The organism is Coriobacteriia bacterium (genome assembly GCA_030652115.1).
Taxonomy (GTDB): domain Bacteria; phylum Actinomycetota; class Coriobacteriia; order Anaerosomatales; family Anaerosomataceae; genus UBA6100.
In genome coordinates this window covers 1-115,343 of sequence record JAUSBK010000010.1, presented here as the reverse complement: position 1 = coordinate 115,343, position 115,343 = coordinate 1, and the positions used below count along the sequence as shown (strand labels likewise).

Below are 115,343 nucleotides of genomic sequence, written 5' to 3'. Positions count from 1 at the left end.
CCCTCCCCCTCCCCGCCTCATTCGCCGGCGAGGAGACGTTCATCCTGCGCGTCAAAGGCGAGAGCATGATCGAAGCCGGCATTCTGGACGGCGACTTCGTGGTGGTGCGCCAGCAGCAGACCGCCACCAACGGCGACATCGTCGTGGCCATGCTCGATGAAGGGGCCACGGTCAAGCGCTTCTTCCGTGAGGGAGATCGCGTCCGTCTTCAGCCGGAGAATCGCAGCATGGACCCCATCTTCGCGGACGAGCACGTCGACTTCGCGATCCTCGGCAAGGTCGTCGCGCTCTTCCGAAGGATCTAGCCGCTCTCCCGGTCCGTGGCGAATGCGTCGAAGTGCGACGCGATCTCCGCAGGTGCTACGAGTGCGAGCAGCGTTCCCTCGGCAGTGTGCTCCTCCGAGAGTATGTGCGCCGCGTCGTGTGCGAGACGCACGAGATCGCCCCGATCGTAGGGTACGAGCACTCTGAGGTGCTGGCCCCCTTGTGCGGCGAGCACGGACATCCGCTGAAGCAGCGCATCGAGACCCTCGCCCGTGGCCGCAGCGATCACGACCGCTCCAGGCAGCGAGGCGAGGTGCTCCTGCTCGGAGGGCGTGAGCATGTCGGCCTTGTTGTAGGCGACCAGCTGCGGCTTGGCCGAGGTGCCCAGCTCCTCAAGAACCACTCGGACGGCCTCGATCTGCGCCAATGCGTTCGGGTGCGAGGCATCCACGACGTGCAGCAGCAGGTCGGCCTCGCGAACCTCGTCGAGCGTGGACTTGAACGCTTCCACGAGACCGTGCGGCAACTTGTTGATGAACCCGACGGTGTCGGTGAGGGTCACTTCGCGGCCGTCCGGGAGGCTCAGCTTCCGTGTGGTAGCGTCGAGGGTGGCGAAGAGCTGGTCTTGCACGAGAACGCCGGCGTCGGTGAGGGCGTTCAGTAGTGTCGACTTCCCTGCGTTCGTGTAGCCCACCAGCGCGATACGGAAGACCCCGGACCGTGCCCGTGAGGTGCGCTGGATGTCGCGGGCGCGAGCGACGGTCTTGAGTTCGCGCTTGAGCTCGGAGATGCGCTTGCGCGTAAGACGCCGGTCGCTCTCGAGCTGGGACTCACCGGCACCGAAGCGCGCTCCCTTGCCGCCTCCGAGGCGTTCGGCCTCGAGGTGGCCCCACATCCCGCGCAGTCGTGGCAGAAGGTACTCGAGTCTCGCAAGCTCGACCTGCAGTTTACCCTCATGGCTGATCGCGTGAAGCGCGAAGATGTCGAGTATGAGCTGCGTGCGGTCGATCACGCGCACCTGCGGGAGCAGCCCCTCGAGGTTCGCCTGCTGGCTCGGCGTCAGGTCGTCATCGAAGATGATGACGGTAGCACGCTCGGCCTGAGCGACCGAGTCGACCTCCTCGGCCTTGCCGGCCCCGATGAACGTGCGCGGATTCGGCCGGTCCATGCGCTGGGTGATGGTGCCAACGACCGTCGCTCCGGCGGTATCGGCCAGCCGTCCGAGTTCCGCGAGGTCGTCCTCGAGCGTCCAGCCGTCGGAGCGGGAACGGTCGATGCCGACGAGGACGGCACGCTCGCCGGCATCGTTGATGACCTCGTAGGTATCGCGGGACATGCTTTGCAGGTACTCCTTAGAGGGCGGTCTTCATGCGCTCGAGCGCTTCGGCCAGACGGTGGTCGGGCGTGGCGAGCGAGATGCGGATGTAGCCTTCGCCATCAGGACCGTAGGCGCTGCCGTGCGGCACGATGACGCCCGCCTTGTCGAGCACGAGGCTGGCGTACTCGGCCGAGGTGTAGCCCTCCGGAATGCGCGCCCACACGTAGATCGTGCCGGCAGATACCCGGGCGCTCAGGCCTATCTCGGGAAGCGCGGCGAGGACCACGTCGCGGCGACGCTGATAGACCTCACGCATGTTCGCGACATCGTCCTGCGCGCCGAGCATGGCCTCGATGGCCGCGTCCTGCACGGCGGTGAAGATGCCGGAGTCGATGTTGCTCTTCACGGTCCCGAGCGCCTTGATGGCCTCGGCGTTTCCGCACGCGAACGCAACACGCCAGCCGGTCATGTTGTACGCCTTGGAGCAGCTGAAGAGCTCGATGGCCACGTCGCGCGCGCCCGGGCGCTCGAGCAGGCTCGGCGGCAGGTAGCCGTCGAAGCCGATCTCGGAGTACGCGTTGTCGTGTACGAGCAGTAGGTCGTGCTGCTTGGCGAACGCGATCGCACGGTCGAAGTACTCGACCGGGGCCGCGACGGCCGCAGGGTTGTTGGGGTAGCTGATGAACATCATCCTGGCCTTGGCGAGCACGTCGGCCGGCGTGGATTCGAAGTCGGCCAGCCAGTCGTTCCCGTCGTTCATCGGCATGTAGTGGGTCTCGCCGCCGATGAGCACGCCGCCGGTCGAGTAGACCGGGTAGCCCACGCCGGGCACGAGGGTGTAGTCGCCCACGTTGATGAAGGCTGGGAAGAGATGCGCGATGCCTTCTTTGGACCCGATGAGCGCGAGGACCTCCGTATCGGGGTTCAGTTCGACGCCGAAGCGGCGGTTCATCCACTCGGCGCAGGCCTCGCGGTACGGCTTGGAGCCGGCATACGCGGGGTACTGGTGGTTCCTGGGGACGGTGATCGCTGTGGCCATCGCGTCAACGATGCGCTGCGGGGTCGGCATGTCGGGATCCCCGATGCCGAGTGAGATGACGTCCACGCCTTCGGCGACCTTGATGGCCTTCTTGCGGTCGATCTCGGCGAACAGGTAGGGCGGCAGGTTGGCCATGCGGTCTGCGATCCTCAACGTACGTCATCCCTTTCGTCTGGTGCGATGGTTTCTGGACATGGTAGCAGAGCGCGCAGCGGCTTCACGGGTGTGGTGGCCCTAGGCGTCGTCTTCGGGGAGTTCGATCGAGCCGGTGAACGACACGGCCGCCGAGCCGGTCATGTAGACGTGTTCGTTCTCGTGCCAGCGGATGGTGAGGTCTCCGCCGGGCAGTTCGATCGTCGCGTCCCGGCCGATCCGGCATGACAGCGTGCCGGCCACGGTCACCGCGCACGCACCCGTGCCGCAGGCCAGCGTCTCCCCCACCCCCCGCTCCCAGACCCGCACCCTGATGGTGGACTCGCTCACGAACTGCGCGAACTCGACGTTCGTGCCTTCTGGGAAGAGCTCGTGCTGGGCGAGGAAGGGGCCGATAGACTCGACCGGAGCGGTCTCCACATCGTCGACCCAGGTGACCACGTGCGGATTGCCCATGTTCACAGCAGTGACATTCAGTACTCCCGCAGGCGTCTCGATCGGGCACTCGTAGACCTGTACGCCCTCCAGGAGCGTGGGGATGTCCGCGGGCGCGAGCTTGGGGACGCCCATGTCCACCGTCGCCAAATCCATCGTGCCGTCTTCGGCACGGCTGAAGTTCACCGGACGCAGCCCGCCGAGCGTTTCGATCACGAGCGATGAGGCCTCCGAGGCGACGAGGCCGTGGTCCACGACGTACTTGGCGAAGCAACGAGCCCCGTTGCCGCACATCTGTGCGAGCGAGCCGTCGGCGTTGAAGTAGTGCATCGCGAAATCGGCGTCGGGGCTGACCGCGCGTCGCACGAGGATGAGGCCGTCGGCGCCGATGCCGAAGTGACGGTCGCAGAACCAGGCGACTGCCTCGGCGGACATGTCGAGCGTGCCGTCCAGATCCTCGATCATGATGAAGTCGTTGCCGAGCCCGTTCATCTTGACGAATTCGAGCTGCACGGGTGGGTCCTCCTCGCCGCTAGCGTTTGGCCGATTCTAGCAGGTCGAGCAGCACGGTACCGGCGGCGTCAGGCGACAGTCCGGTGACGTCAAGCCATTCGATTCGCGAATCCGCGCGGAACCAAGTGAGCTGACGCTTCGCGTACCGCCTCGACGCCCGCTTGATCTGTGCGATCGCCTCTGCGAGCGGCATCTGGCCCTCGGCAACCGGCACGAGCTCCTTGTAGCCGATCGCCTGTGCGGCCGTGAGCGCGGCGCGATAGCCCTCTGCGAGCAGGGAATCGACCTCGGCCTGCAGACCCGCCGCGATCATCGCGTCGACCCGCGCGTCGATCCGTTCGTAGAGCGTCGGGCGGTCCATCGTGAGGCCGAAGAACCGCGCTTCCGGATAGTGGCCCGTGCGTGCGGCGAAACCGGATGCCTGGTCCGCGTACGAACGACCCTCGGCGAGCATCTCGAGCGCGCGTACCGTGCGTCGCACGTTGTTGGGATGGATGAGCGCTGCCGAGGGCGGATCGAGCCGTGCAAGCTCCGCGTGAAGCGCCGCGGCCCCGAGCAGCTGCGCACGCTCTTCGAGAGCGCGTCGGGTGTCACTCCCGAGTTCGCCGGACGGGAACTCGAACTCGTCCAAGGCTGCGCGCACGTAAAGCCCCGTGCCGCCGACGACCACCGGAACCGCCCCGCGGGCGAGGATCTCTTCGATCGAGGCGCGCGCGTCACGCTGGTAGCGCGCCGCCGAGTACAGCTCGCCGGGATCGACGAGGTCGAGGCAGTGATGGGGCACCCGGCGTTCGGCGGGCGGCGTCTTGGCCGTGCCGATGTCCATGCGGCGGTACACCTGCATGGAGTCCGCGTTCACGACCTCGCCGCCGAGGCGCAGCGCGACAACCTCGGCGATGGCGCTCTTGCCGACGCCCGTGGGACCGACGATCGCGATGGGGTGCGGAGTGATCACCCGCTAATGGTAGCGGTCGACGCGGAACCGTTCGAGGTGGATGTTCTCGTGAGGGCCGATGCCGGCCTTCTGGCAGGCGATCGCGATCTGGTCCTCGGCCGTATCCACGCCGTCGAGGTCCGGAAGCAGCAGGCCGCGTCGCCAGTCGGCCGTGACGATCACGCCCGAGACGCGAGGATCGAGTTCCTCGATCGTGGCGGGTTCGGCGGGCTGAAGGACGTCGACCGAGATCTCGAGGTCGGCGAGCTCGTCTGCCTCGAGCGGTGGGAAGCGGGGATCGGCCGTGGCCGCCTGGATGGCGTTGTGGAGGATCTCCCCGGCGAGCGTCGGCTGCGTTGGGGCCACCGTGCCGATGCAGCCACGGAGCATGCCGCCGCGGTGAAGGCTCACGAATGCGCCGTGCCGCGATGCCAGCAGCCCTTCGGCGGCAGGCGCGGCGATGACGCGGCGCTCACGGACGTACACCTCGATGGTGCGGCGCGCGAGAGAGACCGGCTCGGACTCCTCGGCCCCGGGCATACCGCCCTTGCGGCCTACGTCGGGCGTGGCGAGGCTCGCGAGCAACTCGGGAGTTGCGGCGATCGCGGTGAGGTAGCCGACCCCCCATGGCCCCTCGTACGCAAGCACACGAGTGTGGACCTCGCTTCCCTCGAGGAATCCGCCGAGCGCGATGAACGAGCGGAGTCCGCACTCCCCTGCCGCCTCGATGAGTCCCGGTTCGAGGGACTCGAGCTCACGGAACCGGCCGGCCGAAAGGATGCGAACGAGCTCGGCGTCGAACTCGGCGCCTCGCGGGGAGTAGCCGGCCGGCGCATCGCGTGTGAGCCGGTGGCTGCAGTCGCCGCTTGCGACAAAGGCGACTTTCCTGCCGAGGCGGTCTGCCGCGCGTCGGATCGCCGCGCCGAGCGCGCGATGGTCGGGAAGCGGAAGGAACGCGAGCGAGATCACAACCAGCGGGTATCGGCCCGCGCGGTCGAGGAAGCTCAGCGGCACGAGCGCGCCGTGGTCGAGGACGCCGGCATCCAGCAGCGGGCTCACCGAACGCGGGATCACGGGGATGCTCGCGGCTGCCGCCTCCTCGACGATCGCGGCGGCGAGCGCAGGGTCGCCCGGAGGCTCGATGTTCACGCCGCCGGCACCGAACTGGCCCAAGTCGCCCTCGAGCCGCTCGCTCGTGTCGATGACGAAGGCATCTCGCGTGAGCGGTGCATGCGGGGACATCAGGACGATCACGTCAGGGGCGAAGGTGTGGAGTGCGCGTGCAGCGAGTGCCATGGCGTTCGCCGAGTCCTCGGTGACCTCCGCGCGTGCGCCTCCGACCTCGGGCACCATGATGGGCGGATGCGGAGCGATGATGCCGAGTACGGACGAGTCCACTGTGCTCACCTCCCGGGACACCGTGTGCATTCCCGCGCGAGCGAGGAGGCTAACGTAAGGGGGTAGTGAACTCGCCGGTGAGAAACCACGGATGAGCCGAGACGATGCGGACGTCCCGCACGCTACCCGCATACTCTCCTGCGCGTGACCCCGGCGGCAGCGGTACGTGCACGAGGCGGTTGTGCGGCGTCCGCGCGGCGAGGACCGTGGCCTCGCGCTTGGAGGCGCCCTCCACGAGGCATGCGCGCACGGCGCCGACCTCGCGCTCGTTGGCGGCGAAGGAGAGCGTGCGCACGAGCAACGCGAGACGGTCGAAACGCTCCTGCGCGACATCGCGGGGCACGGTGTCGGGAAGCGACGCGGCAGGGGTCCCCTCGCGACGCGAGTAGATGAACGTGAAGGCATGATCGAACCCGACCGCCTCGACCAAGTCGAGCGTCATCTGAAAGTCGTCCTCGGTCTCCCCGGGGAAGCCGACGATGATGTCGGTCGAGAGTGCGATGTCGGGCACGGCAGCCCGAACGGCGGCGATTCGCGCAAGGTACTGCTCGGCCGTGTACCTGCGGTTCATGGCCTCGAGCATCCGGTCCGAGCCGTGCTGCACCGGCAGATGCAGGAACGACATCATGGCCGGGATCCCGGCCATCGCGGCGATCGTCTCGTCCGAGAGGTCCTTCGGGTGGCTCGTCGCAAACCGGATCCGCCGAATGCCCGTTGCCGCGACCGCATGGAGTAGTGCGGCGAAGCGGGGTTCTCCGTACCGGTCGCGCCCGTAGGAGTTCACGTTCTGGCCCAGCAGCGTGATCTCCACGACTCCGTCGGTCACCAGGCGCTCTACCTCGGCGACGATGTCTTCGAGCGCGCGGCTGCGCTCCGCGCCGCGGACCGTCGGCACGATGCAGTACGCGCAGTGGTTGTCGCAGCCCACCGTGATGGACACCCACGCGTGCCACGGATGCTCGCGGGCCTGCGGAAGATCGCTCGCGAACCCCTCTCCCGCCTCCAGAACGCTCACGGCCGGCCGGCCTGCCTCGGCAGCCTCGAGCAACGAGGGGAGTTCGTGGATGTTGTGCGTGCCGAAGACGACATCCACGTGAGGCGCATGTTTGAGGACTGCGGCGCCGTCGCGCTGGCCCACGCATCCGCCGACCGCGATGAGCACGTCGGGCCGGCCTCCCGTCTTCAGGGCCTTCAAGGACGAGACCTGCCCGTAGAGGCGGTCGTCGGCGGTCTCCCGGACGCAACACGTGTTGAAGACGATGACGTCGGCCGTCTCGGGGTCCGGAGCGGGTACGAGCCCCATGGCAGCAAGCAGGCCGGCGATGCGCTCGGAGTCGTGCTTGTTCATCTGGCATCCGAAGGTCCGCACGAAGTACGTCTTCATCGGGGCTGCCTCCGCGCACGGTCGAGGTCGTCGACCACGTGGAGCGGCACATCCATACAGCCGAGGCGGTCGCCGACCCGATCGAGCCCGTGGAAGTCGGAGCCGCCTGTCGCGATCAGCCCGAGCGTTGCGGCCATCGCCGCATAGCGCTCCTGTGCGACGGCATCGTGGGACGGGTGGTACGCCTCGATTCCGGCGAGTCCCGCGTGAACGAGGGACGGCACGAGGTCGTCAACGCCGCTCAGGCCCGGATGCGCGAGGACCGCGACGCCGCCGGCTTCGCGCACCCACCCGATGAGCTCCTCGGGATCGAGGACCGGCTTGGGAACGTAGTAGGGCGCGGTCTTGCCGAGGAGGGTGCTGAACGCCTCGGCCACGGACGAGACCTGTCCGGTGGTCACGAGCAGCTGTGCGATGTGGGCGCGACCGATGGATCCTCCGTCAGCTGCGTGGAGCACGTCGGCGACGGAGATCGAGAATCCGTCGCGGGCGAGCGCGTAGACGATGCGCTCAGCGCGCTCGAGGCGCGTGGCACGGAGCTGCGCGAGCCTCTCTGCGAGTCGCGGATCGGCGTGGTCGATGTGATAGCCGAGGATGTGCACCCCGCGATCGCCATGTCCTGCCGAGAGTTCGACGCCGGGTATCACCGTGAGCGGGAGGTGCTCGGCTGCCGCATGCGCTTCGGCGACGCCGCTCACGGTGTCGTGGTCAGTGAGCGCTATCGCGGGGCAGCCGACCTCGAGTGCGAGTGAGACGAGTTGGGCCGGCGAGCGCGTGCCATCGGACGCGGTGGAATGCAGATGGAGGTCAGGGCCGGGCATGGAGCTCAGGGGCGATGCGGCTGGCGCGGCTCCACGAGGAGACGGATCGCGGTGCGCTCCTCGCCGTTGATCTCGATGTCGGCGAATGCGGGGGTACAGATGAGGTCGTATCCCATCGGCGCAACGAAGCCGCGCGCGATGGCGATCGCCTTGATGGCCTGGTTGAGCGCGCCTGCGCCGACGATCTGGATTTCGACGACGCCCTGCTCGCGAATGACGCCGGCGAGCGCTCCTGCAACGGAGTTGGGGCTGGACTTGGTGGAAACCTTAAGCACTTCCACGGTGACGGCGCCTCCTGTGCTGTGATGCTGAACTGTGTCTGGTGCTCTATCCGCTGGTGTGACGGGAGTGCAGATGCTGGTGCAACCGCTGGAGGCGGTGTGGTACGGAGTATAGCGCATGAGCACCGCTCAACGCATCATCCGGGTGTCCACAGCGAGGTGCGGGTCAGTCGTCCTTCTCGACCGGGAAACGCACGCTGATCGTGTCCCGGCCCACCGTGATCTTCGGCTCGCCCTTGAGGTTGAGGTAGTAGCGCTCGGCGAGGATGTCGAACGCGCGCGACAGCTCCTGTTTGAACGCCGCAAGGTCGCCGTGGTGGATGTGAAGCGAGCGGCGGTCCCGGTAGATGTCGGGGCCGGGCTTGGCCTCCGGCTCCTCCTCGGCGGTGAGCTGTGCGAGCACCGGCTCGAGCGGCGCAAGATCCGCAGCGAGGACGCGGTGCGCGGTGCGCTCGGAGACCGAAAGGCCGATGGCCGCAGCGACCTCTTCGAGCTCGGCCGCATCGGCGCAGGCTGCAGGCCGTTGCCAGACCACGAGGCGCTCGAGATCGTCGCAGAACATGAGGTCGGCGGTCTCGAGGTGCTCCCGGCCGAGTGCGTAGAGCGTGGCGAGCACCTCGGTGGGCGTGCCGACGTAGAGCTCGAGTTCGGGGTGCTCGCAGGCGAACTCGACCAGCCGGCGCACGATGTTGTGCGGGCCGCGGGTCACGTGCGGCGAGCCGGTCTCGTCGAACTCGACGACCGGCCATGTGGACTGGTCCGTGCGCTCGGTGAGTTCGCCCGTGTCGGCAAGCACGGTCACCGCGGCGCCCTTGTGCGGCGCGGAGGCGACGACGCGTGCCTCTTTGACGTTCTCGCGGACCGAGAAGAGCGCCATGCCGCGGCCGTGGACGCCCCACCGGTCCATCACCATGGTCTCGAGCTTTGAGGTGACACGCGGCTCGAAGATCGTGTCCTGCAGGGCTACGGGGATGCCGATCCCGTCGTCGAGCATGGTGAGGCTGCGGGTGGCGCCGTCCCGGGTCGTAGCGACGAAGATCCGCTGCGCGTGAGCGTCACGCGCGTTGCGCAGGAGCTCGATGACGACGTCCTCGAAGCTCTGGATATCGTGCTTCGCCTGGCGGCGTTCGGCCTCGGGCACGCGCAGACGCACGTACCCGTCGCCGAGCGACTCCTCGACTTTGAGGTAGCCGTCACCGGAGACCGTGTTGACGAAATCTATGAGTGGGTCGTGTTCAGTCATCTCATCTTCCAGCGTGCCACGGGAGCGGCTGGTTCTCAAGACCGAGGGGACCGCAAGCGGTCCCCTCGGGGCAGTGCACGTTCAGCAGGCCGTGGCGACACTACTTGGCGTAGTCGATGGCACGGCTCTCCCGGATGATCATGACCTTGATCTGGCCGGGGTACTGAAGCTCCTCTTCGATCTGCTTCGCAAGGTCACGCGCCATGAGCGTGGCCTCGGCGTCGGTGATCTCCTCGGGCTTGACCATGACGCGGATCTCGCGGCCGGCCTGCATCGCGTAGGACTTCTCCACGCCCTTGTGGGCCTCGGCCAGCGCCTCGAGCTTCTCCAGGCGCTTGATGTAGCTCTCGAGCGTCTCGCGACGAGCGCCCGGTCGGGCCGCCGAGATGGCGTCGGCGGCCTGCACGATGACGGCTTCCACCGTCTGCGGCTCCACGTCGCCGTGGTGCGCCTCGATGCAGTGGACGACCTCCTTGTTCTCGCCGAGCCGGCGAGCAAGGTCGGCGCCGATGACCGCGTGCGGTCCTTCGATCTCGTGGTCGATCGCCTTGCCGAGGTCGTGGAGGAGACCGGCACGCTTGGCAAGCGTCGGATCGAGTCCGAGCTCGGCAGCCATGACGCCCGAGAGATACGAGACCTCGAGCGAGTGGTTGAGCACATTCTGCCCGTAGCTGGTGCGGTACTTGAGCCGGCCGAGGGTGCGAACGATGTCGCTGTGGAGGTTGTGCACGCCGGCGTCGAAGACGGCCTGCTCGCCCGCTTCGTGAACCTGCTGGTCCACGAGCGCCTCGGCCTTCTTGAACATCTCCTCGATGCGCGCCGGGTGGATGCGGCCGTCGGCGATGAGGTTCTCGAGCGTGATGCGCCCGACCTCACGCCGCACCGGGTCGAAGCTCGAGAGGATGACCGCCTCGGGCGTGTCGTCGATGATGAGGTTGATGCCGGTCAGCTGCTCGAAGGCGCGGATGTTGCGGCCTTCGCGACCGATGATGCGTCCCTTGAGGTCGTCGCTCGGGATGTGGACCACCGAGACGGTGGACTCCGCGGTGTGATCCGCGGCGACCCGGCCGATGGCGATCCCGATGATGTTGCGGGCCTTGCGGTCCGCCTCCTCGCGGGCGCGCTGTTCCGCTTCGCGGATGACGATCGCCGCGTCGTGGCTTACGTCCTGCTTGATGCGGTCGAGCAGGACGGTCTTCGCCTGATCAGAGGACATGCCCGCGAGCGCCTCAAGGCGGGACTTCTCCTCGGCGATCGCTTCGTCGAGCTCCTGTTCGCGCTTGGTGATCTGTCCAGCCTGACTCGACAGCTGGTGTTCGCGTTTGTCGAGCGATTCGGCGCGGCGCTCGATGGACTCCTCGCGCTGGATCAGACGTCCCTCCATCGCGGTGATGTCCTTGCGACGCTCCTTGCCCTCCTCTTCGGACTGAGCCTTGAGGTGGAAGATCTCGTCCTTCGCTTCGAGCAGCATCTCCTTCTTCATCGTCTCGGCTTGCTTTTCAGCGTCGGCGAGCACGCGCTCCGCGAGCTGTCGCGCCTGATCGGCCTTACCGGATACGACGAAGCGATTGATGACGAAGCCGAGGACGACGCCGGCTGCGAGGCCGAGCACTAGTGCGTAAATCCAGCCCATGAGGCGCCCCTCCCTTACCTTGAACATCGGTATTCGTCTATGTCAGCGGCTCTTGTGACGCGAAAGCGCCGAACGACGAATCGCCCGGCGCATGAGATCGACGTATGTGGATTTCTATTCGCATATGCACGACGAACCGCCCCGGGAGGGCGGTAGCGTGCTTGATAGCTGAAGAACCACACACGACGCGGCCACCGCGAGCGGTGCCGCATCGATCACATTTGCCGCGCTCATGGTACTCGCGCGCCCCGTGTTTCGTCAAGCAAGGTAGCGGCTCTGAGCAGCACAAACGGCGTGCTAAGTGCCGTCCTCTGGGGGCGATTCATCAAGGATCGCAGTGAGCGTGTCCCGTGCGGCGCGAAGAGCGACCGACTGCGAGAAGCCGCGGCGGATGAGGCGTGCCGCGAGTCGATCCACCGTGTCGTTGGGGCGTACGAGCGACCGTGCACGCACCCGGGCGCGCTGGTCCTCGCCGTCGTCGGGCGCCAGTTCCTCGAGGGCGCTCAGTGCGAGTTCCGGAGCAATCCCACGCGCCGACAGTTCGCGCAGCGCACGAGATCGCCCGTAACCGCGGGCCTGGATCAGGGCGCGAGCGTAAGACTCGGCGAAACGCTCGTCGTCCACGAGCCCCGTCCTGAGGAGGTCTTCCGTGATGAGGCTCGCCACATCTTCCGGATACCCGTCGTCGCTCAGGCGTTTGGTGATCTCGAAGGAGCTCCGCTCCCGGTACATCAGGAGTCGCAGCGCGCGTTCGCGAGCACGTACCGGGGCGATTGAGGCAATCCGCTCCGTCAGCTCGGACGTGTCGACGACGTCGTCCTCACGCAAGTCGAGGTCCCGAAGGACCTCGACTGGCAGCGTGGTCCACTCGTCCCCATCGAGGTACAGAGTCCTTCGACGGGAGCCGCGTCCGTGCTGACGGATGCCGGTGACAACAGCGGATCGAGGATCCACGATCTAGTCCTCCTGCGCGTCCTCCCCGGCGGGTGCATCGGTCTTTGCCGGCGCGGCAGGTGTGACATAGCCGTTGACGGGAAGACCGAGGTGGTCGCGAATCTGCACTTCGATGGCGTCACGCAGGTCCGAGTGCTCGCGCAGGAAGTCCTTGGCGGCTTCCCTGCCCTGGCCGAGCCTCTCCTCGCCGTACGTGTACCAGGCGCCCGACTTCTGGACGAGCCCCTCTTCCACGCCGAGGTCGAGGAGACTCCCCTCCTTCGAGATGCCCTGCCCGAACATGATGTCGAACTCGGCCTGGCGGAACGGCGGAGCGACCTTGTTCTTGACGACTTTGGCACGAACGCGGTTGCCGACGTTGTCCGTACCCTGCTTGATGGAGTCGATCCTGCGGATGTCGATGCGGATCGAAGCGTAGAACTTCAGCGCGCGGCCGCCCGACGTGGTCTCGGGGCTTCCGAACATCACGCCGACTTTCTCGCGCAACTGGTTGATGAAGATGCAGGTCGTGTTCGACTTGCTCAGCGAGCCGGCAAGCTTGCGCATGGCCTGGCTCATCAACCTCGCCTGAAGACCGACTGTCACGTCGCCCATCTCACCCTCTAGTTCAGCTCGAGGCACGAGTGCAGCGACGGAGTCGACCACGATGACGTCGATGGCGCCAGAGCGCACGAGCATGTCGGTGATCTCGAGCGCCTGCTCACCGGTGTCCGGCTGGGAGATGAGGATGTCGTCGATGTCCACGCCCAGACGGGCGGCATAGGCGGGATCGAGCGCATGCTCGGCGTCGATGAAGGCCGCGACACCACCGGCGGCCTGCGCTTCAGCGATGATCTGCAGCGCGAGCGTGGTCTTGCCCGATGACTCGGGACCGTAGATCTCGACGATGCGCCCACGAGGCACGCCGCCGATCCCCAGTGCGGCGTCGAGCGCCAGCGAACCGGTGGGGATCGAATCCATGACCTGGAGGGCGGCATGCTCGCCGAGGCGCATCAGGGAACCCTTGCCGAACTTGCGCTCGATCTGCTCCCTGGTGAGATCGAGTACCTTCTCCTTCTCGCGTTCCATGTGTGAGATCCCGCTCCTTATCGCGTCTGTGCGACCCCCTGAAGGCTGACACGAACCTACACGAACATACGTTCGATGTCAATCACCCTCCGAATGGGACGATCGCGAGTTCTTCGTAGACCGGGCCACGTGGTGTGAGCACCGACGAGAAGAGCGTAACCTCCCGCACTGACACGCACGCGGAGCGTTCGTCCGCGCGGCTGAGAACGTGCTCCACGGCGTCGAGGGCCTCGGTGCTGACACGCCTCGGACGGCGCGCCCTGCAAAGCGTCACATGGGCCTTGAACGCCCGGCCTTCGGGCTCGAACTCAAGGAACGACGTGGCGGCTGCGATGCGCTCGGCAAGCATCGATGTCTCGTCGTGCGGCGCTTCGGGCGCGACCCAGACGAGTGAGGCGGAGCGCGGCCGGGGCACGGCCCGGACGAGGCCGAGCCGAAGCCTATACGGCTCGAGGTCCTCGATCGCCGAGCGGACCGACCGGGTGATGAGCGGCAGGACAGGCTCGGGAACCGAGCCGAGGAAGCGAAGGGTGATGTGGAGGTTGGGTTCGGCGACCCACTTCTCGCCCCGCCACTCGGGGTCGGCGGCCACAAACGCCTCTCGGCATGAAGCGAGCGTGGATCGTACGGCGATCGGTAGCGCGATGGCGAGGAACGTACGAGGCACGCCCCTACCCTTCCGCGAGGTCTCGACGCAGCGCGTCGAGCGCGACGATCACGGCCCTGCGCCGAACGGCGGCCCGATCGCCGGGGAGATGATGCGAGATCGCTCTCACGCGGCCATCAGCGTGCGCGACCGCGAACCATACGAGGCCCACCGGCTTGTCCGGGGTCCCGCCCTCAGGACCGGCGATGCCGGTGACAGCCACCGAGATCGTGGAGCCCGGCAGCGAGAGCGCTCCTTCGGCCATTGCGCGCGCGGTCTCCTCGCTCACCGCCCCGAACTGGGCCAGCAGGCCCGCCGGCACCCCGAGCGCCTCCATCTTGACCTCGTTCGCGTACGCCACCACGCCGCCGGCGAACGCCGAGGAGGACCCGGCCACGTCGGTGAGCGCCGAGGCGACCATGCCGCCGGTGCAGGACTCGGCCGTGACGATGTGCTCGCCCGCGCCGATGGCCAGGCGCACGATGGTCTCGGCGAGCGATGAGCCGTCAGCCGAGTAGCAGCGGTCGCCGAGCGCGCGCAGGGCGGCTCGGGTGGCTGCGGGCAGGTCGGAGGCGTCGCCGTCTTTCGGGAAGAGCACGACCTCCACGTCGGCAGGTGCGGCGAGGAGTGTGAGGTCGACTACGAAGGGCGCGATTGCGGGTTGCACGAGGCGCTGGGCGTCGGACTCGGTGATGCCCGTGCACCGGAGCCGCTCGGGGGGCGTCACGGGAGTGCGCGCCGCGAGGTAGCCCTCCAAGAGCGGCCGCATCTCCCCCGGCGGGCCCGGCAGCAGCACCAGCGTGGCGCCGCCCACGGTCACGGCCTGCCCGGGGGCGCTCCCCGTGCGGGCCGGAAGCACCGTGGCGCCTTCGATCACGTCGGCCTGGCGGAGCATGTCTTTGCGCGCTTCGGCGTTCGTGTGGCGCGCCGCCATGGCCCGCAACGACACCGCGATCGTCTCGTCGCGGTGAAGTGACCGTCCGAGCGCACGAGCGGCCGCCTCGCGGGTGATGTCGTCGTGAGTGGGTCCGAGGCCGCCTGTGACCACTACGAGGTCGCAGGAGTCCAGGAGCGCCTTCACGGCGGCCTCGATCGCCGCCATGTCGTCGGGAACCGAGCGGATCTCGTGCACGACGTAGCCGGCCGCGTTGAGCGCCCGGGCGATCTCGGTGGAGTTGGTGTCCTGCCGCAGCCCGGTCGTGAGCTCCGTGCCCACGGTAACGACCGCTGCAGCAGGAAGCGGCGCCATCTCAGGCGCCCCGCGACTGGTCACGGTCCCACGGACCGGTGAGGATGTCCCGAGCGTGGTAGAGGTAGTCCACCATCGAGTAGATCGTCATGAGGACTGCCGCTGCCATGATGGCCCACGCAAGCCCGCCGAAGGCCGCCATGCCCCCGCTGCCGAAGAGGTCGCGCAGGAACGTGCTGTCCTTGAGCAGGAAGCCGGAGATCGCGATGATCTGCAGCACCGTCTTGGACTTGCCGAGATTGGACGCGGCGATCACACGGCCCTCGGCCACCGCGACCATCCTGAGGCCGCTCACCACCAGCTCGCGACTGATGATCACGAGCGCGATCCAGGAGGGCAGTCGGTCGAGGTCCACGAGCGCCACGAGCGCTGCGGTGACCAGCAGCTTGTCGGCGAGCGGATCGATGAACTTGCCGAAGGTGGTGACCTGGTTGCGGGTGCGCGCGATGTAGCCATCAACTGCGTCAGTTGCAGCAAGCGTGATGAAGATGAGCGCGGCGATCCAGGGCTGCGCTATGCGCCACCACTCCGGCGCAGTCAGCCACTCGGGAATCTCGCCGAGGAGCACGACCAGGAAGACCGGTATGAGGACCATACGCGCGATCGTGATCCTGTTGGCGAGGTTCATGTTGCGGATCATAGCGGGCCCCCGATCAGATCGTAGCCTGCAGCATCGATGATACGCACATCGGCGAACTCCCCGACAGGGAGTTCCGCCTCCAGTACGGTGATGCCGTCCACGTCGGGCGCCTGGCCGCAGGTCCGCCCGACGAGTTCGCCCTCCTCGACGCTCTCGACCAAGACCCGCTGCACGCTCCCGACGAGAGCCGCCGCGCGCTCGAAACCGGTCTCGTCGGCCACGTCACGAAGCCGCTGGGCGCGCTCCAACCTGACCTGCTCGGGTACCTCGCCAGCCAACGAGGCCGCTGGCGTGCCCTCCTCGGCGCTGAACCCGAAGACGCCGACGAAGTCGAACGCCGCCTCGGCGATGAACCGCTCGAGTTCGGCCGCATCGGCGTCGGTCTCGCCTGGGAAGCCCGCCATCACCGTCGTGCGCAGGACCACGTCGGGCATGACCGCACGGATGCGCTCGAGGAGGGCGAGGTGACGCTCCGGGCTGCCCGTGCGCCCCATCGCCTCCAGCACGGTGGCCGAGGCGTGCTGCAGCGGGATATCGAGGTAGCGGCAGACGCGCCGGCTTTCGGCGATGACCGAGAGGAGCCGGTCGGTGACGCCGTCGGGCTGCAGGTACATCAGGCGGATGCGGAAGTCACCCTCGAGAGCGTCGATGCGCTTCACGAGCGCCGGGAGGTCCTCGCCGGAGGCAAGGTCGGTGCCGTAGCTCGCGATGTCCTGGCCCACGAGCACGAGCTCGCGCGCCCCGCCTGCGATGAGCAGTGAGGCCTCCTCGAGCACGCGCTCCACGGGGTCCGAGACGAATGCGCCGCGGATCGCCGGGATGGTGCAGTACGCGCAGCGCCGGTCGCACCCTTCGCTCACCTTGAGGTAGGCGGTGGCGCTGCCAGCGGTCCGCGAAGGACCCGGGGTGGCTTCGGCGGCCGTGCCGAGAAGGCTCTCCAGCACGCGGAGCACGGAGTGCTCGTCGGCCACCGGCAGGAACGCATCGACCTCGGGCATCGCATCGGCGAGCTCGGGGCCGTAGCGCGACACCATGCATCCGGCGACGACGAGCGCGCGGCCTGCGCGAGCGGGCCGCCACTCCCCTGCCAGCGTAAGCGCCTCGGCGATCGACTCCTCAGTGGCCGGCTGTATGAACGCGCAGGTGTTGAGCACGACCACGTCGGCGTCGTCCGGTTCATCGACAAGCCGATATGCCGAGGATGCGACGAGCGCGGCCATGCGGTCGGAATCGACCTCGTTCTTTGGGCAGCCGAGGGTGACGAAGGCTATCGCCGGTGCGGGGGACACACTGCTACCGGTAGTTCACGAACTGGATCGGGATCTCGTAGTCGCGCTCCTTGAGGAAGCCGATGACGGCCTGGAGCTCGTCTCTGCTGGCGCTGAAGACACGCACCTTGTCGCCCTCGATCTGGACCTTGACCTTGAACTTCTCGTCGCGGATCTCTTTGTTGATGCGGCGCGCGATGTCCGCTTCGATGCCGTTCACGACCGTACCGACGCGGCGCGAGCTGCCGCCGGAAGCGGCCTCGATCTTGGCCCACGAAACAGCCGCAAGGTCGATGGTGCGCCGGACGAGCTTCGAGTCGAGCACGTCCTTCACCTGGCCGAGAACGAAGTCACTCGGCGCGGCGAGCGAGATCGTTCCGGCCGTACGGTCGAACGTGACGGTGGAGCCGCTGTCCTTGAGATCGTAGCGCTGGGTCAGCTCCTTAACGGTCTGCTGAACGGCGTTGTCGACCTCCTGCAGGTCCACCTGTGAGACGACGTCGAAGCTCTGGTCCTTGGCCATGGGTCCTCCTGTACGGGGATAGGGTCACTCGGTATCGGGCGTGAGGGTGAGCTCGGTGATGCCTTCGGCGGCCGGCGTCACCACAACGGGCTGACCGTCGCGCGTGAGCGTCACAGCTGCGGGTTTGCCGATGCGGACGACTGCCGAGCCCGTGACGGTCCATATCTTGGACTCGCCGCCGGGCATCGTGCCCTCGTAGGCGATCATGTCGTCCACGCGCACCTGCAGCCACGACGACTGGCCATCGGCGATCTCGACTTTGAGGATGAACGCACCTTCGGTGACGGCATCGGTCACCGCCTCCGAGACGGCGTTCTCGGTTGTGGCTGGCGCGGTGGAGGTCGTCTCCGGCGCGATGGGCGGCGGCGTTTCGTCGCGCGACATGAGCGCCGAGATGCCCCAGGCGATGAGCGCGACCACGAGCACGGCGACCGCGATCGCGATCCACGCCTGTTTCGGGATGTCGTGCACGTCGAGGCGGTGCGGCACCACCGTGCGTTCGGGGATGCGGCGCAGCGGGATGTGCTCCGGCTGCACGCTGATGTCGCGCATGTATTCGGCCAAGAGCGGCTCGGGATCCGCGCCGAGGAACTGGGCATAGTTGCGAATGTAGCCGCGGACGTACACCGGATCGGGCAACTCGTCCCAGCGGTTGTTCTCGAGTGCCGAGAGCATCCGCCCCATGATCTTGGTGGCGTTCTCGAGGTCCGGCAGTGTCTTGCCGCGTTCGCGCCTGAGCGCCGAGAGCTTCTCGCCTACAGGCATGGAGCACCGCCGTTCCTGAAGATGCTACAGGCCATCATTGCGCTCCTCACGCTCGAAGAGCTTGAGCGATTCGAGCTCTTCGATATCCACCAGGACTTCACGCGGACGGCTCCCGTCCGGCTGGCCGACGATGCCCTTCATCTCCAGCATGTCCATGATGCGCCCGGCACGCGAGTAGCCGACCTTGAGGCGGCGCTGGAGGAGCGATGTGGAGCCCATCCCGCTCGTGACCACCATGTCCGCAGCTTCCCACAAGAGCGGGTCGTCGTCATCAGAGCTTTCGAGGGTGCCCGTGGCGCTTGTGACCTTGAGGTGGAGGATCTCCTCGTGGTAGTCGGGCTCGGCCTGCCCCTTGATGTGGTCCACGACCGCGTTGATCTCCTCCTCGCTCACGTACGCGCCCTGGATGCGCTTGGGCTTGGGCCACGCGGGCGTGGAGAAGAGCATGTCGCCGAGACCGACGAGCTTCTCGGCGCCGGACGTATCGAGGATGACGCGGCTGTCGATGCCCGAGGAGACCGCGAACGCGATGCGGTTGGTGATGTTGGTCTTGATGAGACCCGTGATGATGTCGGTCGACGGGCGCTGCGTGGCCACGATGAGGTGGATGCCGGCGGCGCGCGCAAGCTGCGCGATGCGGCAGATGGAGTCCTCCACTTCCTTGGCGGCCACCATCATCAGGTCGGCGAGCTCGTCGATGATGATGACCAGGTACGGCAGCTCTTCCCCGCCCTCGGGTCCCTTGCCGGCACGCACGGCGACGTTGTACTGCGCCACGTTGCGCGCGCCCGCCTTCTGGAGCTTCTTGAGGCGCGACTCCATCTCGCCCACGGCCCAGTGCAGTGCCGAGGCCGCTTCCTTCGCCTCGGTCACCACCGGCACGTAGAGGTGCGGGACGCCGTTGTACAAGTTGAGCTCGATGCGCTTGGGGTCGATAAGGATGAGCCGGACCTCGGCCGGGGTCGACCGCATGAGGATCGACATGATGAGCGCGTTGATGCAGACGCTCTTGCCCGTGCCGGTGGAACCCGCGATCAGCAGGTGGGGCATCGAGGCCAGGTCCGCCGCGATCTGCTCGCCGGCCACGTCCTTGCCAATGGCGAGCATGAGCGGGCGCGGATCGGCCACGAGGCCGGTGTGGAGCACATCGCCGAGGGTGACGGTGGTGCGGCCGGCGTTGGGAACCTCGATGCCCACGTAGCTCTTGCCGGGGATCGGGGCCAGGATGCGGATGGTGGGGGCAGCGAGCGCAAGCGCGAGGTCGTCGGAGAGCGCCGTGACCCGGTTGACCTTCACGCCCTTGGCGATCTCTACCTCGAACATCGTGACCGTGGGGCCGGGGATCCAGTTGACCACGCGCGCGATGATGTCGAACGTCGCGAACGTCTGCTCGATGAGCCCGGCGGTGTGGCGGAGCTCCTTTTCCGAGGCCTTGTGCGCGGCCGTGGTCTCGGGCGTGCGCACGAGCGCGGAAAGCGGTGGGAGCTCGAAGCCCTCCATCGCGCGCGGGCCGACCGAGGGTGGGGTCGGGAGCGTGGGCTTGGCGATCTCGGGATCCAGCCCTCGCCGGGGCTTGGCGCCGCGGGCGGCTTCGGCGGGCTGGTGCTCGAAGCCCTGCGGCTCCTCGAAGTCCTGCAGCGGCACGGTCTTGCCGGCGCGACGGCGGCTCATCTCCTCGCGGGGCTCCTCGTTCACGACCGGCTTGCGGACGACTTCACGCAGGCGCTCGAGCGCGTCGGTGATCGAAAGACCGGCCACCACAAGGCCCACGAGCACCAGTGCGATGGCGATGACGTACGCGATGACCGAGCCGAGGAGCGTGCGGAGCACCCACGCGAGCGCGCCGCCGATGTAGCCCCCGCTTGCCGAAACCATCGTCTGGTCCCACTGCGTGAGCGGGTCGTTGCCGATCGAATAGATCGCGAGGACCGAGATGAGCACCATGCCCATCCCGAGGCCCACGCGGAACTCGTCGATGCGGATCGAGGTGAGAAAGAACGTGACGGCCCACAGGAGGAAGACGAACGGGATCGCATACGCCCCCACGCCGAACCCGAGCTTGAGCAGCGTGGCGATCGCACGGGGCACCACGCCTGCTGTCTCGGTGAGCACGCTGATGGCGAAGACGACCGCGAGCGCAGCGAGTGCGATCCCGATGATCTCGTGGCGGCTGTCGTCATCCAGCACGCGTGCGGGCGCGGGCGTCGCGCTTCCGCGGCCGGTGCGCGCGGGAGCCGTGCCCTTCGCGGGTTTCTTGTTGCTCGATGAGGTGCGGCCGGTGGCCAATGCGGGTCTCCTTGTGGGTCTTACGTGAGGACGTTCATGGCCAGTATGGCGGTACCGGCGATTGCGGTGTAGATGGCGAACGCCCAAAGGGAGTGCTTTCGGACGTACGGGAGCAGAAGTGCGATGGCACCGTAGCCCACGATCGCCGTGGTGATGAGCCCGACGGCAAGCGGGGCGGCGGCCGGAAGGGCCTCCCCTCCCACGATCACGTCGAGCAGGATCTTCTTCGCGGTTGCCGCGCCGATGATCGGGATCGAGAGCAAGAACGAGAAGCGCGCGGCCTCGTCACGCTGGATGCCGAGCGCCACTCCCGCCGCGATCGTGGTGCCCGAGCGCGAGAGCCCGGGCGCGACCGCGAAGCCCTGCGCGAGGCCGATAGCGAGCGCGCGCTTGAGCGGGACGTCTTCGGCCGAGGTGATGTGCGCCGAGGAGCGTCGGGCGATCAGCTCGGCGCCAGCCAGCAGCGCGGCCGTGACCAGCAGGAAGATGCCCACGATCGTGACCTGTGTGGCCATCGGGAGCGTCTCCACCTGGTCCACGAGCGGCTCGAATGCGAGCGCTACGATCACGCTCGGGACGGTGGCGGCGATGAGCACGAGTGCGAGGCGCCGGTCGCGCGCGCGCTCGGGGGCCTTGCTGAAGAGCGCGGTGAGCAACCGCCACACGTCGGCGCGGAAGTACGCGATGGTGGCCAGCAGCGTGGCCGCGTGGAGCACCACGTCGAAGCCCAGCCCGAAGCGGTTCCATCCGAACAGCGCGGGCACCAAGATGAGGTGCCCGTCGCTCGAGATCGGCAGGAACTCGCTGATGCCCTGGGTGATTCCCAGGACGATCGCTTCGAGGATGCCCACCTACACCTCCATGACGATCGGGATGATCATCGGGCGGCGGCGGGCGGTCTCCCATACGTACTGCGAGAGGGCGTCGTGGAGCGCCTTCTTGATGACCGCCTCGTCGGTGGCGCCTTCGGCGGCGGTCTTCTTGAGGACCTTCTCGATGCGCGCGCGTGCGCCCTTGAGCGCCTCGGCGGTGTCCGCGCCGAGCACGAGGCCGCGGGTCACCAGCTCGGGCTCGCCCACGAGGGCGCCGGTGCGGCTGTCGATCGCAGCTACGATGAGGGCGAAACCGTCGCTCGAGAGCGCCTGCCGGTCGCGCAGGACCACCTGGCCGAGGTCGCCGACCGCAAGGCCGTCCACGTAGATAACGCCTGAGTTCACGCGCTCGCCGCGGTGCACGCCGGTCTCGTCGATCTCCAGGCAGTCGCCGTTGTCGAGGATGAACACGTGCTCGTTGGTCAGGCCGACCGCCCGGGCCAGCTCGGCATGGGCGTGCAGATGCCGCATCTCGCCGTGGATCGGCATGAAGTTGTCCGGGGACACGAGGTTGAGCATGAGCTTGAGCTCCTCGGCGGAGCCGTGTCCGGACACGTGGATCTTGGCGATGCCCTTGTGCACCACGTTCGCGCCCGCCCGGTAGAGGCGGTTCATCACGCGGCTCACGGCTTTCTCGTTGCCCGGCACCGGGCTTGCCGAGATGACCACGGTATCCCCCGCCTCGATCTGCACGGTCTTGTGGTCGCCGTTGGCGATGCGCGCGAGCGCCGAGAGCGGTTCGCCCTGGCTTCCGGTGCAGAGCACCACCACCTCGTTGGCGGGCATGTTGCCCATCGCGTAGGCGTCGATGATGTCCTCGTCCTCGATGTGCAGATAGCCGAGGTCGCGGGCGATCTTGGTGATGTTGATCATCGAGCGGCCGGTGACGACCACCTTGCGGCCGTTGGCCACCGCCGCATCGCAGATCTGCTGCACGCGGTGCACGTGGCTGGCGAACGACGCCACGATGATGCGCTGCTCGGCGGCGGCGAAGATCGTGCGCAACGCGATGCCGACCTCGGCCTCGGATGCCGTGTGTCCCGGATGCTCGGCGCCGGTGGAGTCGCTCATCAGCAGCGTGACGCCCTGCTTGGCTGCGCGCGCGAAGCCGGCAAAGTCCGTGAAGCGACCGTCGATGGGCGTCTGGTCGAGCTTGAAGTCGCCGCTGTGGAGCACCGAGCCCACGGGTGTGCGCACGTAGACGGCCACGCCATCGGGGATCGAGTGGTTCACGGCGAGGAAGTCGAGGCTGAACATGCCGAGGTTCACGTGGCTGCCGGCCTTGATCTCGCGGAGCTTCGGCTTCTTGATGCGGTGTTCCTCGAGCTTGCCCGCAACGATGCCGAGCGTGAGCTTCGTGCCCAGCACCGGCACCGGCTGGCCGAGGTCCTTGAGCAGGTACGGCAGCGCGCCCGTGTGGTCCTCGTGGCCGTGGGTGATGACGATGCCCCGCAGCTTGTCCTTGCGCTGAACGATGTAGCTGTAGTCCGGCAGGATCAGATCGATGCCGGGGTGATCGTCGTCCGGGAACATGAGTCCCGCGTCGATGACGATCATGTCGTTGCCGAGCTCGAGCACGGTCATATTCTTGCCGATGCCGTCGAGCCCGCCGAGCGGGATGACGCGAAGGCGATTCTTCTTAGATGTCATGGAAGGCTGAATGTGCTCCTTATCGTGTGGGAGGTATGCGCCGTGCTGCGCAACCGCTCGCGCGGCTGCGAATCAGTCGTTGAGGAGGCCGATGTGGCTCATGATGCGTACCATCTCGGCGGTCTGGTCATCGGTTGCGGGGATGAGCGGAAGCCGGCAGTCCCCCACCGGGAACCCGGCGAGGTCGAGCGCCTTCTTCACCAGGATCGGGTTGGCGGTCATGAACAGCGCCTTGAACAGCGGCATCAACTCGAGGTGGATCTTGAGGGCGCGGGTGTGGTCGCCACCCGCCTGCGCGGCGAGCATCTCGGCAAGCTGCGGACCTGCTACGTGCGCGGCCACCGAGATCACGCCGGTGGCGCCGAGGCCCATCATCGGGAGCGTGTCCTCGTCGTTGCCCGAGAGCACCTCGAAGCCCACCGGTGAGCCGTCGATGATCGACGCGATCTGCGTGAGGTTGGAGGAGGCTTCCTTGACCGCGACGATGTTCTCGAAGTCGGCTGCGAGGCGAAGCGTGGTTGCCGCTTCGAGGTTCACCACCGAGCGCCCGGGAATGTTGTAGAGGATCACGGGCACGTCCACCGCGCTCGCGATCGCGCCGAAGTGGCGGTACAGGCCCTCCTGCGGCGGCTTGTTGTAGTACGGCACCACGGCCATCACGGCGTCCACGCCGAGCTTCACGACCCGCTGCGCAAACTCCACCGAGTCGTCCGTGCAGTTGTCGCCGGCGTTTGCGATGACCGGCGCCGAGCCAGCCACGGCCTCGAGCACCGCTTCGAACAGGCGCAGCTTGTCGTCGTAGAAGACGGTTGGTGACTCGCCGGTGGTGCCGCAGACCACGAGTGCCTCGGTCCCCTGGTCGAGCAGGCGGAGCGCGAGCTCCTGCGCGCGAGGCAGGTCGAGTTCGCCATCAGGCGTGAACGGCGTGACCATGGCGGTAAGAAGTCGTCCGAAACGAGGCTCGGTCATAGGAGGTCGCCTCCTGGGTCAAAGGCGTTGCGCGAACGCCGGACTGGTGAGTGTCTATCCGAAGTATTGTGCCACACCGTACCGGCGAGCGCGGGCGTGGTTACTGAGTAGTTGCCGGGACGCGTGCATGAACGCGTCATAAAACAAGCCCATACGATCAGGTACAAGCCGACACCGAAGTAGATCCACTGAGCACTCGATGCGGCGCCCTCGCGTGCGCCTTCAGGAACGCAGCGAACTCATCCACCGCAAGCGGAGGCCGGCACAGGAACCCCTGAGCACAGTCGCATCCATAGTCCTGCAGCAGCGCCAGCTGCCCCTCCGTCTCGATGCCCTCCGCAACGACCTCGAAATGCAGGCCGTGTGCAAGGGCGATCATCGAGGAGACAAGCACCTGGTCGCTTTCGGAGGCCTCCAGATCCATGATGAAGGCCCGGTCGATCTTCACGGTCCGCACCGGGAAACGCTTCAAATACACCAGTTGCGAGTGACCTGTCCCGAAGTCGTCGATCGCCACAGATGCACCGATAGCGTTGATGCCGGCCACGAGTTCCAGAGCTTCATGAATGTCTTCGATGGCCATGGTCTCGGTGATCTCGATCTGCAGGTCATGCGGGTCAAGCCCCGTCGAGTCGAGCGCATCGCGGATGACTCCCAGGAAGTCCTTGCCCCGGAACTGTCCGACGGATGCGTTCACGGACATTCTCAAACCCCTGAAACCATCTTCCTGCCAGGCCACGGCCTGCGCGCATGCTTCCCGAGTGACCCACTCGCCCACCGTCTCGATGAGTCCGATCTCCTCCAGCACAGGGATGAAGTTCGCCGGTGCCATCAGCCCGTGATCGGGGCGGTTCCACCTGATGAGCGCTTCGGCGCCAACGATGTCTCCCGTGTCGATGCGCACCTGTGGCTGGTAGTGAAGCACGAACTGTTCGGCCGCGACGGCTGCGGCCAAGTCGTGCCGCAGGGACAGTCTCCGTATCATGTCGCCCCTCATGCCGGAGACGTAGCGGCACTGGCTGTTCCCGCCTGACCGGCGAGCCTTTCGGGCCGCCGCGTCGCCCCTCCACAGCAGCCCCTCGACGTCCCGGGCATCCTTGGGACACCAGGCGATCCCAACACTCGCTGTCGACCAGATCTCCTTCCCGTACAGCCGGTACGGCTGTCTGAGGGCCTCCCTCGCCTTCTCGGCTGCGGCGTCCGCCTCGGCCGTATCGTGAACCGAGAGGAGTACGCAGAACTCATCGCCCCCGAGACGCGCTACCGTATTCTGGTCGGGGAATGCTTCGGTGATTCGGTCCGCGAACTCCCAGAGAAGATGGTCGGCGACAGGACGCCCGTATCTGTCGTTGACCCCCTTCAGGTCATCCACGTCGAAGAAGAGGAGTGCGAGCGGCGTGCCGTCCTGCCGTGCACTGGCCATCATCAGTTCTGCTCGCTGCTCGAAGAGTGCGCGACCGGGCAGGCCCGTAAGCACGTCATGGTGGGTCAGGTGCTCAACCGCGGCCTCCGCCTCCCTGCGCTCTGTCACGTCGGTCCCAAAGGCAAGCGTGCCAGTGATGTGACCCTCTTTGTCTCGCTGTATCGCCTTGTGCCATACAACCGACCGTCTCTCGCCATCGATCGTGACGATGGGAGTCTCGAATACCTCGATCGGCTCTGCCGTTCCCAGCATGAACTTCTCGAACAGCTCCCGTTCTCCGTCGCTGCGCTCCGGAGGAACGAAGCGAGCGTGCCATTCTTCACCGAGCAGGGCGTCCTTCTGCCCACCGAGCGTCCGCGCTCCTGCACGGTTGATCAGCGCAATCCTGCCTGCACGGTCGAGGCCGACGACGAGTGCCTCCGTGAGATCCACGTACTCCTGGGTCCGACCCTGTTCGATTCGGAGGCGCTCACTGGTCTCGATCATCGAGCGGAAGATCGAACGGATCCCGACGACGCTGAGAAGCATGAACACGGACACTACAAGGGCACTGACACCCTCATGGAGCCGGGACCCGGAGGCTCCATCGAAGAGAAGGTAGACGCGTCGCCAAATCTGAAGCACCAGGCCGCAGGAGAGCAGGACCCATGCATAGTGCTTCCCGCTCAGAGGGATCGAGAGGAGCGCCAGGGCCGCGGCGGCGAGTTGCACCAGCGTCCCCACCACGAAGATAGCTACCACTAGATGGTCAGCGTTCACTTTCGTGAAGCCCCCCCCAACGAGACTATATTCCCCCCGGACGAGTGCATAGGCAGGTACGCTGCGCGCCGCTGCGGACGAACGCGAGACTCGGCTACACACGTTCGATGGGACGATTGCGGGCGTCTAGGTGGGGCTCATTCAGTCGTCTTCGTCATCACGGTCGTTCTTGCCGGGGGCGTCGCCCAGGCTGACCACGTAGGTGACGACCGAGCCCTTTGGCGCCATCTCCTCGTCGGGCGGCGTCTGCTCGAACACCTTGCCCTTGCGCTCGTCGCTGTTGTACTGCGGCGGCAGCGCCTCCGGGGTGAACCCGGCGCGCTCGAGCGTCTCGACCGCTTCGTCTTCGCGCATGCCGATGATGTCGGGGATCTCGACCATCACCACTTCCTCGACGGGGACAGGATCGACCGGCGCGTCCGTGCCCGTTGTTGCGTCCACGTCCGGAACCGGCTCATCCTGACCGCCGAGAAGATCCATGCCCCAGCACAATGCGCCAAGACCGGCCAGCAGGAGCAGCACGGCGAGCACGATCCAGTGCCACACAGGCCTGCGTTGCGGGGCCACTTCGGGTGCAGTGGCCTGAGGGGCCTCCAGGGCTTCCGAGGACTCGATCGGGCCCACCAGCACCGGAGCGCTCACCTGCGGCATGACGGCGGTCGGCGCCACGTGCGGCGCCGCGCCCGGCACGCCAAGGCCCGCGACCATACCGGCGTACCCGGCGGCGGCGACCTCTTGTGATCGGCCCTGGGCGATGGCGCTCAAATCGCGCTGGAGGTCACCCGCCGACACGTAGCGGTCGGCGGTCTGCTTCTGCATCGCCTTGACGATGACGGCACTCAGGGCAGGCTCGATGCCGGGGTTCACGAGATTCGGCGACACTGCTTCCTCGTTGACCTGCTTGAGTGCCACCGACACGGGTGTGTCGCCGTCGAACGGCACGTGACCGGTCGCGGCTTCGTACAAGGCAACGCCGAGGGAGTACAGGTCACTTGCAGTGGTGAGCGGCGTGCCGAGCGCGGCCTCGGGTGACAGGTACTGCGCAGTGCCGAGGACCGACCCGGTCTGGGTCATCATCGAAGGGCCCGCCCGCGCTATGCCGAAGTCCATCAGCTTCACCGCGCCATCGGCCTGCACCATGATGTTGTGCGGCTTGATATCGCGGTGGATGATGCCGTACCCGTGGGCGACCGAGAGCGCGGCGCAGACCTGCTCGCCGATCTGGGCGACGGTGCGCGACGGCAGTGCGCCCTCCCGCTCGATCATCGACTTGAGATCGGTGCCGCGAACGTACTCCATCACGATGTAGAACGTGCCGTCGTCCTGGCCCCAGTCGTACATGTTCACGATATTGGGGCTCATGAGGTTGGCGGCAGACTGGGCCTCGTGGCGGAATCGCGCTGCAAACGAGGGGTCCTCGGCAAGATGGGCGTGCATGACCTTCACGGCCACGGTTCGCCCGAGGACTTCATCGACCGCCTTGTAGACGTCGGCCATGCCTCCGGTGCCGATCTGCTCGGTCGCCCGGTACCTCTGGCCGAGGAACAACTCCTCCACGCGTCACATCCGAACTGATCGCCGAGGGAAGGACTCCTGACTCCCTGACTCTACCCCAGTTGGGTGGGTGGGCATTGTGGCGCAGTTATGGCTAACGTGTTTGCGGTTCAGCCGCGAACGAGCGGCTCCAGTCTCAGCCTAGCGCGTGCGTGAGTCGGCTGGAAGCGCGGGTTAGCGGCTCCCCAGCTACCAGTCAATGAACCAGGGCGCCCGCTTCATCTCGAAGACCAATCCCGGTTCTGATGTCAGATCGACCAGACGGCGAGTACTGCCAACAACCCATTCGCCATCCTCACGAACGTCAAGATCAGCCAAGACGGCGACATGCCCATAGCTAGCAACAATGATGGTCGTCTGGTCAGGATCTACAAGGAAGTCCTGCTCCACGAGAGCGCGCATCGCCCCGCCCACGGGGGCAAGCACGAGAGCCACCATCAAGACACTCATTGCCCACTGAGCAGACACGCGAGTCGCAGGCTTGTCCTCGCCACCACTGCCGGCCTCGAGGATCACAGGCCCGATGATCTCGCGCTTCCTCGAGGGCAGGGAGTCACGCCTACGATAGTCCCGCAGGGCCATCCCCGCGGTGACAACAACAAAGACGACACCGAATGACACTGCCAGTACGAGCTGGCCGAGGAGCACCAGCATCATCGTCAGCGGGGCAAGTTGCTCGAGGAAGTTCGACGCGGCCCGATGGGTCCATGTGGGATGACGACACACCCACGCTGCCTCCGCCCGTGCCGACATGAACATGGCGAGCACAACGAGGCTGACCAGCGCCGTCCGGGAGAGTGCGTCCGTTAGCGATATCACTATCCAGTCGACGGGGACCTTGCGCACGAATGCCTCACCGACCCGGGACAGGAACGCAACCGAGTATGCCAGCACAGGCACGGCCGAGACTAGCCACGAGCGCGACAGGTCAATGTATCCGAACCCCGACTTGCTCAAAGCACCACATCCTCAGCGTCTAATGCGGATGCCGCTGACGCTACGTCTCTGTGCCTCAGCCGCGAACGAGCGGCTCCAGTTCAGCCTAGTGCGTGAGTCGTCTGGAAGCACGGGTTAGGCACGGCGGCTACTGGTAGAACGCACCCTTCCCGTTGCCGACGTATCTGCTCCAAAGATCGAGCAGTCCATCGCCGGACAACTGATAGCCAGGATAGTACGCGCCCGTCGCCTGCAGGTCAGCGTAGTGTCGCGCGGCCTCAGCGGCTGCCTCCGGCGTTATGCGCTCAGGGCCTGGCGCTCTTCGATCGAGTAGGTAGTTCTCCTCATGCTGGGCGCCGGTCATGTCCGTGTACTCGATGTGCAGGTAATGAAGGCGGTCGATGAAGAGATCGCCTGCCGCTGCTTGATAGTCATTGGCCGGCCATGCCTGCCAGACTTCATCAGTGGTCAAGTCGTCAGAGACGAGGTAGCCTACGCGGCCCGTCGTGGCCATCTCACCTGAGAACTCGAAGGAGTTGTAGAAGAAGGTGGGGTTTGCTGTGAAAGCTGATGGTGCGGTTGCGTGGCCTGCCCCGATACTGACAACTGCCACGGTCAGGACCGACACCTCCATCTCAAGGGCCGGTGAGCCCGAGTTGGTAATCTCCACGTACTCCTGCCAGTGCCCGGCCAGATCCTTGTGGCTGTACTCCTGCAACCCGTACTTGATCGTAATCACGGGCTGCAGGGAGGATGCAGCGATGCGATTCCCCTCTTCCATCAGCACCGTCTGCGTCGCGAGCAACGCCGCTTCCGCTTGCAGAACTCTCTGCTGTTGGACAACCAGTTCGTTCTGCTCAGCCACCAGCGAGTTTTGCTGCGCAGATATCGAGTTGGCGCTGGTGGCAATCACAACTGAGGCGATTCCAACAACGAGGGACGCCACGATGGCCGCCCAAGGCGCGACTTCAGCAGCTAGTTTGGACGCCTTCGAAGGCTCGGGAGCCGCTGGAGCGCACTTCAAGTCGGGACGATCACCGACGAGTCTCCTACGAGTACGCAAGAATGAAGCCCCCCTGAGTAAGCCTGTGCCTAGCGTCTTTGCGCTTCAGCTGCGCGCCATTACCTTCTCTGCCGAACCGATGACTCCTGCGCGTCAGCTGGAAGCGCGGGCTAGGCCACTCCTGGGCGACTCAACTACTGGGTCTCAAACCAGGTGTGTATGCGAACGACCGTGCCGTGAGGGACCTCCATCGAGCCCTCGGGTTGCTGCTTGAACACCAGACCCATCTCGAGTGCGTCGGAACCGGGTCCATAGTCCGAAACGACCCTGGGCTGCAGGTCCGCGTCCAGGATCGACCTCTCCGCCTCGTCGACCGGGAGACCGACCACCCTGGGGACGTATGCGAGGCCCGTCGCCCGAAGACGCCCGGACTTCTCCTTCTGGTCCCGAATGAACTCCCTGTTTAGCTCCTCAATTGCCGCCATCAAGTCGGGATCGAATCTGCTGATCTCAATCCCCGCATCGCGGAGCCGAAGCTCCCCTCGGCCGCGAATCTCATCGTTCGGATCCAAAGTACCGATGACGACTCGCGCAATCCTACGTTCGATGATTCGCTCTACACATGGAATCTTGGGGTGATTGCGGCTCGTGCAGGGCTCGAGAGTTGTGTAGAGGGTCGAGCCGGCGAGCGCGGTATCTGGGAGCTTCTTCTCCAGCAGCGTGAACTCAGCGTGCTCTCCCGAAGCCTGCTCGCCTCGAAAGGCAGCGCCCAGGACGGTTCCGGCCAGCACCACTACGGCTCCGACACGGGGTGAGGCCTTGCCGGGCTCGCTCACGCATCGCCGTGCCCGGTCGATCGCGGCTTCCATATGCGAGCGATCATGGGACAAGCCACCACTAGGTCCTCGCGACGGTGTGTCGAAGGCGTGCGGGATGCCCAACTCAGTCGCAATTCGCACGACCACGCTTGCCGGCTCAGGAATGAGCAGGTGCTGGATTCGCTTCCGCCGGCTGTTCACGGACTCTGGCAAGGGGCGGTCGAAGGCGACGCCGTAAGCTGCCAAGTGCATGGAAATGTCGTTTTGCGACTGCCTTCGGTCCCAGTTGTCGTCATCGACGAAACATCCAGCGATGCGATCAATCAGATCCCGCTTGTCGCGAATATCCAACGCACTCCCCCAAAGGAGTTGGCCTAACGTGTCTGCGCTTCACCAGCGGCGCGGCCGTTGCACCGCTGTCATCTCAGAATACCTTCACTCAGGCCGCGCCGTCTGTGTGGAAGCGCGGGTTAGTGATCAGGACTGAAGCCCGCAACCGAGGGGTCCGTGCCGCCGTTACACGCAGCGTTCGGAGTCGGCTGCGACTTGTGTGCGGCAAGCTCAACACTACAAATCGCGCACACGATACGCCTGGCGCGATTCGGACCCTACTCTGGAAGACTAAGAATGCCGGGTTTGGGTGCGCACTGTGGACAAGTCCCGTCGGCGACTTCGTCCCAGTACATGACGTCAGGAAATGCAGCCAAGCAGGTGACTTCGACATCGACTAGGTCCGCCAGCGCCGCCTTCGCATCTCCCAGAGAATAGAGCACGAACGCCTCTATTCGCATTGGGATGGGATCCTGCGACCTCAGCCTATCGACCACCTGATGTAGAACGCTACCAACGCCAAGGATATCGTCAACGATAAGAACGTTGCCAGCGACTCGCTTTATATCCTGCTCATACGTAGTGTAGGATCTCTCGTCCGCGAAGGTGTATGAGAACTCGACGCCAGGAAGCATCACTGACAGGAGGCTGGTCACCCTAATCGCGCTGGTTCCGACGGCAATAACGTGTGCTATCTCACGGTCCCTGTAGAAACTCGCAAGTCGCCAAGCAAGTTTGAAGGAGAATCCGGAGTCCTCACACAGTTCACGACAGCGAACGTACTTGTTTGTGTGTCTGCCCGTCCGAACACGAAAGTGTCCGGAAATCACGCCTCGCCCTTGAGAGAAGAACTGCTCTGCGTGCGTCCGCAGCCATCCATCATCCTCGCTCGTCTGAGGGAGAAACGAGAGGTTCCCCAATTGGCTCGGCTCGCTCAAGCCAAAATGGATCGGGCGCATCTCTCGCACATACATCACCACGTCCGCTGAAGGATCCTCGATGGCCGAACGCTGCGGTGTGGGTTCAAGTCTGAATTCGATGAAGCAAGGATCGCTATGTTCGCTAAGCCGGAGGTACTTGCGGACCAACTGACACTCGGTGTTTGTCTTCTTCTCCCGGAGGTCCTGAAGCAGGGTCCTGATCACATCAACTGTCTCGTCGGAGGCGACTCGCGGAACACGCCATTTCATCGTCAGGTAGACGCCTCCGCCACCCCCGACTACGGGTGACGATACCTCAACATCTTGCGTGTAGTAGCACGCGGCCCAATGTGCTTTGCCCTTCTCGTCAAGAAGCGGGCTGGTCATGAAGCTCGTCTCCAGCAACCGCGTGTACTCGGTGTGCACTTCATCCGCAATGCGCAGGAGCGCGGCCAAGTACCTGAGTCTCAGAAGCTGTTGTCCACCTTCTTTTCGGTCGCCATAGTCGGACTCATCCAGTGCCTTCCAGTGCTTGCTTCCACTGTGGGCGAAGCCGACAACTGATGCGAAGTACACGAAGCTCCACGTCTGCTTGTCTATTTGCAGAGCCGGCCCACCAAGATCGGCCTCGAATGTGCCCTCTCGTGCCGCTTCAACCATCTGGAAACCAAGTTCACAGTGGTTCTTCCGGATCTCCTGAGCGCTCATCTCTTCGCCAGCGTACTTGCCGTACTGCATCCCAATGTCATGCAGCAACGCCGCCATTCCAAGGACACAGCGTTCGAGCGGCTCGAACTCACACAAGCGCCTCCCCAGGCCAGTGCTGATCTGCAAAGCCTTCTCAAGGTCTGCGTAGCTGTGGTTGATCCCATGGTCTACGAACTTGTACATGGTTGTTCTTGACCATATCACCGCGACCCACTCGTAGACATTCCTGAACAGCAGCTCAAGGTCTACATTCGCCAATGTCGCTTCATGAAGATCCAGCAGCTCAAGGAAGTCCCCGCATGAGCGCAGACCACTGGATGAACTCATTTGAGCACCCCCAGTTCCTCAGGCTCGATCTCGTACTTCGCTAGGCGACTGTATCCGATTGCTTTGGAGGGCCGGCACAGCGACTCGATTTTCGAAGGCGACATCAAGCGGGATTTCGCTACTTCAAGGTCGAACAAGCACACTGCCTGCGTGACCTCAGCATTGTATTGGCGAACTACGAGTTGGGTCATGTCCAGTTCTCGGCCTGTCGACATGACGTCCTCGATCCAGCACAGTCGCTTGGCCCCGATTCGCTCCAGACCCAGCAACCACAGCTCAGTCAAGTCCGGCAGAGGCCCGAGTCGGTCGATCATCACTAGTTGCTTGTGACTGAATAGCGCTTGAAGCAGCGAGGCAAGAACATACGCTGTGTTGTTGCTCGCAACGATGGCATCTTCGGGGAACTCGTCTCGGTACCCCCTGCTCAGGCGATATCCAATCTGGTAGGCAGCGAAGAACGCGAAGCTTGACTCCTGAAGCAGGGTCTTGACGTCTATCCACATGTTCGCCCATGCGCCATCGTGCAGCGGGAGATAGCGGGTGTTCTCTGGTGGCCGCCTTATCGCCGATCGAGCAAACCCCATGAGTCGCTCTTCAACCCACTCGTCATGTGCTTTGGACGCATTGCCCCCAATGAAGAACTGGTCATGAACCTCGGCCATCGACTCGGTTGGCGTTCCGGATCCATCGCAGACTTGGAGAATACGGAAGTCATCATCACATATGACGTAGGCGACTCGCTGGAGCCACTCCGCCTGCTCCAATGCCAGCTGTCGGCCAAGCAGGATGACGAAAGGTAACTCTTCGTACAGATCGGCCAGCACATGGAGTCTCTGCTGTGCACCAATACTCTGAAATGGAGTCATGTCGACTAGCGGTAGGCCGCCCGGAGTGTGGTTGTGAGCTTCTCGAATCGAGGATTGCAGCGAATCAACATCGTCCGCAGTGCCATATAGGCTGAGCGCTCTCTTAAGCGAGTTCATTTGCCCCGACATCAGAAGTCGCTTCAGTGCGTCCCGGAGTGGCTCGAGGTAGTACGTCCCCCCGGCCATCACCGCTTCTCCCGAGGTCGTCTCACATCAATCATTACTTGCACGCCAGGGAAGTTGGCGCACTTGTGGTATCGGGCCTTCTCCTCTATGAAGGAGCGTGTCTCATCTTCAGTGCGGAGATAGTCATTGGAGAGATCCAGGAAGACCTCTCTTGCTCCGGATCGAATCCGAATAGCGCCTTCAAGAAAGCTCACGAGTTGCAGGACCCTGAATAGCCCTTCCCCTTCAGGATTCGCATAGTGGTAGAGAAGAGCGCCTTCAATCGCGGCAGCATCGTCTGCCACGTTGGCACCTTTTGCATCAAGGCTGCTGCGTAGACCACGGCCGGCGTCACCAATACATATTCTGGTCACACCGGTACGCATCTCTCCTATGACGATGTAACCCCGGCCCCCAGAGAGGGTACTGTGGCTGTGCTGCACCACGTTCTTCGTTGTCTCACTCACGACACCCAGAAAAGGCGGCACGTACTCGAATGCGACTTCATCGAACGGCACGATGCCAAGGCCCTTCAGGAACTCGGACGAAGTTAGTAGGCAACCGACATCCGATACGACGGAACCCAACGAGTCGATGTCTACCCTGTAGAAACGCAAGCCTCGTCGAGGTGCCGGGACGTCGACTCTGTCGAGATCGTAAGGGTTTGACAGCATGAACACCTCACTGGAGACCGCGGCGAAAGCCGACTCCTTCAGGTAGCGGAGAGACGCTCCTTCATGCGGCAGTTCTAGCCAAAGCGTCCGGTTGCGGTCAACTTGTCTGGCTCGCTCACCAAGAAGTAGCACCCATAGGAGTCCGTCTGGGTTCAAGTAGTCAATACCTCGGAGACTGAACAGGACCTCAGAAGTAGTCGAGAGCTCAAGTTCCTGCCAGTTTGGAGACCCAAACAATGCGGTCGCGGTCTTCCAATCCAGCCGGGTCTTCTCGTCTCGCCAAGGCGCGGCAAATTGCGAAAAACGAATCTCATCCATGCTTTCCCCCATACCGAACTCTACTCCGCTGGAGTCTACCAGAGTACGCCCCCAACGACGGTCAGACCCACGAGTCTGCAACTCAGAACGTTCAATCCGCGATGAGTCTATCAGGCCCAGTCCCTCTCTCGCGGTCAGACTTCCGGCAATCGCGGTCCGCACTTGGCGAAGTAGGGACTCCTGCTCGTGAACGGGTGACCGGCTCATAGGACTTGGTGCATGAAACGTTCATGCCGTGTGCACGTTGAACGTGTGTCTGAACCCGGCGACGGTCAGGTGGCTGCGATGACGACAACCGCACCCGAGAGTGAACTCAGACGCGAGGAACAGTACCGTGTATCACTAACGTTCTTGGAGATGGGCCGCGAGCGAAGCGAGTCGGCTCGATTTCCGGGTTAGTCGCTCGTCCCAGCAGGCACATCGTACAGCTGCGTAGTCAGCAGAATCTCGCGACCGGGATCGCTCGGCTTCACCAATGCGTACGATGAATCTCCGGTCGTGCTCGCAACTAGCGTCTTCACCCACTCGGGGCGTGCCTCGATGGCTGCATGCATCTTCGCGCGAACACCTGCGGTGTCGCGATTGCGGTTGAACACCACTAGCGCCGTCTTGGAGTCGCGCCACGTGAGGTAGCCCAGGAGCTGGTCAACAGCATCACTGAAGCCCTTCGTGCCGCGCCAGAACTTGCACTCTGCGATGAAGACGTTTCTATCCCCGGAACGAAGAAGGATGTCGGTCTTGCCGGACGCATTGAAGGTCTCGCCGGTAGCACCGCCCTGGTAATGACCGTTCAACTGGAGGAGGAAGTGGTCACGTATTGCCTCCTCGCTCAAGTCCCCGAAAGACGCGGGATTCCTCTCGATCACAAGGGACATACTCCTCATGACCGTGAGAATGTGGTCGTATTCCGCCCTGGCGAGAAGTGGCTCAGGCTCATACTTGCCCGTCGCCACCTTGGGACGCGTGATTGGCGTGGGGCGCCGCTGCAATGGGAGAGTGAAGGTCGGCGGCTGCTCGCTGCGCTTCATCGGGATGCCAAGCGATGCTACGGCGTTTGTGGCTGTCAGTGCCTTCGCACGCTTGCTCTCAATGGCAGCAGGCACCATTGACCGCATCGACTGATTGTGCTTCGCAACGTCGTTCGCGAGGTAGTCGACGGCAGTCACCAGCGACTTCACATGGCCGTCGATCTGTCGCCTCAGCGTGTCTGCATTGGCGGAATCGTCCGGGAACGTGACGCCGAAGCGAACCTCTCCGCCCACGAGGTCTATCTCGGGGTAGCCTCCCATGGAGAAGGTTGACGCTCGAATTCGCCAGAGCTTGGCGTCGCCTTCAAAGGGTATCGCGATTGTGAGTCTCGTCCCGGCGATCACGATTGGCCGTCCATCGCCGTAGCCACCGCGGAGGAAGTCATTCGAGACGTCAATCTTGGCTGAATCGTTGGAGGCCATGTAGTAGTCATCCGCGTGGATCACAAGAGGCGAGATCGTGCCCTTTGAGACGAAGTGCTGCTCCAGCTCAGACGGAGAAGCGTTCAGGACGTAGTCGTTGTCGAGAGCATCGATTTCGCGACGGACTCCCTCCTCCAGACTCCTGAAGAAGGTGAATGTGTCTCCCTCCGCGAAAGGCCTCACAGTTCCCCCTCAATGGCGACGATGCGACTAACGTCTTTGGGCGTAACCTGCGCGCCCTGCGCTTACAGAGTACGACATGCTTGCCGCGTCAGGTTGACGCCCGGGTTATGCGCGACACGTCGAGCTCATACTCAAGTTCGTCCTCGATTGGGACCCCGTTCTCCCCGAAGGCCGGAATCTCCGGCTTGAGCTCCCGCGCCTGGGTGACGGCAGCGCGGTGCACCGCTGCGAGTCTCCAGCCCAAGGACTCGTAGAACGACTGCGCCCCGAGGTTATCGTTCGTGGTGACGAGCCATGCGCGGGTGCACCCGGACTCGCACAGACGATTCACGAGCGCATCCACGAGGGCGGTCGCGATACCCTCGCGCGGGCGCTCCGAGACCAGCACGACGAGCTCACACTCGTCAGCCTCGATGCGGTACAGGAGCAAGCCGATCGGGACGCCGTCTTTCAGCGCGATGAGCCCGGGGAGTGTGGTCGCGTCGTGCAAGCGGCCGCGAGAGACGACCCGCGACGAGCCGAAGTGCTGGGCGACGAGGGCATCCGACCACTCACGATCTGACGACTCGAGCGAACGAACCTCCACCGGACCCCCGCCCTACCGGCTCTGCGCATAACCCTCAATTGAGCAGACTGCGTACGTACTCACTCGTGCGTACCCATGTTCTGCTTTCGGCGCATGCGTTGAAAGACCTGCACGTGGGCACCTGATGCCTGCGTAGTTGCGCGGTCCGTGTAAGCCCGCGACCCCTCAGCCCCCTACTCCCCCAGCCCGAACCCTTCGTGCAGCGCCCCCACTGCCTTCTCGGCATCCTCGGCAGGCACCAGCACTGAGATCGTGGTGTGGCTGTCGGCCGTCTGCAGCACGTGCACGTTCGCCTCATCCAGCGCCTCGGCAAGGCGCGCCATCACGCCGGGTACTCCGTGCATTCCCGCTCCCACCAGCGTCACCTTCGCGAGAGAGTCGCGGACCTCGTGGGTGAGCGCGAGCGAATCGAGCACGCTTGTTGCAGCCTGGATGTCGGCCGTCGGCACCGTGAACAGCAGCGAGTCGCACGCAGGCGTGAACATGTCGAGCGACACGCCGGCGTCGGCCATCGCGCGGTACACGCGCGCCTGCGCACCCGTGTGCTCGGGGCTCCCCTCCTCGGCGGGCAGGCTCACCCGCACGCGGGCGATGCCCGTGGCGTGCGAGACGGCCGTTGCCACACTCGCGGGGCGGTACGACGCGATGTCGGCCACCAGCGTGCCGGGGTGATCGGTGTAAGTGTTGCGCACGCGCACGGCAAGACCGCTCGAGAGCGCGAGCTCGGCCGCCGGCGTGTGCACCACGCGCGAGCCGTGCTTGGCCATCTGGAAGAGCTCGTCGGCGCTGATCACATCGAGCACCACCGCGTCCGCGCGCGTGCGCGGGTCGGCGGTCATCACGCCATCCACGTCGGTGTAGATCTCCACGGCCTCGGCCTCGAGCGCCACGCCAAGCGCGCACGCGGTGGTGTCGCTGCCGCCGCGGCCGAGCGTGGTGACGCGCCCGTCGGGCGCCACGCCCTGGAAGCCAGCCACCACGGGCACGCGTCCGAGCGCGATGGCTTCGAGCATGCCGGCCGGGTAGATGTCGGTGATCGACGCGTTCTCGTACACGCCGTCGGTGCCGATGCCCGCCTCGGCGCCGGTCATCGCGGCCGCTTCGATGCCTGCCTGCCGCAGTTCGTGCGCCACCACCACCGCGGAGATGAGCTCGCCGGTCGACGCCAGCAAGTCGCGCTCGCGCGCATCGGCGGGCAGCTCGGCCACGAGCCCCAGCAGCGTGTCGGTGGCGTACGGCGCGCCCGCCCGGCCCATGGCCGAGACCACCACCACCGGCGCCTTGCCGAGCTCGAGCGACTCGGTCACGCGGCTTGCGATAGCCGAGCGGCCCTCGGGTGTGGCCACCGACGTGCCGCCGAACTTCATCACGATCACGGGGCGCATCGACACCGCGCTACTCCTCCATCAGGTGCTCGAGGCCCACGATGAGGCCGCTCTGTCCCCCGACCTTGCGGACGGCGAGCACCACGCCGGGCATGAAGCTCGTGCGGTCGATGGAGTCGTGGCGGATCGAGAGCGTCTGCCCCTGCCCGCCAAAGAGCACTTCCTGGTGTGCCACCAGCCCGGGCAGCCGAACGGAGTGCACTGTCACGTCGTGTACCAGCGCGCCGCGGGCGCCCTCGGCGATCTCGGTCTCGCGTCCGGGCGCAGCGGGCACGGTCGCTCGGGCATCGGCGATGAGCGACGCGGTGCGGAGCGCGGTGCCGCTCGGCGCGTCGGCCTTGCGGTCGTGGTGGAGCTCGATGATCTCCACGTGCGGCATGAAGCGCGCGGCATCGGCGGCAAAGCGCATCATCAAGACCGCGCCGATCGCGAAGTTGGGCGCAACGAACAGGCAGGTCTCGTCCGGGATCCCGGCTGCCAGCGCGTGAAGCGCGGACTCCGAGAGGCCGGTGGTTCCCACCACGCAGTCAACGCCCGCTGCGAGCGTGGTTCGGATGTTGTCCTCGACCGAACTCGGGTGGGTGAAGTCCACCACCACATCCGGCGTGCAGGCCTCGATCGTGCTCGCAAGGTCGCCTGCGACCGCAAGCTCGGTCCCCTCGCCCAGCGCTTCGCCCGCGTGCAGGGGATCGACCGCTGCCACCAGCTCCAGGTCGTCTTCGGCAAGCACCGCACGCACGACCTCGCGGCCCATGCGCCCGGCCGCTCCGCTCACGAGTACCCTGATCATCGCTTCGCCCTCCCCTACAGCAGGTGCTCTACGGCATCTTCCCCGAACGGGGCGATGATGGCGAGCGCATGGTTGCCGTCAAAGAGGCGCTTGGCCATCGTGTGCACGTCTTCGCAGGTCACCGCGTCGACGCGCTCCACGATCTCGTCGAGCGACAGCAGCTCGCCGTTGGTCACTTCGGCCTTGCCGAGGCGCGTCATGCGCGCGCGCGTGCTCTCCAGGCCGAGGATCATCTGGCCCTTGATGCTCTCGCGCACGCGGTCGAGCTCGTCGGTGGTGATGCCGCCCTCGGTGATCTTGGCGATCTCGTCGCGGATGAGGCCGATGACCTCCACGGCCTTGTCGGGCCGCGTGCCTGCGTAGACGGCAAACTGGCCGGTGTCCTGATACTGCGCGTGGTACGAGTACACCGCGTAGGCCAGGCCGCGCTTCTCGCGGATCTCCTGGAAGAGGCGCGAGCTCATGCCGCCGCCGAGGACCGCGTCGAGCACAGCGGCATTGAAGCGGTCGGGGTCGCGCGACGTGAGTCCCGCAACGCCCCAGCAGATGTGCGCCTGCTCGGTCTCCTTGGTGATGACCTTGAGCCGCGGCTCGGTCGTCGGCACCGCGTGCACGCGCTGGCTCCGCGGGCCCTCGGGCAGGTTCAGCTTCTCGCGCACCATCGCCACCACGTCTTCGTGCTCGAGCGCACCGGAGGCGGCGACCACGATGTTGCCCGACGTGTAGTGGCTGCCGTGGAACGATTTCGCCCGCGCGTGGTCGAACGACCCCACCGTCTCGCGCGTGCCGATCACCGGCAGTCCCAGCGGGTGGGACGGCATGAGCGTGCTCGCAAAGAGCTCGTGCACCTGCTCGTCGGGCTGGTCCTCGTAACGTGCGATCTCCTCGATCACGACCTCACGCTCGGAGGTGCACGCGTCGTCGGCAAGAAGCGAGTTCACGACCATGTCGCCGAGGATATTCACCGCATCGCCCGTGTGCTGGTCGAGCAACCGTGCGTAGTAGCAGGTGTACTCCTTGCTGGTGAACGCGTTGAGCTCTGCGCCCAGCCTGTCGAACGCCTCGGAGATCTCGGACGCCGAGCGCGTGGGCGTGCCCTTGAACATCATGTGCTCCATGAAGTGGGACATGCCGGCCTCATCTGGCGTTTCGTCACGGCTGCCCACGGCGCACCAGATGCCCAGGGTGACCGAGCGCACCGTGTCCATCGGCTCGGTGATCACGGTGATGCCGTTCGGCAGGACGGTCTTGTCGTAGAAGGTCATCTTCAGGCTCCTATGGCTCCTCGGCTGGTAAGCGCCGACGGCCCGAGGCGCATGTGCGCACCTCAGGCCGCCTGACGATGTTCTTCAGGTACTAGTCGCGACGGCGGGGCTTGCGATCGCGGTCGCCGCTGTGGCCACCACTGTGACCGCGGTCGTCACGGCGCGGCGACGGCGGTGCCTCGGCACCCTCCGGCACGTCGAACTTCTCGATGAGATCGAGCGAGACCTTGCCGCGGTCGTCGATCTCCTGGACCACGACCTCGACCTCGTCGCCGATGTTGAGTACGGACTCCACGTGCGCGATACGGCCCTTGGCCATCTTGGAGATGTGCAGCAGGCCGTCCTTGCCGGGGATGAGCTCGATGAACGCGCCGAACGGCTGGATCGAGACCACGCGGCCGGTGTACTTCTCGCCCGGCTCCACGTCGCGCACGATCGCACGGATGCGGTCGACCGCAGTCGCGCCACGCGCGTCGCGGGCGGCCACGTAGATCGTGCCGTCGTCGTTCACGTCGATCTCGGCACCGGTCTCCTCGACGAGGCCCTTGATGACCTTGCCGCCCGGCCCGATGACGTCGCGGATCTTGTCCGTCGGGATCTTGATGGTGATGATGCGCGGCGCGTACTCCTTGAGGTCCGCACGCGACTCGGAGATCGCCTCGTTCATCTTCGCCAGGATGTGCGCACGACCGGCCTTCGCCTGGTTGAGCGCAGCCGAGAGAAGCTCGACAGACAGGCCCTTGGCCTTGTTGTCCATCTGCAGCGCGGTGATGCCCGCAGGCGTTCCGGCTACCTTGAAGTCCATGTCGCCGAGGAAGTCCTCGAGGCCCTGGATGTCGGAGAGGATCGCGTAGCGGTCGCCCTCCTTGATGAGGCCCATCGCGATGCCGGAGACCGGCGCCTTGATCGGCACACCGGCATCCATGAGCGCCATGGACGAGCCGCAGACCGAGCCCATGGAGCTGGAGCCGTTGGACTCAAGCACCTCGGAGACGATGCGGATCGTGTACGGGAAGGTCTCCTCCGGCGGAACCACCGGGAGGAGCGCACGCTCGGCAAGGGCACCGTGACCGATGTCGCGGCGCTTCGGCCCGCGCATGAAGCCCGTCTCGCCCGTGGAAAACGGCGGGAAGTTGTAGTGGTGGATGTAGCGCTTGCCGTCGGCAACGTCGATCGTGTCGATGCGCTGCCATTCGTTCAGCATGCCGAGCGTGAGCACGGAGAGCACCTGGGTCTGACCGCGTGTGAAGAGGCCGGTTCCGTGGGCGCGCGGGAGGTAGTCGACCACGCAGCTGATCGGACGGATCTCATCGGCCTTACGGCCGTCGGCGCGCTCGCCCTCGTCGAGCACCATGTCTCGCATGGTCTTCTTCTCGAGCGCCTTGAGCAGGCCCTTGATGTGCTTGCCGGATGCGCTGAGCTCGGCCTCGGTGAAGCTGGCCTTGAGCTCGTCTTTCACAGCCGCCACGGCATCCATGCGGGCATGCTTGTCGGGGTTGTGGAGCGCGGCGCGCATCTTCTCGGTACCTGCGGTGAAGATCCGCTCGCGGAGCTCCTCGGAAGGCTCGTCGAGCTTCACGACCATCGGGGTGATCTCGAGCTCGGCCAGGAACTGCTCCTGGATGGCGCAAAACTCGCCGATGGCTTCCTGCGCGAAGGTGAGGGCTGCGAGCATGTCCTCCTCGGACACCTCGTTTGCACCCGCCTCGACCATGTAGATCGCGTCGCGGCTACCGGCCACCACGAGGTCGAGATCGGAGGCCTCGGCATCCTCGAAGGTCGGGTTCACGAGGAACTCGCCGGAGTCGTCGCGGCAGATGCGCACGCCGGCGAGCGGGCCCTCGAACGGGAGACCGGCGGCCTTCAAGGCGGCCGACGCGCCCATGATCGAGATGACGTCGATCTGGTGCTCCTGGTCCGCCGAGAGCACGGTGGCGATGACCTGGACGTCGTTGCGGAAGTTGCTTGCGAACGCCGAACGGATCGGGCGGTCGATCATGCGTGCCGTGAGGGTGGCCTTCTCGCTCGGCCGCGTCTCACGCTTGACGAAGCCGCCGGGCAAACGCCCCGCAGCATACATGCGCTCTTCGAAATCGACCGTGAGCGGGAAGAAGTCGAGATCCTTCGCTTCCTTGCTCGCGGTGGCGGTGACCAGGATCACGCTGTCACCCTGTCGTACCAACACGGCGCCGCCGGCCTGCTTGGCCAACTCGCCGGTCTCGAGCGTGTACTGCTGGTCGTACAGCTCGAAGGTCTTCGTTACCTTTCCCATCCTCTTCCTCTTCTCCGGCTGTCCGCCCCATGCGGCCCAGCCTCATCATGCGGGGCCTCGTGCCCCTACGTCAGTGAAGGCGGGGTTCTCCCCGCCTTCACGTGGTTCCGCTCTTTAGTTGCGGAGACCGAGCTTCGCGACGATTGCGCGGTAGCGCTCGATGTCGTTCTTCTTGAGGTAGTTGAGCAATCTCCGGCGCTGGCCGACGAGCTTCAAGAGCCCACGGCGGCAGTGGTGGTCGTGCGAATGCGTGCGGAGGTGCTCGGTGAGGTCGCGGATGCGCTGCGTAAGGAGCGCGATCTGAACCTCGGCGGAGCCGGTGTCACCCTCGGTGCGGGCGTGCTCGGCGACGATCGACGTCTTCACGTCTTTGGGTAGTGGCATATTCTCTTTCACCTTTCTTGAGGAGTCGCCCGGCGCCGAGAGTAACGGTGGTGAGTCGCTAGTCCAGGGACCGGGTCATTACAGCCCGCGTAGTGTAGCACAGGCCGAGGTGCCGGCGACACCCTGCGCTGCGGCCGGGCTACTCCTCGCGCTGCTCCACGAGGCCGATTTCCACGGCCTTCACGAGCGCATTCGTAGTGACGGTAGCGCCGCTCACCGTGTCCACGTCGAGTGACTGGCCGTCCACGATGAGCTCGATGACCTTGTCGGTGATGTCCGTCCGTGGGTTTGCCGAGTCCTCGGCGATCGTGATGTCCGTGACCGCGCCGCCAGTGACCGTGACGAACACGTCGAACGTGTTCCACCCGTCGTAGCTGCCACGGTACGTGCCGTCGGGTACCTGCGCGAAGTCCACATCGGCGATTGTCAGGTTGCGGTCGTCCCGACGCTGACCCTCAGTCGCCAACACCATCGCCCCCAGCGCGAGGACCATGAGCAGAAGGAAGACGCCGATGACGATGAGCACCTTCATGAGCGGACTGCCCTTTGTGCCGGACCTCTCAGACATCGTACTGATCTCCCCTCGGTCGACTATCCCCCGCCGAGCAGCGCCGCGATGTGCGCCACATCGTCGGCAATCGCCTGCGCGAGCGCTTCGGTGGAGGCGAACGCCTGCTGTTCGCGCACGCGCTCGACGAACTCGAGCATCATGCTCTGCCCGTAGAGATCGCCATCGAAGCCGATGAGGTGCGCCTCGAGGTCGCAGGTGGCGTCCGGGAACGTCGGCGAGATCCCGACCGAGATCGCCGCCGGGTACCGCTCGCCTGCGACTGTGGCCCACCCGGCGTACACACCGGTCGCCGGCACCGCAAACTCGTGACCCACCGTGAGGTTCGCCGTGGGCGTCCCGAGTTCGTGCCCGATGCGCTTGCCGTGCACGACCTCGCACCGAAGCCGGTGTGGCCTGCCGAGGAGCGCGGCGGCTGCCGCAACTTCCCCCCGCGCCACCAGCGCGCGGATGCGCGTGGAGGTCACCGGCGCCCCTTCGGCGTGGACGAGCGGGTGCGTGATCACCTGGAATCCATGGAGCGAGCCCAGCGCACGGAGCGTGTCCGCGTCACCCGATGCACGCGTGCCAAAGCGGAAGTCAAAGCCCACCACGCACGCGACGGGCTCGGCGGCGTCTCGCAGGACGTCGATGCAGAAGTCGTCCGGCGTGAGCGATGCGAGCCAGTCGTCGAACGGGATGATGAGCACCACGTCCGGGCCGAGGTCGGACAGAAGCGCGATCTTGTCCTCGAGCGTGGTGAGCTGCTTGGCCGGATGCGACGGCGTGACCACCTGGTCGGGGTCCCGGTCGAAGGTGAGCACGCATGCCGCCGAGTGACGCTCGCGGGCAATGGTGATCATGTCGGTCACGAGCGCCTGGTGACCGATGTGCACGCCGTCGAAGACGCCGATCGCCATCACAGCGGGCCCGAGCTCGTGCATGCCGCGCACGTGCGTGATGACTGCAGGGCGCCCGCTCATCGGGAGACTCCCGGTACGAGAACGGACTCGGGAACAAGCCGCTCCCCTGCCCTGCGGTAGACCGCGAGCAACCGCTCGGGCGTGACGATCGCGACCCGTTCGCCTTCGGCACGGGGCGCGCTATCGGCAAGCGGCTTGCCGTCTCGCACAAGTTCCTCGGCCACCTCGAGTGATGGGAAGCCGAGAAGCGCCACCGGGTCGCAGAAGCGCTCGGGAAGGTTCCCCGCCTCAGCGGCCGCCACCGCATCGGGAAGCGTGAGGGCCTCGGCCACGTTGGCCAAGCCAACGTGCGTGCGCCGAAGCACGCCGAGATGCGCGCGGGTTCCCGCGGCGCGCCCGATGTCACGCGCGAGCGAGCGGATGTAGGTCCCCTTGGAGACCGAGAAGACCACGTCCCATGCGGGCAGCGTGCTGTCGATGCCGGCAAGGTCGGCTGCGTAGACGGTGATGAGCCGGGGATCGAGCACCGGCTCGCCGCCGGCGCGTGCGATGCGGTGCGCGGCAACGCCGTCGCGCTTGAGTGCGGAGTACGCAGGTGGCATCTGCTTCTGCTCGCCGAGGAAGCGCTCGAGGAGATCGGTCGCCCACGCGGGGTCGGACACCTCGGCGGGAACCGGTGCGGACTCGGTCACCGCACCCTCGGCATCGAGCGTGTCGGTCTCGGCGCCAAAGACGATGCGCGCCTCGTAGCGCTTGTCGTGGCCCACGAGGTACTGCTCGAGCCGGGTGGCCCGGCCGATGAGGATGGTCAGCAGCCCGGTCGCCATCGGATCGAGGGTGCCGGCGTGGCCGATCCGGCGCTCGCCGGTGGCCGCACGCAGCTTTGCGATCACGTCGTGGCTCGTGGGGCCCTGCGGCTTGTCGAGGAGCAGCACGCCGGAGAGGTCCGTACCTCCACGGCGCGCCTTCACTTCTGTCCTCCGGGGAGCAGCGGGAGCAGCCGCGCAAGCAGGGTGTCGAGATCGCCCTCGAGCGTGAACCCTGCCGCCGCGCGATGACCTCCCCCGCCGAGCATGCGGGCGACCGCGCTCACGTCGGTGTCCGACTTGGAGCGCAGGTTCCCGCGGACGGTGGTGCCGTTCACCTTGGCCAGGAAGACGACGTCTACCCCGCCGAGCGCGCGCACGAAGTCGATGAGGTTCTCCGACTCCTCCGGCAGCGCGCCGGTGTCAGCGAAATCGTCCTCGGTGATCCAGGAGTATGCCACGTGGCCACCGTTGGCGATGGTGACGCGCGCGAGCGTGCGCCCCACAAGCATCTGCGCACCCGCCGAGCGGTTCTCGTAGACGGCCGAGTAGATGTCGTTCGGGTGCGCGCCCGCATCGGCCATGTCCGCCGCCGCGCGCAGGGTGTCCGGCGTGGTGTTGGAGTAGCTGAAGCGCCCGGTGTCGGTAAGCGTGGCCGTGTAGAGGCACGTGGCGATCCGCTCGTCGGGCGTGGCGCCCAGGTGCGAGAGCAGCTGCCACACGAGCATGCCGGTCGCAGCCGCGCTGCTGTCGAGCACGTCCGCCGGCTGTAGACGCGTCGCGTCGGGATGGTGGTCGATCAGGAGCAGGCTGTCGGCGCGCTTCGCAAGGTCCGTGCCCGCGCCGAGCCGACTCACGTCGGGGCTGTCGAGCGCGGCGAAGACGTACGGGCCGTCCACTTCGGCAGGTGGCGCGCCGAGCCGCTCCGAACCCGGCAGGAACGCGTAGGTAGCCGGGCAGCGGCTTCCCGAGCCCAGCACGAGCGTGACCGGCACGCCGAGCTGGTCGAGCGCGAACGCAAGGCCGAGTGACGACCCGATCGCGTCCCCATCGGGATCCACGTGCGAGCCGATGACCACGTGCGGAGCGTCACGCAGGATGGCCGCAGCTGCCTGCAGCGTGTCGGCAGGAACCATGGCGGCCTACTCGCCGTCCACCAGGCCGGGGGGAACGTCTTTGAGGGCCTCGTAGATGCGCATGCCCTGGTCCACCGACGTGTCGAGGTGGAACCTCAGCACGGGCGTGATACGCAGCTTGACGCGGCGCGCGAGCCCGGACCGGATCCTTCCCTCGGCTGAGTTCAGGCCCTCCAGCAGCGCCTCGTAACGCTCCTGGTCGCCGTGCGTGGTCACGTAGACGTCGGCCACGCCCAGGTCGGATGAGACCTGTACGGACGTGATCGTCGCGAAGTCGATACGGGGATCAGCGACGTCGTCACGCAGCACCTCTGCGAGCGCCTCTCTGACCGCCTCCCCAAGCTTGCGGGTACGGGGTGTGCTCTTCATGGGTGCTACTCCTCGCGGGCGACCTCGATCGTCTTGTACGACTCGATGACGTCGCCCACCTTGATGTCCTGGAAGTTCTCTATGCCGATGCCGCACTCGTAGCCCTGCTTCACGGACTTGACGTCGTCTTTGAAGCGGCGCAGCGAGTGGAGCTTGCCGTCGTGGATGATCGTGCCGTCGCGGACGATGCGGATGCGGTCGTCACGCGCGATCTCGCCGTCTTGCACGAAGCAGCCGGCGATCGTGCCGAGCTTCGGCACCTTGAACAGATCGCGGACCTCGACGTGCGCCGTCTCCTGCTCCTCGATCGTGGGAGCGAGCATGCCCACGCGTGCGGCATTGATCTCCTCGATCGCCTGGTAGATCACGCGGTACATCCGCATGTCCACCTTCTCCTTGGCCGCCAGGTCGCGTGCCTCGGGAAGCGGACGGACGTTGAAACCGATGATGATGGCGTCGGACGCGGTCGCGAGCATGACGTCGCTTTCGGTGATACCGCCCACGCCCGAGTGGATGACGTTGATGTGGACCTCGTCCTGCTTCATCTTGTCGAGCGCGTCCTTGAGTGCCTCGATGGAGCCCTGGACGTCGGCTTTCACGACCAGGTTGAGGTCCTTGATCTCGCCCTGCTGGATGCGTGTGAACAGGTCGTCCAGCGTGACGTGGCTCTTGCGCTCGTGAGCCAGGAGACGCTGCTTGAGCGAACGCTCCTCGGCCAGGTTGCGCGCGTCGCGCTCATCGGCAAAGACACGGAACTCGTCTCCTGCCGAAGGCACGCTCGAGAGTCCCTGGACCTCGACCGGATCGGCGGGCCCTGCGGTCTCGACGGTCTCGCCGAGCGGATTGACGAGCGCACGAACGCGCCCGTGGCTCGTGCCGGCCACGATCGAGTCGCCCACCTGCAGCGTCCCGCGCTGTACCAGCACGGTCGCGACAGGGCCACGGCCCTTGTCGAGGTTCGCCTCGATGACCACGCCGCTTGCGAACGTGTCGGGATTAGCCTGGAGCTCGAGCACTTCGGCCTGTAGCAGCACCATCTCGAGAAGGTCCTCGATGGCGATGCGCTTCTTGGCACTGACATTCACGAAGATGTTCGGGCCACCCCACTCCTCGGGCACGATCTCGTGCTCGGTGAGCATCTGCTTGACCTGCTCGGGGTTGGCGCCGTCCTTGTCGATCTTGTTCACGGCCACGATGATCGGCACGCCTGCGGCCTTGGCGTGGTGGATGGCCTCGACCGTCTGCGGCATGACGCCGTCGTCGGCGGCCACCACGAGGATGACGATGTCGGTGATGTTCGCACCGCGGGCACGCATGGCGGTGAACGCCTCGTGGCCCGGGGTGTCGATGAAGGTGATCTGCTTGCCGTTGCGCTCCACGACCGACGCACCGATGTGCTGCGTGATGCCGCCGGCCTCGGTGTCTACGACGCCGGTCTCGCGGATGGCATCGAGGAGCGACGTCTTGCCGTGGTCGACGTGACCCATGACGGTCACGACCGGCGGACGCGCCTTGAGGTCTTCGGGGTCGTCCTCGAACACGAAGCTCTGCTCTTCGGCAGGTGAGACCACGATGACCTCGATGCCGAGGTCCTCGGCGAGGATCTCCATGGCGTCGCGGCTCATCGGCTGGTTCACCGTGTGCATGTCGCCGAGCATCATGAGGCGCTTGATGACTTCGCCCGGCGTGACGCCTGCGGCGTCCGCGAACTCGGCCACCGTGGAGTTCTGCACGAGCGTGACCACAACGGCAGCCACCTGCGGCTTCTCGTCCGCGACGATGTGCGCGTGAGTCGCTGCCTCGCGCCTGCCCGACGGCTTCTTGGTCTTGCGCTTGCGCTTGTCCGAGTCGCTCTGGACCATCTTGGCGGCCTCGGTGATGAGGTTCGCGGGTGCAGCCGGCGCAACGGCCTCGGCGTCCTTGGCCATCTGACGGTAGCGGTCTGCCTCGGCGGCCTCTTCCTTGGCGGCAGCCTCGGCGAGGAGCGCCCGCTCTTCAGCGGCACGCTGCTCGGCCTCCTTGCGAATGGCCTCTTCCGCATCGCGCTTGGCGTGCTCCTCGGCCTCGCGGAGGCGCTGCGCCTCGTCGGCCTTGGCACGAGCCTCTTCTTCGGCCTTGCGGGCGGCATCCTCTTCGGCGAGGCGTGCGGCCTCGGCTGCAAGACGCTCGGCCTCTTCGGCATCGAGCTTGGCGCGCGCTTCAGCCTCGCGTGCCCGCTCGATCTCCTCCTCGGCCATACGCTCGGCTTCTTCGCGAAGGCGCTCGGTTTCCATCTCCGCTTGCTTGCTCGCGATCTCGTCGTGGAGGTCCTTGCGGATCTTGTCCACGTAGGCCTCGACGAGCGTGGATGCGTGATTGCGTGCGGGTATCTTGAGGCGCGCAAGGTGATCGAGGAGCTCCTTAGAGGTCATCCCGAATTCCTTGGCCAGTTCATGTACGCGCATTGCGGGCATGCTTCTTCACCGTCCAGATCGCGAGTCGGCCGGGCTGCGCTTAGGCAGGGCCTCCTCGAACTCGTGTCTCAGCCGCTCCACATCTTCTTCACTCAGACTCGCGCGGAGCGCCGGCGCGAGCCGTTTACGTGCAACCGCGGCCTCGAAGCAGGCCATGTCCGCACAGACCGACGCTCCACGACCGGGAGCCTTGCCGTTCGGATCGACGTGTACCTCACCGTCGGCGTCCCGGACGAACCGGACGAGCTCGCGCTTGTCGGCCTCTCGGCGACACGCGACACACGTCCTGAGCGGGGTCTTGCGAACGACCATTGCTTAGCTCGCGCCCTCCTTCTCGTGCACGCCACAGAACCGGGTACCCGGTCGGGCCTGATTGCGGCAGCGGATCCCGGTGCTCGTGACCGCTACACAGCGCCCATCGCCCTCATCGGCGTGTGATTCCCCGCCGTCGGCAATCGTGGCTATCCCAGCCGAGGCAGCCTGCACCTGGCTCTTGATGTCGATGCGCCAGCCGGTGAGCTTGGCTGCGAGGCGCGCGTTCTGGCCTTCCTTGCCGATCGCAAGGGACAGCTGGTCGTCGGGGACGATGACCGTTGCGGTGTGGTCGTCCTCGCTGACGAGCACGCGGGCGACCTTCGCCGGCGACAGTGCGTTGCCAACGAACGTGGCCGGATCGTCGTTCCACGGCACCACGTCGATGCGCTCTCCGCGAAGCTCGGCCACGACCATGCGGACGCGGCTTCCCTTGGGGCCCACGCACGCGCCCACCGGGTCGAGACCCGGTTCGCGCGACGACACGGCGACTTTCGAGCGCAGCCCCGGCTCGCGGGCCACGCTCTTGATCTCCACGATGCCGTCGTAGATCTCGGGCACCTCGAGCTCGAAGAGGCGCTTGAGCAAGTTGGGGTGCGTCCGCGAGACCACGATCGAAGGCTCGTTCGAGGTCTTGCGCACGTCGATGATGAGCGCCTTCAGGCGCTGATTGTGCTCGTAGCGCTCGTTGCCGGGCTGCTCGGCCGAGGGCAGCAGCGCCTCGACGCCCTCGCGGATCTTCACGAGCGTGTAGCGCGAGTCGGACTGCTGGACCGTACCGGTGATGCTGTCGCCGATGCGGTCCGCGTACTCCTCGAAGATCTGCTCGCGCTCGGCCTCACGGATGGACTGCGTGATGACCTGCTTGGCCGCCTGCGCGGCGAAGCGTGAGATGTCCGAAGGCGTGACGTCACGCGATTCGAAGACAGGCTCCTCTTCGGTACCGCCCACCGGCACGAGCTCGTAGACGAAGATGCGACCCGACTCGCGGTCGATCTTCACCGTGCACTCGTTCTCGGTGTCCAGGATGCGCTGATACGTGAGACCGAGCTGCTGTTCCAGCCGCTCGAGCATGATGTTCACGTCGATGTTCTTCTCGCGCGCAAGTTCGCGCAGAGCGTCCATCAGGTTTATGTGCTCGGCTTCCATGAGCTACCCGTTCCTTCCGCCGACCTCGCCGAAGTCGGCCTTCAAGCGTGCACGCTCGATAGCGTCGAACGGCACGCGATGTTCCTGCCCCTCGTACTCGACGACGACATCGTCGCCCTGAAGACCGATGAGCTGCCCCGTGAAACGCGAGCGGCCATCGATGGTGCGCAGCGCATGGATCGTGACGTTCTCGCCTGCGAAGCGGACGAAGTCGTCACGCTTCCGAAGAACGCGTTCGATACCCGGTGACGAGACCTCGAGCGTGTAGGCGCCGTTCAAGCGGGAGACCGCGTCCAGCGCCTCGGAGACCCAGGCGTTCGAGCTCGCGATGGCGTCGATATCGATCCCGCCTTCGCGATCGAGGAACACCCGCACGGTCTGATGGCGCTGGCCGCCGGAGACCTCAACGGTCACAAGCTCGAGCCCGTTGTCCTGAGCAAGAGGCTCGAGCAGGGCGATCAGCTCGCTTACGAGACTCACAGACACGCTCGGACCTCCTTCCAGAACAAAAGAAGCGGGGGTAAGCCCACTTCTCGCCACGGGACATGTGTCGTTCGCAGGGATTGTAGCACAGGCACCCCGCCGGTCAAAGACGACGGGGTGCCTCAGGGAGCACTCTCAGGAGTGGGCGAAACGGGCGCGGGCGGCGGTCACGAGCGCCGTCACATGCGTGGTCGCTTCGGCCATAGGCACCGTCTCGCGCTCACCCGTAGCGCGCTGCTTGATCTCGACCACGCCCTCGGCAAGACCCTTCTTGCCCACCACGATCTGGTAGGGCCAGCCGATCAGGTCGGCATCGGCGAACTTCACGCCAGCGCGCTCGTCGCGGTCGTCGAGGACCACCTCGATGCCGGCTTCCGCGAGCTCGCTCCACAGCGTCTCGGCGACCTCGAAGACCTCACCATCGGCGGCCAGCGGCAGGACCGCGACCTCGGCGGGCGCGACGCTCACCGGCCAGGCGATGCCGTGCTCGTCGTAGTGCTGCTCGATCACGGCGGCAAGCGAGCGCGTGATGCCCACGCCGTAGCAACCCATGATGAACGGGTGCTCCTCGCCCGCCTCGTCGGTGTACGAGGCCCCCATGGACTCCGAGTACTTGGTGCCGAGCTGGAAGACCTGCGAGACCTCGATGCCGCGGGCAGCCTCAAGCGGCGCGCCGCAGCGCGGGCAGGCGTCGCCCGGCTCGGCGGTCACGAGGTCGGCCCACACGCCGATGGCGAAGTCGCGCCCGGGCAGGCCGCCCGTGAGGTGATAGTCGGCCTCGTTCGCGCCCACGGTCCAGGCGAGCTCGGCTTTGAGCGTGCGGTCCACGACGATGAGCGTGCCCTCGGGCGCGCCCACGGGTCCGAGGAAGCCACGATGGATGCCGAAGGCGGCGAAGTCGGCCTCTTCGAGCAGCTCGAAGCCCGGCACGACGTGCTCGGCCTTGAGCGTGTTGAGCTCGCGGTCACCCGGCAGGCAGAGGAAGACGAGCTTGCCCGCCCCCGTGCGTGCGGCCATCGTCTTGACCGTGTGGCGGGCGTCCACGCCGAGGAACGCCGCAAGTTCGGCGATCGTCTGCACGCCGGGCGTATGCACGCGCTCGAGCGGCTGCGAGGTCGTGGCCTGCGGCTCGTACGCCACGGTGGCCTCGGCGGCCTCCACGTTGGCCGCGTAGCCGCAGTTGCAGTACACGAGTGCAGCCTCGCCGCTTTCGGCAAGTGCCATGAACTCGGTCGTGACCGAGCCGCCGATCTGTCCCGAGTCGGCCGCCACGGGGCGCCATGCAAGGCCCAGCCGGTCGCAGATGCGTCCGTACGCCCCGGCCATCGCGTCGTAGTGCTCCTGGAGCGACGCCTCCGACGCGTGGAACGAGTACGCGTCTTTCATGATGAACTCGCGGCCACGCAGCAGACCGAACCTCGGCCGCATCTCATCGCGGAATTTCGTGTTGATCTGGTAGAGCGACACGGGGAGTTCCCGGTACGAGCGCAGCTCATCGCGCACGGTCGCCGTGATGATCTCCTCGTGCGTCGGGCCGAGGCAGAACTCGCGGCCCTGACGGTCTTTCAGCCGCGCGAGCTCGGGTCCGTAGACGTCCCACCTGCCGGACTGCTGCCACAACTCGGCGGGCTGGACCACCGGCATCAGCATCTCCTGGCTGCCGATCGCGTCCATCTCCTCGCGCACGATCTGCTCCACTTTGCGGACCGAGCGGTAGCCGAGCGGCAGGAACGTGTAGATGCCTGCGGCGGCCTTGCGCATCATGCCGGCGCGCAGCAGCAGCCGATGCGAAATCACCTCGGCCTCGGCGGGCTCTTCCTTGAGCGTGGGGACGTACACGTGGGTCATCCTGAGCGCGACGGTCATGCGGCTCCTTCTTCTCCGGTCACAGATGGCGCGACGATCAGCCCACGCCGCGATCGTGCGGGTGCAGGCTCGCGGCAAGCTCATCGTCGCCGGTCGCCAGCGTCATCAGGAGTCGGGCGACGAGATCGTGCACGATGATCGTCTCGGTGTTGCCCTGCGCGCGGAAGGCGTCCTTGAGCGCGGGCTTGACCAGCGGATCGCCACTGACCTCGATGATGAGGTCGATGTCATCGGCCTTTGCGCCGAGGACACTCGCATGCTCGGTGTAGAAGATGCCGTTGTCCTGCGCGAACCGGGCGCCGGTGCTGGTGGAGTCGTGGTCGGCGACGCCGGTGATCTCGATGTACGGCAGTGCGCTGAGTGCTTCGAGCAGCGGTGCTCCGGTGCGGCCCCCGCCGACGATGGCGATGCGGATCTTCTCGCTCATGGCTGTCCCCCTGTGCGTAGGTGAGTGGACGATCACCTGGAGAGGATACCGCAAGCGGGTGTCAGACCGCACGGCCGAAGCCAGGAGCGCGAGGCTAGTCGTCGAGGCGGGCGATCTCCTCGAAGAGTGCCGTCACGATCTCGGCCTCGGGAACCTTACGCACGGGCTCGCCGTGGCGGAAGACGAGACCGACGCCCTTGCCGGCCGCGACACCAACGTCGGCCTCACGAGCCTCACCGGGCCCGTTGACGATGCATCCCATGACCGCCACCTTGACCGGCGTGTGCAGGTCGCGAAGACGCCGTTCCACCTCGGTGGCGATGGGCACGAGGTCGACCTCGCAGCGGCCGCATGTGGGGCACGAGATCAGTTCCGGCCCGCGGCGGCGGAGGTCGAGCGAGGCGAGGATCTCCCACGCAACGCGGATCTCCTCCTCGGGTGCGGCCGTGAGCGAGACGCGCAGCGTGTCGCCGATTCCATCGGCCAAGAGCGTGCCGAGGCCGACTGCGGACTTGATGGTGCCCGAGAAGGTGGTGCCCGCCTCGGTCACGCCGATGTGCAAGGGGTATTCGATCGCCGAAGCGAGCAGGCGGTACGCGTCGATGGTGGCGCTCACGGAGGATGCCTTTGCCGATACGACGATGTCGGCGAACCCGCGGTCCTCGAAGTGTGCGCAGAAGGACTGCACGCTCGCCGCGAGCCTCTCCGCGAGCGGCCAGTCGCGGTCGTGATGCTCGGCGGCGAGGCTGCCGGCATTCACCCCGATACGGATCGGGATCCCGGCCTCCCCTGCTGCGTCGATCACGGCGTCGACGCGCGCCATGTCGCCGATGTTACCCGGGTTGATGCGCAGCTTCGCTGCCCCTCGACGGGCGGCCTCGATCGCGAGGCGATGGTCGAAGTGGATGTCGGCTACCACCGGAAGCGGGCTGGATGCGCACACCCGCTCGAACCCGTCGAGCGCATCGGCATGTGGGATCGCAACGCGGACGATCTCGCATCCCGCATCGGCAAGGCGGGTGATCTGCGCCAGCGTGGCCTCGGCATCGCGCGTGTCGGTGTTGGTCATCGACTGCACGACGATAGGTGCGTCGCCCCCCAGCGCGACTCCCCCGACGGAGACCACTTTCGATGGCCTGCGTGTGATCACGCGCCTACCCCCTTCAGACTGCGTAGCGCAGGATATCCAGGTACATCACGTACCCGATAAGCGAGAAGAGTAGCACCGCACCCACAGAGCTGAACCCGAGCGTGACCGCCCGGGAGAGCGGGCGACCCATGAGCCGCTCCACGATCTCGAGGACGATCTTGCCGCCATCTAGCGGTGGGATCGGCAGGATGTTCATCACGCCGAGCGAGAGCGACAGCATCGCGATGAGACCTGCATACGACAGCGCCCCGGCAGCCGCTGCCTCCTGTGCCAGGACCGACACGCCCACCACGCCGGTGAACGACTTCACGGTCCCCTGGAAGGTGGAGGGGTCGAACAGCCGCGCGATCGTCTGGAAGACGAGGCCTACGTAGCGGAAGCTCTCGCCGAGGCTCTCCAGGACGCTCGGCCTCACGGGCACGCTCGTCGGGCCCACTCCCAGGAAGCCGTGACCATCGCGCTCGGCCAGCGTGACCGGGAAGTCCTGCTCAGCTCCAGCACGCATGACGGTCACGGTGACCGTGTCGCCCGCGGCGGTGGCGTTCATCGCAAGCTGGAACTCGTCCCAGCGCTCGACGGGGTCTCCCTCAAGCGCCACAAGCGTGTCTCCCACACGGAGGCCCGCCGCCTCGGCCGGGGTGCCCTCCCCGATCGAATCGATCCGCGTGGTCTGGTCGTAGTAGCCCCACACCGACAGCACGATCGTGAAGGTGAGGATGGCCACGAGAAGGTTCGTGATGACGCCCATAGCAAGGATCGCGATGCGCTTGGGTGTGGACTGGCCGCGGTAGGTCACCTTGCGCGCCTGAGCCGCGAGGCCCGTCGCATCGAGCCAGTGGATGTCGCCGTCAACGGTGAGCGTGTAGCGATCGTCGTCGCCGGCAGAGACCGCCTTCCAGTCGGCAAGCGTGACGAGTATCGCCTCCGCACGCACTTGGGAGACGCCGATGTCGGCAGCAAGCGCTGTAGCGTCGAGCGGCCCGCGGTCTCTGACAGCAACGAGCGCCTCGCCGAGGAACTCGTCCTCGGCACCTGGTTCCATGCCCGCGATGCGCACGTATCCGCCGAGCGGCACTGCGGTGACGCCCCAGTCCATGTTCTTGGTGTGCAGCCGAAGCGACGGTCCGGGAAGACCGACCATGAACTCGTGGACTTTCACGCCGAACGCACGCGCGGCGAGGAAGTGCCCCATCTCGTGCAGAACCACGAGTATGGAGAACGTGGCAATGCCCCAGAGGGCGGTTTCTAGTGCTCCAAGCGACGCCGGCATCTGAACTCCTGTCCGGAGATGAACGTACCCACACTGGCGAGCAAGCCGCGCGCCATACTCACCTAAGGAGCTGGCTCGCCGCCCTGCGCGCCCATGCGTCTGCGGCCTCCACGGCCTCGAGCGAGTCGACCGGCCCCGTCACGTGTGCCGTCATGACCTGCTCGACCACCCGCGGGATGTCATCAAAGGCAGCACGCCCGTCCAGGAACGCTGCGACCGCGATCTCGTTGGCTGCGTTGAGGACTGCGGGCATCGTCCCGCCCTCGCGACCGGCGCTCAGAGCAAGTCCGAGGCACCGGAAGGTATCCGTGTCAGGCGGCTCGAAGTCAAGCCCGCCGAAGGTCCGGAAGTCCACCGGCGGCACCGGCGCGTCCCAGCGCTCGGGGTGGCTGAAGGCGTACTGGATCGGCACCCGCATGTCGGTGGCGCCCAGATGCGCTTTCACCGATCCGTCGGTGAACTCGACCATCGAGTGGATGCAGGACTGCGGATGCACCACGACCGCGATGTCGTCGTATGACACGCCGAAGAGGTGGTGTGCCTCTATCACCTCGAGGCCTTTGTTCATGAGCGTGGCCGAGTCGATCGTGATCTTCGGTCCCATCGTCCAGCGCGGGTGCGCGAGCGCCTCCTCGAGCGTGACGGCGTGGAGCTGCTCGGGCGTGGCGCCGCGGAATGGACCTCCCGAAGCCGTGAGCCAGATGCGGGCGACCGCCTCGGCAGGCTCACCGACGAGGCACTGGAAGATGGCCGAGTGCTCGCTGTCCACCGGCACGATGCGGTCGAGACCGAGTCCGGTGACCAGCTCGCCGCCGACAACGAGCGACTCCTTGTTGGCGAGTGCGAGTCTCGCGCCCGACTTCAGGGCGGCGATCGAAGCGCGGAGTCCGGCGGCCCCCACAAGCGCGTTCAAGACGACGTCGGCGGCGCCCTCACCGGCGATGGACTCGATGGCCTCGGGCCCGCCGCCCACAGGCGCACCGAACTCGCGGGTCGCTGTCTCGGCTGCCTCGGCATCACCCAGCGCAAGCCGTGTCACGCCGAAGCGCTGCGCAGCCTCGAGGAGTGCCGTGATGCTCGAATGTGCGGTGAGCGCAACGATCTCGATGCGGTCGGGATATCGCGCGGCCACATCGAGCGCCTGGCGACCGATCGACCCGGTTGAGCCGAGTATGGCGACACGAAGACGGGTCATCGGACACCCGCCGCAAACAGCATGTAGTGCGTCACGATGGCGACCATGATGAAGCTGTCGAAGCGATCGAGGAACCCGCCGTGGCCGGGCAGCAGATTGCCGGAGTCCTTCACGCCGACCTCCCGCTTGATCCTCGACTCGGACAGATCGCCGATCACAGCCGCGATCGACGCAGCCAGACCGATAGCGAGCCTCCATCCGAACGAAAGATCCACACCGGGCAGGGCGCTGGCGGCGAGCCAGACGCCGGTGGTCCCCAGGGTACCCGCCACGACGCCCTCCCAGGACTTCTTGGGCGAGATGCGCGGGGCGATCTTGTGGCGGCCGATGGCGGACCCCGCCAAGTACGCGAACGAGTCGTTCGCCCAGACGCTGGCGAACATGATGAACGTCAGCCACATGCCACTGTCGTACTCCCGGACGAGCACGACGTGCGCGAGCGTGAAGCCCACATACACGGCGCCGAAGAGGGTGACGCCCGTCTCGGTGAGGTGGATCTGGCGGATCATGACGTGCCAGAAGAACGCGCTGATGACGAGCATGCCGACCACGGCGGTGAGTCCGAGCACCCCGAACCCGGCCGCTGCAAACGGCATCGCGACGACCGCTGTGAGGCCGATGAGCTCGCTCGGCAGGCGCCGTTCCCGGCGGACCATCGCGTAGAACTCGGTGGTCGCGAGCGCCGCCACGATGGCCACGACCGCAGCGAGGCCGACGACCCCGCCCCAGAAGACCGCGACCAAGACGACGGCCCCGAGCAGAAACGCAGTGCCGACGCGGACACTGAAATCGGCGAGACGTGAGGACATCATCGGCCGCCGAACCGACGCGAGCGCTTCTGGAAGTCGATGACCGCACGCAGCAGATCGCCTCGCTTGAAGTCGGGCCACAACGTTGCCGTCACCCAGATCTCCGAGTATGCAAGCTGCCACAGTAGGAAGTTCGAGATACGCATCTCACCACTCGTTCGGACGATAAGGTCGGGATCCGGAATCCCCGTGGTGTACAGGTGGGCGTCGATCGTGTCCTCGTCGATGGTCGATGGGTCCAGCTCCCCGCGCACAGCCTCCTCGGCGATGGCGCGTACCGCCTCGGTGATCTCCATACGCCCACCGTAATTGAGCGCCACAAGCAGCGTGAGCGTTGCGTTGTCGGCGGTACGTCGCTCGGTGCGGCGGAAGGCCTCCATCGTGGCCTCGGGCATGCCCTCCTCGCTGCCGATCACGCGAACGCGGACGCCCTGCTCCATGAGGTTGCCGATCTCCGACTCCAGGACCTCGACGAACAGTCCCATCAAGCCGCTGACTTCCTCGGCGGAGCGGCGCCAGTTCTCGCTCGAGAAGGAGTAGATGGTGAGGTACTCGATGCCGAGTTCGATGCATGCCGCGATCGATTCGCGGATCGCCTTGGCTCCCGCGCGATGCCCGAGGATCCGCGGCACTCCCCTCTTGGACGCCCACCGGCCGTTCCCGTCCATGATGATGGCCACGTGGCGCGGGACGGAGTCGATGTCGAGCTTACCGAGCAGCTCGCGGTCGGTACGTGTGGTGAAGGCGGCCTCGAGCGATGCTCGTGTCGGGGACATCGCTGTCTCAGACCTCCATGATCTCCGCTTCTTTTCGCTTGAGCATCTCGTCGATCTCAGCGATTCGGGCGTCAGTGGCCTTCTGCGTCTCGGTCTCAAGGCGACGGAGGTCGTCCTGGGAGATCTCGTGGTCCTTCTCCTGGCGCTTGAAGTGATCGTTCGCGTCCCTGCGGATGTTTCGCACGCCCACCCGCGCCTCTTCTGCGTAGTGCTTGCAGAGCTTGACGAGCTCCTTGCGACGCTCCTCGGTAAGCGGCGGGAACGGCACTCGGATGACGACGCCGTCGTTCGATGGGTTCAGTCCGAGGTCCGCCGAGCGGATGGCCTTCTCGATCGCGTTGAGCGCCGACTTGTCGTACGGGCTCACAATGACGAGCTGGGGTTCGGGAGCGCTCACCGATGCGATCTGGTTGAGCGGTGTGGGCGAACCGTAGTACTCCACGCTGATCTTCTCGAGGATCGAGCCGGATGCGCGACCCGTGCGGACGCCTCCGAACTCGTGACCGAGCGCAACGAGCGCCTTGTCCATGCGGTCTGCGGCTTCTTTCACGCTGTTCGTCGTCATCACACGCCTCCTCGAACGATGGTCCCCACCGGTTCGCCGCGAAGTGCGGCCGCGATGTTGCCTTCCCGCTCCATGTTGAACACGATGATCGGCAGGTTGTTGTCCATGGCCAGGCTGATGGCGGTGTTGTCCATCACCTTCAGGCCGAGGTTCAAAACCTCGATATACGCCAGTTCGTCGAACTTCTTCGCGCCCGGGACCTTCACAGGGTCATCGTCGTATACGCCGTCGACCTTGGTGGCCTTCATGATGCACTCAGCGTGGATCTCGAGCGCCCGCAGCGCGGCGGTGGTGTCCGTCGTGAAGTACGGGTTGCCGGTGCCGGCAGCGAAGATGACGGTGCGGCCCTTCTCCATGTGACGGATGGCACGGCGCCGGATGTACGGCTCGGCCACGTCCTTCATCTCGATGGCCGACATGACCCGCGTGAAGACGCCCTGCGCCTCCATCGCGTCCTGGAGCGCGAGCGCGTTCATGACGGTGGCAAGCATGCCGATGTAGTCGGCCTGCGCGCGGTCCATGCCTCGTGCGGACGCGGCGAGCCCGCGAAAGATGTTCCCGCCACCGACCACGATGGCGATCTCCACCCCGTCACGCGCAACGTCTTTGATCTGCCGCGCGATGGAATCGAGGATCTGCGGGTCGATACCGTAGCCTGCGTCTCCCATGAGGGCCTCGCCGGAAAGCTTCAGCAAGACGCGCTTGTACCGGTATGCCGTCACGGGTCCTCCCTCATCGTTACGACGCGAAGCTCAGGCCAGAGCAGCCCTAAGCGATGATAGACCAACGGGGCGGTGCATCGCACCGCCCCGTTGTCATTCGGACAACACTAGCAGCTGGGGGAAGCCTTGGGCTCCGTGCCGGTCTCGCCGAGAACCATGCGCGAGAAGCGCACAACCTCGAGCGGTCCGCCGGCCTCCTTGGAGGCCTGCTCGCCGTACTGCTTCACCGTCTGATCGGGGTTCTTCACGAAGTTCTGCTCGAGCAAGCAGAACTCCTTGTAGAACTTGTCGAGGCGACCCTCGGCGATCTTCTGCTGAATCGGCTCCGGCTTGCCGGTCTCGGCGGCCTGGGCCTTGTAGATCGTCATCTCGTGGGAGACCACGTCGGCCGAGACCTCCTCGCGGCGCACGGAGATCGGCGAGGTGGCAGCAATCTGCATCGCCACGTCCTTGGCGAACGATGCCGCGATCTCGCCGCGCGCAACGTCGGGAGACGTGGAGGTCACCTCGACCATGACGCCGATGTTGCCGACGCCGTGGAGGTAGACAGCGATGCACCCTGCATCGCCGCTGACCTCGTAGCGCTCGAAACGGGTGACGCCCATGTTCTCGCCGAGCTTGCTCACTGCCTCGCCGAGGCGCTGCTCGACCGTGATCTCGGGCCGTGGCCCGTAGGTCTGGGCCATGAGGGCTTCGACGGATGCCGGTGCGGTAGCCACGATCTGATCGGCGATCTCGCCGACGAACGACTTGAACGCGGCGTTGCGCGCGACGAAGTCGGTCTCGCAGTTGATCTCGAGAAGCGTGCCCACGCTGGCGTCAGCATTCACGCCGCCGCCGATGACACCCTCGTTGGTCGCGCGGCCGGCCTTCTTCGCCAGGTCGGCGAGTCCCTTGGTGCGCAGCACGTCAATGGCAGCAGTCATGTCGCCATCGGCCTCGGTGAGCGCCTTCTTGCAGTCCATCATTCCGGCTCCGGTCGTCTCCCGAAGCTCCTTTACCATTGCAGCAGTGATCTCCATCGGTCCTCCTCGACCGGCGTCACGAACCGCCGGAGTCATGTATCAGTACGCGCGCGGCCTACTCGGCTGCAGGTGCCGCCTCAGGATCTGCAGCAACCTCGGCCTCGACCGCCGGCTCAGCTTCAACCGCGGGCTCGGCTTCAACCGCGGGCTCCTCAACAACAGGAGCGGGTTCGGCCGGTGCCTCGGCAACGGGTGCTGCTTCTTCGGCCACGGGAGCTGCTTCTTCAGCCGCAGGAGCCGCCTCTTCGGCGGGCGCTGCGACCTGAACCTCGGCTTCGGCGTCCTGTTCGGGCGTCGAGAGCCCGGCGGCGCGACGGCCGTCGAGCGCGGCGTCGGCGATCACCTTGCAGATCAGCGCCACCGAACGGATGGCGTCGTCATTGCCCGGGATCACGTAATCGACCTCGTCGGGATCGGCGTTGGTATCCACAAGGCCGATCAGCGGGATGCCGAGTCGGCGCGCCTCCTTGACTGCGATCGCCTCGCGCTTGGTGTCGACGACGAAGACCGCCCTGGGCAGGTCCGACATCTCGCGGATGCCCGTGAGATCACGGTGGAGCTTCTCAAGCTCACGGCGGAGCAGGATGGCTTCTTTCTTGGGGAGCAGCGCCATGGCGCCGGTCTCTTCCATGGTCTCGAGCTCGATCATGCGCTTGATGCGGCCACGGATCGTCACGTAGTTCGTCAGCATGCCGCCGAGCCAGCGCTGGTTCACGTACGGCTGGCCGGAGCGCTCGGCTTCCTTACGGATGGGGTCCTGCGCCTGCTTCTTGGTGCCGACAAGCAGAACGGACCCGCCACGCGCCGTGATGTCACGGACGAACTTGTACGTGGTGTCGATCTCGCGGAGCGTGCGCTGGAGGTTGAGGATGTAGATGCCGTTACGCTCGGTGAAGATGTACGGCTTCATCTTCGGGTTCCAGCGACGGGTCTGGTGGCCGAAGTGCACACCAGCTTCGAGCAGGGCCTTCATGGAAACGGACATGGTGGTGCCTCCCTTTTCGGTTCTTTCCTCCGCCCGCTTCTACTCCCGACAGCGACCGACCTCGAAGGGTTCGGCACCTCGCGCGGAATCCACGGGCGTGTGTGATAAGAGCGGGAGTGAGGATACCACAGCTACGCCCGGCTGCCCAGGAACACCCTTCGCGTGACGACCCAACGCTCGAGCAGCAGGGTGATGGCGAGAGCCGCCGCGAGGGCCAGGATGGTGAGCGCGACCAGGCGTGCCGCGATGGCGAGCGGGGCCACGAGCGGAACGAGCGCAAGCAGGATGAGGCTGTGGGTCGCGTACACGCCGAGCGTGCGCCTTCCGAGCCATGCCCATCCGGTCAGGAGCGCGCCGCACGCACGTGTCCCCAGCGAGAATGCGACGTACGTCCCGGCAAGCGCTCCGGCGACCCGCACGAGTGCCCAGAGGGCCTTTGCGACAAGCGGGGCGACCGAGGTGCCGAGGGGCGCAAGAGCGGCCGTGACAGCGGGAAACCACCACCGCGGACCGGGGACGACAACAGGCCATACGAGCGGCAACGACGCCACCCACAGCACGAGTGCGAGCGGGACGATCAGGCGGGATCGTTCAAGCGAGGTTCGGTGACGCGCAACGAGGACTCCGGCGGCAACGAACGGGTACAGCCATGCAACGTCGCTCAAGCCCAGCATGTTGCTGTACGCACCGAGCGGCAGCATGCCACCCAGTCCGACAAGCACGGCGCTCGCCACCAGCGCACGGTCCGAGCCGCCCAATGCCATCACGACGGCCAGAACGATCGAGCTTGCGAACAACGCATACAGAAACCACAGCGCACCGGACGACTGAGGATCGATGGCGGCGCTTCCGAAGAAGCGAAGGAGTCCGGCCAGCGTACCGTCGCCCACCACCAGCCATGCGACGCCCAGCCAGGCGAAGTAGGGCACGAGGAGACCCGCCGCCCTGCGACCGAGGAAGCTGCGTCCATAGCCGACGGACGAGCGCGACAACGCCAGACCTGAGACGAACGCGAGCAGCGGCATGTGGAACGAGTAGATGGCGGTCAGCGCCGCATCGATCCCGGGCGTCATCCTCACCCACCCGATACCCGCGAGCATGACAGCCGAGGTCGTGCCGGGCAGCGCGGGATCAAGCGCCCTGATCAGCGCATGCCCGATCACGACAAGGAGGATCCCGAGACCTCGAACTGCATCCAGACCCTGGTCTCGGACCACAGAGGCGGTCGCCGGAGGATCCTGGCTTGCGGTGTGGTTCACCTGACCGAGCGGGTCGTCATCACGAACCGGAGTACGTGCGTCCACAGGAAGGACAGATGAACCGGGCCGAGTACCATCCAGCTCGCTTGGGATCGGGCACGAGTTCGAGCGCGAGCTCGTTCTCGCAGGCGGGACACCACAGCCGGCGCTTCAGCTGCGCGTGCTCAACGATCCCGTCGACATCTCCCCGCGTCGTATCGGGATAGATGATGAACGCATCCGACGTCCCCTCGGCCACCGCATACGCATCCAGGACCAGCTTCACCTTCGCGGCAACGTCAGCCGGCCGGGTCTCGTTCTTGATGAGGTAGTCGACTGCGCCGAGCGAGACGGCGTGCTCGATGGTCGACTCTTCGCCGAGGTTCGTGAGGACCACCACGGGAATCGACTGCGTGCGCGGGTCCTGCTTCACGGCCTCGAGGACCTGTATCCCACCCATTCGCGGCATGATCAGGTCAAGAAGGATCAGATCGAAGTGCTCATCGCGAAGGATGCTCAGCGCCGCCAGCCCGTCAGCCGCATCGAGCACCTCGTAGCCGTCCTGGATGAGACGGTCCCGATACATGCGCCTCAGCAGCTCGGTATCCTCCACCACGAGGATGCGTTTCGCTGTCACGGTTCCCCCTTCGTGAACGGGCTCTATGTGTTGTGAGTGCCCCTATGTTGCAGGTACGAACCCTTGAGCGGCATGAAGACGTGCCCGAAGTCGGAGAACGGCCTTAGTGTGTAGCTGGCTCACTCGTGATTCAGTGACGCCGAGCACGGTGCCGATCTCCTTGAGCGTGAGGCCCTCGTAGTAGTACAACGCCACAACCGTCTTCTCCCGCTCGGGAAGCCGCTCGATCGCGCCCGAGAGGATCTCCTTGACCTCGGCGCTCTCGAACACGTCGACCGGATCCTCGGCCCGCTCGTCGGCGATCGCACCGAGCGGATCCTGATGCTCATCGCGCTCAGCGCCGCCTGACCACATCTCCTCGAACGAGATGACCGACGCGTAGCTCAGCTTGGCCAGGATGGCCTGCAACTCCCGGGGTGATACGCCCATCTCGGCTGCGACCTCGGCGTCGTCCGGCACGCGCTTCATACGATTCTCGAGAGCCACGTACGCCGCCTCGAACTCCCTCGCGCGTGCACGCACCGAACGCGGGACCCAGTCCATGGCACGAAGTTCGTCGATGATGGCGCCCTTGATGCGGGCGATCGCGTAGGTCTCGAACTTGATCCCACGGTCGGTGTCAAACTTCTCGATCGCGTCGATCAGCCCGAACACCCCGTATGAGATGAGGTCCGAGGTGTCGACCGTCTGCGGGAGACTTGACGAAAGACGGCCTGCCACGTACTTCACCAGGGGTGAGTATGTGAGTATGAGGTTCTCCCGGGCTTCAGGGTCTCCATCGTGCTTGAACGCTGCCCACGCGGCAGCAAGGTCCGTCCTGGAGTCGGATCTCATTCGGTGTGGCCCTCCATCAGGCCCGAGGATGCGCCCCTTTGTGTACATCACGCAGGTGTTTCGTACTCAGGTGAGTATAGATTTGGGTGGTTGAGAGCGCAACGTGGCCGAGCAACTCCTGCACCGTGCGCAAATCCGCGCCACCCTCCAGCAGGTGAGTCGCGAACGAGTGGCGCAGGTCATGGGGGGTGATTTGCGCGGCCGCACCGATCGTCGTGAGGTGCCGCTCGAGCATCCTGCGCACTCCGCCGGAGGTGAGTCGGGTCCCCAGCCGGTTCAGAAAGAATGCACTTCCCGAGCTTGATCCCTGGAGTGCGGTGCGTCCTCCCGAGAGGTACTCTCGCAGGCGCCGGACGGCAGCCGGGTGCATCGGCACGTCGCGCTCGCGGGAACCCTTGCCCATAACGCGGATCGTGCCCCCGGTGAGATCGACATCGCCGAGGTCGAGCCCGCTCAGCTCCGAAACGCGGACTCCCGTGGCATACAGCAGTTCAAGAATGGCCCGGTCTCGAAGCCCGAGGGGTGTGGCGGGGTCCGGCGTGTCGAGGAGGTCGTTCAGCAACTGCACGGGAGCGATGGACGGCAGCTCACGCGGCAGCCGCGGAGTCGAAAGAACGGCCGCCGGACTTCCGGATGCATAGCCGCGCATGACCAGATACCGGTAGAAGGAGCGGACAGCCGCGAGCCGTCTGGCGATCGTACGCTTCGCGTACTTGGCACGATCCAGCTCGGCGAGGTATCGACGAAGACGCCGGTGATCCACGTCAAGCGGGTGGACAACCTCCCTGTCGGCCCACGAGAGGAACGAGGAGAGGTCTTCGGCGTACGCCTTGAGCGTGTTCGGGGAGAGGTTACGCTCGACCCGAAGATGGGTCAGGTACTCATCGACCAGGGTTTCGGGTGAGACGCGTTCGTTCATCGGGCACGTCCAGGGGATGCATCAACGAGGGCACCTGTCGGTGACTGTATGAGCAGGTCACCACGGTCGGCCAGCGTATCGGCCAGGTCGCGCGCCGCGCGCTCGGCGTACGCGGCGTACCGGGCGCGCTTGCCTCGTACTGGCTGCGACAGCGGCGGTACGAGCCCGAAGTTCACGTGCATCGGCTGGTAAGGGTCGGTCGCCGGGTCGGTCGCGTAGCGCACGAGGGCACCAAGTGCGGTCGTGGGAGGCAGGCCCAATCCTGTGGCGCCCGTGCGGGACGACCAGACGTCGAGCGCAGCTACCAAACCGCTCGCAGCGGCCTCGAGGTATCCCTCAGTTCCCGAGAGCTGGCCCGCAATGCGCACGCGGGGCACTTCGCGCAGCGCGAGTCCGTTGGTGAGCAGCCGTGGCGCGTCGATATAGGTGTTGCGGTGCATGACTCCGTAGCGCAAGAACTCCGCCTCGGCCAGACCCGGGATGAGTCTGAACACCCGGCGCTGTTCGGGAAACGTGAGATTCGTCTGGAAGCCGACGAGGTTGTACGCCAGAGCGTCCCGGTTCTCGGGACGGAGCTGGACCACGGCGTACGGACGCTCCCCCGTCGCCGGATCGACCAGGCCCACCGGCTTTAGCGCCCCGAAGCGCAGAGCGTCCACACCCGTTCGGGCTATCTCCTCAACGGGTTGGCACGCCTGGAAGAGCTGGGAGCGCTCGAACGCGTGCAGTGGGGCCCTGTCCGCCGACACCAGTTCTGAGATGAGGCGGGCGTACTCGTCGCGAGTGAGCGCGCAATTCAGGTAGTCCTGTCCCCCGCCCTTCTCCCACCGCGACGCGGCGAACACGCGGCTTTGGTCGATCGTCTCCGCGTCCACGATCGGCGCGGCGGCATCGAAGAATGCCAGGCGGGACTCACCGATGAGCTCCGAGAGTGCGGGTTCGAGCGCTGCACTCGTGAGCGGACCGGTCGCCACGATCACGTCTCCGTCCGGTATGGAATCGGCTTCATGATGGGTGACCGTCACCAGAGGATGAGTCCCGACGATCTTGGTGATCAGCTCAGAGAAGCGAATCCGGTCGACGGCGAGCGCAGCGCCCGCGGGAACGGCGGTCGCACGCGCGGCGGCGAGCACCAGCGATCCGAGCGCCTCCAACTCGCGCTTGAGAAGCCCTGCGGCCGTGGAGGGATCGTCGCTCTTCAGCGAGTTCGAGCAAACGAGCTCTGCGAACCCCCCGGTCTCGTGTGCGGGGGTCATCCGCTCGGGACGCATCTCCACGAGTTCCACCGCAACGCCACGGACTGCCAGCTGCCACGCAGCCTCGGAGCCGGCCAGGCCCGCACCGATTATGGTTACCGTGTCCATCCGCACCTTCCCGTCCTGCATCCCGGCCATTGTACGGCACGGCTCTGGACGGGCCACGCTCACCTCACCCCGTATCGTCCGTCCGGATAGCGCGCGATCAGTCCGTGCGCCTCAAGGGATCCGAGCGTCCTGGCTGCCGCCACGATGTCGATGCCAAGCGCCCGTGCAAGATCATCCGGTCGCATCGGGTCCGCTCGAAGCGCCCGCACCACGGCGTCACCCTCCTGTGTTCCGACCGGGGCACCGACGCCCTGCAGCCCGAGACTGCTGGCCAAGTCCGCTACATCGTTCACGACAGCAGCGCCCTGCCTGATCAGCCTGTTCGACCCTCGCGACTCGGGAGAGAAGATCGAACCCGGAACCGCCATCACGTCGCGGCCTGCTTCCAAAGCCGCGTCGGCGGTGCTGAAGGTCCCGCTGGGAAGACCGGCCTCCACAACGAGCACGGCCGAGGCCAGCCCCGCGATGATGCGATTCCGACGTGCAAAGGCGAACCGGAGCGGCTGCTGCCCGAACGGACACTCCGAAACGACGGCAAATCGAGCACGAACGGTCTCGAGCAGCGCAGCCGACCTGCGCGGGTAGTCCACGTCCGGACCACACCCGAGGACTGCCACCGTCGCGCCCGGAGCATCGAGCGCCGCCCGGTGGGCCTCGGAGTCGCACCCGATCGCCGCGCCCGAGATCACCGTGACCCCCTTGGAGGCCGCCCAGCCTGCGAGGAGACGGGTCGCCCGGAGGCCGTACGGGGTGGCCCTCCGTGCCCCTACGACTGCCAGACCGGGGACGAGCGCGCCCGGATCGCCGATCCCGTAGAGCATCCTCGGCGGGTCGGGTGTTTCCGCCAGTTGTTCGGGATACTCCGGACTTCCCAGCGTCAACACGAAACGTTCACCGCTCATCGGTACTCCCATGCTCGATAGCCGAGGGCTTCGCTGACGTGCGCCTCGGTGATCGTCGGTTCCTCGGACAAGTCCGCGATCGTACGTGCGACGCGCATCAGGCGCGTGACCGCCCTGCCCGAGAGGTGCGTCTGTCGTGCCGCTGTCTCAAGCAGCCGGCGAGCTTCACCATCAAGGCTCCTACGAAGGTCCCTTGATGGCCGCTCAAGTGCGTACGTTCGCGCATTCCGCACACGAGTCCGAGCCGTGTCCGTTCGCTCACTGACTTCGCCACGCCCGATCAGAAGGGCGGGATCCACGCGATCGACCCTGATCGACATGTCCATCCGGTCGTACAGCGGACCGCCGACACGATTCCCGTAACGATCGACCGCAGCGGGAGTGCAGGTGCACTGACGCTCGGGATCTCCCGCGTACCCGCAGGGGCATGGGTTCATGGCTGCCACCAGCGTGACGCGCGCGGGATACCTGATGGCACCGTTAGCTCGCACCAGGGTCACGGCGCCCTCCTCTATCGGCTGACGTAGTGCTTGCAGAGCCGCAGGCCCGAACTCGGGGAGCTCGTCGAGAAACAGGACTCCGGTATGCGCCAGAGAGACCTCCCCCGGCAGCGGGGGCGTTCCTCCGCCGACGAGGCCCGCGATGCTGCACGAGTGGTGTGGCGCCCGGAACGGACGGATGCCCGAGAGGCTCGGCATCGGGTCTCTCCCGGCGACCGAGTGCACGACTGCGGCCTCGAGCCGCTCGGTAGGAGCGAGTGGGGGCAGCAGACCGCACAACGCGCGGGCCAGCATCGTCTTCCCCGATCCCGGCGGCCCGACGAGGAGCAAGTTGTGCCCGCCCGCGGCGGCGATCTCAAGGCACCGCTTGGCGGCGGCGTGACCCGCAACGTCCGACAGGTCCACCGCGGGAGCGACGCTCCCCAGCGCCGGCACGTCGTGGCACCGATGTTCGGCGGGTAGTCCCATCCGGACTCCACCGATACTCGACACAGGACGGTACCGAAGTTCCGGGACCGCGCCGACGATTCCACTCGCCATCGCCGGTCCCAGGAGGTCCCTTCCCTGCTCCGAGGCGGCCAGCGCATGCGCCAGCATCCCCGGAACGGTGCGCACCGTCCCATCAAGGCCAAGTTCGCCGACGGCCGACACATCGTGGAACGCATCCGCCGAAAGCTGCCTCGTGGCGCATAGGACGGCGAGTGCGATCGGCAGATCGAATCCCGTGCCGTGCTTCCGCAGAGGCGCGGGCGCAAGGTTCACGATCACGCGGGCGTTGGGGAAGTCGTATCCCGAGGATCGAAGCGCCGCACGGACCCGGTCCCTCGCCTCCTGAACGGCGGCGTCTGCCAACCCGACGATCCCAAACAACGGGAGACCCGGCGAGACGTCGGCCTGGACTTCAACGGGCACCGCATCGACTCCGACGAGCGTCGCGGTCGCGATTGTGGCTTGCACGCTACTGCGCCTCGAATGCGGCCCTGTGGTGCCGCAGGAGTGCACGGTCCTCCCGGAGCACGTCGATGCTGACCACATCGAACCGGACCGGACACGGCTCCAGGCCGTTTCCCGAGATGTACGAACGAGCGAGCCGAACCAGGCGCCGCTGTTTGGCAAGCGACACGGCCTCTTCAGGCGTCCCGTGCGAGACTCCGGAGCGGGTCTTCACCTCGCAGATGACGAGCGTCTCACCGTCAAGTGCGACGATGTCGAGCTCTCCCCTGCCGTCACGCCAGTTGCGGTCCACGATCTCGAACCCCGCCCGCTCGAGATACGCGACTGCCGCGTCCTCGCCCCTCTTACCGGTCTCCACCCTGTTCATGACGCTCCCTTCGTCGGAAGAGAGCGTGGCATGGCCGGTATAGCCGGCTCTTAACGCGAGTACAACGTCAGAAGAGACCGGGCTGGCAGCACGGGGCGAACGAACGCCGATGGACCGGCGACGGACCCATCGCAACGATCGCTGCCAGATGCTCGGGGCTGCCGTATCCCTTGTTGTCCGCAAGGCAGTACCCGGGGTACTCGGCGTCGAGCTCACGCATCAGGGCATCGCGCGTGACCTTCGCATAGATCGCCGCGGCGGCGATCGCACGTACCGAGGAGTCTCCGCGAACGATGGCCGTGCATGGCACACCGAGCGCCACCGATCTTCCGTCCACAAGCACGTGCCCGATCTCCAGGCCCAGCGCCGCGAGAGCGCGTCGCATCGCCACCACGGTCGCCTCCGCGATGCCGACCGCATCGATCTCGGCCGCCTCGGCGTGACCTACGGCCACCGCGATCGCGGTCCGCTCGATCTCAGCAAAGAGCCGCTCCCGCGCGATGCGGGACAGACGCTTCGAATCATCGAGGCCTTCGAGCCAAAGGTCCCTCGGCAGGACGCATGCGCCGGCAGACACCGGACCGGCGAGTGCGCCGCGCCCGACCTCGTCGACTCCCGCGACGACAAGGACGCCACTGTCCAGAAGCTGCAGCTCGGCGCGTGCAAGCGCCTCGAGACGGCGTCGCTCCGCATCCCAACGTGCCATGCGTTTCTCCGCGCTCGCTAGGGCGTCGCGTACGCCCGCACGCGCGTCGTCGCGAAACTCGGCGATGACGACGGTGAGTTCATCCGCCGGACATGCCGACAGGCGCGCTCTGATCGTGACGACGGACTGGTGCTCCATGCGTGCAGTGTACCGCCCCGAAGACACGTATGCCCCGGGACGAGTCCCGGGGCATACGAAGAAGCCGATCTACTGAAGACTACCGCAGCTCTTTCACGCGGGCGGCCTTGCCGACCTTGTCCCTGAGGTAGTAGAGCTTCGCGCGGCGAACCTTGCCGCGCGAGACGACCTCAAGGTTCACGATCTTCGGTGAGTGGACCGGGAAGGTCCTCTCCACGCCGACCGCGAACGAGATCTTGCGGACCGTGAACGTCTCGCGATTACCCGCGCCGTGGCGACGGATCACGATGCCCTGGAACGGCTGGACGCGCTCGCGGCTGCCCTCGACGACTTTGTACATGACCTTGACCGTATCGCCGACGCCGAACGCCGGGATATCTTCACGCAGCTGCTGCTGCTCGATCGCGCGGACCTTATCCATTACACGTTCCTGTTCTTCTCATGATGATCTGCGGAGGCTGCTCGAGGCACGAGCCGACAGTATAGCCCAGCGCCCAGCAGCCACGCAACGACTCCTACAGCGACCCCATGCGGTCCACTGGCCAGTAACAGAAGATCGCCTTGCCTTTGATCTGCGAAAGGTCCACGGCGCCGAACACCCGGGAATCGGCGCTGTTCGTACGGTTGTCGCCCATGAGCCACACGCTGTTCTCCGGCACGGTCAACGGCATCTGCTGAGACATGGGCTCCGTCGGGAGTCCGTGAGTGTATGGCTCGTCCAGCACCACGCCGTCGACGACGACGAGGCCCTCCACGAAGTCGACCGTCTGGCCCTCGGTAGCGATCACCCGCTTGATAAGCGTCGTCACGTTGCCGGTGGGGTCGTCGAGCACCACGACGTCGCCCGGCTCCGGCTCCGAGAAGCGGTAGACGAACTTGTTCGCGATCACGCGGTCTTGCAGTTCGATCGTCGGGATCATCGAGCCCGTCGGTACGACGTATGGCTGGATGACGAATGTGCGGATGCCGGTCGCCAGCAGGAATGCCAGCGCCACCATGAGGACGAGCTCGCCCAGCCAGCGCGCGAACGAGACCGGCTTGTCCTCGTCGTCCTCGTCATAGTCGTCGTCGTAGACGTCATCGTCCTCGAGCTTCGCGTCGTACTCGCGTTCGTCGGTCACGTTGTCCCTACTCTGTCTCGTCGTTGATCTCTTGTGCGAACGCTCGCTCATCGTCGGAGAGGTCCGCGCTCTCTATCAGGTCCGGGCGCCGCTCTGCGGTGCGTCTCACCGATTCGCGCCGCCGCCATTCGGCGATGCGCCGGTGGTCTCCGCTCAGGAGCACATCCGGAACGTCCAGCCCCTCGAAGGAGGCCGGACGCGTGTACTGAGGATACTCCAAGAGGCCTTCGCTGAACGACTCGTCGAGTGCAGACTGGTCGTCTCCCAGCACGCCGGGCTGAAGTCGGGCGACCGAGTCGGTGAGCACCAGCGCCGGAAGCTCGCCGCCGGTGAGAACGTAGTCGCCGAGGGAGAGTTCCATGTCTGCCCTGCCGAGGATGCGCTCGTCGAATCCCTCATACCGGCCGCAGATGAGAACCAGCCACGGGCGGGTCGCAAGCTCTCTCACGAGTCCCTGGTGGAGCGGTTCTCCCTGCGGCGACAGGACGATCACGATCGGGCGCTCCTCGGATTCTTTGAGCACGTCGTCGAGAGCGCGGAACACCGGTTCGGGCTTCATGACCATGCCCGGACCGCCACCGAAGGGGGAATCGTCGGTCGTTCTGTGCCGGTCTGTCGTCCAATCGCGCAGGTCGTGCACGCTCACGTCGAGCGCACCGCACGCACGCGCCCGGCCCACGATCGACGCATCCAGCACCGGACCGAAGACCTCGGGCAGGATCGTGATGATGTCTATTCTCATCGGTCGTCCTCGTCGATCAGCCCATCGAGCAATGCGACGTCGATAACGCGTGACGTCTCATCGATACCGAGTATCACATCGTCGATGACCGGCACGAGAACCTGGCCGAAGGACCCCTCATCGACCACGAGGACGTCGTTGGCTCCGGTTACGATCACGTCGGTGACCACTCCGATGTCCCCGCGCGCCCGATCGTGCACCCGCATGCCGAGGAGCACATCGCTCACGTCCGTCGCCTCCGGCTCCTCGCCGCGCCCGAGCAGCCATCTCCCCACGATCTCGTGGGCTTTCGCTGCCGAATCGATGTCGGAGAGTCGCACCAGCGGCCCCTTCGGGCCCGTTCGTACGCCTGCGATCTGTCGCACATGCGCCCCGGTCTCGGGGGGCGGGACGATCCACACGTCCGTACCCGGACGCAAAGCGGTGAGGCCCCCGGCCACAACGACCGAGACCTCACCGTCAGTACCGTGAGCCTTCACGACACGACCCAGCCGTCGATACGGCACGGGCATGCGCTCAGCCGACGACTTCGACCGTGGCGTCGGCACCGTCGACCGAAGCTGCGGCCCTAACGAGCACGCGGATCGCCTTGATGACACGACCCTGCCGGCCAATCACCTTCCCGGTGTCGTCCGGGTGGACCGTCACGTCGTACGTGGTGGCCTCCCCCGCGACGCGCTTGTCGATCTTGACGTCCTCGGGGTGCTCCACGAGCGACGTGATCACATACTCGACCAGGGAGTCGACGTCCGCTGCGCCAGACACGGCTACTCAGCCGCCTCTTCGGTCGCTTCCTCGGATGCCTCTTCAACCGCTTCGGCTGCCTCGGGCTCCGCGACTTCCTCAACCACGGCCTCGGGCTCGGTGACATCCTCGACAACGACCTCGGCAGGCGCCTCTGCGGCAACAGGCGCCTGGGCAGCGGCCTTCGCCTCAGCCTCGGCCTTCGCCTGGGCCTTCTTCGAGAGAGCGGACTCCTTCGTGGGAGCCGCCGCCTCCGGGTTCTTGGCGATAGCGAGCAGCCGTGCGACGGTCTCGCTCGGCTGAGCGCCCTTGGCGATCCATGCGTCGATCTTCTCCACGTTCAGCTCGATCGTCGAGGGATCGGTCCGCGGGTTGTAGCGGCCGAGGATCTCGATGAACCGGCCGTCACGCGGCGCACGCGAATCAGCGGCGACGACGCGGTAGAACGGGGCCTTCTTCGCGCCTGCACGTGCAAGGCGGATCTTGACTGCCAAAACGTTCACCTCCGTGTAGGTGGCCCGGTCGGGCCACTCCTGAGCAAAAGCAGCGACTAATGATACGAGAGAAGTACCCGGGGGTCAAAAGCGGCCGGGCGTCCCGCGAATACTACATCGAGCCGGGCATACCGGGCATCCCAAAGCCACGGCGTTTCCTCCCACGCTTGCCCTGACGCTCCATGGTCTGCATCTGGCGGATCATCTTCTGCGTCTGGGCGAACTGCTTGAGTACCTGGTTCACATCGAAGACCCGCACGCCCGCCCCTGCGGCGATGCGTTCCCGCCGGGCGCCGTTGATGACGGACGGCTTCGCGCGTTCGGCCAGCGTCATCGACTGGATGATCGCCTCGGTCCGGCCGAGGGCGCCCTCATCGATCTCGGCGTCCTTGGGGAGCTTGTTGGCGCCGGGGATCATCTTCAGGATGTCCGAGAGCGATCCCATCTTGCGCACCTGCTGCAGCTGCGCCAGGAAATCATCGAGGGTGAACACCCCGCTCCGCAGGCGCTCCTCCATGTCCGCAGTTGCGTCGGTGTCAAACGCGTCCTGCGCCTTCTCGATGAGCGTGACCACATCGCCCATCCCCAGGATCCGCTTGGCCATCCGCTCGGGATGGAACGGCTCGAGCGCATCGAGCTTCTCCCCGACTCCCGCGAACTTGATGGGACGCCCGGTAACGGCACGCACAGAGAGGGCCGCGCCGCCGCGGGCGTCACCATCGAGCTTGGTGACGATGACGCCGTCGAAGTCCACGCGCTCGGCGAACGCGCTTGCAGCGGTGACCGCATCCTGTCCCGTCATCGCATCGATGACCATGAGCACCTGGTCGGGCCTGGTTGCCGCCTTGATCGCCGCGGCTTCGGCCATCATCTCCTCATCGATGTGCAGACGGCCCGCCGTGTCGATGATGACCAGATCGCGCATCTGCGCGATCGCTTCCCGGATGCCGGCCTCGGCGATAGCAACCGCATTTGTGCCCTCGCCACGATACACGGGGATCTCGAGCTGACGGCCGAGGGCCTCGAGCTGATCGATGGCGGCGGGGCGATAGACGTCGCACGCGACGAGCAGCGGGCTCTTCCCCTGCTTTCGGAGGAGATTCGCCAGCTTCGCCGAAGCGGTGGTCTTGCCTGAGCCCTGCAGTCCCACGAGCATGACCACGGACGGGATCCTGCCCGAGAAGACGAGCCTCGACTCGGAGCCTCCCATCAGCGCGGTGAGCTCCTCGAGGACGATCTTCACCACCATCTGACCCGGCGTGAGACTCCTCATCACGTCCTGGCCGACCGAGCGTTCGCGCACGCGGGCCACGAACTCCTTGACCGTCTTGAAGTTCACGTCCGCTTCGAGGAGCGCCATGCGCACTTCGCGCATCGCGGCGTCCACATCGGCCTCGGACAGGACTCCGCGACCGGTCAGTTTGGAGAAGACCGCCTGGAGACGGTCGCTCAGGTTCTCGAACACGGGGCCTCCCGGGTCAGGACAGGGCTACACCCTACGTATGGCGCACGTCACTCGTCAATCCCACCCATACGCCCGGGCGGGAAGATCACCGCAACGGCCTCGCCCGCGATCGACGACACCGGAATGAAGCCCAGATAGCGACTGTCCAGCGAGACCGGCCTGTTGTCGCCGAGTACGTAGACGTTGCCATCGGGCACGGTCATCGGCCCCAGCCTGTACGCTGCAGTGCCCACGAAGGCGCGCGGCGCAGCCACCGACAACTCGCCGTTCACGTACGCCGAGTCGCCGATGATCTCAACCTGATCCCCGGGAAGCGCGATGACTCGCTTGATCAGCCGGACCGGCGTGCCATTGCGATCCACCGTGGTGAACGACACGATGTCGCCGACCTCAGGGACGTCGTAGCCGCGCGTCACCAAGATCCGGTCTGCCTGCAGAAACGTCGGCTCCATGGAAGGACCGTCGATCTTGCGGACGTCGTGAACCACGTACAGGAGCGTCACGAGTGCAGCGAGCACGGCAACGAGGATCGCCACGGGCAGCAGGAAGTGGCGATCGGACGAACGCCACGCGATGAGGCGAGGCGGCTCCACGGGACTCTAACCGACCGTGCCGACGAGGGCGTCGGCGAACACACTCGGATCGAACGGTTCCAGATCGTCAGGGCCCTCTCCGACGCCGATGCGGACCACGGGGAGCCCGAGTTCCCGGGCGACGGCCACCACGATGCCGCCTTTCGCCGTCCCATCGAGCTTGGTGAGGACGATGGCGTCGAGCGACAGCGCCCGATCGAACTCGCGCGCCTGGATCAGGCCGTTCTGTCCCGTTGTGGCATCCATGACGAGCACAGTGCGCACCGGGAACGGGCTCTCACGCTCGGCGACGCGCTTGACCTTCACCAGCTCGGCCATCAGGTCCGCCGAGGTATGCAGGCGGCCAGCGGTATCGATGAGTATCATGTCGGCCTGCCGCTGGCGCCCTTCCGCGATGGTGTCGAACACGACCGCCGCCGGGTCCGACCCGTGCGGCCGCTCGACCACCGGCACGTTCGCCCGCTCGGCCCAAATGCGCAGCTGCTCGATGGCGGCGGCACGGAACGTGTCGCCCGAGCCGATGACGACCCGCCTCCCCGACTCGGCCAGGCCCTTCGCGAGCTTGCCCACGCTCGTGGTCTTGCCGGTGCCGTTGACGCCCACCACGAGGATTGTCGCTTCGGGGATGGCGAACGGGTCTTCGCCGGGCACCGTGACCTCGGCAGCGACCTCCTCGGCAAGGCGCGCGATCACCGCCGACGCATCGGGAAGCGCCTCACGCGCGGCCAGATCGCGCAGCCGCTCAACCATCTCGGTGGTCGCAGCGATGCCCATGTCCGCCTGAAGCAGAGCGTCCTCGAGTTCTTCCCAGAAGGCGGCGTCGAGATCCGGGCCGCGGCGGAGCAGCACATTCAGATGGCCCTGAAGTTCACCTCTGGTCTTCGCCAGACCCTCACCGATGCGCCTGTACCACGGTTCGGTCACGATGCGCTTGCCCCACTCACGACCCGCTCGAGCTTCTGGCTCACGACCTTGCTGACGCCGTCGGCCTGCATCGAGACCCCGTAGAGCACGTCGGCCATCTCCATGGTGCGTCGCTGGTGCGTGACGACCACGAACTGCGTGTGCGTGCGCAGGCTGTCAACGAAGGCGATGAACCTGCGGAGGTTCGTGTCGTCGAGCGCCGCCTCCACCTCGTCGAGGATGTAGAACGGGCACGGTCGGGTGCGGTAGACCGCGAACAGGAGCGCGAGGGCCGTCAGCGACTTCTCGCCGCCTGAAAGCAGCGTCATCTTCTGCAGGCGCTTGCCGCGAGGCTGCGCGACGACTTCGACGCCGGTCTCCTCCGGGTTATCGGGCTCGGTCATCGTGAGTGACGCATGACCGCCCGGGAACAGTACGGCGAAGACGTCCTGGAAGTGGTTGTTCACGAGTTCGAACGTCTCAAGGAAGCGATCGCGTACCTTGCGGTCGATCGCGGTGATGACCTTCTGCAGCGCCTTGCGGCTGGAGAGCAGATCGTCGAGCTGGCTTTGCATGAAGTCGCGACGGTCGCGCAGACCCTGGAACTCCTCGACCGCTATCGGATTGACAGGACCGAGGTTAGCGATCCTCTTCCGAAGTCGATGCGCACGATCGGCGGCCTCGGCGCGGTCCTCCACCTGCGGCACCTCGAGCGCACGCTCGATCGGCACGCCCAGATCCTCGACGATGCGCTTCACGGCTGCGGTCACCTGGACCTCGAGTGCGGCCTTCTCGACACGGACGTCGCCCATGGACCCGCTCGCCGCCTCGACCGCCGCCTGAGCGGCGCGCACGCCGTCCTGGCCGCCATGGATGGTCTGACGCAGCGACTCCGAGTCCGCCTGCTCGAACCGCGCACGGTCCCTCAGGCGCTCGGCCCAATGCTCGGCGCGCTCGAGAAGCTCCGCATACACGTCGTGCAGCGGCTGGACACGAAGTATCAGAATCTCAAGTGATTCGGTCGTGATGGTGGACTGTGCGACGGTGTGCTGCAGCTCGCTCGTCTCTGAGGTGAGCGAGGCGAAGCGCCGCTTCAGGTGGATCTCACGCTCGGAGACCGCCGCGATCTCGACCTGGCATGCCGAGAGCCGGGAGGCCACTTCCGACTCCTCGCGGAAGCGCATGTCCCGTTCCTCGCGGCGCGCGATGGCCGCGTCCTCAAGCTCTTCGATGCGCACAAGCCCCTGCTCGATCCGCTCCGCGAGTCCGCGCTGCTGGGGGCTGCCCTTCGCGGTCTTCTCCTCGATCTGGCGCAGCCTGAGCTCGATGCCCGCAGCCTCGGTGTCGGCGTCGGTCACCGACTGCTCGATGCGCCCGGCGTCCTCTCTGAGCGACGCCTCTTCCCCACCGAGCGTGGCGATACGCTGCTCGATCTCGAGCGCATCCTGCTGCGCTGCTGCCAGTGCTTCCGTGGCCTCCACGGACAGTGCCTCGGCGGCACCGACCTCGGTGTCGAGGGCCGCCATGCGGTCCTTGAAATCCACCAGCGCCCGTCGGCGCGCAAGGACGCCGGTGTCGTCGTCGAGGTTCGGTCCCACGCGTACCCGGCCGGAAGGCCACACCGTATGTCCTGAGCGGGTGGCCAGACGCCAGGGGCCTGCATCGGCCGCGAGAGCCTCCTCGAGCGTCTCAACAACGCGGACGTCGCCAATGAGCGCGTTGAGCGCGTTCCAGACATCGTCCGAACAACCGAGAACATCCACGAGCCGGACACCCGGACCGTCCTCGGGCAGAACGGGCACCTGCGCGGTGTCCACGGGAACCAGCGAGAAGTCCGAGGCGCCGTACTCCTCGAGCACCGCCACCGTGGGAGCGACGTCGCTCGCGCTCCTCAGCAGGACGCAGAAGACATCCGCCCCAAGCACCCGCTCGACGACACGCTCGTACTCCTCCGGCACCGTGATGTGGTCGGTCACCGGTCCGATGACCCCCGGTACCTCGTGGTCCCTCGCGAGCAGCCACGCGAGTGCGGGCGATGCGGCCTCGAACGCGCGATCGACCTCCTCGAGTGCGCGGACCTCGGCGCGGACCTCGCTATGCTCTTCGCGGACCTTGTCGAGCGTCGCACGACGCCCCTCCACCAGGCGGACGCGCTTGTCCACGTCCGAGGCAGCCAGGACCGATTCCTTGCGACTGTGCTCGAGCTTCGCGGCGAGCTGATCGAGGCGAGTACGCCTCGCCGACAGCGTCTGCATGAGCGCGGTGCGCTGGTCGCGAACCGTCTTGGCGCGCTCCGAGAGCATGTCGCTCTCGATCGCGAATCCGGACATTGCCTGCTGGATATCGGCAAGCTCGGACCGGGCGTCATCGACGTCCTTTCGGGCCTTGCGCGCTTCCATCATCACCATCGAGAGCGCCTCGTCGGCAGCCAGGCGCTCTTTCTTGACCGTCTCGGACTCGCGCCTGAGCTCGCCGAGCTGGTTGTACAGCGCCTGGATCTTCGCTTCGGTGACCGCACGCTCCTCGGCGATCTCCTCGAACTCGCGCGAACGGCCCGCAAGTCGGGTCTCGCTCTGATGCATCTTCTGACGCATCTCCGAGAGACGCTCGACGAGGTTCTTGCCCTTCTCCTCAAGCAGGAGGAGTCCCGAGTTGGTGCGCTCGAGGACCGACTGCAAGCGTCGCCGCTGCTCCGAGAGGTCGCCGACGAACAGCCCCTTCTCTTCGAGGAGGGACTGGAACTTCGAGAGCTCCCGTTCGGCCTCGGCCAGACGGTACCGTGCGAGCTCCACTTCCGCGTCCTGCTCACGCTCGCGCTTCTCGACGCCATCCCACGACTCCTGGAGCGTCCGGAGGTCACCGACGGCGAGCGCGACCTCGAGGTCGCGAAGCTCGGCTTCGATGCCTCGGTACTCCTGGGCCTTGTCCGCCTGGCGCTGAAGGGGCCTCAACTGACGGTCGATCTCGATCAGTACGTCCCTGATGCGGTCGAGATGCACGTCCATGGCGGCAAGCTTGCGCACCGCCCGGTCCTTGCGCTTCTTGTGCTTGAGAACGCCTGCGGCCTCTTCGATGAGCGCTCGACGGTCCTCCGGCTTGGAGCTCAGGATCTCATCGAGACGGCCCTGGCTGATGATCGAGTGGGTGTCGCGTCCGAGTCCCGTGTCGTGCAGCAGTTCCTGCACGTCCAAGAGGCGGCACGGCGACTGGTTGATGAGGTACTCGCTCTCCCCGTTGCGGAACATCCGGCGGGTGATCATGACCTCGGCGAACTCCAGCGGGAGCGTGCCATCGCGATTGTCGAGGACCAGATCGACCTCGGCGATACCCACGGCCTGACGTGCCGAGGAACCCGCGAAGACCACGTCCTCCATCGAGTTGCCGCGCAGCGCCTTGGCGGACTGTTCGCCGAGCACCCAGAGGATCGAGTCCGAGATGTTCGACTTGCCCGAGCCGTTCGGGCCGACCACGACGGTGACGCCGGGCTCCAGGCTCAGACGGCTACGGTCGGCGAAGGACTTGAACCCCTTCAAAGTAAGCGACTTCAGGTACAAATCTGGGCTCTCTCCGCTGCTGATGGGGACGGCCGCCAGCCTTCTGCGTGCCGAGAACAACGCACCGTATCCTACCACAGGAACTGGGGCTTTCGGCCACGTCGCGGGTCCGCGGATCAGGCCTCGGGCGGGGCCTTTCGCCGTCCGTGCAAGACGTCGAGCGCGTAGTTCGCCGCGGCCTTCTCGGCGGCCTGCTTGCTCGGTCCCGAGCCGATGCCGAGCACCTGCTCATCCACTGCAACGGCAGCCGTAAACGTGCGCGCATGCACCGGACCGGCCACGTCCACGATGCGGTACGACGGCAGACTGCCGCTGTGCCACTGCGTCCACTGCTGAAGCGCGCTCTTGGCGTCCACCTCGGGCACGTCCCGGGCCTCCAGACGCGGGCCGAGGATCCGAACCACGAACGCCCGGGCAGCATCCAGACCTGCGTCGAGGTAGATGGCGCCGATGAGCGCCTCCACCGTGTTCTCGAGAACGGATGCCCGCTGACGCTCGCCTGCTGCGTTGGCGCCACTACCGAGCAGCACGTAGCCGGAAAGCCCGAGCGACTCCGCAGCGCCGGCAAGCGCGTCACCGGCAACGGCGTAGTGCTTCCTGCGCGTCAGACTGCCTTCGGGCTCGGACGGAAACGCCGAGTAGACGTGCTCCGAGACGACGAACCCGAGAATCGCGTCGCCGAGGAACTCCATTCGGTCGTACGTTTCCTCGTGGCCGTGTTCCGCGGCGTAGGAAGGGTGCGTCAGCGCGGTGCGCAGCAGGCCGCGATCCGAGAACGCGTGACCGAGCAAGCGCTCGGCGTCTGCAACTCGGGCGTCCTCCACGAGCCGATCAGCTCCCATGCCGACGGAACAGCAGCGACGCGTTGTGCCCGCCGAATCCGAATGAGTTGCTCATGACCGCGCCGATCCGCGCCTCACGCGCCTCATTGGGGATGTAGTCGAGGTCGCAGGCAGGGTCGGGCGTCGTGTAGTTGATCGTGGGCGGCAGGATGTTGCGCTCGAGCGCCAGAGCACAGACAACCGCCTCCAGAGCACCGGCGCCGCCAAGCAGGTGTCCCGTCATCGACTTGGTGGACGACACCGGGGGCGCATCGGCGCCAAAGACCGCTTTGATCGCGCCGGTCTCAGCGGCGTCGCCGAGTTCGGTGGACGTGCCGTGCGCGTTGATGTACCCGACCTCGTCCGCGTTCATCCCCGCACGGTCGAGCGCCTGGATCATCGCGCGTCGGGCGCCGTTCCCGTCCGGTGCAGGCGCCGTGAGGTGATACGCGTCGGCCGAGGCGCCGTAGCCGGCGAGCTCGGCGTAGATGTGCGCGCCGCGTGCACGTGCGTGCTCGAGCTCTTCGAGGACCAGGATGCCGCCGCCCTCGCCCATCACGAAGCCGTCGCGATCGGCGTCGAACGGACGCGACGCCCCCTGGGGGTCGTCGTTGCGGGTCGACAGCGACCGCGCAGCACAGAAACCCGCGAGTCCGAGCGGGGTCACGCCGCAGTCGAATCCGCCGGCGATGATGACGTCGGCGTCGTCGCGCGCGATGACCTCCCCCGCCTCACCGATCGAGTGGTTGCCCGTGGCGCATGCCGAGACAGGCGCGTAGTTGATGCCTTTGGCGCCGAGCCTGATGGAGATGTGCCCCGCGGCGAGGTCCACGATCATCATCGGCACGAGGAACGGGCTCACGCGCCCGGGTCCCTTCTCGTCGAGGACCGCCTTCTGCTCCTCCATCGTCTGCAGGCCGCCGATGCCGGAACCGACGATCACGCCCACTCGCTCGGCGTTCGACTCGTCGATGACGAGGCCCGAGTCCTCGACCGCCATCAGTGCCGAGGCGACGGCGAACTGCTGGAAGCGCGCCATTCGGCGGGCTTCCTTCACGTCGATCCACGGCGTCGGGTCCCAGCCGTCGATGTACCCCGCGAACCGGGTCGGATACGCGCTCACGTCGAACGCGGTGATCGGTCCGATGCCGCTCCTGCCCGCGATGATCGACTCCCACGTGGCAGACACGCCAACGCCGACCGGCGAAACCACGCCGAGCCCGGTGACGACGACTCGCCTCATGATGCGACTCCTTCTTCGGCTGCACGCCATTCGGCTACCAGTCGATCGATGACCACCGCTGCCGGAACCACGTCGTCGACCCGCGCAGCGGACGTGCCGGCAAAGACCAGTCCGGTGGTGACATCGCCGCGCTGGGCCTTCTCAAGCGCGTCGATGATGCAGTACTCCTTGCCGCACTCCTTCAGGCATGCGCGGCACCGCTCGATACGCTCGTAATCGCCCGCGGCGTGCTTCTCGGTGAGCGGATTGCGAATCGCGCGTCCCGGCAGGCCCACGGGGCTTGTCGTGAGCACGATGTCGTCATCGGTTGCGGCCACGTACATCGCCTTGAACGCGTCGGCCGCCGAGCACTCCGTGGTAGCGACGAACCGCGAACCCATCTGGACACCCGAAGCACCCGCATCGAGCATGCGCTTGATGTCCGCGCCGGTGCAGATACCGCCCGCCGCGATCACCGGGATGCTGACCGCTTCGAGGATCTCCGGCAGCAGGTCGTCCACGTGCCGGTCGGTACCGAGGTGCCCGCCCGCGTCAACGCCTTCAACAACGACCGCCGAGGCGCCGAACTTCTCGGAGAGCTTCGCCACGCGGGCAGAGCCCACGATCGGCACCATCTCCACGCCCGCGTCCTTGCACCAGCCGAACACGTCGCGCGAAAAACCCGCGCCGGCGACGATGAGGTCCGCGCCTTCGGATAGGGCGGCGTGCACCAGGTCCTTGAAGATGCGCACGGCCACCATGATGTTCACGCCGATCACGCCGTCGGTGGCAGCACGTGCGGCGCGAACCTCGGCGGCCAGCTCGGCCGGAGTGAGCCCTGACCCGGCGATGATACCGACTCCGCCGGCCTGCGCGACCGCGGTAGCAAGCGGCGATAGCGAGATGCGGACGGCCATGCCGCCCTGCACGATGGGTAGTCGGGCGGTTCTCGAGCCTATGACGAGCGGGGGCATATCCATGGGGTACCTTCCGTGTCTCTAGGGCGGCGTCAGCCGAACGAACCGGTGACGCCGCCCCGAAGCGGCCGCGTACAGCCGCGCTACTCCATGTTGGCGGCGATGTAGTCCACCGCGTCGCCGACCGTCTTGATCGACTCTGCATCCTCATCCGGGATGGAGATGCCGAACGAGTCCTCGAGCGCCATGACGAGCTCGACGATGTCGAGCGAGTCGGCACCCAGGTCGTCGAAGAACGACGCATCGGCGGTCACATCGTCCTCCTCGACCGAAAGCTGGTCGACGATGACTTCCTTGACCTTGACGAAGATCTCCTCGTGCTCCATACGAAACACCTCCTTCCGCGCTTCTCGCGTGGATCCGGCCTCTATACGAACGTCATGCCGCCGTCGACGGCGATGACCTGACCGGTGATATAGGACGCATCGTCGCTTGCCAGAAACGCCACGGCAGACGCTACGTCTTCCGGTGTGCCGAAACGCCGCATCGCAATGGTAGCTGCTGCGGCCTCCCGGGCCGAGTCGGGCAACGCGTCGGTCATCTCGGTCGCGATGAACCCGGGAGCGATCGCATTCGCCCGGACGTTGCGCGAGGCGAGCTCGCGTGCCACCGCCTTCGTCATACCCACCAGACCTGCCTTTGCGGCAGCGTAGTTCACCTGGCCCGCGTTGCCTACCAGCCCGACCACCGACGCGATGGTCACGATCGAACCCGCGCGGGCCTTCATCATGATCTTGCCGGCAGCACGGGTCGCGTAGAAGGCACCCGAGAGATTCGTGTCAATGACGGAGCTCCAGTCATCATCGGACATGCGGACGAGCAGTCCGTCACGCGTGATGCCTGCGTTGTTCACGAGGATGTCGAGAGCACCGAACTCCTCCGCCACCGCGTTCACGAGCGCTGTGCACGCGGCGGGATCGCTGATGTCGGCCTGGAACGCCTTGCCCGTGCCGCCGGCGGACTCGATCGCACCCACCACCTCGGCTGCGGCGTCCGCCCTACCCGCATAGTTGACCGCAACAGTCGCACCTTCGGCAGCGAGCCTGAGTGCGATGGCTGCGCCGATGCCGCGGGATGCGCCCGTAACGAGCGCCACACGTCCTTCAAGCCGTTTGCTCACGAGATCACCTCTTCCACCCGTTCTACCCCGTCCCCCTCAACGGAGAGCGCGGTGATGCCTTCCATGCGCCGCGCAAGACCGGTCAGCACGGCGCCGGGGCCTGTCTCTACCACCGTGGTCACGCCCGCATCCACGAGCGCGCCCATCGTCTCCGTCCAGCGAACCGGGCTCACGATCTGATCACGCAGCCGCGCGCGGATCTCGACTGCAGCCTGCGTCGGCTCGGGCAGGGTGTTCTGCAGCACCGGTACTCGTGCATCGGCGAATGCCGCCTGATCCACGACTTCGGCGAACGCATCGCGCGCTCGCGCCATGAGCGGGCTGTGGAAGGGTCCGGCAACGTTGAGCGGGACGACCTTGCGGGCTCCAGAAGCCAGCAGGGCCGCGATCGCGTGCTCCACCCCCGCATGCGTACCCGAGACCACGACCTGCCCCGCGGCGTTGTCGTTCGCAATCCACACGCCGCTCATTCCGTCGAGCACACTGGCGATCGTCTCGCCGTCCATGCCGAGAACGGCGGCCATAGTGCCGGGTGTTGCCGAGGCCGCTTCGGCCATGATCCGCGACCGCGTCACCACGAGCTCAAGGCCGGCTTCCACGGAGAAGACGCCCGCGAAGGCCAGCGCTGCGAGTTCGCCGAGGCTATGTCCCGCGACGAAGGACGGCGCGATTCCCCGCGCCTCCAGCCTCGCGGCCCAGAACCAGTCGGCAAGGTAGAGCAGCGGCTGGGCCGCGCGAGTGTCGGCGAGCTCGGCATCGGGACCGTCGGCCGCGATGCGCGCGAGCGGGAGGCCCGAGAGTGCTTCGGCCGCGTCGAGCAGTCTCGTGACCGTCTCGTCGCTGGAGAACGCTGCGAGCATCCCGACCCGCTGGGATCCCTGCCCCGGAAAGACGAATGCAAGTACCGGCGCCATCCTTACAGGCCGACCCGTCCGGGCAACGTGCGCAAGATCTCCTCGGCTTCTGAGAGTATCGCCGCGATGATCTCCGCCGCAGGCTCGATGCAGGTCACCATGGCTGCCGCCTGGCCCGCCATGAGGCTTCCCATCTGGATGTCGCCCTGTCGCATCGCCAGCGCAAGCTTGCCGGCACCGAGCGCTTCGATCTCATCAGCCTTGTTCTCGCGATCGAGCTCCATGATCTCCCGGGCGAGCTTGTTCTTGATGACCCGCACGGGATGGCCGGTCGAGCGCCCTGTGACCACCGTGTCGCGGTCCTTTGCCTTGATGACCTCCGCCTTGACCGACGGATGGATCGTGCATTCTGTCGCGCACATGAAGCGCGTGCCCACCTGGACGCCCTCGGCCCCGAGCGCGAACGCCGCGGCCAGTCCGCGCCCATCGGCGATGCCGCCGGCTGCGATGACCGGCACGTCAATCGCATCCACGAGCTGGGGGGTGAGCACCATGGTCGTGAGCTCGCCGATGTGACCGCCGGCCTCCATGCCTTCGCCGATGACGGCGTCCGCGCCGATGGATTCCATCCGCTTCGCGAGCGCCACCGAGGGCACGATCGGGATGACCTTGATGCCGGCGTCCATCAGAGCCGCCATGTACTTGCCGGGATTACCCGCGCCTGTGGTCACGACCGGTACGTGCTCGTCGAGCACCATTTGCACCAGTTCGTCGATGTGCGGTGTGAGGAGCATGAGATTCACGCCGAAGGGGCGCGACGTGATCGCCTTCGCGCCCCTGATCTGCTCGCGGAGGAGGTCGGTGGGCATGTGTCCGGCGCCGATGATGCCGAGACCACCTGCATTGCTCACGGCGCCGGCAAGCTCGGCGGTCGCGGTCCACGCCATGCCGCCCTGGATGATCGGATGCTCGATACCGAGCAGTGTCGTGAGCCTGGTCCTGAGGGTCATGCCGGTAGCCCCTTCGTCCAGCGGACGATAGCCGCCCCCCAGGTCAGTCCGGCACCGAATCCCACCAGCGCCACCACGTCCCCGGGCTTGAGTTGGCCGTCAGTATACAGGTCGTTGAGAGCGAGCGGTATGGATGCCGCGGATGTGTTCCCCACCGAGGCGATATTCGAGAAGACGCGCGAGGCCGGGAGACCGAGCCGCTCGGCAACGGTGAGCAGTATCCGCTGGTTGGCCTGGTGCGGGACAAGCCAGGCGACATCCTCAACAGACAGGCCCGAGGCTTCGAGGGCGCGGCGCGTTGTCTCGGGGATCACCCGAACCGCGAACTTGAATACCTCGCTTCCCGCCATGCGTACGTACTGCTCTCCTGCCACGAGGCGCGCCGGTGTGCACGGCGCAGCCGACCCGCCGGCACGAACCATGAGCACTTCGGAGCCGGAGCCATCCGTGCCGAGGTCGATGCCGAGTACACCCGCCTCTTCGGAAGCCTCAAGGACCACAGCGCCCGCGCCATCACCAAAGAGCACGCAAGTGGCACGATCCGTGAAGTCCACGTGGCGCGTCAAAGCATCGGCGCCTACAACGAGTGCGCGGCGCGCGCGCCCGCTCTCGATCGTCGAGACGGCGCTCTGCAGCGCGAACACGAAGCTCGTGCACGCAGCCATCACGTCGACCGCCGGGCACGATGCCCCGATGGCATGCTGGATGAGCGCAGCTGTGGACGGGAAGATGTGGTCGGGGCTCGATGTGCCGACGACGATCAGGTCGAGGTCAGCCGCACCGATACCCGCGTCCTCGAGCGCACGACGTGCCGCTGCCGCTCCGAGAGTCGACGTGGACTCGCCTTCTCCGGCGATGTGACGCTCCCGGATGCCCGTTCGCGTGGCGATCCACTCGTCGGAGGTATCCACCATCGACTCGAGATCGTGGTTGGTGAGCACCTTCTCCGGCAGATAGGCGCCGATTCCGGTGATCGCGGCGTGTGGCATGGGGCGAGTGGTCCCTTACGTCCAGCGCCGCGCTTGCGCGCCCGACGCACGTCAGTGTCCGTGTAGTGTACACGTTTGACCCGTCACGGCAACCTCGAACGGGCCGCTACTCGTCGGTTCCTGCACCATCGCCCGCGGCGCGCGCGATCGTACCCGTCAGGTCTCCGCGCACGGCTCGCGCGGTCGCCGCTATCCCGTTCGCGATGGCCTGTGCGCCCGAGCTGCCGTGGCCGATGATGCACACTCCGTTCACCCCGAGCAGAGGCGCTCCGCCGTAGGCGTCCGGGTCGAGTCGATCCTTGAGTTCTCGGATCGCCGGCGCCACGACCGACGCCGCCAGACGGTTCGGCAGCGTTGAAGTGAGTGCGGTCTTCATCTCTTTGAAGAGCACCGACGCGAGCCCTTCGAGCACCTTGAGCGTCACGTTCCCGGTGAATCCATCGGTCACGATGACGTCGACGGTGCCTGCAGGAACCTCACGCCCCTCGACGTTCCCGACGAACCCGGGAACCGAGGCCGCCATCAGCTCATGCGCCTCCTGTGCGAGCGCGGAGCCTTTGGACGGCTCTTCTCCGATGTTCAGGAGTCCGACGCTCGGCTCGGTCACGCCCAGCATGACCCGCGCGTACGCGGCACCCATGCCGGCGAACTGGACGAGCATGTCGGCCTTCACGTCAGCGTTAGCGCCAACATCGAGCAGGACAGTCGGCCTGGCGGCAGCGGGAATGACAGCGGCGATAGCCGGCCGGGCGATGCCCGGGATCCGCCCCATCACGAGCGTCGCTGCGGCCATGCACGCCCCGGTGCTGCCGGCGCTGAAGAAGCCTCCGGCTCGTCCGTCTTTCACCAGCCGGCACCCTACAACGATCGAGGAGTCCTTCTTGCCGCGCACGGCTGCCGCAGGGTGTTCGCCCATGCCGATGACCTCGGTCGCGATCACCGGCTCGCAGCGGTCGGATGCAAGCGGCGCCACGACAGCCTCCGGGCCGACAAGCAGAACCAGAAGCTCCGGATCGGCCGCAAGCGCGAGGGCTAGGCCTTCGGCCACCACGCCGGGTGCGTGGTCGCCACCCATGGCGTCCACGACGATCGCTGTGCCATTCTGGGTCATTCGTGCTCCTCGTCTCGACTCAGGCGTCGAGCCCGAAGATCGCCGAAAGCCGGTTCAGGTCCACATCTCGTTCGAACATCTCGCGGATGCGTGCCGCCTTCACGGGGTCGTGCAGATGCACGCGGCCGAACAGGAACTCCATCCGCTCGACAGCAGTAAGCGTGTCGGTATCCACCAGCACCATCGGAACGCCCAGGTCCTCGGCACGTGACATGACCGTCGCGCCCGGAACCTGATTGCCAGTCAGCACGATGCACCGCGTGCTCGTCTCCAGCGCGGCCAGCTGCACATCAGCGCGGTCGCCGCCGGTGATGACCGCCTTGTTGGTCTTCCTGCGGAAGAAACGCAACGCCTTGTCCTGGCCCATCGCGCCGACCATGAACGATTCGACCGTGTCCCCCACGCGATCCGGCGCGGTCAGTACCGTCCCGTTGAGCGCCTCGACGATCTCGGCAACGGTCACCGAGCTGAGGCTCGGGTCGTGCGGGATCACGCCCAGGACGGGCACGCCCCGGCCTTCCAGGAACGGGGCGACTCGCTCGCTCACCACGCGGAGCCTGGACTCATCAATCCCGTTGAGGACGACTCCTCCCAGGCGGTCGCCCAGCACCGAGGCGACCCACAGGGCGTCTTCGGGGAGATCCGTCGGCCGCGGACGGTCGACGAGCAGGACCCGGCCGTCCACGAGTCGGGCGATCGTGGCGGCGGAGAGCCCCACCGAGGAGCCTTGCGCCGGCTCGGTCGGGCCCTCGACGATCATCACGTCGCGGCCCTCCGCGCAGCGGTCGAACGCGGCGCGAACGGCCTCATCACTCGTCACGGACTCACCGCCAAGAACGCGCTCGATCAGCCCCTGGGTGCGCACGACCGGACAGACGTCGGCGAGAGCGGACGGCCGCGGCAACACACGGTTCACGTAAAGCGCGTCCTCGTCCGTGGTGAGGTCACCTTCGATGACAGGCATCGTGCCGTACGGCTTGAAGTACCCGACGTCGAGGCCGCGCCCGGCGAGGTAGCCGATCAGCGCGATGCACAGACTGCTCTTGCCGGTGTACGGTTTGGTCGAGGTCACGACAATGGTGCGCATGCTCACCCTCCGATCCCGATGCGGATGTCAGCGGCGATCGCTCCCTGTCCCCTGTCGCCGACGATCAGGGGATTGATATCCAGTTCAGTGATGTCGTCGAACGCCATGGCCAGCGCCGAGATCCTGCAGATGACGTCCACTATCGCGTCCACGTCCGCCGGCGCGGCCCCCCGGGCTCCGCGGAGCAGCCCGTACGCGCGAATCTCGGAAATCATCTCGCGTGCTTCCCGCGGAGTGACAGGACACAGCCGGAACGTGACGTCCTGAAGGACCTCCACATAGATGCCGCCGAGACCGAACATGAGAATCGGGCCGAAGTTGACGTCGCGGTTGACACCGATGATGACCTCGCGTCCCGGCGGCAACTGCTGTTGGACCGTGACGCCCCAGATGTGCGCGTCGGGCATCCGCTGCGTGACGCGTGCGAGAATCCGCTCGTAGGCCCCGACAACGCCATCATCGTCGCCAACATCCAGCTCTATGCCGCCGATGTCGGACTTGTGCAGGATGTCCGGGCTCGCGATCTTGAGCACGACCGGATAGCCGAACTCGGAAGCCATTTTGCGGGCTGCTGCAAGATCGGTCGCCGTCCCCGCACGCGGAGTCGCGATACCGCACGCCTCGGCGACGCGTTGTGCCGAGGCCTCTGTGATGAACGTCCGATGCGCCTCGCGCGCGTGGTCGATTGCGGACCGGACCGTCGCGTCATCGATCTCCTCGGCGCAGGGCTCCCCTGCCGGGCGCTCACGGAACGCGTGGTACTGCTCCATGGCGGCCAGAGTCGCAACGGCCCGCTCGGGGAACGAGTAGCCCGGGATGTTTCGCTCCTTGAGCACCTGGACCGCCGAGGCGACGGTGGAATCACCCATGAAGACGGCGAGCGTTGTTATCCCGGTTCCGTCGATCGCATCGGCAATGGCGACTGCGGTCGCCTCGGCCTCGGTCATCGCCTGGGGCGTGAGCACCACAACGAGCGAAGACACGTTGGGGTCGGTGAGGATGATCCGTGCGGCATCAGCGTAGCGTGAGGCGGGAGCGTCGCCGAGGATGTCGACGGGGTTGTACACAGCAGCTGCGGCAGGCAGCACATCGCGCAAGGCGGCCGTGGTCTCCGACTCGAGCGTCGCCAGCGCGACTCCCAGCTCTTCGCACGCATCGGTGGCAAGGATCGCCGGCCCGCCCGCGTTGGTGAGGATCACCGTCCCGGATCCAGCGGGAAGTGGCTGACGCGCGAAGCCCTCGGCGAAGTCGAAGAGCTCCTCGACCGTGCGCGCCCGGATCGCGCCCGCCTTGCGGAAGGCCGCGTCATACGCCGCCCGGGAGCCGGCAAGACTGCCCGTGTGCGATGACACCGCGCGGGCGCCGGCGTCGGAACTGCCCGCGGTGAGCGCGATGAATGGCACGCGCTGCACGAGCTCGCTCACCGACTCGACGAACGCACGGCCATCGGTGATGGCCTCGAGGTACGCGACCACGACACCCGTATCGGCGTCCTGAGACCACGCACGCACGAGATCCACCTCGGAGACATCTGCCTTGTTCCCGAGGCTGACGAAATGCCCGAGCCCGATGCGCTCACCCGCCGCCCAATCGAGGATGGCGGTGCCGAGCGCGCCCGATTGCGAGAGGAAGGAGATGGAGCCCGGGGTGGGCATGATCGGCGCGAACGAAGCGTTGAGATGACCGCGCGTGGCGATCAGTCCCAGGCAGTTCGGCCCCAGAATGCGCACGCCGCCTTCTCGCGCCGCACTGACCAGCTCCCGCTCGAGCACCGCGCCTGCGGGACCTGTCTCCCTGAAGCCTGCGGAGATGACGATCGCCGCCGGGATGCCGAGCGTACCGCACTCAACGATGACGGCCGGGGCCACGTGTGCGGGAACCACGACGACCGCAAGGTCCACGCGCTCCGGAAGCGCCGTAAGCGAGGCGTAGGCCGCATGACCCAGGATCTCCGGGGCGGTGGGATTGACGGGGTAGACCGCGCCCGGGAAGCCACCATCGAGGAGATTGGCGAACACCGCATGCCCGACCTTGCCGGGGTCGCGCGATGCGCCGACGACTGCGACGCTGCGAGGAGTGAAGAACTCCGCGAGCAACGGCCTCCTCCTTGTGACGTGCGTGAAACGAAAACGGCGCCGGGAGTCCGGCGCCGCTGACACTACTCGGTGTCGATGATCTCCCTGCCGTCATAGTACCCACAGTCGGGGCACACCCGATGCGGGAGCTTCGGCTGGTGACACTGCGGGCACAGCGAGCGCGACGGCGCCTCGACGTGGTGGGTCGAGCGACGCGCGTCCCGAACGGCGCGGGTCGTCTTCCTCTTGGGTACCGCCATGGCTTCCGATCTCCCTTCGCGAGCACCGGCTCTTCGACCGGTGCCATACATCATGAATAGACGCCGGACCTGCCCCGGCGCAAGGCGACATGATAGCACACGGTCGCCTCAGTGGCGCAACCGGTCGTCACCGACGGGCTATGCCTCGGGATCGGGAGGCAGCAGGTCTTTGAGAACAGCGAACGGCGAGTCCGAGCCGCCGGGCTGGCAGTCGCACGGGCCTTCGGCCAGATCCGCACCGCACTGCGGGCAGATTCCGGGACAGTCTTCCGCGTGCAGTGGTGCATAGGGAAGCTCGAGAACGAGCGACGCGAGCATCTGCTCCATGAGGTCGACTGCGCCCTCGTTGATGTACCCGAACTCTTGCTCCTCAGGCAGCTCATGCTCCTGGCCGTGAGCGACATAGAACGCCTCCAGCGGGGCGTTCACCTGGAGCGGAAACTCCTTCAGGCAGCGGGAGCAGGTGGCGTGGAACTCCGCATCAAGCGTACCGGATGCCACGATCCCGGCGCCGGTGTTGGTGATATCGGCGATCAGACGCATGGGCCTCGTCGGCATGAAACTCTCGGTCCCCAAGACGATCTGCGGGATCTCTACATCGGCATCGAGTGCAATCGACGCTCCGAGGTCCTCCAGTATCGTGCGAACGTCGATCGAGTAGGACGCGTCGTCCATCACTGACCGCGCTGGGCGACCTTGCCCTGCAGCCGATCGCGGCCGCGCTGCACCGCTGTCAGCAGCTTGCCAAGGTTGACTTCGAGATTCGCCAGCATCTCATCGGCGTAGTCCTCGGCGCCAAGCCGGATCTCACGCTCGCGCGCGCGGGCGTCGTCGAGGATGTCTGCTCGCTGTTGTTCGGCGAGCTTGACGATCTCCTGCTCGGACGCGATGGACTCGGCACGCGACTTCGCCTCTTCGAGTACCCGGTTCGCTTCCTTCTCGGCTTCTTCGAGCATCTCCTGGCGCTCCTTGACGATCCATCGCGCCTGCTTCAGTTCGTCGGGGAACTGGGCACGAATCTCGTCGATGAGTTCGTAGACCTTCTCCGGATCGATGACCTTCGAGCCCGAGAACGGCACGTTGCGGCCGCTATCGATGAGTTCCTCGATCCGGTCGATCAGCGCCAAGATGTCCATACGTACCTCCCTTAGTGGGACTGGTGCAACCGCGAGGCAAGCGCCTCGCATACTGCGTCTGGCACGAGCCCTCTCACCGACCCGCCGTGGCGGGCGATCTCCTTCACCGCCGACGAACTCAGGTACGCATACTCCGGGATGGACATAATGAACATCGTTTCGACCGACTTGTCGAGACGGTAGTTCAGCTGTGCCATCTGGAACTCACGTTCAAAGTCCGTCACCGCACGAAGGCCCTTGATGATGACCTTCGCATCTATCTCCTGTGCGCATTCTACTAGAAGTCCGTCGAAGGGTTGTACCGTGACATTCGGCAGCGCGGCAACCGCCTGCTCGATGAAGGCGACACGCTCCTCCAGGCCGAACAGCGGACCGCCGCCTTTGTCCGGGCTGAGCGCGACCGCCACGACCACCTCATCGAACAGCGCAGACGCCCGCTCGATGACATCGAGATGCCCGTTTGTCACCGGATCGAACGTTCCCGGGCACATCGCACGGTTCACGCTTGGGCCTCACCCTTCATACGTGGCAAATGACACCGCAGTGCTTCCGTACCTCCGCGCAGATTCCCCCACGAACCCGGCAGGCCATGCCGGTTCGGCCTCGGCCGAATGCTCGTAGACGACCAGCGCCCCCACGTCCAGGAATCCGCGACCTGCCAGCGCTTCCAGTACCTGGCTGAACTCGGCCGCGTCTATCCTATAGGGCGGGTCGGCAAGAAGCAACGACACCCCCGCCTGCTCGGGCAAATGCGCCGCGAACCCCGCTACGGTTGCCTGAACCACCCGCACCGCTGTGGGGTCGACGCCGAGTGATACCGCATTCGCCCTGATGACTGAGGCGGCGTTCCTGTCAGACTCGACGAACACGCAGTGCGTGGCACCTCGGGATAGGGCTTCGAGCCCCAGCGCCCCGCTACCCGCGTACAGATCGGCGACCGCTCTCCCATCGAGGTCTCCGAGGCGCGAGACGACTGCAGAGTAGACCGCCTCACGCACGCGATCGGCTGTGGGGCGCGTGTCGCGACCGCGCGGCGCGGCGAGGCGGTGGCCTTTCCATCGGCCGGCAATGATCCTCACCCGGCGCTCACCCACTCCCACACGGCGCCGATACGCCGCCGCACGTCTTCGGCAAGTGGCAGATTGACGGGCCGCCTGAGTTCGGGGTCCTCTGCGACGATCGCCCTCGCGTCCTCCCGTGCGATCTCTATCAGCTCCTGATCGGTCGCGAGAGAAGCCAGGCGCAGGCCCGGCAGACCGCTCTGACGGTCTCCGAGCACCTCACCCTCCCCGCGCAGACGCAGGTCGTACTCGGCGAGCTCAAACCCGTCATCGGTGGCCACGATAGCCTCCATCCTGGCCCTGCCGTCGACCGTCTTGGGGTCGGCGAACAGGAGCACCTCGCCGGGAGCTTCCCCTCGTCCCACGCGTCCACGGAGTTGATGCAACTGGGCCAGGCCGAAGCGCTCGGCGTCTTCGATGATCATGACGGTGGCCCGCGGCACGTCCACGCCGACCTCGATCACGGTCGTGGCAACGAGGACATCGGTCTCACCCGCCCGGAAGCGGGCCATTGCCGCGGTCTTCTCGGAAGCCGGCATCTGCCCTGTCAGCAGACCTACCTTGAGCTCCGAGAACACCTGACGCTGGAGTCGACGCGCCTCGGCTGTCGCCGCCTTCGCCTGCGTGGCGTCGCTCTCGTCGACCAGGGCGCACACGACGTATGCCTGGTAGCCTTCGGCGACCGCCGCGCGCACAGCCGCGTACGCGTCTGCCCGGCCGTTCATGGGCACGACCCGTGTTCGGACGTGGCCGGGGCCCCTGCCGCCGGGGCGCTGGCGCACGTACGAGGTCTCGAGATCACCGTAGAGCGTGAGTGCGAGGCTCCGGGGAATCGGTGTCGCGGTCATCACCAGCAGATCGATGCCCTCCCCCTTGCCGCGGAGCGCCAGGCGTTGGGCGACCCCGAACCGGTGCTGCTCGTCCACGATGGCGAGCGTCAGCCTCTTGAACCCGACCGATTCCTGGATGAGCGCGTGCGTGCCGAAGGCAACGCTGATGCTCCCGTCGGCGAGGCCCGCAGCGATCTCCGAACGCTCGGCGGCCCTCGTGGAACCGGTGAGTAGCCGCCAAGAGATGCCCGCCGAGTCCAGAAGCGGGCCAACCGCTCCCGCGTACTGCTGCGCGAGGACCTCGGTCGGCGCCATCATCGCCGCCTGCGTACCCGAGTCGGCGCACGCTGCGAGCGCATGCGCCGCAACCGCCGTCTTGCCGGTTCCCACGTCCCCGAGCAGCATCCGGTTCATCGGATGCCCGGACGACATGTCGGTGAGGATCTCGCCAAGCGCGCGCGTCTGGTCCTCCGTGAGCACAAACGGCAGTGCGGCGGCCAGCAGCGCGAGGTGCGGACCGTCCACGATGTGCTCGAATCCGGGAGTCGCCTCGGTCGCGCGATGACGCCGCAGTGCCATCGCCAGCTGGATCGAGAGCAGCTCCTCGTAAGCCAGCCGTCGGCGTGCGGCATCGGCGTCAGCCGTGCTCGCGGGAAGGTGGATCGCCGAGAGCGCACCTGCGAGCGGCATCAGCCGTCGCTGCGCCCGGAGAGCGGCTGGAAGCGGGTCGGGCTGATCGCCTGCCATGTCGATCGCCTCGGCCACGAGACGGCGGATCCAGTTCGTGGAGAGCCCTTCAGTAGCACGGTGCACCGGCAAAATGCGCGCTATGTCCGGGCCACGTTCCTCGTCAGGCAGCTTCTCAACGAACGGACTCCGCATCTGCTTCAGTCCGAAATCGAATGTCACCGTTCCAGCAAATGCTACGCGATCGCCGACCCGGAATCGCTGCTCCATGTAGGGCTGGTTGAACCACACCCCGATGAGCGCTCCCGTTCCATCGACGATCGCGACCTCGGTGATCGTGAGACGCGGGCGTGGGCGCTTCACCTTGATCTCGTGGACACGGCCGATGACGGTGGCGTCGATGCCGACGGGCACTGACCTTAGGTCAGCCGTTGCAGTCAGGTCCAGGTAGCGAAACGGGTAGTGGCGGACGAGATCGCCCACCGTCTGAACGCCGAGCCTGGCGAGAGCCTCCGCGCGGCGAGAGTCCACCAGCCGAACTGACGAAACAGGCTCAGCTGCCGTGATCGCCGCAACGGCGCGTGCACACGCATGATCCGCAGGGCGGCTCATGACATCACAGCGGGTAGAAGACCGCCCCGACCGCGCCCGGCCCGGCATATGTGCCGATAACGGCCCCGACTTCGACGGTGTGGACGAGCTCGAAGTCGATCCCGACGGCCTCGATCGCCGCCACCAGGTCCTTCGCGAGGTCGGGCGCCTGTGCGTGCAAGACGCCGACCCGAATACGACCGGGACCGAGATCCGTGGCACCGGCAGCTATCTCGGCAAGCGCCTTCTTGGTGCCTTTCACCTTCTTGTAGGGCTCGATGATGCCCTCATGATTGAAGGTGAGAACGGGCTTGATGTTCAACACCGACGCAGCCAGCCCCTGCGCCTTGCCGGCGCGACCACCCTTCACGAGGTAGTCCAGCGTATCCAGGGCGAAGAAGATGCGCCCGGTATCCACCACGTGGCGTACGGCAGCTTCGATCGCAGCGGCGTCGCCGCCTGCGTCCCTCGCCTCCACAGCGGCTATCACCGCGAGGCCCAGGCCCATCGAGACGGTGTGGGTATCGATGGCCACCACGGGGACGGGTGCCATCTTGGCCGCCATGAGCGCGGACTCCATCGTCCCTGACAGTGCCGAGGTGAGGTGGATCGATACGATATCTGTGCACCCGTCATCCGCTAGCCGGCGATAGACCGTCCCAAAGTCGGCGGGTGAAGGCTGGGATGTCTTCGGCAGCACGTCAGAGGACGTCAGCTTCTGGTAGAAGGTATCGGGCGTGAGATCGAGCCAGTCGAGGTAGGTCGTCTCGCCGAAGTGCACCTTCAGCGGGACCATGACCACGTCGTGTTCCTTCAGCCAGGCGGGGCCGAGGTCACAGGTGCTGTCGCAGACGATACCGATCCGTGGCATGCGTTTCCTCCTTGTGTGGGACTACTCTACTGCCACGATCACCGGATACACCGGCTGCTCTCCCCGGTGCCCCTCGACCTCGAGCGACGGGTACGCGGTGGACAGACGCTCTACCAGCTCGTCCAGCGCAGCATCATCGAAGTCCTCGCCGGCCAGCACGGTAGCGGTATCCCCGCCCTCCGCGATCAGCCCGGCCGCCTCGACGGCTACATCGGCTATGTTGGTGCCGATGACCTCGATCTCGTGATCGACGATCCCGATAACTTGACCTGCCTTGATGGCGCCGGCCTTGCCCTTCGCGTCCTTGACCGCAGTGGTCACCTCGGCACAGCGTACAGCCAGAGCCGCCTCGGTCATCTCCTCGGTCACGGCGGCGAGATCCTCGGAACCGTCGTAGGCGAGAAGGGCCGCGAAGGCCTGAGGAATTGCGGTTGTGGGGACGACTGATACTGGCCGGTCGGCGACGGCGATGACCTGCTGCGCTGCCATGATGATGTTCCTGTTGTTCGGAAGGATCACGACCGCATGCGCTTCCACCTTGCCCACGGCGTCCAGCAGTTCTGCCGTGGACGGGTTCATCGTCTGGCCGCCGCTCACCACCACATCGGCGCCGAGACTCGACAGGATCGCTGCCATCCCGGAGCCCGCTGCGACCGCGACGAACCCGACGGGCTTGGAGGGGGCGATGGACTGCCGGATGCCCTGCGTGCGATCGGCAGTCTGACGCCGCATGTTGTTGACATGGACTTCCGATACCTCGCCCAGCCCGGTGGCCCAGGAGAGGACGCCTCCGGGCTCATCGGTGTGGACGTGGACCTTGTAGGTCTCTCGATCCCCCACCACGAGTTCCGAACCGCCGCGCTCGGAGACGTAATCCTCGATAACCGAGCGATCCACTTCGGCGCCGTGCAGGAGGAACTCGGTGCAGTAGAGATACTCATCGTCGTTCCAGTCATCGACCGGTACGACCTGCATAGGCTCCGCAGCCGTCTCGATCGCGTGCTCGCGGTACTCGCGGCCCTTGTACCCTGCCACGAACCCTTCGGCCATGATCGCCAGCCCGAAGCCTCCTGCGTCCACGACCCCGTTCTCCTTCAAGACCGGCAACAGGTCGGGGCCGCGTCGCACTGACTCGAACGCAGCCTGAACAACCGCATCAAGGAACTCGTCCAGTGGCAGTCCCGCGGCTACACCAGCGCGCGCTGCGATCGAGGCGTCCTTCAGAACGGTCAGCATCGTTCCCTCGACCGGCTTTCGAACGGCCTGGAAAGCGACCTGCACGCTCCGCTCGAGCGCGGAGGCTACCACCGAAGTCGTGAATTCCGAGGACGACGCGCCGACCTCACACAGTCCCCGCAGCATCTGGCTCAAGATGACTCCGGAGTTGCCACGGGCGCCCATGAGAGAGCCGTGCGTGATCGCGTGGCACACGTCAGCGATCGAGGCGTCCGACCCGAGTCTGCCGAGGTCGGTCATGACCGCGTCGAGCGTGAGGGTCATGTTGGTGCCCGTGTCGCCATCGGGAACGGGGAACACGTTCAGCCGATTGACTTCTTCCATGCGCTGCTTGAGCGCGGCGGCAGATGCCGCGAACACTACGACGCCGGGCGGCGAGGAGACCTGTGTCATGCGTGCTCCGATTTCTTCCTCAGCTTGATCCCTTGGACGTGCACACGGACATCGGATACCTGCACCACGGCGTTGTGGGTAAGCGCGTGACGAACCGCCGAGGACAGGTTGTGCGAGACCTGGGTCAGATTCGTCCCATACTCCACAACCACGTACAGATCGACGGCCACGCTTCGCTCGTCGGTATTGGTGATGACCACGCCCTTGCGAAGCTTGTCCCGCGAGAGCAGCTGCGCGACGCCGTCGCGCAGCGAAGGGCTCGCCATGCCAACCACGCCGTAGCCCTCGAGCGCCACGAAGCCGGCGATGTCCGCCAACACGTCATTGGCGATGGTGACGGTACCGCGTGCCTCCTCAGCCATGCATGACCCTCCTCAGAGCGCTCACAACGGTCCGGTCCTGGTCGCGAACGTACGATGTAGTATAGCGGAACCGCACCCTCGCCGAGCGGTGCGCATGGCACCACGCGAGTGCAGCATCCGGGGCCGACGGCGGACGCTTTGCTGGCCCTACACCCGTGTGCTAGTATTGCTGCGCTTTTGCCGATACCGGCGGTGGAAGCCTGACCGCCTGAACCGATCATGAGGACGGAGCCCGAAGATGTCCAAGGTCTGCAGCGTCTGTGGCAAGCATCCCACCGCGGGGCGCAACGTGAGCCACTCTCATCGCGTGACGAACCGCATGTTCCACCCCAACGTGCAGAAGGTCTCGGTCGTCGTTGACGGCACCGTGAAGAAGATGAACATCTGCACGAAGTGCCTCAAGGCCGGCAAGGTCACGCGCGGCTAGTACGACCCGCTGTTCGTACCGGGGACCCGGCTCGACCCGCCCTGAAGGATGTCCCGCAGGACATCCACGACGGCAGGATCGAACTGGGTCCCTGTCTTATCCGTGAGCTCCCGCAGCGCATCGGCCACCGAGAAGGCCGCCCGATACGGGCGTGGCGACGTCATCGCCACAAATGCGTCTGCGACCGCAAGTATCCGCGCACCGATCGGGATCCTTTCGCCTGAGACCCCGCTCAGGTACCCGGCTCCGTCGTACCACTCGTGATGGTGGTACACGATAGGCACGACGTTGCGCAGCGCCGGCGCCTCGGCCAGGATCTCGGACGCGATCTGGGGGTGCATCTTCAGAAGCGCGCGCTCCACAGTCGTGAGCGGCCTGTCGGCGATCGCGACGCTGTCCCCCGCAGCGGCCATCCCGATGTCATGCAGAAGCGCGGCGATCCGAAGGGCGTCCTGATCGTCAGGGCCAAGCCCGAACGCCTTGCCCATCGCATCGGCATACTCGAGCACGCGTTCCGTACCGCCACGCGAGTACGGGTCTTTGGTCTCCATCGCAAGCGCGAGCGCCTTGAGCGTGTCGAAGTAGAGCTCACGCGACTCCACCATTGCGCGGGCATTTCGCAGCGCCGTCGCGGTCTGCTTGCCGAGAACCTCGATCGACGACATGTGCGATTCGGTGAACCGTGCGGGGAATGAGCGGCTGCCCACGTTCAGCACGCCGAGGATACCCTCGTCATCGGCGATAGGAACCGAGACCGCCGAGCGTATCCCATGCCTCCGCGCCGCCGGAGTACGTGCGGGCAGGTCCTCTATCAGCAGCGGCTGCCGCGAAGCCAGCACCCAGCCTGCGATACCCTCTCCTTCGGCGAGCGAGGTCGAGTGCACAACCTCAGCTGGGAGGCCCTCGGATATCTCGATCACCAGCCGTCCGGTGCTCTGCTCGAGCAGCATGACGCTACCGGTCTGCGCATCGCTGAGCTCCATAACCCGGCGCAGTGCGGTCGTGAGGACCTGCTGCGGGTCGAGCATGCGACTGAGGTCGCGGGCCGCCTCGATGAGCTGCTGCGCGGTTTCGAGTTCGATGCGCGCCACGTGGAGGCCGAGCGCGCCGGCGAGGGATCCGCGCAGCGGCGCAGTCACCTCGGGAAGCGTACTGACGTCGATCTCATCAGGCGACTGGAAGTCGACGGCGGCCACACCCCTCGCATCGCCGGCGATGATCGGCAGCACGTACCGCCAGATCGTCGTCGGTTCGCCACCCCCGCGAACGCGTGCGACCGGACCGGTCTCGGCTTGACCGCTGCGACATGAAGCTGCAAGGGCATCATCCGACGACAGCAGGATCGGCTGGCTTGAGGGCGCCATCGGGCCAACGGCCGCGATCTTGCGCAGCGTTCCGGTGGGCTCATCGGCAAGCCACAGATGCGCAGCCACCGGCGTGGCGACGTGCGTGACCGAGTCGCGCAGAGCCCCCAGCACGACCTCCGGCTCCAGTCCGGGGGGCACGCGCGGAATCGGCGGGTGCTCTACCACCGCGACTTGGGCGACCGGGATGTCGGACGGGACCGCCGACATGACAGACGACCGCATCTCCCACAAGCCGAGCACGCAGCCAAGCGCGCCGACCACTCCGAGCGCGAGTGACGGAATCAGGAAGCCGGCGAGCACACACGCGGCTCCCAGCACCGCGAGTGCCCCCCACCAGCTCCAAAGCGATCGGTCGCGAGCCTGCACATCGCCCCCACTGCCACACGGCACGACAACGCACAGCGCACGTGCGTCATCACAGTGTATCGGTCGAGGCAAGTCCGAACTCAAGAGCCGGCATCAGCGTTCTCGATTCACTATGACAAGAACGGTGCCGGACACGACCTCGATACGCTGCGTGCGTTCCGTCGCGACATTACTCAGCCCATGCGAGGAGAGCGCGCTCAGGACCGTCCGGGACATCGCGTAGCCGAAGCCCGTTGCATTCACGGTCGCGTCCACGCCCATCGCCATGACCGAGATGATCGTGCCGACCGGCTCGCTGAGCTCACGCACGCCCCCGAGCTCCGAGCGCAGTGCGAAGCCCCGCCACTCGGGCTCGTCACACACGCCACCGAGATCCGCCGCGGAAACGACCGTGCCGAGTGCCGCAAGGGTGTGGTCGAGACGGCCTGCGAATGCGGCCGCGAACGTGACCTCGGTGCAGCCCGCCTCCCTCGCGACAGCGAGGGCGAGATCGAGGTCGCTCACGTCCTTGACCGCGGGATAGCGGCGAATCTCGGCACCCGAGGCCGCCGCCTGAGAGAGTGCCGCTGCGGAAGTCGAGTCGAAGTCACCGACGCAGATATCCGGAGTGCACCCCGCCTCGAGACAGACGAGCAGCCCGCCGTCCGCGGCGATGAGCAGGTCCGCATCCTCGATCAGGCGATGGTAGTGGGCCTCTCCGCCGGGAGCCGGGGCCGCTCCCACGATCAGCGCGCGGCGTCCGTCCATCAGCGGGAACGCGCAGCGGTCAGCTCGAGCGCGGGCAGGACCGCGAAGGCGATCAGTGCCGAGGCCGCGGCCGACACGAGCACGAACGAGTTGTACGAGACCGAGTAGATCAGCGGCGCCTGACCGGCCTCTTCCGCGTAGGTCGCGAAGAACACGAGTCCCGAGACCACATGCGCCGCATAACGCCCGAGGGCACCCAGTACGATCCCCGGCACCGCCGCTTGCCAGAACGCCGCACCAAAGCGCTTCTCCCTCGCTCGCGAGGCCCACGCGTGCGCAAAGAGCCCGGCGAGACCGCACGCCGCAAACGCCACGGGGTAGTCGAGCAGCACCTGGACGGGATGGAAGATGTACGGCTTGATCATGAAGTCGACCAGCCCGTACAGGGCGCCTGCCGCGATCCCCACGGCGGGTCCACGCAGAAGCGCCAGCACGAAGATGGGGAGCATGACGAGCGAAACGCTGCCGCCCTGGGGCATCGACCACACGGTCATGAGGCCAAGTACCGCCGAAAGGGCTACCGTGAGCCCGATCTCAGCGGCGATCCGAACGCGCGAAGTCTGCATAGCGTTCTCCACTCCCGGCGCACCGAGCGCCATACGGAAAGGAGCGCTGAGAGCGGAAACGGCTCCTCGGCCGTCTCCAGCCGTGTTCCTGCGCCGCATTACCGGCCCAGTCTTCTCGGTCGCGACCCATCGTCGCCTCTCAGCCACCTGCGAGCAGGCAGCTCCCGAAACGGAAAGACCCAGACATCGTGCCACAGCACGCACCGGGTGACAAACTACTGCATCTGTTTGAGATATGGATACGGATTCACCGCGGCACCACCGCCGGGATGAATCTCGAAGTGCAGATGCGGCGCGCTGGCCGATGCGTTGCCGGTGCTGCCGACGTAGCCGATGACCTGCCCGGCCTGTACGTACCCGGATGTGACCTTGTAGCTGCTCAGATGCGCGTAGTAGAACGCCCATCCGTTGTCGGAGGTAAGCCAGATGGTCTTGCCGCCAAGGCTGTTGTCCTTCGAGCGCACGGTCCCCGACAGGACAGCCACGACCGGGATCCCCTCCCGTGCCATGATGTCGGTGCCCTTGTGCGTGCGCCCACCCGATCGCGCGTCACCCCAGGTGTCCGTGTACGTGCACGGACCGGCCACCGGGAATACCATCCCGTTCGGCCCGGGTGTTGCCGACGACTTCTGCTTCTTCGCCTTCTCGGCGGCGAGGGCTGCCGCGAGCTGCTTCTGCAGCTTGTCGTACTCCGCCTGCTGGGCCTTGAGTTCCTTGTCGATGCGGTCCGCCTCCTCCTTGAGGACGGCGGTCTCTTCGGCCTGCTGGGTCTTGAGCGCCTCGAGTTCGGCACGGCTCGTGGCAAGGCTCACCTGGAGCGCCTCCACCTCGGCGATGATCGATGCGTCTTGCTGGCTGACTCTCTGGACGTACTCGAGGCGCTTCAGCATCTCGTCGAAGTCATCGCTCGAGAGCAGGATGGCCATGTAGTCGGTCTTGCCGGTGCGGTATATCTCGTTCGCACGCTGCGAAAGACGGGCGTTCACCTGATCGAGGCGTGCTTGCGCGCTGGCAAGCTCGGCATCCACGCGGGCCGTTTCCACGCGCGTCGCATCGAGCTGCCAGTAGGCGGCCGAGTAGGCCTGCCCTGCCGCCGATGAGGCGGACTGCAACTCCTTGATCTGCGCTTGTAGCTTCTGTACCTCGGTCTGCGCGGCCACCGCATGCGGCGTAAAGCCCATTACGAGCACCAGCATCGACACGAGGAGTATCCGAAGGCGGATTCCGCGCACGGCGACTCCGTTCGTCTCAGCTCGGAGGAAATTCCTCGACAGTCTACACGATTGCACGCTCAGTTGTCCTCGAGCGTCGGACCTACACCACGGTAGATGGCACGCGCGATTTGATCGGCCCATGCGGGATCAACGAACCGTGCCACGTCCGCTGTAGCGTCGGCAGCACCGACTTGCACGCGCATCCCGGTGCCCGGAAACGCCGAGAGCACGGGATCCTCTATGGGCCCAGGCTCGTTCACCGTGAGTGTCGGCAGAGTCGCCGCGCGGGTGACCGCCTGAGCGTACTTGAGCGACGACAGCTCGTACTGCGCATCCGCAGCCGATCCGAGGTGATACACGACCACTCCCGGAGCGCCCGACGCAGCCACATCGAGCCCGATGATCAGGTCGGCTGTCGAGGCCTCGGCGGCCTGGACACGACCCTCGGTGGTGGCCGCTCCTCCAGCTGTGCGCGTGGTAGTGACCTTCGCGCCCGCGGCCTCCAGCAACGATTGCAGCCGTCGGCTGATCTCCATCGTCACGTCGGCTCCCACGCCTTCAGGTACCGGTGCCGGGTCGAGCAGTACCGTGACGCCCTGGAGGTCGTACGGAAGAAGAACGTCCGCCTCACCGGATCCGCCGGGAACCGACAGGCGGATCTCGTCACCGGGGCTCACGCTGGATCCGGGCGCCGGGAACATCTCGAGCACGATCGCCTGGGTGGTCTCGGCGGACACAGCCTCCGTCACTACATTGAGCCCGAGGGCGCTCAGCGCGTCACGTGCGCCCTCGACCGAGCTGCCCACGAGATCGGGGACCTGAAACGTCTGCGGCCCCACGGACAGCACCACCGCGACCACGGTGCCCGGGTCGACGAGCACGCCCGGAGCCGGCTCCTGAGAGATGACCTCGCCCTCGGGGATGGTCACCGAGACGCGCGTGCCCGCAAGCTCGTAGACGAATCCGTCGGCCTCGAGCGACTCCTCGGCGATCTCGCCGGGCAGTCCGACCACGTCGGGTACGGCGAGAAGACCCGCGCGCGCCACCATCATCGATGCGGCGACGGCGGCAGCGATCAGCAGCACGATAACGACGGCAGCAACGATCGCGGCCTTCGGCACCAGTCGGCGCCTGTGTGTGGTCTGGGTCATTCTCGCAGTATAGCAAGCGCGGTGCCCGCCTTGCGCCGGGGCGGCTGCGCGGCTATGCTGCACTATCGCCTACGACCCACAGGAGATGCCGTGCCCGCCTACGACTACCGTTGCTTGTCGTGTGCGTCTGTCTTTGAGCTCACACGCTCGCTTTCGGACGCCTCCGAGGTCGTCTGTCCCTCCTGCGGCGGCCAGACCAAGCGCGTCTTCACGCCGGTCGGTGTCGTCTTCAAGGGCTCGGGCTTCCACAACACCGACTACCGGCCGAGGCCGAAAAGCGAGGAGCCCTCGCCATCCGGCAAGGACTCCTGCGCCAACTCGGGACAAGGCGCCGCATGCGCGACGTGTCCCGCTTCCGAGTAGGGTCGCCCTCTAGTCCATCCGCACCCAGAACTTCTCGGCTCCGGTCTGCTTCACGGTCTCGATGAAGCGCACGGTTCCTGTGGCGTTATCCATCGCTATCGAGTGCGTGCGCGTGCCGTGCCCGAAGTACTTCACACCGCGGAGAAGTTCCCCGTCCGTGACGCCCGTGGCGATGAATGCAGCCTCGTCGGTATTGACGAGTGTATCCATCTCAAGGATGCCATCGATGTGCGGCGTTCCCATCTCCACCGCACGTGCTCTCTCCTCATCGCTGCGCCACGCGAAACGGCCCATGAAGCAACCGCCGATGCACTTCATGGCGGCGCAGGCCAGCACGCCCTCCGGGGCGGCACCGATACCGAGATACAGGTGGATGCCGGTGCCTTCGATCGCCGTGGCCACGGCGCCGAACACGTCGCCGTCGGTGATCAGACGGATGCGCGCGCCGGCTGCCCGCACTTCGGCGATCAGGTCCTTGTGCCGTTCGCGCTCGAGGATGCACACCACGAGATCCTCGACAGGACGCTTCATCGCCTTCGCGACGTTGCGGATGTTCTCGGTCGGGCTCAGGTCGATGTGAACCACACTAGCTGCCGTGGGCCCTACCGCGATCTTGTTCATGTAGGTATCCGGAGCGTGCAACAGCGTGCCTTTGGGTCCGAAGGCCAGGACCGCGATCGAGTTCGACTGCCCGTAGGCGGTCAGGTTCGTGCCCTCGAGCGGGTCAACGGCGATGTCGATCTCCTCGCCGCCTCGGCCGACCTTCTCGCCGATGAAGAGCATCGGCGCCTCGTCACGCTCCCCTTCGCCGATGACGATCGTGCCGTCGATGTCCACGTTGTTGAAGGCCGAACGCATCGCTTCGACCGCGGCGTCATCGGCAGCATGCTTGTCGCCCTTGCCCATCCATCGGCCCGCAGACAGTGCTGCGGCCTCGGTGACCTCGAGCATTTCGACGATACGGGTGCTGCGCATCCCATCCTCCCTCGGATCGTTCGAACCCCTGCTTACTCGGAACTGCGGCGGAGAACCGCCACGAAGTGGCCGTCCGGTCCGCCCGATGTCGGCCAGGAACGGAAGGAGCCCGCCCCGTCTCGGAATGTCCCCCATTCGAGCGGGATCAGGTCACCGAGCGGTTCGGCCCGGAAACCGCGCCCGGACTCGCCGGCAAGGAACCCACTGACGACCCCATCGTTCTCTTCGGCGGCCACGCTACAGGTAGAGTACACCACCACGCCGCCCGGTCGGACCACCCGCGACGCTGCCTCCAACAGCTGCGATTGCAGCACTGCCATGCGAGCCGGCGCACCCGGATCAAGGCGCCAGCGCTTCTCGGGGTAGCGGCGCAGCGTCCCGAGGCCGCTGCACGGAGCGTCGACGAGCACTGCGTCGAATGCGTCCGGCCCGAACACCGCGGCCAGGTCGGTCGCGTCGCATACGAGGGCGTTCACGCCCGGGACGCCCGAGCGATCCAGTCGTTCGCGCATCGTCCGAACCTTGCCTTCGTGCACGTCCACAGCGGTCACCTCAGCGGGCCCACCGTGACGCGACGCGATCGCCTGTATGCACACCGTCTTGTTGCCGCGTCCTGAGCCGACGTCGAGAACCGCCATGCCCGGGGTGGGACGAAGCGCTGCAGGCGCCATCTGCGCCGCCGCGTCCATCGGGAACCATCCGTGCGGTTCAGCAGGCCGCGCGAACACGGCCGACGCATGGCCAAGCCTGTAGCAGTCCGGGTCCGGCGGGGACGGCTCAGGCTCAGCAGCCGAAAGGGCATCTGCCGCCGTGGCCCGATCGGCCTCGAACGGATCCAGACGGACGTACGTGGGAGCAGGTTCCAGGCCGCTGCCGAGCATCTCGCGGGCCGCGGTCTCCCCGAGCGATGTGATCGCAAGATCGACGATCCAACGCGGATGCCCCGACGCCCGCGCAAGCGCGTCGCGATCGGTCGAGGGATCGCCCCACGGGAAGGTGGAGGCCTCGGCTGCGATCTTCCGCACGACGGCATTCACGAGCCCCGAGGCCTGTGGGCGGACGCCTCGCGCCAGATCGACCGCCTGGTCGACGACCGCATACGCAGGAGCGCGGCTGAACAGCAGCTCGAACGCGGCCAGCCGCAGTACGTCGCGCACGCGAGGCTCGACCCCGCGTGAGAGATGACGGTCGAGAGCCTCGTCGAGCACGCCTTCGGCCGAGAGAGTCCCATACACGAGCCGCGTGGCCAGCGCCGCATCGGCCGGTGAGAGAGACGCCTTGCCGAGTGCGACTGACACGACGGCGCCGGAGAAGGCGCTCTGCTTGCGCACGCGAGCCAGCATGCCGAGGGCGACGCGTCGCGCGGGCGCCACCGTCACCGGGTACACCGCCAGCAGACGCCTTCGGCAATGTGCGCCCCGCGCGCCCACGCGTCGCCGGGCATGTCGCCCCTGCCCGCGGGTCGTACGACATCGAGCACCAGCGCTCCACCCGTGAAGCCGAGGACGGGCATGCCGCTGACGATGCATGCACCTCCCGGCGCAACGTCCGCCTCGGTCGGATGGGCCCGGACCACCGTGAGCTCGCGTTCGCTCACGCACGCACGGGCCGGGGCCCGGTGCGTCGCAGCCCGCACCCGCGCATAGGCCGAAGCGATGGACAACTCCGGGGTGAGCGCGACGTCGTTCTTCGACACCTTCGGGGCGTAGGTCGCGCCCGACTCGTCCTGCACCTCCCAGCGGACATCGGGGAGTTTCGCAAGGACAGTCACGAGTGCCTCGGCGCCTACGCGAGCCAGTTCGGCCTCGAGTTCGGCGGCGTATCGTTCCCCGACGGGCACCCGCACCTGGAGCGCGTAAGGACCGGTATCGAGCCCCTCCTCCATTCGCATGATGCTTACGCCTGTCTCCGGCTCGGCGTCAAGGATGACCCGCTGCACCGGAGCCGCACCGCGATAGCGAGGGAGGAGGGAGGCGTGAACGTTGATGCACCCGTGAGGGGGGATTTCGAGGACCACGGGTGGGAGCAGCATGCCGAAGGCCGCAACGCAGATGACGTCCGGACGCAGCGCACGGATGTGGTCCGCCACCTCGCCACGGAGCGTCGTTGGGTGGAGGACGGTAAGACCGCGCGTCTCGGCGGCCACCTTCACCTCGCACGGCCGAAGCTCACCGCCACGTCCCGACACCCGATCGGGCATCGTGACGACCGCCACCACCTCATGGTGCTCGTGAAGGGCTTCGAGCGAGGGCACCGCGAACGCGGGGGTGCCCATGAAGACGACGCGCATCCCGCGATCCCTCCCCCTTGGGTGCCTGCTACAGGTTGTTGACCTCGTTATAGGTCCGGATGATCGACTTCTTCACGTCGGCGGGGCATCGGTCGAGGATCAGTACGCCGTCGAGATGATCGATCTCGTGCTGCAGCACTCGCGCGAGCAGGTCCTCCGCCTCGAGCGTGATGTCGCGACCCTCCAGCGTCTGCCCGAAGCAGACCACGCGCATGCTCCGCTCCACCGGTACCGTTATGCCCGGAACCGAAAGACATCCCTCGTCCTCAACAACCGTCTCCGGGCTGAACTCGGTGATGACGGGATTGCACAGCGCAGCCAGCCGGTCGTCAACATCGAAGACGATCACGCGCTTGTCGACGCCCACCTGGGGCGCAGCGAGGCCGACGCCGCTCTCGTCGTACATCGTTTCGGCCATCGCGCGTACCAGGTTCCGCAGCGTGCTGTCCGCCGCGGGCTCGACCTCATGGGCGCGGCTCTTGAGCACCGGGCTTGGGTGATGCAGGACTTCCATTCGGGCGTTTCCTCCAGCTCGACTTCGCAACACACCTGCAAGTGCGGTGCCGCACCGATTCTACAACGCCGGTCTACAGCATGCCGACGGGGTCCACGTCCACGATCCGTGTGACGCCCTCCGGTACGGTGAGCCGCTCCAGACCGTCCCGGAGCACGCTCGAGAGGTCCGCGCTCTCGGGCGCCTTCACCAACAAGTGCCACCGCCAGTTCCCCTTGATGCGCGCGATGGGCGCAGCGGCGGGGCCGACGATCGCAAACCCCTCCGGCAGCACGTCGGCGAGCGCAGAAGCCGCGGCATAGGCCGACTCCCGGACTGCGGAGGCAGAGCGACCGCTTGCGATGACATTGGCGACGCGTCCGAACGGCGGGAACCCGAGCTCGCGGCGATCCGCAGCCTCACGCGCGTAGAGCCCCTCGCCGTCACCCGCCAGCACCGCCTGCACGGCGGGGTGATCGGGCCAGTACGTCTGGATGATCACGCGGCCGGGCTTCTCACCTCGGCCGGCTCGACCGGCTACCTGCTCCAGCAGCTGGTACGTCCGTTCTCCCGCACGGAAGTCAGGCACATGCATGCTGGTATCCGCATTCAGCACCCCCACGAGCGTGACGTCCGGGTAGTCCAGGCCCTTGGCGATCATCTGGGTTCCCAGGAGCACTGCGCTTGCATGGTCCTCGAACTCCATGAGCGCCCGCTCGTGACCGCCCCTTCCCGTCGTGGTGTCCGCATCCATCCGCACGATGTGTAGACCCGGGATGAGCGCACCGAGATCGGTCTCAGCGCGTTCGGTCCCCGCGCCGAACTTCCGCAGGTACGCGCTGCCACACCGCGGACACGTGACCGGCATCGGGTGCGAGCTTCCGCAGTGATGGCACTGCAGTGAGCCGGTGTCGTCGTGGTAGGTGAGCGAGACGCTGCATGACTCGCACTCGGGAACGAAACCGCACTCGCGGCACAGCACGAACGATGCGAAACCCCGGCGATTGAGGAACAGCACCGCCTTCTCGCCCCGTTCGGCGACCTCTCGAAGCGCGCCCTCAAGGGCCGCCGAGTAGATCGACCGGTTGCCCGACGCAAACTCGGCCGTCATGTCTACGACCTCGACCGAGGGCGGGGTACCGCCGCCCACCCGGTGCGTCAGTCGTACATGCCGGTATCGTCCCACCTCGGCACGATGACGTGACTCGAGGCTCGGTGTGGCGGAGCCGAGAACGAGAGTGGCGCCAGTGGAGCCGCACATCCGCTCGGCGACCTCGCGCGCGTGATATCGCGGCGACTGGCCCTGCTTGTACGAGGGCTCGTGCTCTTCGTCGATGACCACGAGCCCGACGTCACGCAGCGGGGCGAAGAGCGCGGAACGGGCTCCTACGACCACCCGCACACTCCCGTCAAGGGCGAGCTGCCACTGATCGAACCGCTCACCTGCAGAAAGACGGCTGTGGATGACCGCCACGTCGTCGCCCAGACGGCCCCGAAATCTGCCGACCGTTTGCGGTGTAAGCGAGATCTCCGGAACTAAGACGATCGCGCTTCGCCCCTGTGCGAGCACGCGTTCGATAGCTGCGAGGTAGACCTCCGTCTTCCCCGATCCTGTCACGCCCTCGAGCAATACCACGGCTCCGCCCTCGTCAACCGAGCGGACGATCGCCTCGATCGCGGCCGCCTGCTCCGGCGTATGAACGTGTGTCACTTTCGGCCGAAGCCGCTCTGCGGGACGCCGATGGCGGGCCCGCTCGGCCGTGACGACCACACCGGCCCGCTCCAGGGCCCCGACGGCGGCGGTGGCCCCGGGGATGTCCGCGGCAAGCTCGGCCGTCGTCAACGGTCCGCTGGAGAGCGCCTCCAGCACGGCCCGCTGCACCTTCGCGTTCGAACGCGGTGCGAACGCGGTCCCCTCCGTCAGCGTCACGAGCCGCTCGGATCCGACGCGCATCTGACGTCCTTCGTACGCCCAACCATCTGTGGTGCGCACGACCCGCGGGGCGCCACCCGGCGGCAGGAACAGGCGCAGTGCCTCGGAGAGCGGCGCTACGTACTCGGCGGCGATCCACTCGGCGAGTACGAGCGCACTTTCGGCGAACAGCGGCATGCCGAGCACCGCATCGATGTCGCGGATCGTCCCTGTGTACGACGACTCGCGAAGGAGGCCGACGACGTAACCCACGCACCGGCGCGGGCCGAGCGGGACAGCAACGGGGCACCCGATGGCGACCTGGGCGACCAGGTGCTCCGGAACGCGGTAGTCGAACGGCTCCGACAGAGCGCGTGCGGGCACGTCCACAACGACACGTGCTATCGGCAGGCTTGTTCCCATGGTCACAGCATACCGAAGGCCACCGACATCGCGCCGGTGGCCCTGGGGTATGGTCTGTAGCGTGCGATCAGCTGACGGCTGCCTTAAGCGCGTCCACGCGATTGAGGCGCTCCCAGGTGAAGTCGCGGTCGTCGCGGCCGAAGTGACCGTACGCCGCCGTCTTGCGGTAGATCGGGCGACGCAGTTCCAGGTCACGGATGATGGCGCCCGGACGCAGGTCGAACACCTCGGCGATGGCCTCTTCGATCTTGGCCGGGTCGAACTTCTCGGTGCCGAAGGTCTCGACCGTGATCGAGAGCGGATGCGCGACGCCGATGGCGTACGCGAGCTCAAGCTCGCACCGGTCCGCCAGTCCGGCCGCAACGACGTTCTTCGCGACCCAGCGAGCCGCGTACGCCGCCGAGCGGTCCACCTTCGTGCAGTCCTTGCCGGAGAACGCGCCGCCGCCGTGCCGGCCCATGCCGCCGTAGGTGTCCACGATGATCTTGCGGCCGGTGAGACCCGAGTCGCCCATGGGACCGCCGATCACGAAACGTCCTGTGGGGTTGACGTAGACCTCGGCGCCCTTCCACTCGATGTCCTCGAGTGAGAGCACGGGTTCGATGATGTGCTCGATGAAATCGGGCTTCATGAGTGTCTCAATGTCCACACCGTCGGCGTGCTGGGAGGAGATCAGAATCTTGTCTACAGCCACTGGCTTGCCGTCCACGTAGCGGACGGTGACCTGGGTCTTGCCGTCGGGCCGCAGGTAGTCCAGCACATCGCCCTTCCGGACGGCGGTCAGCCGCTCGGCGAGCCGATGCGCGAGGTAGATCGGCATCGGCATGAACTGTGACGTCTCGTTGCAGGCGTAGCCGAACATCATGCCCTGGTCGCCCGCGCCGATTAGGTCGAGCGGGTCGGTGTCGCCGTGCTTCACCTCGTACGCCTCGTCCACGCCCATCGCGATGTCGGCGCTCTGCTCGTGGATGGCGGTCAGCACGCCGCACGTCTCGTAGTCGAAGCCGTACTTGGCCCGCGTGTAGCCGATGTCCTTGATGGTCTCGCGAACGATCGCGGGAATGTCCACATAAGCGTGCGTGCGGATCTCGCCCGCCACCACCACGAGGCCGGTTGTCGTGAGCGTCTCGCAGGCAACGCGCACGTACTCCGGCGACGCCTTTGAGCCCTGGTCGGTCTCGTACCCCTCGGCCGCAAGCTCACCCTCGCGGGCGATGATCGCGTCGAGCACGGCGTCCGAGATCTGGTCGCACATCTTGTCGGGATGGCCTTCAGTCACCGACTCCGAGGTGAACACGTACTCCCGCTCTGACATGAAGCCTCCTAGCCTTCGTCACCCGCGACGCGGGTGCTCCAGTATCCGCCCCGGACAAGAAACGATCCCTTGTCCGGTTTGACAAGGGATACAGTCGATGGCACGCACGAGTGCCGCGCTATTCCCTCATCTTCCAGACGTTGCCGTCTGCCGCAATGTGGCACCGTGCGCCGCTTTCGCGTCGGTTGCCGGGGTGTCGTCGGGTGCGGTCCCTCGACCCTCTGCAGCGCTCTCGCGCTGCCTCGTGATGAGAACGCCTGTGACGATAGCACGCACCGTGCCGACTGCCAAGAAGGGCACAAGCTTGTATAGTGAACGGGTTCGCCGACCCTGGAGCTGCGCATGAAGGCGATAGACCTGCTCAATCGCATCGTCATCTACATCGAAGGGGCGGTCGCTGCGCTGCTCGTCATTCTCGCTGCGCTCGGCGTGGTCGACGTCGTCCTGAAGATGCTCGAGGTGGTGCGAGCCGAAGGATTCATGACCCCCGAAGGCATCACCCGGACCATCGACACCGTCCTCGTTGTCTTCATCGTCATCGAGCTCATCCGGATCGCGATAGCCTACATGCTGCACAAGAACGTCATCGGCACGGTGCTCGAGGCTGGCCTGGTTGCCGTCGTCCGGAAGCTCGTCATCTTCGAGACCGGCGACAAGGTCCTCGAGAAGGCCCTCGCCCTCGCCGTCCTCACGCTCGCCGTGGGCATCACGTGGTACCTCCTACGCCGCGCCAACCTGTGCGGCGAAACCGAGCACTAGTCCTCACGCGACCGAAAGGGATGCTGTGACCGAGCACGTTCGCGTTCGCTTTGCCCCGAGCCCGACCGGCGCCCTCCACATCGGCGGCGCCCGGACGGCCATCTACAACTGGGCCTTCGCCCGCGGAGCCGGCGGCACGTTCATCCTGCGCATCGACGACACCGACCCCGAGCGCTCTACCGCTGAGAACACCGCACAGATCCTCCGATCGCTCGAGTGGCTCGGCATCGACTGGGACGAGGGTCCGGAGGCCGGCGGGTCGTACGGGCCCTACTACCAGACCGAACGTGCACCGAGCTACGCTGCTGCGCTCGAGCGGATGAGGTCCAACGCAACCGCGTACCCGTGCTTCTGCTCCGCTGATGAGCTCGAGCGTAAGCGTGAGGCGGCCCGCTCCGGCGACGGCAACGCTGGCTACGACCGCACCTGCCGGCGGCTCGCCCCGGAAATCGTCCGCACCCGCCTCGACGCCGGTGAGCCGCACGTGTGGCGCCTCGCCGTGCCGGACGACCGCGGTGACATCCTGGTCGACGACGCGGTTCGCGGCGAGACCGCCTTCCCCGCCTCGGCCATGGACGACTTCGTGCTCGTGCGCAGCGATGGCACGCCCACGTACAACTTCGCGACCGTCGTCGACGATGCCGAGATGCAGATCACCCACGTCATCCGTGGCGACGACCACCTCTCGAACACGCCGCGCCAGATCCTCGTGTTCGAGGCGCTCGGCCATGTCGTTCCCCGATTCGCCCACCTCTCGATGATCTGGGGTGCCGACGGCAAGAAACTCTCCAAGCGCCACGGCGCCACATCCGTTGAGGCGTTCCACGACCAAGGCATCCTGCCCGAGGCGCTGCTGAACTATCTCGCGCTCCTCGGATGGTCGCTCGACGGCGAGACCACGGTCTTCTCGGCCGACGTCCTCACGGAGCACTTCTCGCTCGACCGCATCTCGAAGAACCCTGCGATCTTCGACGCCGAGAAGCTCGAGTGGATGAATGGCGTGTACATACGCGAGATGGCACCCGAGCGCCTGATCGAGCGCATGCTGCCCTGGCTCGAAGAGGCCGGCCTCACCACCGCGGGCGATTTCGCTCGCCGCCCGGACTGGTATCTCGCGCTCGTTCCGCTCGTCTCCGAGCGACTCAAGCGCATGACCGAGGTGGTCCCGACCCTCGGCTTCCTGTTCGCCGAGGAGATCCACCTCGACCCGACGTCTGTCGAGAAGGCGCTCGCCTCCGAGGAGGCCAAGACCGCCCTCGCCGCCGCGGACGAACTGCTGCGAACGCTCGAACCGTGGAACGCCGAGACCATCGAAGCGTCGCTGCGCGCGCTCGCCGAATCGCTCGGCGTTAAGCCCAAGGTGCTCTTCCAGGCTGTCCGCGTGGCAGTCACTGGCAGCACCGTCAGCCCGCCGCTCTTCGAGTCGCTCGCGCTGCTCGAGCGCGACACGGTGATCGGGCGTCTCGGCTCGGCCATCACGCTCTCCGGGTCGCGCTAGGCGGGGTCCCACCGCGGTTGACACCGCTCGCACCTCGCAGGTAGAGTACCTATTCGCGCCCCGAGGGGCGCAGGCACGTACTGGGGTATGGTGTAACTGGCAACACGTCGGATTCTGGTTCCGAAGAGTCTAGGTTCGAGCCCTAGTACCCCAGCCACATGGCGCGTTCGTCTAGCGGTTAGGACACCGCCCTCTCAAGGCGGAGATCACGGGTTCGA

At 66.2% G+C, this 115,343-nt stretch carries 112 protein-coding genes and 1 tRNA gene (1 of these 113 running past the window's edge); 6 read left to right on the top strand and 107 right to left on the bottom strand.

Features of this window, described 5'->3' with window-relative positions; all coding sequences use genetic code 11:
* A protein-coding gene (lexA, locus tag Q7W51_08495) for a transcriptional repressor LexA (protein ID MDO8848407.1) crosses the window boundary here: on the top strand, positions 1–305 show its end. 328 nt of this gene lie to the left of the window's left edge; 305 of the gene's 633 nt are visible here — the last part of the coding sequence; its start codon lies off the left edge, out of view; its stop codon occupies positions 303–305.
* Here the strand turns inward: lexA and hflX are convergent.
* The 96 genes from hflX to Q7W51_08015 form a co-directional block, all read right to left on the bottom strand.
* A complete protein-coding gene (hflX, locus tag Q7W51_08490; GenBank protein MDO8848406.1) occupies positions 302–1,600 on the bottom strand; it encodes a GTPase HflX in 1,299 nt (432 codons plus the stop codon). The two genes, lexA and hflX, sit on opposite strands and share 4 nt — an antisense overlap.
* A gap of 16 nt (positions 1,601–1,616) precedes the next feature.
* Positions 1,617–2,774: an LL-diaminopimelate aminotransferase gene (locus Q7W51_08485; protein ID MDO8848405.1), complete on the bottom strand. Its 1,158-nt coding sequence runs from the start codon at positions 2,772–2,774 to the stop codon at positions 1,617–1,619.
* Between the two features lie 81 nt (positions 2,775–2,855).
* A complete protein-coding gene (dapF, locus tag Q7W51_08480) occupies positions 2,856–3,722 on the bottom strand; it encodes a diaminopimelate epimerase (protein ID MDO8848404.1) in 867 nt (288 codons plus the stop codon).
* Between the two features lie 19 nt (positions 3,723–3,741).
* Positions 3,742–4,674: a tRNA (adenosine(37)-N6)-dimethylallyltransferase MiaA gene (miaA, locus tag Q7W51_08475; protein MDO8848403.1), complete on the bottom strand. Its 933-nt coding sequence runs from the start codon at positions 4,672–4,674 to the stop codon at positions 3,742–3,744.
* A gap of 6 nt (positions 4,675–4,680) precedes the next feature.
* Positions 4,681–6,054 carry an AmmeMemoRadiSam system protein A gene (gene amrA / locus Q7W51_08470; GenBank protein ID MDO8848402.1) on the bottom strand — a complete coding sequence of 458 codons (1,374 nt, stop codon included), beginning with the start codon at positions 6,052–6,054 and terminating at the stop codon, positions 4,681–4,683.
* A gap of 49 nt (positions 6,055–6,103) precedes the next feature.
* Positions 6,104–7,438: a tRNA (N6-isopentenyl adenosine(37)-C2)-methylthiotransferase MiaB gene (miaB, locus tag Q7W51_08465; protein ID MDO8848401.1), complete on the bottom strand. Its 1,335-nt coding sequence runs from the start codon at positions 7,436–7,438 to the stop codon at positions 6,104–6,106.
* Positions 7,435–8,259 (bottom strand): PHP domain-containing protein, encoded by an 825-nt coding sequence (locus tag Q7W51_08460; protein ID MDO8848400.1) that lies wholly within the window; start codon positions 8,257–8,259, stop codon positions 7,435–7,437. Before Q7W51_08460 ends, miaB begins: the two co-directional genes overlap by 4 nt.
* A 5-nt stretch (positions 8,260–8,264) precedes the next feature.
* Positions 8,265–8,540 carry a stage V sporulation protein S gene (locus Q7W51_08455; protein MDO8848399.1) on the bottom strand — a complete coding sequence of 92 codons (276 nt, stop codon included), beginning with the start codon at positions 8,538–8,540 and terminating at the stop codon, positions 8,265–8,267.
* Positions 8,541–8,706: 166 nt separating this feature from the next.
* Positions 8,707–9,783, bottom strand: a complete 1,077-nt coding sequence (locus tag Q7W51_08450) for an ATP-binding protein (protein MDO8848398.1) — start codon at positions 9,781–9,783, stop codon at positions 8,707–8,709.
* Between the two features lie 100 nt (positions 9,784–9,883).
* Positions 9,884–11,416, bottom strand: coding sequence for a ribonuclease Y (rny, locus tag Q7W51_08445; protein MDO8848397.1), 1,533 nt, complete (start codon positions 11,414–11,416; stop codon positions 9,884–9,886).
* Between the two features lie 297 nt (positions 11,417–11,713).
* Positions 11,714–12,370, bottom strand: coding sequence for a RecX family transcriptional regulator (locus Q7W51_08440; protein MDO8848396.1), 657 nt, complete (start codon positions 12,368–12,370; stop codon positions 11,714–11,716).
* Between the two features lie 3 nt (positions 12,371–12,373).
* Positions 12,374–13,438, bottom strand: coding sequence for a recombinase RecA (recA, locus tag Q7W51_08435; protein ID MDO8848395.1), 1,065 nt, complete (start codon positions 13,436–13,438; stop codon positions 12,374–12,376).
* 82 nt (positions 13,439–13,520) lie between these two features.
* On the bottom strand, positions 13,521–14,105 hold the full coding sequence (gene thpR, locus Q7W51_08430) for an RNA 2',3'-cyclic phosphodiesterase (GenBank protein ID MDO8848394.1): 585 nt from the start codon (positions 14,103–14,105) through the stop codon (positions 13,521–13,523).
* Positions 14,106–14,109: 4 nt separating this feature from the next.
* Complete coding sequence (locus tag Q7W51_08425; protein ID MDO8848393.1) at positions 14,110–15,333, bottom strand: nicotinamide-nucleotide amidohydrolase family protein; 1,224 nt, start codon at positions 15,331–15,333, stop codon at positions 14,110–14,112.
* Position 15,334: 1 nt separating this feature from the next.
* Positions 15,335–15,973, bottom strand: a complete 639-nt coding sequence (gene pgsA / locus Q7W51_08420) for a CDP-diacylglycerol--glycerol-3-phosphate 3-phosphatidyltransferase (protein ID MDO8848392.1) — start codon at positions 15,971–15,973, stop codon at positions 15,335–15,337.
* On the bottom strand, positions 15,970–17,262 hold the full coding sequence (gene rimO, locus Q7W51_08415; protein MDO8848391.1) for a 30S ribosomal protein S12 methylthiotransferase RimO: 1,293 nt from the start codon (positions 17,260–17,262) through the stop codon (positions 15,970–15,972). Before rimO ends, pgsA begins: the two co-directional genes overlap by 4 nt.
* A gap of 4 nt (positions 17,263–17,266) precedes the next feature.
* Positions 17,267–17,764: a YajQ family cyclic di-GMP-binding protein gene (locus Q7W51_08410; protein MDO8848390.1), complete on the bottom strand. Its 498-nt coding sequence runs from the start codon at positions 17,762–17,764 to the stop codon at positions 17,267–17,269.
* A gap of 24 nt (positions 17,765–17,788) precedes the next feature.
* Positions 17,789–18,529, bottom strand: a complete 741-nt coding sequence (locus tag Q7W51_08405) for a DUF4115 domain-containing protein (GenBank protein MDO8848389.1) — start codon at positions 18,527–18,529, stop codon at positions 17,789–17,791.
* Positions 18,530–18,553: 24 nt separating this feature from the next.
* Entirely contained in the window at positions 18,554–20,815 is a 2,262-nt protein-coding gene (locus tag Q7W51_08400; GenBank protein ID MDO8848388.1) for a DNA translocase FtsK 4TM domain-containing protein, read from the bottom strand.
* 20 nt (positions 20,816–20,835) lie between these two features.
* Positions 20,836–21,666 (bottom strand): undecaprenyl-diphosphate phosphatase, encoded by an 831-nt coding sequence (locus Q7W51_08395; GenBank protein MDO8848387.1) that lies wholly within the window; start codon positions 21,664–21,666, stop codon positions 20,836–20,838.
* Positions 21,667–23,337 carry a ribonuclease J gene (locus Q7W51_08390; protein MDO8848386.1) on the bottom strand — a complete coding sequence of 557 codons (1,671 nt, stop codon included), beginning with the start codon at positions 23,335–23,337 and terminating at the stop codon, positions 21,667–21,669.
* A gap of 72 nt (positions 23,338–23,409) precedes the next feature.
* Positions 23,410–24,306, bottom strand: coding sequence for a 4-hydroxy-tetrahydrodipicolinate synthase (gene dapA / locus Q7W51_08385; protein ID MDO8848385.1), 897 nt, complete (start codon positions 24,304–24,306; stop codon positions 23,410–23,412).
* Positions 24,307–24,463: 157 nt separating this feature from the next.
* The gene (locus Q7W51_08380; protein MDO8848384.1) at positions 24,464–26,488 is read right to left on the bottom strand and encodes an EAL domain-containing protein; all 2,025 of its coding nucleotides are present in this window, start codon (positions 26,486–26,488) and stop codon (positions 24,464–24,466) included.
* Between the two features lie 141 nt (positions 26,489–26,629).
* Complete coding sequence (pknB, locus tag Q7W51_08375) at positions 26,630–28,045, bottom strand: Stk1 family PASTA domain-containing Ser/Thr kinase (GenBank protein ID MDO8848383.1); 1,416 nt, start codon at positions 28,043–28,045, stop codon at positions 26,630–26,632.
* A gap of 186 nt (positions 28,046–28,231) precedes the next feature.
* Positions 28,232–28,999, bottom strand: coding sequence for a hypothetical protein (locus Q7W51_08370; GenBank protein ID MDO8848382.1), 768 nt, complete (start codon positions 28,997–28,999; stop codon positions 28,232–28,234).
* Between the two features lie 127 nt (positions 29,000–29,126).
* Positions 29,127–29,924, bottom strand: coding sequence for a hypothetical protein (locus tag Q7W51_08365; GenBank protein ID MDO8848381.1), 798 nt, complete (start codon positions 29,922–29,924; stop codon positions 29,127–29,129).
* A gap of 251 nt (positions 29,925–30,175) precedes the next feature.
* Positions 30,176–31,150 (bottom strand): hypothetical protein, encoded by a 975-nt coding sequence (locus tag Q7W51_08360; protein ID MDO8848380.1) that lies wholly within the window; start codon positions 31,148–31,150, stop codon positions 30,176–30,178.
* A 257-nt stretch (positions 31,151–31,407) separates the two neighbouring features.
* Entirely contained in the window at positions 31,408–33,084 is a 1,677-nt protein-coding gene (locus Q7W51_08355) for a hypothetical protein (protein ID MDO8848379.1), read from the bottom strand.
* Positions 33,081–33,908 carry a hypothetical protein gene (locus Q7W51_08350; GenBank protein ID MDO8848378.1) on the bottom strand — a complete coding sequence of 276 codons (828 nt, stop codon included), beginning with the start codon at positions 33,906–33,908 and terminating at the stop codon, positions 33,081–33,083. Before Q7W51_08350 ends, Q7W51_08355 begins: the two co-directional genes overlap by 4 nt.
* Positions 33,909–34,135: 227 nt before the next feature.
* On the bottom strand, positions 34,136–35,107 hold the full coding sequence (locus Q7W51_08345; GenBank protein ID MDO8848377.1) for a hypothetical protein: 972 nt from the start codon (positions 35,105–35,107) through the stop codon (positions 34,136–34,138).
* A gap of 395 nt (positions 35,108–35,502) precedes the next feature.
* Positions 35,503–36,741 carry a hypothetical protein gene (locus Q7W51_08340; protein ID MDO8848376.1) on the bottom strand — a complete coding sequence of 413 codons (1,239 nt, stop codon included), beginning with the start codon at positions 36,739–36,741 and terminating at the stop codon, positions 35,503–35,505.
* An 88-nt stretch (positions 36,742–36,829) separates the two neighbouring features.
* Complete coding sequence (locus tag Q7W51_08335; GenBank protein ID MDO8848375.1) at positions 36,830–37,327, bottom strand: GNAT family N-acetyltransferase; 498 nt, start codon at positions 37,325–37,327, stop codon at positions 36,830–36,832.
* 173 nt (positions 37,328–37,500) lie between these two features.
* A complete protein-coding gene (locus tag Q7W51_08330) occupies positions 37,501–38,712 on the bottom strand; it encodes an aspartate kinase (protein ID MDO8848374.1) in 1,212 nt (403 codons plus the stop codon).
* Between the two features lie 10 nt (positions 38,713–38,722).
* Positions 38,723–39,502, bottom strand: a complete 780-nt coding sequence (dapB, locus tag Q7W51_08325) for a 4-hydroxy-tetrahydrodipicolinate reductase (protein MDO8848373.1) — start codon at positions 39,500–39,502, stop codon at positions 38,723–38,725.
* A 14-nt stretch (positions 39,503–39,516) separates the two neighbouring features.
* The gene (locus tag Q7W51_08320; protein ID MDO8848372.1) at positions 39,517–40,767 is read right to left on the bottom strand and encodes a pitrilysin family protein; all 1,251 of its coding nucleotides are present in this window, start codon (positions 40,765–40,767) and stop codon (positions 39,517–39,519) included.
* Positions 40,768–40,858: 91 nt separating this feature from the next.
* A complete protein-coding gene (locus Q7W51_08315; protein MDO8848371.1) occupies positions 40,859–43,039 on the bottom strand; it encodes a polyribonucleotide nucleotidyltransferase in 2,181 nt (726 codons plus the stop codon).
* 114 nt (positions 43,040–43,153) lie between these two features.
* Positions 43,154–43,423, bottom strand: a complete 270-nt coding sequence (gene rpsO / locus Q7W51_08310; protein ID MDO8848370.1) for a 30S ribosomal protein S15 — start codon at positions 43,421–43,423, stop codon at positions 43,154–43,156.
* A gap of 139 nt (positions 43,424–43,562) precedes the next feature.
* Positions 43,563–43,991, bottom strand: a complete 429-nt coding sequence (locus tag Q7W51_08305) for an FMN-binding protein (protein ID MDO8848369.1) — start codon at positions 43,989–43,991, stop codon at positions 43,563–43,565.
* A 23-nt stretch (positions 43,992–44,014) separates the two neighbouring features.
* Complete coding sequence (locus Q7W51_08300) at positions 44,015–44,953, bottom strand: bifunctional riboflavin kinase/FAD synthetase (protein MDO8848368.1); 939 nt, start codon at positions 44,951–44,953, stop codon at positions 44,015–44,017.
* Positions 44,950–45,864 carry a tRNA pseudouridine(55) synthase TruB gene (truB, locus tag Q7W51_08295; GenBank protein MDO8848367.1) on the bottom strand — a complete coding sequence of 305 codons (915 nt, stop codon included), beginning with the start codon at positions 45,862–45,864 and terminating at the stop codon, positions 44,950–44,952. Before truB ends, Q7W51_08300 begins: the two co-directional genes overlap by 4 nt.
* On the bottom strand, positions 45,861–46,835 hold the full coding sequence (locus Q7W51_08290; protein MDO8848366.1) for a DHHA1 domain-containing protein: 975 nt from the start codon (positions 46,833–46,835) through the stop codon (positions 45,861–45,863). The genes truB and Q7W51_08290 overlap by 4 nt, the downstream gene beginning before the upstream one ends.
* A 6-nt stretch (positions 46,836–46,841) precedes the next feature.
* Positions 46,842–47,204 (bottom strand): 30S ribosome-binding factor RbfA, encoded by a 363-nt coding sequence (rbfA, locus tag Q7W51_08285; GenBank protein ID MDO8848365.1) that lies wholly within the window; start codon positions 47,202–47,204, stop codon positions 46,842–46,844.
* A 5-nt stretch (positions 47,205–47,209) separates the two neighbouring features.
* Positions 47,210–49,657, bottom strand: a complete 2,448-nt coding sequence (gene infB / locus Q7W51_08280; GenBank protein MDO8848364.1) for a translation initiation factor IF-2 — start codon at positions 49,655–49,657, stop codon at positions 47,210–47,212.
* Between the two features lie 6 nt (positions 49,658–49,663).
* Positions 49,664–49,969 carry a YlxR family protein gene (locus tag Q7W51_08275; GenBank protein MDO8848363.1) on the bottom strand — a complete coding sequence of 102 codons (306 nt, stop codon included), beginning with the start codon at positions 49,967–49,969 and terminating at the stop codon, positions 49,664–49,666.
* 3 nt (positions 49,970–49,972) lie between these two features.
* Complete coding sequence (gene nusA, locus Q7W51_08270) at positions 49,973–51,118, bottom strand: transcription termination factor NusA (protein ID MDO8848362.1); 1,146 nt, start codon at positions 51,116–51,118, stop codon at positions 49,973–49,975.
* 3 nt (positions 51,119–51,121) lie between these two features.
* Positions 51,122–51,604, bottom strand: a complete 483-nt coding sequence (gene rimP, locus Q7W51_08265) for a ribosome maturation factor RimP (GenBank protein ID MDO8848361.1) — start codon at positions 51,602–51,604, stop codon at positions 51,122–51,124.
* A gap of 132 nt (positions 51,605–51,736) precedes the next feature.
* Complete coding sequence (locus tag Q7W51_08260; protein MDO8848360.1) at positions 51,737–53,467, bottom strand: proline--tRNA ligase; 1,731 nt, start codon at positions 53,465–53,467, stop codon at positions 51,737–51,739.
* A gap of 37 nt (positions 53,468–53,504) precedes the next feature.
* Positions 53,505–53,894 carry a hypothetical protein gene (locus tag Q7W51_08255; protein ID MDO8848359.1) on the bottom strand — a complete coding sequence of 130 codons (390 nt, stop codon included), beginning with the start codon at positions 53,892–53,894 and terminating at the stop codon, positions 53,505–53,507.
* 94 nt (positions 53,895–53,988) lie between these two features.
* Positions 53,989–55,044 carry a flavodoxin-dependent (E)-4-hydroxy-3-methylbut-2-enyl-diphosphate synthase gene (gene ispG, locus Q7W51_08250; protein MDO8848358.1) on the bottom strand — a complete coding sequence of 352 codons (1,056 nt, stop codon included), beginning with the start codon at positions 55,042–55,044 and terminating at the stop codon, positions 53,989–53,991.
* A 13-nt stretch (positions 55,045–55,057) separates the two neighbouring features.
* Positions 55,058–56,314 (bottom strand): M50 family metallopeptidase, encoded by a 1,257-nt coding sequence (locus tag Q7W51_08245; protein ID MDO8848357.1) that lies wholly within the window; start codon positions 56,312–56,314, stop codon positions 55,058–55,060.
* Between the two features lie 58 nt (positions 56,315–56,372).
* Positions 56,373–57,509: a 1-deoxy-D-xylulose-5-phosphate reductoisomerase gene (gene dxr, locus Q7W51_08240; GenBank protein MDO8848356.1), complete on the bottom strand. Its 1,137-nt coding sequence runs from the start codon at positions 57,507–57,509 to the stop codon at positions 56,373–56,375.
* Positions 57,506–58,318: a phosphatidate cytidylyltransferase gene (locus tag Q7W51_08235; protein ID MDO8848355.1), complete on the bottom strand. Its 813-nt coding sequence runs from the start codon at positions 58,316–58,318 to the stop codon at positions 57,506–57,508. The genes dxr and Q7W51_08235 overlap by 4 nt, the downstream gene beginning before the upstream one ends.
* The gene (locus Q7W51_08230) at positions 58,318–59,094 is read right to left on the bottom strand and encodes an isoprenyl transferase (protein ID MDO8848354.1); all 777 of its coding nucleotides are present in this window, start codon (positions 59,092–59,094) and stop codon (positions 58,318–58,320) included. The genes Q7W51_08235 and Q7W51_08230 overlap by 1 nt, the downstream gene beginning before the upstream one ends.
* A gap of 7 nt (positions 59,095–59,101) precedes the next feature.
* Positions 59,102–59,659, bottom strand: a complete 558-nt coding sequence (gene frr / locus Q7W51_08225) for a ribosome recycling factor (protein MDO8848353.1) — start codon at positions 59,657–59,659, stop codon at positions 59,102–59,104.
* Positions 59,659–60,381 carry a UMP kinase gene (gene pyrH / locus Q7W51_08220; protein ID MDO8848352.1) on the bottom strand — a complete coding sequence of 241 codons (723 nt, stop codon included), beginning with the start codon at positions 60,379–60,381 and terminating at the stop codon, positions 59,659–59,661. The genes frr and pyrH overlap by 1 nt, the downstream gene beginning before the upstream one ends.
* 107 nt (positions 60,382–60,488) lie before the next feature.
* A complete protein-coding gene (gene tsf, locus Q7W51_08215; protein ID MDO8848351.1) occupies positions 60,489–61,403 on the bottom strand; it encodes a translation elongation factor Ts in 915 nt (304 codons plus the stop codon).
* A 58-nt stretch (positions 61,404–61,461) separates the two neighbouring features.
* Entirely contained in the window at positions 61,462–62,391 is a 930-nt protein-coding gene (rpsB, locus tag Q7W51_08210) for a 30S ribosomal protein S2 (protein MDO8848350.1), read from the bottom strand.
* Positions 62,392–62,522: 131 nt separating this feature from the next.
* Complete coding sequence (locus Q7W51_08205) at positions 62,523–63,608, bottom strand: acyltransferase family protein (GenBank protein ID MDO8848349.1); 1,086 nt, start codon at positions 63,606–63,608, stop codon at positions 62,523–62,525.
* A 61-nt stretch (positions 63,609–63,669) separates the two neighbouring features.
* A complete protein-coding gene (locus tag Q7W51_08200) occupies positions 63,670–64,266 on the bottom strand; it encodes a response regulator (GenBank protein MDO8848348.1) in 597 nt (198 codons plus the stop codon).
* A gap of 42 nt (positions 64,267–64,308) precedes the next feature.
* On the bottom strand, positions 64,309–65,100 hold the full coding sequence (gene whiG, locus Q7W51_08195) for an RNA polymerase sigma factor WhiG (GenBank protein ID MDO8848347.1): 792 nt from the start codon (positions 65,098–65,100) through the stop codon (positions 64,309–64,311).
* A gap of 16 nt (positions 65,101–65,116) precedes the next feature.
* On the bottom strand, positions 65,117–66,019 hold the full coding sequence (locus Q7W51_08190) for a tyrosine recombinase (GenBank protein ID MDO8848346.1): 903 nt from the start codon (positions 66,017–66,019) through the stop codon (positions 65,117–65,119).
* Positions 66,016–67,389 carry a methylenetetrahydrofolate--tRNA-(uracil(54)-C(5))-methyltransferase (FADH(2)-oxidizing) TrmFO gene (gene trmFO / locus Q7W51_08185; GenBank protein ID MDO8848345.1) on the bottom strand — a complete coding sequence of 458 codons (1,374 nt, stop codon included), beginning with the start codon at positions 67,387–67,389 and terminating at the stop codon, positions 66,016–66,018. Before trmFO ends, Q7W51_08190 begins: the two co-directional genes overlap by 4 nt.
* 53 nt (positions 67,390–67,442) lie before the next feature.
* Positions 67,443–68,285, bottom strand: coding sequence for a DNA-processing protein DprA (gene dprA, locus Q7W51_08180; GenBank protein ID MDO8848344.1), 843 nt, complete (start codon positions 68,283–68,285; stop codon positions 67,443–67,445).
* A complete protein-coding gene (locus tag Q7W51_08175) occupies positions 68,282–69,742 on the bottom strand; it encodes a YifB family Mg chelatase-like AAA ATPase (GenBank protein ID MDO8848343.1) in 1,461 nt (486 codons plus the stop codon). The genes dprA and Q7W51_08175 overlap by 4 nt, the downstream gene beginning before the upstream one ends.
* Position 69,743: 1 nt before the next feature.
* Positions 69,744–70,106, bottom strand: a complete 363-nt coding sequence (locus Q7W51_08170) for a YraN family protein (protein ID MDO8848342.1) — start codon at positions 70,104–70,106, stop codon at positions 69,744–69,746.
* A gap of 67 nt (positions 70,107–70,173) precedes the next feature.
* A complete protein-coding gene (locus Q7W51_08165; protein MDO8848341.1) occupies positions 70,174–70,950 on the bottom strand; it encodes a ribonuclease HII in 777 nt (258 codons plus the stop codon).
* Positions 70,951–71,029: 79 nt separating this feature from the next.
* Positions 71,030–71,371, bottom strand: a complete 342-nt coding sequence (rplS, locus tag Q7W51_08160; GenBank protein ID MDO8848340.1) for a 50S ribosomal protein L19 — start codon at positions 71,369–71,371, stop codon at positions 71,030–71,032.
* 94 nt (positions 71,372–71,465) lie between these two features.
* Complete coding sequence (gene lepB / locus Q7W51_08155; GenBank protein ID MDO8848339.1) at positions 71,466–72,071, bottom strand: signal peptidase I; 606 nt, start codon at positions 72,069–72,071, stop codon at positions 71,466–71,468.
* Between the two features lie 7 nt (positions 72,072–72,078).
* Entirely contained in the window at positions 72,079–72,813 is a 735-nt protein-coding gene (gene trmD / locus Q7W51_08150; GenBank protein ID MDO8848338.1) for a tRNA (guanosine(37)-N1)-methyltransferase TrmD, read from the bottom strand.
* Positions 72,810–73,325 (bottom strand): 16S rRNA processing protein RimM, encoded by a 516-nt coding sequence (locus Q7W51_08145; protein ID MDO8848337.1) that lies wholly within the window; start codon positions 73,323–73,325, stop codon positions 72,810–72,812. Before Q7W51_08145 ends, trmD begins: the two co-directional genes overlap by 4 nt.
* A gap of 4 nt (positions 73,326–73,329) precedes the next feature.
* Positions 73,330–73,578 carry a KH domain-containing protein gene (locus tag Q7W51_08140; GenBank protein ID MDO8848336.1) on the bottom strand — a complete coding sequence of 83 codons (249 nt, stop codon included), beginning with the start codon at positions 73,576–73,578 and terminating at the stop codon, positions 73,330–73,332.
* Between the two features lie 2 nt (positions 73,579–73,580).
* Positions 73,581–74,051, bottom strand: a complete 471-nt coding sequence (rpsP, locus tag Q7W51_08135) for a 30S ribosomal protein S16 (protein ID MDO8848335.1) — start codon at positions 74,049–74,051, stop codon at positions 73,581–73,583.
* A gap of 112 nt (positions 74,052–74,163) precedes the next feature.
* Entirely contained in the window at positions 74,164–75,516 is a 1,353-nt protein-coding gene (gene ffh / locus Q7W51_08130) for a signal recognition particle protein (GenBank protein MDO8848334.1), read from the bottom strand.
* A gap of 47 nt (positions 75,517–75,563) precedes the next feature.
* The gene (gene lepB, locus Q7W51_08125; protein ID MDO8848333.1) at positions 75,564–76,109 is read right to left on the bottom strand and encodes a signal peptidase I; all 546 of its coding nucleotides are present in this window, start codon (positions 76,107–76,109) and stop codon (positions 75,564–75,566) included.
* Between the two features lie 6 nt (positions 76,110–76,115).
* Complete coding sequence (gene ftsY, locus Q7W51_08120; GenBank protein ID MDO8848332.1) at positions 76,116–77,033, bottom strand: signal recognition particle-docking protein FtsY; 918 nt, start codon at positions 77,031–77,033, stop codon at positions 76,116–76,118.
* Positions 77,030–80,644, bottom strand: coding sequence for a chromosome segregation protein SMC (gene smc / locus Q7W51_08115; GenBank protein MDO8848331.1), 3,615 nt, complete (start codon positions 80,642–80,644; stop codon positions 77,030–77,032). Before smc ends, ftsY begins: the two co-directional genes overlap by 4 nt.
* A gap of 38 nt (positions 80,645–80,682) precedes the next feature.
* On the bottom strand, positions 80,683–81,390 hold the full coding sequence (gene rnc, locus Q7W51_08110; protein MDO8848330.1) for a ribonuclease III: 708 nt from the start codon (positions 81,388–81,390) through the stop codon (positions 80,683–80,685).
* Positions 81,391–81,397: 7 nt separating this feature from the next.
* Positions 81,398–82,630 (bottom strand): beta-ketoacyl-ACP synthase II, encoded by a 1,233-nt coding sequence (gene fabF / locus Q7W51_08105; GenBank protein MDO8848329.1) that lies wholly within the window; start codon positions 82,628–82,630, stop codon positions 81,398–81,400.
* A complete protein-coding gene (locus tag Q7W51_08100) occupies positions 82,627–83,589 on the bottom strand; it encodes a nitronate monooxygenase (protein ID MDO8848328.1) in 963 nt (320 codons plus the stop codon). The genes fabF and Q7W51_08100 overlap by 4 nt, the downstream gene beginning before the upstream one ends.
* An 80-nt stretch (positions 83,590–83,669) precedes the next feature.
* Positions 83,670–83,912, bottom strand: a complete 243-nt coding sequence (gene acpP, locus Q7W51_08095) for an acyl carrier protein (protein MDO8848327.1) — start codon at positions 83,910–83,912, stop codon at positions 83,670–83,672.
* A gap of 41 nt (positions 83,913–83,953) precedes the next feature.
* Positions 83,954–84,706: a 3-oxoacyl-[acyl-carrier-protein] reductase gene (gene fabG, locus Q7W51_08090; GenBank protein MDO8848326.1), complete on the bottom strand. Its 753-nt coding sequence runs from the start codon at positions 84,704–84,706 to the stop codon at positions 83,954–83,956.
* Entirely contained in the window at positions 84,703–85,620 is a 918-nt protein-coding gene (gene fabD, locus Q7W51_08085; GenBank protein ID MDO8848325.1) for an ACP S-malonyltransferase, read from the bottom strand. The genes fabG and fabD overlap by 4 nt, the downstream gene beginning before the upstream one ends.
* Positions 85,621–85,622: 2 nt before the next feature.
* The gene (gene fabK, locus Q7W51_08080) at positions 85,623–86,570 is read right to left on the bottom strand and encodes an enoyl-[acyl-carrier-protein] reductase FabK (GenBank protein MDO8848324.1); all 948 of its coding nucleotides are present in this window, start codon (positions 86,568–86,570) and stop codon (positions 85,623–85,625) included.
* The gene (locus Q7W51_08075; protein ID MDO8848323.1) at positions 86,567–87,559 is read right to left on the bottom strand and encodes a beta-ketoacyl-ACP synthase III; all 993 of its coding nucleotides are present in this window, start codon (positions 87,557–87,559) and stop codon (positions 86,567–86,569) included. Before Q7W51_08075 ends, fabK begins: the two co-directional genes overlap by 4 nt.
* Positions 87,560–87,665: 106 nt before the next feature.
* Complete coding sequence (gene plsX / locus Q7W51_08070) at positions 87,666–88,670, bottom strand: phosphate acyltransferase PlsX (protein ID MDO8848322.1); 1,005 nt, start codon at positions 88,668–88,670, stop codon at positions 87,666–87,668.
* 19 nt (positions 88,671–88,689) lie between these two features.
* A complete protein-coding gene (locus Q7W51_08065) occupies positions 88,690–89,757 on the bottom strand; it encodes a phosphotransacetylase family protein (protein ID MDO8848321.1) in 1,068 nt (355 codons plus the stop codon).
* A 2-nt stretch (positions 89,758–89,759) separates the two neighbouring features.
* On the bottom strand, positions 89,760–91,853 hold the full coding sequence (locus tag Q7W51_08060) for an acetate--CoA ligase family protein (protein ID MDO8848320.1): 2,094 nt from the start codon (positions 91,851–91,853) through the stop codon (positions 89,760–89,762).
* A 62-nt stretch (positions 91,854–91,915) separates the two neighbouring features.
* Positions 91,916–92,092, bottom strand: coding sequence for a 50S ribosomal protein L32 (rpmF, locus tag Q7W51_08055; protein MDO8848319.1), 177 nt, complete (start codon positions 92,090–92,092; stop codon positions 91,916–91,918).
* Positions 92,093–92,230: 138 nt separating this feature from the next.
* Entirely contained in the window at positions 92,231–92,767 is a 537-nt protein-coding gene (locus Q7W51_08050) for a DUF177 domain-containing protein (protein ID MDO8848318.1), read from the bottom strand.
* Positions 92,767–93,228: an ATPase gene (locus Q7W51_08045; protein MDO8848317.1), complete on the bottom strand. Its 462-nt coding sequence runs from the start codon at positions 93,226–93,228 to the stop codon at positions 92,767–92,769. Before Q7W51_08045 ends, Q7W51_08050 begins: the two co-directional genes overlap by 1 nt.
* 11 nt (positions 93,229–93,239) lie before the next feature.
* Positions 93,240–93,731 (bottom strand): pantetheine-phosphate adenylyltransferase, encoded by a 492-nt coding sequence (gene coaD / locus Q7W51_08040; protein MDO8848316.1) that lies wholly within the window; start codon positions 93,729–93,731, stop codon positions 93,240–93,242.
* Positions 93,732–93,740: 9 nt separating this feature from the next.
* Complete coding sequence (gene rsmD / locus Q7W51_08035) at positions 93,741–94,307, bottom strand: 16S rRNA (guanine(966)-N(2))-methyltransferase RsmD (protein ID MDO8848315.1); 567 nt, start codon at positions 94,305–94,307, stop codon at positions 93,741–93,743.
* Entirely contained in the window at positions 94,304–96,418 is a 2,115-nt protein-coding gene (recG, locus tag Q7W51_08030; protein MDO8848314.1) for an ATP-dependent DNA helicase RecG, read from the bottom strand. The genes rsmD and recG overlap by 4 nt, the downstream gene beginning before the upstream one ends.
* A gap of 4 nt (positions 96,419–96,422) precedes the next feature.
* On the bottom strand, positions 96,423–97,268 hold the full coding sequence (locus tag Q7W51_08025; protein MDO8848313.1) for a DegV family protein: 846 nt from the start codon (positions 97,266–97,268) through the stop codon (positions 96,423–96,425).
* Between the two features lie 21 nt (positions 97,269–97,289).
* Positions 97,290–98,897 carry a DAK2 domain-containing protein gene (locus Q7W51_08020; GenBank protein ID MDO8848312.1) on the bottom strand — a complete coding sequence of 536 codons (1,608 nt, stop codon included), beginning with the start codon at positions 98,895–98,897 and terminating at the stop codon, positions 97,290–97,292.
* Positions 98,894–99,259 (bottom strand): Asp23/Gls24 family envelope stress response protein, encoded by a 366-nt coding sequence (locus Q7W51_08015; GenBank protein MDO8848311.1) that lies wholly within the window; start codon positions 99,257–99,259, stop codon positions 98,894–98,896. The genes Q7W51_08020 and Q7W51_08015 overlap by 4 nt, the downstream gene beginning before the upstream one ends.
* Before the next feature lie 238 nt (positions 99,260–99,497).
* On the opposite strand from Q7W51_08015, the gene rpmB reads away from it, so the two are divergent.
* Positions 99,498–99,686 (top strand): 50S ribosomal protein L28, encoded by a 189-nt coding sequence (rpmB, locus tag Q7W51_08010; protein MDO8848310.1) that lies wholly within the window; start codon positions 99,498–99,500, stop codon positions 99,684–99,686.
* On the opposite strand, the gene Q7W51_08005 is transcribed toward rpmB, so the two are convergent.
* The 5 genes from Q7W51_08005 to Q7W51_07985 form a co-directional block, all read right to left on the bottom strand.
* Positions 99,683–101,419 carry a GAF domain-containing protein gene (locus Q7W51_08005; GenBank protein ID MDO8848309.1) on the bottom strand — a complete coding sequence of 579 codons (1,737 nt, stop codon included), beginning with the start codon at positions 101,417–101,419 and terminating at the stop codon, positions 99,683–99,685. The two genes, rpmB and Q7W51_08005, sit on opposite strands and share 4 nt — an antisense overlap.
* Before the next feature lie 93 nt (positions 101,420–101,512).
* A complete protein-coding gene (locus Q7W51_08000) occupies positions 101,513–102,166 on the bottom strand; it encodes a thiamine diphosphokinase (GenBank protein MDO8848308.1) in 654 nt (217 codons plus the stop codon).
* A complete protein-coding gene (gene thiT, locus Q7W51_07995; GenBank protein MDO8848307.1) occupies positions 102,166–102,732 on the bottom strand; it encodes an energy-coupled thiamine transporter ThiT in 567 nt (188 codons plus the stop codon). The genes Q7W51_08000 and thiT overlap by 1 nt, the downstream gene beginning before the upstream one ends.
* A gap of 215 nt (positions 102,733–102,947) precedes the next feature.
* Positions 102,948–103,964: a peptidoglycan DD-metalloendopeptidase family protein gene (locus Q7W51_07990; GenBank protein ID MDO8848306.1), complete on the bottom strand. Its 1,017-nt coding sequence runs from the start codon at positions 103,962–103,964 to the stop codon at positions 102,948–102,950.
* Positions 103,965–104,023: 59 nt separating this feature from the next.
* Positions 104,024–105,067, bottom strand: a complete 1,044-nt coding sequence (locus Q7W51_07985) for a PASTA domain-containing protein (protein MDO8848305.1) — start codon at positions 105,065–105,067, stop codon at positions 104,024–104,026.
* Positions 105,068–105,187: 120 nt separating this feature from the next.
* Here Q7W51_07985 and Q7W51_07980 point away from each other — a divergent pair, with 120 nt between their 5' ends.
* Positions 105,188–105,460, top strand: a complete 273-nt coding sequence (locus Q7W51_07980) for a zinc ribbon domain-containing protein (GenBank protein MDO8848304.1) — start codon at positions 105,188–105,190, stop codon at positions 105,458–105,460.
* Positions 105,461–105,469: 9 nt separating this feature from the next.
* Here the strand turns inward: Q7W51_07980 and glpX are convergent, their stop codons facing one another.
* The 6 genes from glpX to metK form a co-directional block, all read right to left on the bottom strand.
* A complete protein-coding gene (gene glpX / locus Q7W51_07975) occupies positions 105,470–106,435 on the bottom strand; it encodes a class II fructose-bisphosphatase (GenBank protein MDO8848303.1) in 966 nt (321 codons plus the stop codon).
* 32 nt (positions 106,436–106,467) lie between these two features.
* A complete protein-coding gene (locus Q7W51_07970) occupies positions 106,468–107,814 on the bottom strand; it encodes a transcription antitermination factor NusB (GenBank protein MDO8848302.1) in 1,347 nt (448 codons plus the stop codon).
* The gene (gene fmt, locus Q7W51_07965) at positions 107,811–108,725 is read right to left on the bottom strand and encodes a methionyl-tRNA formyltransferase (protein ID MDO8848301.1); all 915 of its coding nucleotides are present in this window, start codon (positions 108,723–108,725) and stop codon (positions 107,811–107,813) included. Before fmt ends, Q7W51_07970 begins: the two co-directional genes overlap by 4 nt.
* A gap of 28 nt (positions 108,726–108,753) precedes the next feature.
* Positions 108,754–109,239 (bottom strand): peptide deformylase, encoded by a 486-nt coding sequence (def, locus tag Q7W51_07960; protein ID MDO8848300.1) that lies wholly within the window; start codon positions 109,237–109,239, stop codon positions 108,754–108,756.
* Positions 109,240–109,312: 73 nt separating this feature from the next.
* Positions 109,313–111,553 carry a primosomal protein N' gene (gene priA / locus Q7W51_07955; protein ID MDO8848299.1) on the bottom strand — a complete coding sequence of 747 codons (2,241 nt, stop codon included), beginning with the start codon at positions 111,551–111,553 and terminating at the stop codon, positions 109,313–109,315.
* Between the two features lie 67 nt (positions 111,554–111,620).
* Positions 111,621–112,868: a methionine adenosyltransferase gene (gene metK, locus Q7W51_07950; GenBank protein MDO8848298.1), complete on the bottom strand. Its 1,248-nt coding sequence runs from the start codon at positions 112,866–112,868 to the stop codon at positions 111,621–111,623.
* Between the two features lie 342 nt (positions 112,869–113,210).
* Here metK and Q7W51_07945 point away from each other — a divergent pair, with 342 nt between their 5' ends.
* The 3 genes from Q7W51_07945 to Q7W51_07935 all read left to right on the top strand — a co-directional run bounded on the left by Q7W51_07945 (position 113,211) and on the right by Q7W51_07935 (position 115,282).
* Complete coding sequence (locus Q7W51_07945; protein ID MDO8848297.1) at positions 113,211–113,627, top strand: phosphate-starvation-inducible PsiE family protein; 417 nt, start codon at positions 113,211–113,213, stop codon at positions 113,625–113,627.
* Positions 113,628–113,652: 25 nt separating this feature from the next.
* Positions 113,653–115,125: a glutamate--tRNA ligase gene (gene gltX, locus Q7W51_07940; protein ID MDO8848296.1), complete on the top strand. Its 1,473-nt coding sequence runs from the start codon at positions 113,653–113,655 to the stop codon at positions 115,123–115,125.
* Positions 115,126–115,206: 81 nt separating this feature from the next.
* Positions 115,207–115,282 (top strand) — tRNA-Gln (locus Q7W51_07935).
* Positions 115,283–115,343: the final 61 nt, after the last annotated feature.

Coding starts and splice junctions, on each gene's coding strand:
- Q7W51_08355 (MDO8848379.1), bottom strand. CDS start 33,084: ATGAGTTCATCCAGTGGTCTGCGCTCATGCGGGGACTTCCTTGAGCTG.
- Q7W51_08050 (MDO8848318.1), bottom strand. CDS start 92,767: ATGGACGACGCGTCCTACTCGATCGACGTTCGCACGATACTGGAGGAC.
- miaB (MDO8848401.1), bottom strand. CDS start 7,438: ATGAAGACGTACTTCGTGCGGACCTTCGGATGCCAGATGAACAAGCAC.
- Q7W51_08190 (MDO8848346.1), bottom strand. CDS start 66,019: ATGAACGAACGCGTCTCACCCGAAACCCTGGTCGATGAGTACCTGACC.
- recA (MDO8848395.1), bottom strand. CDS start 13,438: ATGGAACGCGAGAAGGAGAAGGTACTCGATCTCACCAGGGAGCAGATC.
- Q7W51_08405 (MDO8848389.1), bottom strand. CDS start 18,529: ATGCCTGTAGGCGAGAAGCTCTCGGCGCTCAGGCGCGAACGCGGCAAG.
- fmt (MDO8848301.1), bottom strand. CDS start 108,725: ATGCGCGTCGTCTTCATGGGCACCCCCGCGTTCGCGGTGCCCTCGCTC.
- Q7W51_08330 (MDO8848374.1), bottom strand. CDS start 38,712: ATGCGCCCCGTGATCGTGATGAAGTTCGGCGGCACGTCGGTGGCCACA.
- Q7W51_08305 (MDO8848369.1), bottom strand. CDS start 43,991: ATGTCTGAGAGGTCCGGCACAAAGGGCAGTCCGCTCATGAAGGTGCTC.
- rny (MDO8848397.1), bottom strand. CDS start 11,416: ATGGGCTGGATTTACGCACTAGTGCTCGGCCTCGCAGCCGGCGTCGTC.
- rpmB (MDO8848310.1), top strand. CDS start 99,498: ATGTCCAAGGTCTGCAGCGTCTGTGGCAAGCATCCCACCGCGGGGCGC.
- nusA (MDO8848362.1), bottom strand. CDS start 51,118: ATGGAAGCCGAGCACATAAACCTGATGGACGCTCTGCGCGAACTTGCG.
- Q7W51_08100 (MDO8848328.1), bottom strand. CDS start 83,589: ATGGATATGCCCCCGCTCGTCATAGGCTCGAGAACCGCCCGACTACCC.
- rplS (MDO8848340.1), bottom strand. CDS start 71,371: ATGGATAAGGTCCGCGCGATCGAGCAGCAGCAGCTGCGTGAAGATATC.
- Q7W51_08145 (MDO8848337.1), bottom strand. CDS start 73,325: ATGCCCGTGCCGTATCGACGGCTGGGTCGTGTCGTGAAGGCTCACGGT.
- frr (MDO8848353.1), bottom strand. CDS start 59,659: ATGACGACGAACAGCGTGAAAGAAGCCGCAGACCGCATGGACAAGGCG.
- Q7W51_08020 (MDO8848312.1), bottom strand. CDS start 98,897: ATGACACAGGTCTCCTCGCCGCCCGGCGTCGTAGTGTTCGCGGCATCT.
- dapA (MDO8848385.1), bottom strand. CDS start 24,306: ATGACCGAGCCTCGTTTCGGACGACTTCTTACCGCCATGGTCACGCCG.
- pgsA (MDO8848392.1), bottom strand. CDS start 15,973: ATGATCCGCAACATGAACCTCGCCAACAGGATCACGATCGCGCGTATG.
- priA (MDO8848299.1), bottom strand. CDS start 111,553: ATGGGAACAAGCCTGCCGATAGCACGTGTCGTTGTGGACGTGCCCGCA.
- Q7W51_08045 (MDO8848317.1), bottom strand. CDS start 93,228: ATGGACATCTTGGCGCTGATCGACCGGATCGAGGAACTCATCGATAGC.
- Q7W51_08000 (MDO8848308.1), bottom strand. CDS start 102,166: ATGGACGGACGCCGCGCGCTGATCGTGGGAGCGGCCCCGGCTCCCGGC.
- Q7W51_08255 (MDO8848359.1), bottom strand. CDS start 53,894: ATGAGCGAGAAGATCCGCATCGCCATCGTCGGCGGGGGCCGCACCGGA.
- glpX (MDO8848303.1), bottom strand. CDS start 106,435: ATGCGCAGCACCCGTATCGTCGAAATGCTCGAGGTCACCGAGGCCGCA.
- Q7W51_08230 (MDO8848354.1), bottom strand. CDS start 59,094: ATGTCCCCGACACGAGCATCGCTCGAGGCCGCCTTCACCACACGTACC.
- Q7W51_08165 (MDO8848341.1), bottom strand. CDS start 70,950: ATGGAGCACCAGTCCGTCGTCACGATCAGAGCGCGCCTGTCGGCATGT.
- Q7W51_08260 (MDO8848360.1), bottom strand. CDS start 53,467: ATGACCGTCGCGCTCAGGATGACCCACGTGTACGTCCCCACGCTCAAG.
- rpsB (MDO8848350.1), bottom strand. CDS start 62,391: ATGTCCGTTTCCATGAAGGCCCTGCTCGAAGCTGGTGTGCACTTCGGC.
- Q7W51_08390 (MDO8848386.1), bottom strand. CDS start 23,337: ATGACATCTAAGAAGAATCGCCTTCGCGTCATCCCGCTCGGCGGGCTC.
- fabD (MDO8848325.1), bottom strand. CDS start 85,620: ATGGCGCCGGTACTTGCATTCGTCTTTCCGGGGCAGGGATCCCAGCGG.
- Q7W51_08410 (MDO8848390.1), bottom strand. CDS start 17,764: ATGGCCAAGGACCAGAGCTTCGACGTCGTCTCACAGGTGGACCTGCAG.
- Q7W51_08025 (MDO8848313.1), bottom strand. CDS start 97,268: ATGCCACGGATCGGTATCGTCTGCGACAGCACCTGTGACCTCGGCCCC.
- trmD (MDO8848338.1), bottom strand. CDS start 72,813: ATGAGAATAGACATCATCACGATCCTGCCCGAGGTCTTCGGTCCGGTG.
- hflX (MDO8848406.1), bottom strand. CDS start 1,600: ATGTCCCGCGATACCTACGAGGTCATCAACGATGCCGGCGAGCGTGCC.
- Q7W51_08345 (MDO8848377.1), bottom strand. CDS start 35,107: ATGGATGAGATTCGTTTTTCGCAATTTGCCGCGCCTTGGCGAGACGAG.
- def (MDO8848300.1), bottom strand. CDS start 109,239: ATGGAAGTCCTGCATCACCCAAGCCCGGTGCTCAAGAGCCGCGCCCAT.
- Q7W51_08315 (MDO8848371.1), bottom strand. CDS start 43,039: ATGGGAAAGGTAACGAAGACCTTCGAGCTGTACGACCAGCAGTACACG.
- dprA (MDO8848344.1), bottom strand. CDS start 68,285: ATGAGCGGTGAACGTTTCGTGTTGACGCTGGGAAGTCCGGAGTATCCC.
- recG (MDO8848314.1), bottom strand. CDS start 96,418: ATGAGCCGCCCTGCGGATCATGCGTGTGCACGCGCCGTTGCGGCGATC.
- fabF (MDO8848329.1), bottom strand. CDS start 82,630: ATGAGGCGAGTCGTCGTCACCGGGCTCGGCGTGGTTTCGCCGGTCGGC.
- Q7W51_08460 (MDO8848400.1), bottom strand. CDS start 8,259: ATGCCCGGCCCTGACCTCCATCTGCATTCCACCGCGTCCGATGGCACG.
- Q7W51_08320 (MDO8848372.1), bottom strand. CDS start 40,767: ATGACCTTCTACGACAAGACCGTCCTGCCGAACGGCATCACCGTGATC.
- plsX (MDO8848322.1), bottom strand. CDS start 88,670: ATGACCCAGAATGGCACAGCGATCGTCGTGGACGCCATGGGTGGCGAC.
- Q7W51_08275 (MDO8848363.1), bottom strand. CDS start 49,969: ATGGTCGTTCGCAAGACCCCGCTCAGGACGTGTGTCGCGTGTCGCCGA.
- tsf (MDO8848351.1), bottom strand. CDS start 61,403: ATGGAGATCACTGCTGCAATGGTAAAGGAGCTTCGGGAGACGACCGGA.
- Q7W51_08425 (MDO8848393.1), bottom strand. CDS start 15,333: ATGGCGCCGCTTCCTGCTGCAGCGGTCGTTACCGTGGGCACGGAGCTC.
- metK (MDO8848298.1), bottom strand. CDS start 112,868: ATGTCAGAGCGGGAGTACGTGTTCACCTCGGAGTCGGTGACTGAAGGC.
- fabK (MDO8848324.1), bottom strand. CDS start 86,570: ATGACCCTCAGGACCAGGCTCACGACACTGCTCGGTATCGAGCATCCG.
- dxr (MDO8848356.1), bottom strand. CDS start 57,509: ATGACCCGTCTTCGTGTCGCCATACTCGGCTCAACCGGGTCGATCGGT.
- Q7W51_08450 (MDO8848398.1), bottom strand. CDS start 9,783: ATGACTGAACACGACCCACTCATAGATTTCGTCAACACGGTCTCCGGT.
- rbfA (MDO8848365.1), bottom strand. CDS start 47,204: ATGAAGAGCACACCCCGTACCCGCAAGCTTGGGGAGGCGGTCAGAGAG.
- Q7W51_08245 (MDO8848357.1), bottom strand. CDS start 56,314: ATGCCGGCGTCGCTTGGAGCACTAGAAACCGCCCTCTGGGGCATTGCC.
- thiT (MDO8848307.1), bottom strand. CDS start 102,732: ATGCAGACTTCGCGCGTTCGGATCGCCGCTGAGATCGGGCTCACGGTA.
- rpmF (MDO8848319.1), bottom strand. CDS start 92,092: ATGGCGGTACCCAAGAGGAAGACGACCCGCGCCGTTCGGGACGCGCGT.
- rpsO (MDO8848370.1), bottom strand. CDS start 43,423: ATGCCACTACCCAAAGACGTGAAGACGTCGATCGTCGCCGAGCACGCC.
- Q7W51_08170 (MDO8848342.1), bottom strand. CDS start 70,106: ATGAACAGGGTGGAGACCGGTAAGAGGGGCGAGGACGCGGCAGTCGCG.
- Q7W51_08235 (MDO8848355.1), bottom strand. CDS start 58,318: ATGTCCTCACGTCTCGCCGATTTCAGTGTCCGCGTCGGCACTGCGTTT.
- Q7W51_07945 (MDO8848297.1), top strand. CDS start 113,211: ATGAAGGCGATAGACCTGCTCAATCGCATCGTCATCTACATCGAAGGG.
- whiG (MDO8848347.1), bottom strand. CDS start 65,100: ATGAGATCCGACTCCAGGACGGACCTTGCTGCCGCGTGGGCAGCGTTC.
- dapB (MDO8848373.1), bottom strand. CDS start 39,502: ATGATCAGGGTACTCGTGAGCGGAGCGGCCGGGCGCATGGGCCGCGAG.
- Q7W51_08290 (MDO8848366.1), bottom strand. CDS start 46,835: ATGGTTCCTGCCGACACGCTGCAGGCAGCTGCGGCCATCCTGCGTGAC.
- acpP (MDO8848327.1), bottom strand. CDS start 83,912: ATGGAGCACGAGGAGATCTTCGTCAAGGTCAAGGAAGTCATCGTCGAC.
- Q7W51_08075 (MDO8848323.1), bottom strand. CDS start 87,559: ATGCCACACGCCGCGATCACCGGAATCGGCGCCTATCTGCCGGAGAAG.
- Q7W51_08065 (MDO8848321.1), bottom strand. CDS start 89,757: ATGCGCACCATTGTCGTGACCTCGACCAAACCGTACACCGGCAAGAGC.
- infB (MDO8848364.1), bottom strand. CDS start 49,657: ATGCCCGCAATGCGCGTACATGAACTGGCCAAGGAATTCGGGATGACC.
- Q7W51_08300 (MDO8848368.1), bottom strand. CDS start 44,953: ATGAGCGGGCGCCCTGCAGTCATCACGCACGTGCGCGGCATGCACGAG.
- Q7W51_08015 (MDO8848311.1), bottom strand. CDS start 99,259: ATGGCTGAGGAGGCACGCGGTACCGTCACCATCGCCAATGACGTGTTG.